This is a genomic window from Rhodococcus sp. S3 (genome assembly GCF_058211795.1).
The window spans coordinates 2,991,007-3,106,349 of sequence record NZ_CM177074.1; the positions used below are offsets into that span (position 1 = coordinate 2,991,007).

105 protein-coding genes and 1 riboswitch (2 of these 106 only partly in view) are annotated in these 115,343 nt (G+C 69.7%); of the genes, 38 read left to right on the forward strand and 67 right to left on the reverse strand.

The window, feature by feature from the left end; genetic code table 11:
• From AC0LPE_RS13995 to nadA, 4 genes are all read right to left on the reverse strand, one after another.
• Positions 1-1,089: the 5' portion of a WS/DGAT/MGAT family O-acyltransferase gene (locus AC0LPE_RS13995; protein ID WP_059380997.1), read on the reverse strand. It extends 354 nt beyond the left edge of the window; 1,089 of the gene's 1,443 nt are visible here — the first part of the coding sequence; it begins with the start codon at positions 1,087-1,089; its stop codon lies beyond the left edge, outside the window.
• Between the two features lie 198 nt (positions 1,090-1,287).
• Positions 1,288-2,154, reverse strand: coding sequence for a carboxylating nicotinate-nucleotide diphosphorylase (gene nadC, locus AC0LPE_RS14000; RefSeq protein ID WP_059380996.1), 867 nt, complete (start codon positions 2,152-2,154; stop codon positions 1,288-1,290).
• A 1-nt stretch (position 2,155) separates the two neighbouring features.
• The gene (locus AC0LPE_RS14005) at positions 2,156-3,727 is read right to left on the reverse strand and encodes an L-aspartate oxidase (protein WP_490604691.1); all 1,572 of its coding nucleotides are present in this window, start codon (positions 3,725-3,727) and stop codon (positions 2,156-2,158) included.
• Positions 3,724-4,755, reverse strand: coding sequence for a quinolinate synthase NadA (gene nadA / locus AC0LPE_RS14010; RefSeq protein WP_490604692.1), 1,032 nt, complete (start codon positions 4,753-4,755; stop codon positions 3,724-3,726). Before nadA ends, AC0LPE_RS14005 begins: the two co-directional genes overlap by 4 nt.
• Positions 4,756-4,837: 82 nt before the next feature.
• Between nadA and AC0LPE_RS14015 the strand changes: the two genes are divergently transcribed.
• Complete coding sequence (locus tag AC0LPE_RS14015) at positions 4,838-5,548, forward strand: NUDIX hydrolase (RefSeq protein WP_106199448.1); 711 nt, start codon at positions 4,838-4,840, stop codon at positions 5,546-5,548.
• 15 nt (positions 5,549-5,563) lie between these two features.
• On the opposite strand, the gene AC0LPE_RS14020 is transcribed toward AC0LPE_RS14015, so the two are convergent.
• Together AC0LPE_RS14020 and AC0LPE_RS14025 are read right to left on the reverse strand one after the other, a co-directional pair.
• The gene (locus AC0LPE_RS14020; RefSeq protein ID WP_006554085.1) at positions 5,564-5,704 is read right to left on the reverse strand and encodes a hypothetical protein; all 141 of its coding nucleotides are present in this window, start codon (positions 5,702-5,704) and stop codon (positions 5,564-5,566) included.
• Positions 5,705-5,766: 62 nt separating this feature from the next.
• Positions 5,767-6,396: a TetR/AcrR family transcriptional regulator gene (locus AC0LPE_RS14025; RefSeq protein ID WP_490604693.1), complete on the reverse strand. Its 630-nt coding sequence runs from the start codon at positions 6,394-6,396 to the stop codon at positions 5,767-5,769.
• A gap of 110 nt (positions 6,397-6,506) precedes the next feature.
• On the opposite strand from AC0LPE_RS14025, the gene AC0LPE_RS14030 reads away from it, so the two are divergent.
• Genes AC0LPE_RS14030 through AC0LPE_RS14040 form a run of 3 tightly spaced genes read left to right on the forward strand, consistent with a single transcriptional unit; the run spans position 6,507 to position 8,679 of the window.
• Complete coding sequence (locus AC0LPE_RS14030; protein ID WP_490604694.1) at positions 6,507-7,403, forward strand: SDR family NAD(P)-dependent oxidoreductase; 897 nt, start codon at positions 6,507-6,509, stop codon at positions 7,401-7,403.
• A 45-nt stretch (positions 7,404-7,448) separates the two neighbouring features.
• On the forward strand, positions 7,449-8,096 hold the full coding sequence (locus AC0LPE_RS14035) for a maleylpyruvate isomerase family mycothiol-dependent enzyme (protein WP_490604695.1): 648 nt from the start codon (positions 7,449-7,451) through the stop codon (positions 8,094-8,096).
• 16 nt (positions 8,097-8,112) lie between these two features.
• Complete coding sequence (locus AC0LPE_RS14040; protein ID WP_145691165.1) at positions 8,113-8,679, forward strand: DUF488 domain-containing protein; 567 nt, start codon at positions 8,113-8,115, stop codon at positions 8,677-8,679.
• A 30-nt stretch (positions 8,680-8,709) separates the two neighbouring features.
• Here AC0LPE_RS14040 and bsaP read toward each other — a convergent pair whose 3' ends face one another.
• Entirely contained in the window at positions 8,710-8,910 is a 201-nt protein-coding gene (gene bsaP / locus AC0LPE_RS14045; protein WP_423660069.1) for a biotin synthase auxiliary protein BsaP, read from the reverse strand.
• The gene (gene bioB, locus AC0LPE_RS14050) at positions 8,910-9,923 is read right to left on the reverse strand and encodes a biotin synthase BioB (protein WP_490604696.1); all 1,014 of its coding nucleotides are present in this window, start codon (positions 9,921-9,923) and stop codon (positions 8,910-8,912) included. Before bioB ends, bsaP begins: the two co-directional genes overlap by 1 nt.
• A gap of 161 nt (positions 9,924-10,084) precedes the next feature.
• Between bioB and AC0LPE_RS14055 the strand changes: the two genes are divergently transcribed.
• From AC0LPE_RS14055 to AC0LPE_RS14080, 6 genes are all read left to right on the forward strand, one after another.
• Complete coding sequence (locus AC0LPE_RS14055; protein WP_059380986.1) at positions 10,085-10,711, forward strand: TetR/AcrR family transcriptional regulator C-terminal domain-containing protein; 627 nt, start codon at positions 10,085-10,087, stop codon at positions 10,709-10,711.
• A 42-nt stretch (positions 10,712-10,753) separates the two neighbouring features.
• Positions 10,754-12,043: an SWIM zinc finger family protein gene (locus tag AC0LPE_RS14060; protein WP_106199442.1), complete on the forward strand. Its 1,290-nt coding sequence runs from the start codon at positions 10,754-10,756 to the stop codon at positions 12,041-12,043.
• On the forward strand, positions 12,040-13,440 hold the full coding sequence (locus AC0LPE_RS14065) for a DUF5691 domain-containing protein (RefSeq protein ID WP_085468376.1): 1,401 nt from the start codon (positions 12,040-12,042) through the stop codon (positions 13,438-13,440). Before AC0LPE_RS14060 ends, AC0LPE_RS14065 begins: the two co-directional genes overlap by 4 nt.
• A 131-nt stretch (positions 13,441-13,571) precedes the next feature.
• On the forward strand, positions 13,572-14,645 hold the full coding sequence (locus AC0LPE_RS14070) for an ATP-binding protein (RefSeq protein ID WP_026061628.1): 1,074 nt from the start codon (positions 13,572-13,574) through the stop codon (positions 14,643-14,645).
• The gene (locus AC0LPE_RS14075) at positions 14,642-16,843 is read left to right on the forward strand and encodes a DUF5682 family protein (protein WP_490604697.1); all 2,202 of its coding nucleotides are present in this window, start codon (positions 14,642-14,644) and stop codon (positions 16,841-16,843) included. Before AC0LPE_RS14070 ends, AC0LPE_RS14075 begins: the two co-directional genes overlap by 4 nt.
• Positions 16,840-17,997 (forward strand): VWA domain-containing protein, encoded by a 1,158-nt coding sequence (locus tag AC0LPE_RS14080; RefSeq protein ID WP_490604698.1) that lies wholly within the window; start codon positions 16,840-16,842, stop codon positions 17,995-17,997. Before AC0LPE_RS14075 ends, AC0LPE_RS14080 begins: the two co-directional genes overlap by 4 nt.
• A gap of 36 nt (positions 17,998-18,033) precedes the next feature.
• Here AC0LPE_RS14080 and AC0LPE_RS14085 read toward each other — a convergent pair whose 3' ends face one another.
• Positions 18,034-19,638 carry an MFS transporter gene (locus AC0LPE_RS14085; protein ID WP_490606354.1) on the reverse strand — a complete coding sequence of 535 codons (1,605 nt, stop codon included), beginning with the start codon at positions 19,636-19,638 and terminating at the stop codon, positions 18,034-18,036.
• A gap of 112 nt (positions 19,639-19,750) precedes the next feature.
• Here AC0LPE_RS14085 and AC0LPE_RS14090 point away from each other — a divergent pair, with 112 nt between their 5' ends.
• Positions 19,751-20,746, forward strand: a complete 996-nt coding sequence (locus AC0LPE_RS14090; protein WP_258260672.1) for an iron-siderophore ABC transporter substrate-binding protein — start codon at positions 19,751-19,753, stop codon at positions 20,744-20,746.
• A gap of 19 nt (positions 20,747-20,765) precedes the next feature.
• Here AC0LPE_RS14090 and AC0LPE_RS14095 read toward each other — a convergent pair whose 3' ends face one another.
• From AC0LPE_RS14095 to AC0LPE_RS14120, 6 genes are all read right to left on the reverse strand, one after another.
• Positions 20,766-21,512, reverse strand: a complete 747-nt coding sequence (locus AC0LPE_RS14095) for a succinate dehydrogenase/fumarate reductase iron-sulfur subunit (protein WP_016694390.1) — start codon at positions 21,510-21,512, stop codon at positions 20,766-20,768.
• 1 nt (position 21,513) lies between these two features.
• Positions 21,514-23,430 carry a fumarate reductase/succinate dehydrogenase flavoprotein subunit gene (locus tag AC0LPE_RS14100; protein ID WP_423660079.1) on the reverse strand — a complete coding sequence of 639 codons (1,917 nt, stop codon included), beginning with the start codon at positions 23,428-23,430 and terminating at the stop codon, positions 21,514-21,516.
• 45 nt (positions 23,431-23,475) lie between these two features.
• The gene (sdhC, locus tag AC0LPE_RS14105; RefSeq protein ID WP_490604699.1) at positions 23,476-24,312 is read right to left on the reverse strand and encodes a succinate dehydrogenase subunit SdhC; all 837 of its coding nucleotides are present in this window, start codon (positions 24,310-24,312) and stop codon (positions 23,476-23,478) included.
• The gene (locus AC0LPE_RS14110; RefSeq protein ID WP_016694393.1) at positions 24,309-24,596 is read right to left on the reverse strand and encodes an Rv0250c family protein; all 288 of its coding nucleotides are present in this window, start codon (positions 24,594-24,596) and stop codon (positions 24,309-24,311) included. The genes sdhC and AC0LPE_RS14110 overlap by 4 nt, the downstream gene beginning before the upstream one ends.
• Before the next feature lie 104 nt (positions 24,597-24,700).
• Complete coding sequence (gene bioD / locus AC0LPE_RS14115; protein ID WP_490604700.1) at positions 24,701-25,414, reverse strand: dethiobiotin synthase; 714 nt, start codon at positions 25,412-25,414, stop codon at positions 24,701-24,703.
• On the reverse strand, positions 25,411-26,550 hold the full coding sequence (locus AC0LPE_RS14120) for an 8-amino-7-oxononanoate synthase (RefSeq protein WP_490604701.1): 1,140 nt from the start codon (positions 26,548-26,550) through the stop codon (positions 25,411-25,413). The genes bioD and AC0LPE_RS14120 overlap by 4 nt, the downstream gene beginning before the upstream one ends.
• A gap of 99 nt (positions 26,551-26,649) precedes the next feature.
• Between AC0LPE_RS14120 and AC0LPE_RS14125 the strand changes: the two genes are divergently transcribed.
• Positions 26,650-27,438, forward strand: a complete 789-nt coding sequence (locus AC0LPE_RS14125; RefSeq protein ID WP_301845381.1) for an alpha/beta fold hydrolase — start codon at positions 26,650-26,652, stop codon at positions 27,436-27,438.
• A 9-nt stretch (positions 27,439-27,447) separates the two neighbouring features.
• Here the strand turns inward: AC0LPE_RS14125 and AC0LPE_RS14130 are convergent, their stop codons facing one another.
• Positions 27,448-28,737 (reverse strand): adenosylmethionine--8-amino-7-oxononanoate transaminase, encoded by a 1,290-nt coding sequence (locus tag AC0LPE_RS14130; RefSeq protein WP_301845383.1) that lies wholly within the window; start codon positions 28,735-28,737, stop codon positions 27,448-27,450.
• A gap of 148 nt (positions 28,738-28,885) precedes the next feature.
• Here AC0LPE_RS14130 and AC0LPE_RS14135 point away from each other — a divergent pair, with 148 nt between their 5' ends.
• The 3 genes from AC0LPE_RS14135 to treY are packed head-to-tail and all read left to right on the forward strand — an operon-like array spanning position 28,886 to position 35,717.
• Positions 28,886-30,988 carry an acyltransferase family protein gene (locus AC0LPE_RS14135; protein ID WP_490604702.1) on the forward strand — a complete coding sequence of 701 codons (2,103 nt, stop codon included), beginning with the start codon at positions 28,886-28,888 and terminating at the stop codon, positions 30,986-30,988.
• Positions 30,989-31,035: 47 nt separating this feature from the next.
• On the forward strand, positions 31,036-33,327 hold the full coding sequence (glgX, locus tag AC0LPE_RS14140) for a glycogen debranching protein GlgX (RefSeq protein ID WP_230791317.1): 2,292 nt from the start codon (positions 31,036-31,038) through the stop codon (positions 33,325-33,327).
• On the forward strand, positions 33,324-35,717 hold the full coding sequence (gene treY, locus AC0LPE_RS14145) for a malto-oligosyltrehalose synthase (protein ID WP_490604703.1): 2,394 nt from the start codon (positions 33,324-33,326) through the stop codon (positions 35,715-35,717). Before glgX ends, treY begins: the two co-directional genes overlap by 4 nt.
• Here treY and AC0LPE_RS14150 read toward each other — a convergent pair.
• Together AC0LPE_RS14150 and AC0LPE_RS14155 are read right to left on the reverse strand one after the other, a co-directional pair.
• Positions 35,714-36,226 carry a DUF2029 domain-containing protein gene (locus AC0LPE_RS14150; RefSeq protein WP_160875790.1) on the reverse strand — a complete coding sequence of 171 codons (513 nt, stop codon included), beginning with the start codon at positions 36,224-36,226 and terminating at the stop codon, positions 35,714-35,716. The genes treY and AC0LPE_RS14150 overlap by 4 nt on opposite strands.
• Positions 36,223-36,444 (reverse strand): helix-turn-helix transcriptional regulator, encoded by a 222-nt coding sequence (locus AC0LPE_RS14155; protein WP_160875788.1) that lies wholly within the window; start codon positions 36,442-36,444, stop codon positions 36,223-36,225. The genes AC0LPE_RS14150 and AC0LPE_RS14155 overlap by 4 nt, the downstream gene beginning before the upstream one ends.
• Before the next feature lie 368 nt (positions 36,445-36,812).
• Between AC0LPE_RS14155 and AC0LPE_RS14160 the strand changes: the two genes are divergently transcribed.
• Positions 36,813-38,090 carry an amidohydrolase family protein gene (locus tag AC0LPE_RS14160; protein ID WP_490604704.1) on the forward strand — a complete coding sequence of 426 codons (1,278 nt, stop codon included), beginning with the start codon at positions 36,813-36,815 and terminating at the stop codon, positions 38,088-38,090.
• A 102-nt stretch (positions 38,091-38,192) separates the two neighbouring features.
• Here AC0LPE_RS14160 and AC0LPE_RS14165 read toward each other — a convergent pair whose 3' ends face one another.
• Positions 38,193-38,678: a TIGR00725 family protein gene (locus AC0LPE_RS14165; protein ID WP_060652834.1), complete on the reverse strand. Its 486-nt coding sequence runs from the start codon at positions 38,676-38,678 to the stop codon at positions 38,193-38,195.
• Between the two features lie 123 nt (positions 38,679-38,801).
• Here AC0LPE_RS14165 and AC0LPE_RS14170 point away from each other — a divergent pair, with 123 nt between their 5' ends.
• On the forward strand, positions 38,802-39,215 hold the full coding sequence (locus AC0LPE_RS14170; protein ID WP_016695721.1) for a YchJ family protein: 414 nt from the start codon (positions 38,802-38,804) through the stop codon (positions 39,213-39,215).
• A gap of 10 nt (positions 39,216-39,225) precedes the next feature.
• Here the strand turns inward: AC0LPE_RS14170 and AC0LPE_RS14175 are convergent, their stop codons facing one another.
• Positions 39,226-39,897 (reverse strand): TetR/AcrR family transcriptional regulator, encoded by a 672-nt coding sequence (locus AC0LPE_RS14175; protein ID WP_490604705.1) that lies wholly within the window; start codon positions 39,895-39,897, stop codon positions 39,226-39,228.
• Between the two features lie 111 nt (positions 39,898-40,008).
• On the opposite strand from AC0LPE_RS14175, the gene treZ reads away from it, so the two are divergent.
• Positions 40,009-41,757, forward strand: coding sequence for a malto-oligosyltrehalose trehalohydrolase (gene treZ / locus AC0LPE_RS14180; RefSeq protein WP_490604706.1), 1,749 nt, complete (start codon positions 40,009-40,011; stop codon positions 41,755-41,757).
• Positions 41,758-41,843: 86 nt separating this feature from the next.
• Complete coding sequence (locus tag AC0LPE_RS14185) at positions 41,844-42,122, forward strand: hypothetical protein (protein ID WP_490604707.1); 279 nt, start codon at positions 41,844-41,846, stop codon at positions 42,120-42,122.
• A gap of 9 nt (positions 42,123-42,131) precedes the next feature.
• Here AC0LPE_RS14185 and ilvA read toward each other — a convergent pair whose 3' ends face one another.
• Complete coding sequence (gene ilvA / locus AC0LPE_RS14190) at positions 42,132-43,451, reverse strand: threonine ammonia-lyase IlvA (protein WP_016695725.1); 1,320 nt, start codon at positions 43,449-43,451, stop codon at positions 42,132-42,134.
• A gap of 124 nt (positions 43,452-43,575) precedes the next feature.
• A complete protein-coding gene (locus tag AC0LPE_RS14195) occupies positions 43,576-44,019 on the reverse strand; it encodes a nitroreductase family deazaflavin-dependent oxidoreductase (protein WP_016695726.1) in 444 nt (147 codons plus the stop codon).
• Between the two features lie 138 nt (positions 44,020-44,157).
• Here AC0LPE_RS14195 and AC0LPE_RS14200 point away from each other — a divergent pair, with 138 nt between their 5' ends.
• Positions 44,158-44,385 (forward strand): hypothetical protein, encoded by a 228-nt coding sequence (locus AC0LPE_RS14200; protein ID WP_160875778.1) that lies wholly within the window; start codon positions 44,158-44,160, stop codon positions 44,383-44,385.
• A 66-nt stretch (positions 44,386-44,451) separates the two neighbouring features.
• Here AC0LPE_RS14200 and dnaE read toward each other — a convergent pair whose 3' ends face one another.
• The 5 genes from dnaE to lspA form a co-directional block, all read right to left on the reverse strand.
• Positions 44,452-47,988: a DNA polymerase III subunit alpha gene (gene dnaE / locus AC0LPE_RS14205; protein WP_490604708.1), complete on the reverse strand. Its 3,537-nt coding sequence runs from the start codon at positions 47,986-47,988 to the stop codon at positions 44,452-44,454.
• A gap of 38 nt (positions 47,989-48,026) precedes the next feature.
• Positions 48,027-48,926: an EamA family transporter RarD gene (gene rarD, locus AC0LPE_RS14210; RefSeq protein ID WP_026061060.1), complete on the reverse strand. Its 900-nt coding sequence runs from the start codon at positions 48,924-48,926 to the stop codon at positions 48,027-48,029.
• Between the two features lie 167 nt (positions 48,927-49,093).
• Positions 49,094-49,741 carry a hypothetical protein gene (locus AC0LPE_RS14215; RefSeq protein WP_160875774.1) on the reverse strand — a complete coding sequence of 216 codons (648 nt, stop codon included), beginning with the start codon at positions 49,739-49,741 and terminating at the stop codon, positions 49,094-49,096.
• A 3-nt stretch (positions 49,742-49,744) separates the two neighbouring features.
• A complete protein-coding gene (locus AC0LPE_RS14220) occupies positions 49,745-50,653 on the reverse strand; it encodes an RluA family pseudouridine synthase (protein ID WP_016691814.1) in 909 nt (302 codons plus the stop codon).
• A 14-nt stretch (positions 50,654-50,667) separates the two neighbouring features.
• Entirely contained in the window at positions 50,668-51,282 is a 615-nt protein-coding gene (gene lspA / locus AC0LPE_RS14225) for a signal peptidase II (protein ID WP_016691813.1), read from the reverse strand.
• A 66-nt stretch (positions 51,283-51,348) separates the two neighbouring features.
• Between lspA and AC0LPE_RS14230 the strand changes: the two genes are divergently transcribed.
• Entirely contained in the window at positions 51,349-52,305 is a 957-nt protein-coding gene (locus tag AC0LPE_RS14230) for a hypothetical protein (protein WP_229565038.1), read from the forward strand.
• An 82-nt stretch (positions 52,306-52,387) separates the two neighbouring features.
• Here the strand turns inward: AC0LPE_RS14230 and AC0LPE_RS14235 are convergent, their stop codons facing one another.
• From AC0LPE_RS14235 to AC0LPE_RS14350, 24 genes are all read right to left on the reverse strand, one after another.
• On the reverse strand, positions 52,388-52,894 hold the full coding sequence (locus AC0LPE_RS14235; RefSeq protein ID WP_006554127.1) for a WKL family lipoprotein: 507 nt from the start codon (positions 52,892-52,894) through the stop codon (positions 52,388-52,390).
• Positions 52,895-53,016: 122 nt separating this feature from the next.
• On the reverse strand, positions 53,017-54,327 hold the full coding sequence (locus tag AC0LPE_RS14240) for a DNA polymerase IV (protein WP_160875902.1): 1,311 nt from the start codon (positions 54,325-54,327) through the stop codon (positions 53,017-53,019).
• A 124-nt stretch (positions 54,328-54,451) separates the two neighbouring features.
• Positions 54,452-57,610, reverse strand: coding sequence for an isoleucine--tRNA ligase (gene ileS, locus AC0LPE_RS14245; protein WP_490604709.1), 3,159 nt, complete (start codon positions 57,608-57,610; stop codon positions 54,452-54,454).
• A gap of 260 nt (positions 57,611-57,870) precedes the next feature.
• On the reverse strand, positions 57,871-58,143 hold the full coding sequence (locus tag AC0LPE_RS14250; RefSeq protein ID WP_490604710.1) for a hypothetical protein: 273 nt from the start codon (positions 58,141-58,143) through the stop codon (positions 57,871-57,873).
• A gap of 63 nt (positions 58,144-58,206) precedes the next feature.
• Positions 58,207-59,061 (reverse strand): DivIVA-like cell division protein Wag31, encoded by an 855-nt coding sequence (gene wag31, locus AC0LPE_RS14255; RefSeq protein WP_016691808.1) that lies wholly within the window; start codon positions 59,059-59,061, stop codon positions 58,207-58,209.
• 151 nt (positions 59,062-59,212) lie between these two features.
• Positions 59,213-59,503, reverse strand: coding sequence for a YggT family protein (locus tag AC0LPE_RS14260; protein ID WP_006554132.1), 291 nt, complete (start codon positions 59,501-59,503; stop codon positions 59,213-59,215).
• A gap of 156 nt (positions 59,504-59,659) precedes the next feature.
• On the reverse strand, positions 59,660-60,322 hold the full coding sequence (locus AC0LPE_RS14265; RefSeq protein WP_160875770.1) for a cell division protein SepF: 663 nt from the start codon (positions 60,320-60,322) through the stop codon (positions 59,660-59,662).
• Between the two features lie 32 nt (positions 60,323-60,354).
• Positions 60,355-61,089, reverse strand: coding sequence for a YggS family pyridoxal phosphate-dependent enzyme (locus tag AC0LPE_RS14270; RefSeq protein WP_016691806.1), 735 nt, complete (start codon positions 61,087-61,089; stop codon positions 60,355-60,357).
• A complete protein-coding gene (gene pgeF / locus AC0LPE_RS14275) occupies positions 61,086-61,832 on the reverse strand; it encodes a peptidoglycan editing factor PgeF (RefSeq protein WP_490604711.1) in 747 nt (248 codons plus the stop codon). The genes AC0LPE_RS14270 and pgeF overlap by 4 nt, the downstream gene beginning before the upstream one ends.
• Entirely contained in the window at positions 61,829-63,058 is a 1,230-nt protein-coding gene (ftsZ, locus tag AC0LPE_RS14280; RefSeq protein ID WP_160875766.1) for a cell division protein FtsZ, read from the reverse strand. Before ftsZ ends, pgeF begins: the two co-directional genes overlap by 4 nt.
• A gap of 245 nt (positions 63,059-63,303) precedes the next feature.
• The gene (locus AC0LPE_RS14285; protein WP_419957092.1) at positions 63,304-64,077 is read right to left on the reverse strand and encodes a cell division protein FtsQ/DivIB; all 774 of its coding nucleotides are present in this window, start codon (positions 64,075-64,077) and stop codon (positions 63,304-63,306) included.
• Complete coding sequence (gene murC / locus AC0LPE_RS14290) at positions 64,074-65,642, reverse strand: UDP-N-acetylmuramate--L-alanine ligase (RefSeq protein ID WP_490604712.1); 1,569 nt, start codon at positions 65,640-65,642, stop codon at positions 64,074-64,076. Before murC ends, AC0LPE_RS14285 begins: the two co-directional genes overlap by 4 nt.
• Positions 65,639-66,793: an undecaprenyldiphospho-muramoylpentapeptide beta-N-acetylglucosaminyltransferase gene (murG, locus tag AC0LPE_RS14295; RefSeq protein ID WP_016693807.1), complete on the reverse strand. Its 1,155-nt coding sequence runs from the start codon at positions 66,791-66,793 to the stop codon at positions 65,639-65,641. Before murG ends, murC begins: the two co-directional genes overlap by 4 nt.
• On the reverse strand, positions 66,790-68,277 hold the full coding sequence (gene ftsW, locus AC0LPE_RS14300) for a putative lipid II flippase FtsW (protein ID WP_160875898.1): 1,488 nt from the start codon (positions 68,275-68,277) through the stop codon (positions 66,790-66,792). The genes murG and ftsW overlap by 4 nt, the downstream gene beginning before the upstream one ends.
• Positions 68,278-68,357: 80 nt before the next feature.
• Positions 68,358-69,872: a UDP-N-acetylmuramoyl-L-alanine--D-glutamate ligase gene (gene murD / locus AC0LPE_RS14305; protein ID WP_229565041.1), complete on the reverse strand. Its 1,515-nt coding sequence runs from the start codon at positions 69,870-69,872 to the stop codon at positions 68,358-68,360.
• Between the two features lie 2 nt (positions 69,873-69,874).
• Complete coding sequence (gene mraY, locus AC0LPE_RS14310; RefSeq protein WP_016693810.1) at positions 69,875-70,954, reverse strand: phospho-N-acetylmuramoyl-pentapeptide-transferase; 1,080 nt, start codon at positions 70,952-70,954, stop codon at positions 69,875-69,877.
• A complete protein-coding gene (locus AC0LPE_RS14315) occupies positions 70,951-72,495 on the reverse strand; it encodes a UDP-N-acetylmuramoyl-tripeptide--D-alanyl-D-alanine ligase (RefSeq protein WP_016693811.1) in 1,545 nt (514 codons plus the stop codon). Before AC0LPE_RS14315 ends, mraY begins: the two co-directional genes overlap by 4 nt.
• Entirely contained in the window at positions 72,492-74,117 is a 1,626-nt protein-coding gene (locus AC0LPE_RS14320) for a UDP-N-acetylmuramoyl-L-alanyl-D-glutamate--2,6-diaminopimelate ligase (RefSeq protein WP_490604713.1), read from the reverse strand. Before AC0LPE_RS14320 ends, AC0LPE_RS14315 begins: the two co-directional genes overlap by 4 nt.
• 206 nt (positions 74,118-74,323) lie before the next feature.
• Positions 74,324-76,156, reverse strand: a complete 1,833-nt coding sequence (locus AC0LPE_RS14325; RefSeq protein WP_490604714.1) for a peptidoglycan D,D-transpeptidase FtsI family protein — start codon at positions 76,154-76,156, stop codon at positions 74,324-74,326.
• A 71-nt stretch (positions 76,157-76,227) separates the two neighbouring features.
• Positions 76,228-77,070, reverse strand: coding sequence for a cell division protein FtsL (ftsL, locus tag AC0LPE_RS14330; protein ID WP_160875756.1), 843 nt, complete (start codon positions 77,068-77,070; stop codon positions 76,228-76,230).
• 3 nt (positions 77,071-77,073) lie between these two features.
• Positions 77,074-78,114, reverse strand: a complete 1,041-nt coding sequence (gene rsmH / locus AC0LPE_RS14335; protein ID WP_016693815.1) for a 16S rRNA (cytosine(1402)-N(4))-methyltransferase RsmH — start codon at positions 78,112-78,114, stop codon at positions 77,074-77,076.
• Between the two features lie 290 nt (positions 78,115-78,404).
• Positions 78,405-78,836 (reverse strand): division/cell wall cluster transcriptional repressor MraZ, encoded by a 432-nt coding sequence (mraZ, locus tag AC0LPE_RS14340; RefSeq protein WP_006554148.1) that lies wholly within the window; start codon positions 78,834-78,836, stop codon positions 78,405-78,407.
• Between the two features lie 445 nt (positions 78,837-79,281).
• Complete coding sequence (locus AC0LPE_RS14345; RefSeq protein ID WP_088897283.1) at positions 79,282-79,701, reverse strand: SCO2097 family morphological protein; 420 nt, start codon at positions 79,699-79,701, stop codon at positions 79,282-79,284.
• Positions 79,702-79,874: 173 nt separating this feature from the next.
• Entirely contained in the window at positions 79,875-80,360 is a 486-nt protein-coding gene (locus AC0LPE_RS14350; protein WP_160875754.1) for an SAV_6107 family HEPN domain-containing protein, read from the reverse strand.
• A 323-nt stretch (positions 80,361-80,683) separates the two neighbouring features.
• Between AC0LPE_RS14350 and AC0LPE_RS14355 the strand changes: the two genes are divergently transcribed.
• Genes AC0LPE_RS14355 through AC0LPE_RS14375 form a run of 5 tightly spaced genes read left to right on the forward strand, consistent with a single transcriptional unit; the run spans position 80,684 to position 85,704 of the window.
• Complete coding sequence (locus AC0LPE_RS14355; RefSeq protein WP_016693817.1) at positions 80,684-81,331, forward strand: GNAT family N-acetyltransferase; 648 nt, start codon at positions 80,684-80,686, stop codon at positions 81,329-81,331.
• On the forward strand, positions 81,328-82,923 hold the full coding sequence (locus tag AC0LPE_RS14360; RefSeq protein WP_490604715.1) for a phytoene desaturase family protein: 1,596 nt from the start codon (positions 81,328-81,330) through the stop codon (positions 82,921-82,923). The genes AC0LPE_RS14355 and AC0LPE_RS14360 overlap by 4 nt, the downstream gene beginning before the upstream one ends.
• Entirely contained in the window at positions 82,920-83,798 is an 879-nt protein-coding gene (locus AC0LPE_RS14365; protein ID WP_490604716.1) for a carotenoid biosynthesis protein, read from the forward strand. The genes AC0LPE_RS14360 and AC0LPE_RS14365 overlap by 4 nt, the downstream gene beginning before the upstream one ends.
• Positions 83,795-84,517: an LppM family (lipo)protein gene (locus AC0LPE_RS14370; RefSeq protein ID WP_490604717.1), complete on the forward strand. Its 723-nt coding sequence runs from the start codon at positions 83,795-83,797 to the stop codon at positions 84,515-84,517. The genes AC0LPE_RS14365 and AC0LPE_RS14370 overlap by 4 nt, the downstream gene beginning before the upstream one ends.
• Positions 84,487-85,704, forward strand: a complete 1,218-nt coding sequence (locus AC0LPE_RS14375) for a glycosyltransferase family 2 protein (RefSeq protein WP_490604718.1) — start codon at positions 84,487-84,489, stop codon at positions 85,702-85,704. Before AC0LPE_RS14370 ends, AC0LPE_RS14375 begins: the two co-directional genes overlap by 31 nt.
• A 24-nt stretch (positions 85,705-85,728) precedes the next feature.
• Here AC0LPE_RS14375 and metF read toward each other — a convergent pair whose 3' ends face one another.
• Positions 85,729-86,673: a methylenetetrahydrofolate reductase [NAD(P)H] gene (gene metF / locus AC0LPE_RS14380; protein WP_172414884.1), complete on the reverse strand. Its 945-nt coding sequence runs from the start codon at positions 86,671-86,673 to the stop codon at positions 85,729-85,731.
• 219 nt (positions 86,674-86,892) lie between these two features.
• Between metF and AC0LPE_RS14385 the strand changes: the two genes are divergently transcribed.
• The 4 genes from AC0LPE_RS14385 (at position 86,893) to AC0LPE_RS14400 (ending at position 92,095) form a co-directional block, all read left to right on the forward strand.
• Positions 86,893-87,939, forward strand: coding sequence for a polyprenyl synthetase family protein (locus AC0LPE_RS14385; RefSeq protein ID WP_490604719.1), 1,047 nt, complete (start codon positions 86,893-86,895; stop codon positions 87,937-87,939).
• Positions 87,940-87,944: 5 nt separating this feature from the next.
• Positions 87,945-89,477 carry a phytoene desaturase family protein gene (gene crtI, locus AC0LPE_RS14390; protein WP_490604720.1) on the forward strand — a complete coding sequence of 511 codons (1,533 nt, stop codon included), beginning with the start codon at positions 87,945-87,947 and terminating at the stop codon, positions 89,475-89,477.
• Positions 89,478-89,577: 100 nt separating this feature from the next.
• Entirely contained in the window at positions 89,578-91,164 is a 1,587-nt protein-coding gene (locus AC0LPE_RS14395; RefSeq protein ID WP_490604721.1) for an alpha-(1->6)-mannopyranosyltransferase A, read from the forward strand.
• Positions 91,157-92,095, forward strand: coding sequence for a phytoene/squalene synthase family protein (locus AC0LPE_RS14400; protein ID WP_423660119.1), 939 nt, complete (start codon positions 91,157-91,159; stop codon positions 92,093-92,095). The genes AC0LPE_RS14395 and AC0LPE_RS14400 overlap by 8 nt, the downstream gene beginning before the upstream one ends.
• A gap of 66 nt (positions 92,096-92,161) precedes the next feature.
• Here AC0LPE_RS14400 and AC0LPE_RS14405 read toward each other — a convergent pair whose 3' ends face one another.
• Positions 92,162-92,533 (reverse strand): Rv2175c family DNA-binding protein, encoded by a 372-nt coding sequence (locus AC0LPE_RS14405; RefSeq protein ID WP_189637404.1) that lies wholly within the window; start codon positions 92,531-92,533, stop codon positions 92,162-92,164.
• A 178-nt stretch (positions 92,534-92,711) separates the two neighbouring features.
• On the opposite strand from AC0LPE_RS14405, the gene pknB reads away from it, so the two are divergent.
• The gene (pknB, locus tag AC0LPE_RS14410; protein WP_160875740.1) at positions 92,712-94,757 is read left to right on the forward strand and encodes a Stk1 family PASTA domain-containing Ser/Thr kinase; all 2,046 of its coding nucleotides are present in this window, start codon (positions 92,712-92,714) and stop codon (positions 94,755-94,757) included.
• Between the two features lie 146 nt (positions 94,758-94,903).
• Here the strand turns inward: pknB and AC0LPE_RS14415 are convergent, their stop codons facing one another.
• The 12 genes from AC0LPE_RS14415 to AC0LPE_RS14470 form a co-directional block, all read right to left on the reverse strand.
• Positions 94,904-96,289, reverse strand: coding sequence for a class II 3-deoxy-7-phosphoheptulonate synthase (locus AC0LPE_RS14415; RefSeq protein ID WP_016693829.1), 1,386 nt, complete (start codon positions 96,287-96,289; stop codon positions 94,904-94,906).
• Between the two features lie 54 nt (positions 96,290-96,343).
• Entirely contained in the window at positions 96,344-96,835 is a 492-nt protein-coding gene (locus AC0LPE_RS14420; RefSeq protein ID WP_026061497.1) for a polyadenylate-specific 3'-exoribonuclease AS, read from the reverse strand.
• A 4-nt stretch (positions 96,836-96,839) separates the two neighbouring features.
• A complete protein-coding gene (locus AC0LPE_RS14425) occupies positions 96,840-97,628 on the reverse strand; it encodes a lysophospholipid acyltransferase family protein (RefSeq protein WP_088897298.1) in 789 nt (262 codons plus the stop codon).
• Positions 97,629-97,789: 161 nt separating this feature from the next.
• Complete coding sequence (locus AC0LPE_RS14430; RefSeq protein ID WP_301845447.1) at positions 97,790-98,767, reverse strand: ROK family glucokinase; 978 nt, start codon at positions 98,765-98,767, stop codon at positions 97,790-97,792.
• On the reverse strand, positions 98,764-99,180 hold the full coding sequence (locus tag AC0LPE_RS14435) for a hypothetical protein (RefSeq protein WP_229565049.1): 417 nt from the start codon (positions 99,178-99,180) through the stop codon (positions 98,764-98,766). Before AC0LPE_RS14435 ends, AC0LPE_RS14430 begins: the two co-directional genes overlap by 4 nt.
• Positions 99,168-100,376: an ArsA family ATPase gene (locus tag AC0LPE_RS14440; RefSeq protein WP_490604722.1), complete on the reverse strand. Its 1,209-nt coding sequence runs from the start codon at positions 100,374-100,376 to the stop codon at positions 99,168-99,170. The genes AC0LPE_RS14435 and AC0LPE_RS14440 overlap by 13 nt, the downstream gene beginning before the upstream one ends.
• A gap of 23 nt (positions 100,377-100,399) precedes the next feature.
• The gene (locus AC0LPE_RS14445) at positions 100,400-100,837 is read right to left on the reverse strand and encodes an SRPBCC family protein (protein WP_016693835.1); all 438 of its coding nucleotides are present in this window, start codon (positions 100,835-100,837) and stop codon (positions 100,400-100,402) included.
• 112 nt (positions 100,838-100,949) lie between these two features.
• Positions 100,950-101,339, reverse strand: a complete 390-nt coding sequence (locus AC0LPE_RS14450) for a polyketide cyclase / dehydrase and lipid transport (RefSeq protein ID WP_198430731.1) — start codon at positions 101,337-101,339, stop codon at positions 100,950-100,952.
• A gap of 38 nt (positions 101,340-101,377) precedes the next feature.
• On the reverse strand, positions 101,378-102,547 hold the full coding sequence (locus AC0LPE_RS14455; RefSeq protein WP_229565050.1) for a glycosyltransferase family 4 protein: 1,170 nt from the start codon (positions 102,545-102,547) through the stop codon (positions 101,378-101,380).
• Positions 102,548-102,632: 85 nt separating this feature from the next.
• The gene (locus AC0LPE_RS14460; RefSeq protein ID WP_490604723.1) at positions 102,633-103,973 is read right to left on the reverse strand and encodes a hypothetical protein; all 1,341 of its coding nucleotides are present in this window, start codon (positions 103,971-103,973) and stop codon (positions 102,633-102,635) included.
• Positions 103,974-104,049: 76 nt separating this feature from the next.
• The gene (locus AC0LPE_RS14465; protein WP_490606355.1) at positions 104,050-105,093 is read right to left on the reverse strand and encodes a C40 family peptidase; all 1,044 of its coding nucleotides are present in this window, start codon (positions 105,091-105,093) and stop codon (positions 104,050-104,052) included.
• Positions 105,094-105,368: 275 nt separating this feature from the next.
• Positions 105,369-105,950: a C40 family peptidase gene (locus AC0LPE_RS14470; protein WP_059380920.1), complete on the reverse strand. Its 582-nt coding sequence runs from the start codon at positions 105,948-105,950 to the stop codon at positions 105,369-105,371.
• Positions 105,951-105,965: 15 nt separating this feature from the next.
• A riboswitch (cyclic di-AMP (ydaO/yuaA leader) is annotated at positions 105,966-106,131 on the reverse strand.
• Between the two features lie 450 nt (positions 106,132-106,581).
• Here AC0LPE_RS14470 and AC0LPE_RS14475 point away from each other — a divergent pair.
• Positions 106,582-108,330 carry a DEDD exonuclease domain-containing protein gene (locus AC0LPE_RS14475; protein WP_490604724.1) on the forward strand — a complete coding sequence of 583 codons (1,749 nt, stop codon included), beginning with the start codon at positions 106,582-106,584 and terminating at the stop codon, positions 108,328-108,330.
• A gap of 32 nt (positions 108,331-108,362) precedes the next feature.
• Positions 108,363-108,638, forward strand: a complete 276-nt coding sequence (locus tag AC0LPE_RS14480) for an Lrp/AsnC family transcriptional regulator (protein ID WP_016693842.1) — start codon at positions 108,363-108,365, stop codon at positions 108,636-108,638.
• Between the two features lie 79 nt (positions 108,639-108,717).
• On the opposite strand, the gene trpD is transcribed toward AC0LPE_RS14480, so the two are convergent.
• Both trpD and AC0LPE_RS14490 read right to left on the reverse strand, forming a co-directional pair.
• The gene (gene trpD / locus AC0LPE_RS14485) at positions 108,718-109,797 is read right to left on the reverse strand and encodes an anthranilate phosphoribosyltransferase (protein ID WP_016693843.1); all 1,080 of its coding nucleotides are present in this window, start codon (positions 109,795-109,797) and stop codon (positions 108,718-108,720) included.
• Between the two features lie 63 nt (positions 109,798-109,860).
• A complete protein-coding gene (locus tag AC0LPE_RS14490) occupies positions 109,861-110,319 on the reverse strand; it encodes a hypothetical protein (protein ID WP_423660132.1) in 459 nt (152 codons plus the stop codon).
• Positions 110,320-110,493: 174 nt separating this feature from the next.
• Between AC0LPE_RS14490 and ctaE the strand changes: the two genes are divergently transcribed.
• The 5 genes from ctaE to AC0LPE_RS14515 all read left to right on the forward strand — a co-directional run.
• Positions 110,494-111,108 carry an aa3-type cytochrome oxidase subunit III gene (gene ctaE / locus AC0LPE_RS14495; RefSeq protein ID WP_120283293.1) on the forward strand — a complete coding sequence of 205 codons (615 nt, stop codon included), beginning with the start codon at positions 110,494-110,496 and terminating at the stop codon, positions 111,106-111,108.
• Positions 111,109-111,208: 100 nt separating this feature from the next.
• On the forward strand, positions 111,209-112,045 hold the full coding sequence (gene qcrC / locus AC0LPE_RS14500; RefSeq protein WP_174247132.1) for a cytochrome bc1 complex diheme cytochrome c subunit: 837 nt from the start codon (positions 111,209-111,211) through the stop codon (positions 112,043-112,045).
• Positions 112,042-113,169: a cytochrome bc1 complex Rieske iron-sulfur subunit gene (qcrA, locus tag AC0LPE_RS14505; RefSeq protein ID WP_490604725.1), complete on the forward strand. Its 1,128-nt coding sequence runs from the start codon at positions 112,042-112,044 to the stop codon at positions 113,167-113,169. Before qcrC ends, qcrA begins: the two co-directional genes overlap by 4 nt.
• Complete coding sequence (gene qcrB / locus AC0LPE_RS14510; RefSeq protein WP_490604726.1) at positions 113,166-114,827, forward strand: cytochrome bc1 complex cytochrome b subunit; 1,662 nt, start codon at positions 113,166-113,168, stop codon at positions 114,825-114,827. The genes qcrA and qcrB overlap by 4 nt, the downstream gene beginning before the upstream one ends.
• A gap of 162 nt (positions 114,828-114,989) precedes the next feature.
• Positions 114,990-115,343 carry the 5' portion of a HEAT repeat domain-containing protein gene (locus AC0LPE_RS14515; RefSeq protein WP_490604727.1) on the forward strand. Its footprint extends 306 nt past the window's final position, so only the first 354 of its 660 coding nucleotides appear in the window; its start codon is at positions 114,990-114,992; its stop codon lies off the right edge, out of view.

The following is a 115,343-nucleotide window of genomic DNA, read 5'->3' on the forward strand; positions in this document are numbered from 1 at the left end:
CACACCCACCGCGCTCGTCGCGAGACGACCGAGCTTCGACATCGAGTTCATTGCGTGCTTGCCCTCGATCATCGAACCGCGCACGCGCGCAAGACGTTCCACCGGGTCGGCGCACTGCGTCCCGAGTGTGCACATGAGGATGCCGATCTCGTTGCCCGACGAGCTCCCGCTCCGACGCAACGAGACCGGGACCATCGCCACCAGCGAATCCTCCGGCAGCGCATCGTGTTCGGAGAGATACGCCCGCAGCGCCCCACCGGACAGTTCGAGGACGACGTCGTTGAGCGTCGCGTCGGCCGCCTTGGCCACCATCCGCAGTCGCTCGATCGGCCAGGACCGGGCCGCGAATCTGCGCGATCCGGAGATCTGCCGGTTGAGGATCGTGTTCGGAGCGCCCAGCGACAACGAACCACCGCGATTGTGCAAAGCACGGTCGACGGTGCCGACGAGCGCCGGAACCAGAGCGACCGCCTCGGACACGACGTTCACTGCATCGTTCACCGCACCGGTCGCCGCGCGGACGACGGCGCCGGGGAACCCGATCGCGGTACCCATCGCCGAGCGGCTCGACGACTGCGCGTCGGCGACCGCCCACGGGGCCGGCATGTCGGTGCGGTCCGGGTCGGTGCTGAGCGCACGGCGCAGCAGGCGCATCGCCCCCACCCCGTCGGCGACCGCGTGGTGGATCTTCACGTAGAGGGCGTAGCGACCGTCGGACAGCCCTTCGATCAGGTGCATCTCCCACAACGGGCGGGTGCGGTCGAGCAGCGACGCGTGCAGGCGGGAGACGAGTTCCCACAGATCGTCCATCGTGCCCGGGGACGGCAACGCGTTGAACCGGACGTGGTAGTCGATCGAGAAGCGCGGATCGTCCTCCCATGCCCACTGCCCGAGGGTGAACAGCGAGCGGGTGGGCCGCTTGCGCCACAGCGGCCCGGCGGGTTCCTCCCGGGCGAGCGCCTCGGCGAACATCGACTTCAGGTCGCTCGCGTCCTTGCCCTCCGGCGGCTGGAACAGCAGGAGACCGCCGACATGCATCGGGTGGTCGCGCGACTCGCCGAGCAGGAACATCGAGTCGGTCGGTGACATCGGTAACCGCATCGTGTTCTGTCTTCCTCCCCCACCCGGCACCGGCGACAACCGGAGCACCGCCCCTACGTGACCGGTACCGGCACGTCGATGTGCTGTCAGTTCTACCCCAGAAAGCGCACGTGCGGGACCGTCTCACCGACGGATGTTCCGGTGGCGCGTCCGATTCGTCCCTGCCGTGACCTGCGACCTACACGCTCACATGTCGAGGCCGAAGTCCAGGACGGTCACAGAGTGGGTGAGCGCACCCACCGCGAGGAAGTCGACGCCCGTGCGCGCGTAGTCGGCGGCGACGTCGAGGGACAGGCCGCCGGAGGATTCGAGTCGTGTCTGCGGCGCATGGGTGTTGCGCCGCTGCACCGCGATCTGAGTCTGCCACAGCGGGAAGTTGTCGAGCAGGATCAATTCCACGTTCTCGGCGAGCACCTCGTCGAACTGCTCGAGGGTGTCGACCTCCACCTCGCACGCGATATCGGGAGCGTGCTCCCGGACGGCGCGCAGCGCCGCGACCACCGAACCGGCCGCGGCGACGTGGTTGTCCTTGATCAGCGCCTCGTCGCCGAGTCCCATGCGGTGGTTGACGCCGCCGCCCATCCGCACCGCGTACTTCTGCAGTGCGCGCATCCCCGGCAGGGTCTTGCGGCTGTCGCGGATCTTCGCCTCGGTGCCGGTCACGGCGTCGACCCAGTGCGAGGTCGCCGTGGCGATGCCCGACAGATGGCACAGCAGGTTGAGCATCGTGCGCTCGGCGGTGAGCAGGCCGCGGGTCGGCGCCTCGACGGTCAGGACCGAATCCCCGGGCAGCACGCGCGTGCCGTCGGACCTGCGATCGAGCACGCGGTAATGATCGGCACCGATGACCTCGTCGAGGACGAGCAGACCGACATCGAGACCGGCGAGGGTGCCGGCCTGCCGCGCGACCACCGAGGCAGTGGCGACGGCGTCGGCGGGCACGGTGGCGTCGGTGGTGACGTCCGGTCCGTAGCGCAGGTCCTCGTCGAGCGCCTTCCGGACCAGCTCGCGGGTCTCGGCGAGGTCGAGTCCGTCGGGCAGCGCGGTGGTCATCTCAGTTGACTCCTGTCAGTTCCGGGGTGGTGAAGGACAACTCGCCGTCGTCGTCGATGCGCAGTTCGAGGCTGCGTGCCTGCGTCGGGTCGGTGTCCGGACGGTCGCTGCGGGTGTGGCATCCCCGCGATTCGGTGCGGCGCTGCGCCGCGAGCAGCAGGGCCCGCGCGGTGACGGTGAGGGCCGAGTCCTCGAGTCGATCGGCGTCGGTACAGGTTGCAGCGACGCTCATCCTGTCGAGTTCGACTGCGGCAGCGGCCAGTCCGTCCGCGTCGCGCACGACCAGCGCGTGCCGGGTCATGAGCTGCTGCAGCACCGTCCGATCACAGACGGTCGAGGCGACGGCGGGAATGCCGTCCGTCCCGACACGCGTTCCGGCCCGTTCGATCGCCGCGGCCGTCCCCGCGCGCTCGCCGAGGACGAGCCCTTCGAGAAGACTGTTGGAGGCGAGCCGGTTCGCGCCGTGCAGGCCGGTACGTGCCACCTCACCTGCCGCGTACAGACCGGGGATGCGGGTGCGGCCGTGCACATCGGTGACGACACCGCCGCACGAATAGTGCGCGGCGGGAGCAACCGGCAGCAGATCACGGGCCGGATCGAGACCGGCGTCGGCACACATCGCCGTGATGGTCGGAAAACGCGTGGCGAAGCCGTCGAGGCGACGGGCGTCGAGGTACACGTGATCCTCACCGAGTGCAGTGAGTCGCTCGGCGATGGCCCGCGAGACGACGTCGCGGGGTGCGAGGTCGCCGAGCGGATGCACACCCTCGGTGATCGATCGGCCGCGGGAGTCGACCAGTCGTGCTCCCTCCCCGCGCACCGCTTCGCTGATGAGCGGCCGACGTCCGGTGCCGCCTTCCGCGAACAGCACGGTCGGGTGGAACTGGACGAATTCGAGGTCGGCGACACCGGCGCCGGCGGCCAGGGCCAGCGCGATGCCGTCGGCCGTGGCGCCGGGCGGATTCGTGCTGCACGCGTACAGCTGCCCGAGACCACCGGTCGCGAGCAACACGGCCGGGGTGTGGACGACGCCGAACCCGCGCTCGTCGAGGACGAGCAGTCCGGTGACGCCCCGCGCATCGGTGAGGATCCGGGCGGCAGCGGCGCCGAACAGGACGGGCAGACCCGCCGCGCCGAGGGCTCGCTGAACCTCGGCGCCGGTCGCGTCACCACCGGCGTGGATGATGCGGCGGGTACTGTGCCCACCCTCGCGGGTGCGGGCGATGTCGCCGTCTCCGGCGGTGTCGAAGACCGCGCCGAGATCGCGCAGGGCGGTGACGGCATCAGGGCCGGCGGTGACGATCGAGCGCACCGCGTCCTCGTCGCACAGTCCCCCGCCTGCGGCGAGGGTGTCGGCGACGTGGGCGTCGACGCTGTCGCCCACCGGCGCCACCACCGCGATACCGCCTTGCGCGTACTGGGTGGCCGTGTCGGTGGGACCGCCCTTGCTCACCGTGAGCACCCGCGCGCCGCGCCGGGAGGCCGCGCGCGCGGCCGTGAGACCGGCGACGCCACCCCCGACGACCACCAGGTCGGCGTGGTCCTCCCACGCGACCGTGACGGCGGTGGTCACTCGCCGCTGCCCGGGTTGCCGATGGCGATCATGCGCTGCACCGACAGGCGGGCCCGCTCGGCGACGTCGGCGGCGACGTGGACCTCGTCGCGTCCCTCCTGCAGGCAACGCAGCAGGGCGGCGGGGGTGATCATCTTCATGTAGGGGCACGACGCGCGGTCGTTGACCGCCTGGAAGTCGATGCCGGGCGCCGCCTTGCGGAGCTGGTGCAGCATGCCGACCTCGGTGGCGACGAGGACCTGCTTCGCGCCGGTCTCACGGGCGGCGTCGATCATGCCGCCGGTGGACAGGATCTTCACCTTGTCGTCGGGCACGAAGCCCTCGCCGGCGAGGTAGAGCGCCGAGGTGGCGCAGCCGCACTCGGGGTGGACGAACAGGTCGGCGTCGGGGTGTGCCGTGGCCTGCGCGGCGAGCTCGTCGCCGTTGATGCCGGCGTGCACGTGGCACTCCCCTGCCCAGATGTGGATGTTCTCGCGGCCGGTGACGCGCTTGACGTGGGCGCCGAGGAACTGGTCGGGCAGGAACAGCACCTCGCGGTCGGGGTCGATGGACGCGACGACGTCGACGGCGTTCGACGAGGTGCAGCAGATGTCGGTCAGGCCTTTGACCTCGGCGGTGGTGTTGACGTACGAGACCACCACGGCGTCGGGGTGGTCGGCCTTCCACTCGCGCAGCTGGTCTGCGGTGATCGAGTCGGCGAGCGAGCAGCCGGCGCGCTCGTCGGGGATGAGCACCGTCTTGTTCGGGCTGAGGATCTTCGCGGTCTCGGCCATGAAGTGCACGCCGCAGAAGACGATGGTGTCCTCCTCGGCTTCGGCGGCGATACGCGAGAGCGCGAGCGAGTCGCCGACGTGGTCGGCGACGTCCTGGATCGCGGGAAGCTGGTAGTTGTGCGCGAGCAGCGTGGCGTTGCGCTCACGGGCCAACCGGTGGACCTCCTCGGCCCACTCCGGCGTCGCCTCGACGCCCGTGTATCCGCCGGGGCCGTCGACGATGGTGGCGGCTCCCGCCCACTCGGTCGTGGTCATGGCCTAGCTCCTTCGAGGGTGTCATCCCGGCGGGTTCTACCGGAATTGCCGTATTCGAGGTTTTCGACTTAGGATCGAAAACATGCCACATGGTAACACCCGTCACGAAGTGCTCATCGCCGTGTTCCAGGTTCGCCGCTTCCCGGACGCCTCGGGAGCCCTCCGCGAGGAGCCCGAACTCGGGGTGCTGCTGTGGCAGCGGGCCCTCGATCCGCAGGTCGGCACGTGGTCGCTCCCCGGCGGCCAACTGCGCAACGACGAGGACCTCACGACGTCGGCAAGGCGGCAACTGGCGGAGAAGGTCGATGTCCGCAAGGTCGCGCACCTCGAACAGCTGTCGGTCTTCTCCGACCCGGATCGGGTGCCGGGACCGCGCACGATCGCGTCGACCTATCTCGGCCTGATCCCCCTCACCTCGGATCCCCAGCTGCCGTCCGATACGGCCTGGCATCCGGTCTCGGACCTTCCCGCGATGTCCTTCGACCACGGGGTGATGGTGGCGAACGCCCATGCGCGCCTTGCCGCGAAGCTGTCGTACACGAACATCGCGTTCGGCCTCGCGCCGGCGGAGTTCTCGATGTCGACGCTGCGCGACATCTATTGCGCTGCATTGGGTTACGAGGTGGATGCCACCAATCTCCAACGGGTGCTGGCGCGCCGGAACGTGCTCACCCGCACCGGCAACACCGCACCGTCCGGCAAAGCGGGAGGTCGCCCCCCGGCGCTCTACCGCTTCACCGATTCCCGGCTGCGCGTGACGGACGAATTCGCCGCCCTGCGACCGCCGGTGTGAACCTCCCGGAGGAGATCAGAAAGGCCGTCCCATGATGACCTCGAGCAACTGCAGCGGCATCGTCAGGAAGGCCGACCCGACGAACAGCGCCGAGCGCAGCGGGTCGCCCGCCAGATAACCCTCGCGGATCCATTCCAGAACATCGACCGAACCCATGCTGTCCCTCCCCTGATCGTCATGTGATTCCGACGTGTGTGTCGGACAGGAGGAGTCGTACGTTACAGACCGGCGGACGGGTCGCCCTCGGACGGACGCGTCAGGCCGGAGAGGACGGTCTCGACCAGAGTGCGGACGTAGTCGTCCGACGGGGGTTCGCCGGCGGTCGACCATTTCTGGGCGACAGGCGCGAACAACATGTCCACGGCGACATCGAGATCGAGGTCGTCCGGCAGTTGCCCCGCACTCTGCGCGGCGCGGAGCCTGGCCTTCTTCATCTCCCGCATCGGCGCGTCGAGGCGGTGTTCGTGTTCCGCTGCGAGCCCGGGGTCTTCGAGTACCGCCACGGTCAACGCGCGCAGCGGGACGGCGAACTTCGGATCACGCAGCTCCGCCACGGTGGCCTGCAGCACCGCAACGAGGTCCGCGCGGAGGTCGCCGGTGTCGGGCAGCGCGGCCTCGTCCCCGGCATCGCCCTGCGTGTGCGCCAGATACGCGTCGAGGAGGACGGCTCCTTTCGACGGCCACCAGCGATAGATCGTCTGCTTCCCCACGCCGGCCCGGGCGGCGATCGCCTCGATACCGAGTTTCGAGTAGCCGACCTCGGCGACCAGGTCGAAAGCGGCATCGAGGATCGCTTTCCGCGAGGCGGGGTTCCGCCGGGAGTTGCCGGGTCCGGGGCGTGCAGACATGGGACGACGATATCGCATCGAGACGAGACGTTGCGTCTTGACAGGCGGCGCCCGGAGGGTCATCCTCAGTTGAACGAGACGAACCGTCTCGTCTCACACAGGAGGTATGCATGCGAACCCAACCGACCGCGTCCCCCGCCACCCCCGGCGTCCGTCCTCGCACGTGGTTGATCACCGGCGCGAGCCGCGGTCTGGGCAGGGAGTTCGTCCGAGCGGCACTCTCGAGAGGTGACAACGTCGTAGCCGTCTCACGGTCGATCGGATCGGCCGATCTCCCCCGGGATCCGGAGCGTCTCCTCCGGCTCCCGGCCGACGTCACCGAACGCACAGCGGTGTTCGCCGCTTTCGACACCGCCCGAAAACATTTCGGAGGCATCGACATCGTCGTCGACAACGCGGGCACCATGGCCTACGGATTCGTCGAGGAGTTCACCGAGGAGCAGGCGCGCGCACAGTTCGAGACGAACTTCTTCGGGGCGATGTGGGTCAGCCAGGCCGCCATAGCGGCCTTCCGGAGCCGAGGACGCGGGCATCTCGTGCAGATCTCGAGCATCGGGGGCGTACTGAGCGGGCCCGGCACAGGGCTGTACAGCGCGAGCAAGTTCGCCCTCGAAGGACTCAGTGAAGCACTGGCCGCCGAGGCCGCGCATTTCGGCATCGACGTGACGATCGTCGAGCCGGGCGGCTACTGGACCGACCTCTACACCACCATGACGGTGAGCACTCCGCGATCGGACTACGACTCGCTGCGAGCCGAGATCGAGCAGCAGAGCGCGTCCACGAGCATCGACAGCCACCCCGCCCTGGCCGCGCGGGCACTCCTCGCGGTCGTCGATGCCGACCGACCGCCGCGACGCATCGTCCTGGGCAACGCGGTCCTGGATGCGGCCGTGGCCGCCACCCGGGAGAAGATCGACACCTGGCTCGAGTGGGAGTCGGTGAGCCGTGCCGCGGAAGATGCCGTACCGGCACCGGAATCCGTGGGTGGGGAGCGATCCGCGATCTAGAATGAGCGAATCGTGTGTCCGGCGGACCCCAGGACAGGTGATCCCATGAACGTCGACGACATCTGGAACACGATCGACGAGCAGCGCGCACGAACCGCCGACCTGCTGGAACAACTGACCGACGACGAGTGGCGCCGACCGTCGCTGTGCGACGGATGGACCGTGCGCGACGTCGCCGCGCACCTCACGTTGCAGCAGCTCACCGTGGTCGATTTCGTGCGGATGGTCGTGCGTCATCCCGGCGGGGTGAACACGATCATCCGTGAGTCCTCTCGCGACCGTGCCCGGCGACCGACGCAGGAGTTGATCGCCGGCCTCCGGGGGATGATCGGTTCCCGGCGGCACAACGTGGGCATCACCCCGCTCGAGGCCATGATCGATCTGCTCGTCCACGGCCAGGACATCGCGGTGCCGCTGCAGCGCGACCTGCCGATGCCACCGGATGCCACAGCGGCGGGCGCCACTCGGATGTGGTCCACCCGCGGCACCGGGAAGGCCCGGGTCTTCGCCGACGTCCCGCTCGACGGATTCCGTTTCACCGCAACCGATGTCGATTGGTCCGCCGGTTCCGGACCCGAGGTGCGGGGACCGATCTCCGCGATCCTGCTGCTGCTCGCGGGCCGTCGTGCGGGGTTGTCCCGATTGGAGGGCGACGGAGCGGAGGAACTACGCCGGCGGGTGGCGCACGCGTGATGGGACGATGGGGGCCATGAGCGCCGATTCCCGTGTCCTGTGGACCATCGGCCACTGGACGTGTCCGCAGTCCGTCCTGCTCGACACCCTGACCTCGGCCGACATCGAACTCGTCGTCGACGTGCGGAAGATGCCCGGTTCGCGCCGCAGCCCGCAGTTCGACGCCGACGAGATGCCGTCCTGGCTCGACAGCGCCGGGATCGGCTACCTGCACCTCACCGAACTGGGCGGCAGGCGGCCGAAGCAGAAGGACATCGATCCGACCGTCAACGCCGGCTGGAAGAACGCAAGCTTCAAGAACTACGCCGACTACACACTCACCGACGACTTCGAGGCCGGACTGGAGCGCCTCACCGACCTGGCCGAGCATCAGCACGTCGCCATCATGTGCGGCGAGCCGATGCCGTGGCGCTGTCACCGGCTGTTGATCGCGAACACCCTCGCCGCACGGGGATGGACCGTCGTGCATCTCGTCAACAACGCGAAGCCGCGACAACACGAACTGGGACAGTGGGGCGCGACACCGTCGGTGGATTCCGACGGCGTCGTGACCTATCCGGGCGATCCCGACGACGATGGGTGAAACCCCTCGGCCGTCGAATCGGGTCGGCGCTCAGCGCCGTTCGCTCAGCGCCGAGTCTACGGTCCCGTGACGCGAGCACCGCGCCCACCACCCGTCCGGCGCGATCTGGACGATCATCCGCCGACCGCACTGCGCGCAGAACCGTGGCGGTTCGAGTCCGAGTTGCACTGCTGCGGAAGGGGTTCGGACCGTCCCGTCGACGATCGCTTCGCCGGTGAACGGGTCGAACATCAGATCGTCTCGCCGAGGGCCTTGATCGGCATCTTCAGTTCGCCGAGCAGATCGAGATCGGTCTCCGCGGGCCGGCCGAGCGTGGTGAGGTAGTTGCCGACGATGACGGCGTTGATCCCGCCGAGGATCCCCTTCTGCGCGCCGAGGTCGCCGAGCGTGATCTCGCGGCCGCCGGCGAACCGGAGGATGGTGCGCGGCAACGCCAATCGGAAAGCCGCCACTGCCTTGAGCGCCTCGGTGGCAGGCAGCACCTCGAGGTCGCCGAAAGGGGTGCCGGGGCGCGGGTTGAGGAAGTTCAGCGGCACCTCGTCGGGTTCGAGCGCCGCGAGGTCGGCTGCGAATTCGGCTCGCTGCTCGATGGTTTCACCCATCCCGAGGATGCCACCGCAGCACACCTCCATACCTGCCTCGCGCACCATGCGCAGCGTCTCGAAGCGTTCCTCCCAGGTGTGGGTGGTGACGACGTTCGGGAAGTGCGAGCGCGCGGTCTCGAGGTTGTGGTTGTAGCGGTGCACGCCCATCGCGACGAGCCGGTCGACCTGGTCCCGGGTGAGCATGCCGAGCGAGCACGCGATCTGGATGTCGACCTCGTTGCGGATGGCCTCGATACCGGCCGCGACCTGCGCGAGGAGGCGTTCATCGGGTCCGCGTACGGCCGCGACGATGCAGAACTCGGTGGCTCCGGTCTTGGCGGTCTGCTTCGCGGCCTCGACGAGCGACGGAATGTCGAGCCGGGCGGCTCGCACCGGAGAGGCGAACAGGCCGGACTGTGAGCAGAAGTGGCAGTCCTCGGGGCAGCCGCCGGTCTTGAGGCTGATGATCCCCTCGACCTCCACCTCCGGTCCGCACCACGTCATGCGCACGTCGTGGGCGACCGCCAGCAGGTCGTCGATGCGGTCGTCCGGCAGTTGCAGGACCTCGAGGGTCTGGTCGCGGTCGAAGCCGATTCCGCGACCGAGCACCTGGTCGCGAGCGATTTCGAGGATGTCGGTGCGGGCGGGCGCCTGGGTCACTGCCGTCTCCTGGGGTGGCGAGAACTTGAACATCGTTCAATTGAACAGCGTTCAGGTTAGGGCGAAGCGTCCGATAGTGTCAAAGGCACGAATCCTTCGGTTCGGATCCCCGGCGGCGCGGTACCGCCGCGGGCAGCAGGAGAAGCGGGAGCGAAGAAGCAGTGCAGTTGCGACGCGGCGACGTCCTCGACGGCGCCATGGCGATCCTCGACGAGTACGGGCTCGGCGACCTGACGATGCGCAAGCTCGCGTCGTCGCTCGGCGTCCAGCCCGGTGCGTTGTACTGGCACTTCCCGAACAAGCAGACCCTGCTCGGCGCCATGGCGGACCGCATCCTCGACGGTGTCGACGAGCCGCCCGCGAGCGATGCCTGGGACGACGCCCTCTCCGAGCTGGCGCACCGTTTCCGCGCCGCGCTGCTCGCCCATCGCGACGGCGCCGAACTCGTCGCCTCGAGCTACGCCTCCCGGCTGACCACTTCCCGGGCGCGCGACGCCTTCGTGGCCACCGCCGAACGCGCGGGTCTGTCCCGGGCGTACGCCGAACTGACCGGCTACGCGCTGCTGCACTACGTGCTCGGCCACACCGTCGACGAGCAGTCCCGCGCGCAGCTCGAGGAACTCGGCGCGCTCACCCGCGCACCGCTGTCCCCCGATGTCGCGACCGAACAGCCGACCGAGACCGACGACGAACTGCTCGACGGCGATCCCGCCGTCCGGTTCGAGTTCGGCCTGCGGTTGTTCGTCGACGGCATCCGCGCACGTCTGGAGACCCGTGCGACATCCTGACCCCGCCGTTCCTGTCGGACCCGTCTCCTACCTTCGACGCTCGTGACCGCCCCCTGGACCCTCCAGCAGATCAACGCCGTCGCACCCGATCCGTCCTCGCTGACGGCTGCGCGCGGCGTCGCCTCCGCATGGCTCGAGACCGGTCACGACACCACCGCCCTGTGGGGACTGTGCCGCGGACGCGGCACCACGCCGTATCGCACGGCGATCCACCCGAGCGCTCCCGCCTACACGTGCACGTGCCCGAGCCGGAAGCTGCCCTGCAAGCACGCCCTGTCGCTGCTCGTGCGCTGGTCCGAGGGCGCCGTACCCACGGGGCAGGCACCCGACTTCGTCACCGGATGGCTCGCCGCCCGCGCCGCGTCCACCGCACCGCCCGCCCCGGCGGACGAGCCGGTCAAGGCACCCGATCCGGCGACCGCCCAGCGCCGCGCCGAGCGGGTCGCGGCAGGACTCGACGACCTCGACCGCTGGCTGACCGACCGCATCCGGCACGGCCTCGGGGCGGTGGATCACGGCTACGACACCTACGAGGCGATCGCTGCCCGCATGGTGGATGCCCAGGCTCCCGGCGTGGCGTCGGCACTGCGCGCCCTGGCCGCCGTCGTGAACGACGAAACCGATTGGCCCGCCAGGCTGCTCGAAGAGTATGCGCGCCTGCACCTCATGGCCGTGGCGTACCGGCAGCGCGACGAACTGCCGAGGCCGCTCCTGCGTTCGCTGCAGACCCATCTCGGTTTCGGCACCCGCAGCGAGGAGGTCCGCGCCGAACCGGCCGTGCGCGACCGCTGGCAGGTCCTCGCCGTCCGCGTCACCGAGGAGAGCCGGATGTTCACCCGCAAGACGTGGTTGCGGGGACGGTCGAGCGGACGCTGGGCGATCCTGCTCGACTTCGCACACGGCACAGCACGTTTCGCCGCGCCGCTCCCCTTCCCCGGGTCGCTCGTCGATGCCGATCTGCACTTCTACCCCGGTGCGGCCCCACTACGGGCGGTGCTCGGCCGGCAGCACGGGGAGACGGAGCCGTTCACAACCCTGCCCGCCACCGGACTCGACGCCGCACTGGACGAGTACGCCCGCATGCGCGGAGCAGATCCGTGGTTGCGCACCTGGCCCGTCCTGCTCGACGCGGTCACTCCCACCGACAGTGAAGACGGATGGTACGTCGTCGACCCGTCCGGACGGGCACTGCCGCTCACCGGAGACGACGACAGCCGCTGGCGGCTGCACGCTGTCGCAGGGGGCCGTCCCGTGACGGTCTGCGGCGACTGGGACGGAACCGCTCTCGCCCCGGTCTCCCTGTTCACCGGAGGACAGGTGATGACCTGGTGAGCACACTGCCCGAATCGCTGACGACCGCAGCACTTCTCGGAACGGCACGCTCCGCTCCGGAGTTCGGCGCGCTGCACACGGCCGGTGCCGCGGGCGAACTCGCCGGAGACCCCGCCGCGACACTGCTCGCCGCTGCCGCCCTGGAGGCGACCTTCCTCACCGCCGCGACCGTGCCGGTGGTCCGCGAACGGCCGTCGCCGGCCCCGGACGACGACCGTCCCGTCCTTCCCGGCGCGGCTGCCGAACGCCTGCGCGCGCTGCTCGCCGTCCGCTCCCCGCTGCTCGACGAATGGTTCGAGGTGGCGGCCCGGTTCCGCGCGTCGCACGACATCGTGGTCGACCTGTTGATCGTCGCGACCACCGACTCGGTGCACCGCGACCGGCTGATCGCTCTCACCGGCGCCCGCGGACGCTGGGTAGCCGCGCGCCACCCGGAATGGGCCGATCTGCTGCCACCCGACCCGCTCGACGACACGCCCTGGCACGTCGGTCCGCCCGCCCGGCGACGCCGATGGTTCGAGGTGCTCCGCGCGCACGATCCGGCCGCGGCGACAGCCACGCTCGCGGCGTCATGGGGTGCGCAGACCGCCGCCCAGCGGGCCGAACTCGTCGCCCTGCTCGCGGTCGGTCTCGGTCCGCACGACGAAGACCTGCTCGAGCGCGCCCTCGACGACCGTAGCCGCAAGGTTCGCGCCGTCGCGCTCGACCTTCTTCCCCGCCTCCACGACTCCGCGTTCGCGCGACGCATGGCCGAACGAGTGCGGCAATGGCTGCTCGTCGACGGCTCGACCGTCACCCTCGCCGTCCCCGAACGGCCGGACGAGAGCGCACTCCGCGACGGTCTCTCCGACGGTCCGGCCCGCGATCTGCTGGTGGCGGCAGTCGCGGCCGCTCCGCTGTCGGTGTGGCGCGAGCACGCCGGAGACGGGGTGCTGCCGGAGTTCGACGTCGACGACGCCATCCGCACGGCACTGACGGACGCGTGGGGCCGCGCGGCGGTCCGGCAACGCGACAGCGGATGGGCCGCGGCGTTGCTGCGACGCGACGGCACCGTCGACACGTCGGTCGCCCGGGTCGTACCTCGCGACATCCTGCTCGCGCACCTGCGCGAGACGTCGCCGCCCGCGGTTCTCGACGACGCGTTGCTCGCCGCGCTCCCGGCGCCGTGGCCGCGAGATGTCGCCGAGAAGGTGCTCACCGCGCTGTACACGAAGCTGACGACCACCCGCGTGGTGCGCGACGTGCTGACGTTGCTCGCCCACCGGGCACCGTTCGAGCTGGCCGATCTGCTGGCCGACGCCGCGAACCGCACCGACGATCTCGGTCGCCTGCACCTGTTCGCGAGCGCAGCCGACACCCTGACCCTCCGCAAGACGATCCACGAGGAGCTGAGTTGACCGACTTCGAGTCGACCCCCGCAGTTGTCGGCACCGACGAAGCTGCGGCGTCCGATACCGGCACGTCCGATACCGACGCGCCCGAGGCCGACGCGCCCGACACCACCGAATCCGGCGTATCCGGCACCGACCTGCTGCGTCCGCACGCCGAGCAGCAGTACGCGGATGAACTCGCAGCACTCGCGCGACTCGACGACCGGCCGCGCCCGCCGTCGTGGCAGCTGTCGCCGTGGGCCGTGGTGACCTACCTGCTCGGCGGCGAACTGTCCGACGGCACCGTCATCACCCCGAAGTACGTCGGCCCACGCCGGTTGATGGAGGTCGCCGTCGCGACCCTGGCGACCGACCGGGCACTGCTGCTGCTCGGGGTGCCGGGCACCGCGAAGACCTGGGTGTCGGAGCATCTCGCCGCCGCGATCAGCGGTTCGTCGACGCGGCTCGTGCAGGGAACGGCAGGCACGACCGAGGAGTCGGTGCGCTACGGCTGGAACTACGCGCGGCTGCTCGCCGAAGGGCCGAGCGCCGCCGCGCTGGTCGCCTCCCCGGTCATGACCGCGATGCGTGACGGTGCCGTGGCGCGTATCGAGGAACTCACCCGCATCCCCGCCGACGTGCAGGACGCGCTGATCACCATCCTGTCGGAGAAGACGCTTCCCGTCCCCGAACTCGGCATCGAGGTGCAGGCGACGAAGGGGTTCAACGTCATCGCCACCGCCAACGACCGCGACCGCGGGGTCAACGACCTGTCGTCCGCGCTGCGTCGACGGTTCAACACCGTCGTGTTGCCGTTGCCGGCGAGCGAGGAGGACGAGGTCTCGATCGTCACCCGCCGCGTCGAACAACTCGGCGCCGCACTCGAACTGCCCGCCGTGCCCGCCGCCGCGGAGGAGATCCGCCGCGTCGTCACGGTCTTCCGGGAGTTGCGCAGCGGTGTCACCACCGACGGCCGGACCAAGCTGAAGTCCCCGTCGGGCACCCTGTCCACCGCCGAGGCGATCTCGGTGGTCACTGGTGGCCTGGCGCTGTCGGCGCACTTCGGTGACGGGGTGTTGCGGCCCGCCGACGTCGCGGCCGGGATCCTCGGTTCGGTGGTCAAGGACCCCGTCTCCGATCGCGTGGTCTGGAACGAATATCTCGAGGCCGTCGTCCGGGAACGCGGCGACTGGACCGACTTCTACCGGGCGTGCCGGGAGATCACCGGGTGACCGACGCTCTCTTCGACCGCGCGGATGCGCCCGCGGAGATCCGGGTCTTCGGGATCCGGCACCACGGGCCGGGTTCGGCGCGCGCGGTCCTGCAGGCACTCGCAGAGTTCGAACCCGACACCGTGCTCATCGAGGGGCCGTCGGACGCCGAGCCGGTGCTTGCGCTCGCCGCGGCCGACGACATGGTTCCGCCGGTCGCACTGCTGGCGTACGCCCGCGACGAACCGGCGCGGGCGGCGTTCTGGCCGTTCGCGGCCTTCTCGCCCGAGTGGCAGGCGTTGCGCTGGGCCTACCTGCACGACGCCGACGTGCGGTTCTGCGACCTTCCGGCGGCGATGTCGCTCGCCGCCGAACGCGAGGTCGGCGACCGCGCGACCGACGACCTGCTCGGCATGCTCGCCCGCGCCGGCGGCTACGCCGACTTCGAGCAGTGGTGGGACGCGGTGGTCGAGCACGGCACCGCACAGGCCTTCGACGAGATCACCGACGCGATGCGGGCGCTGCGCGAGGATGTCGGGATCGACGACCACACCGCGCGACGCGAGGCGCACATGCGGCAGGTGCTGCGCGCGACGGTCAAGGCCGGGGCCCGCGCGATCGCCGTGGTGTGCGGGGCGATGCACGCGCCCGCGCTGACCGGCCGGCTCGGACCGGCCGCGCCCGACGCGCGCCTGCTCAAGGGCATGCCCAAGGTCAAGACCACCCTCACGTGGGTGCCGTGGAGCCACTCCCGGTTGTCGCTGTCGTCGGGCTACGGCGCCGGCATCACCTCACCCGGCTGGTACCACCACCTGTTCACACAGCCTGCGGACACGACCGCACGCTGGTTCACCCGCGTGGCCCGTGTCCTGCGCGAGGAGGATCTGCCCGTCTCGAGCGCCCACGTCATCGAGGCGACGCGCCTGGCCGACACGCTCGCGGCGCTGCGCGGTCGCGCGGTGGCCGGACTCGACGAGGTCGTCGAGGCGACCCGATCGGTGCTGTGCGACGGAGACGACGTCCTGCTCGACCTCGTCACGCGGCGGCTCGTCGTCGGCGAGGCCCTCGGTTCGGTCTCCGAGGACACCCCCACCGTCCCGCTCGACACCGACCTGCAGCGCAATGCGAAGTCGTTGCGTCTCAAGCGGTCCGCCGAAGCGAAGAACCTCGATCTGGACCTGCGCCGCGAGATCGACGTCGCGCGGTCGCGACTGCTGCACCGCCTGGCGCTGCTCGGGATCGACTGGGGCACGCCCACCGAAAGCGAGGTGCGCTCGACCGGCACCTTCCGCGAGACCTGGACGCTGCGGTGGGAACCCGAATTGTCGGTGGCGATCGTCGAGGCGTCGCGGTGGGGCACGACCGTGGAATCCGCAGCGGGCGCCACAGTGGCCGACCGTGCCGCACGTTCCGGGATCGCGCTCGCCGACCTCACCGAACTCCTCGAACGGGCGCTGCTCGCCGACCTGCGGACCACGATCCCGTCGCTGGTGACGGCGATCGACGCGGCCGCCGCACTCGATCACGATGTGCTGCACCTGATGAGCGCACTGCCGACCCTCGTGCGCACCGTCCGGTACGGCGATGTGCGGGGCACCGATCTGTCCTCCCTGGACCACGTCTGCGACGCCCTGCTCGCGCGGGTGTGCGCCGGTCTCCCGGCGGCGGTCACCGGTCTCGACCACGACGCCGCCGATGCGCTGCGCACCGCTATCGACGACGTGCACCTCGCTCTCGCGCTGCGCGCGGATCCGAGCGCGACCGGCCGATGGCTCGACACGCTGACATCGGTGAGCGAGCGCGACGACGTCGACGGTCTGCTCGTCGGGCGCACCACCCGGATGCTGCGCGACACCGGCCGACTCGGCGAACACGACGCGGCCGTGCGGGTCGCGCGGGCGTTGTCGGTGGGGTCACCCGCGCCCGCGAAGGCACGCTGGATCGACGGGTTCCTCGGCGGGGGTGGGCTCCTGCTCGTCCACGACAGCGCACTGTTCGATCTCGTCGACGAATGGATCAGCGGTCTCACCGACGACGATTTCGTCGACGTCCTGCCCGTCCTGCGGCGCACCTTCGGGTCGTTCGCGTTCGGTGAGCGACGCCTGCTCGGGCAGACGGTGCGCGGCGAACGCACCCGCCGCGCGGAGACACCGCCCGCTGTGGACCGCGGCCGGATCGCCCTGACCGCCACCGCGTCGATCCTGGGAGTGTCGGCATGACAACCGAACCCGGAGACACCGAACGCCTGCGCCGCTGGCGGCTGGCACTCGGCGAGGCCGCCGAGGACTCCACGGGCTCGCTGTCCTCGGCCGACGACAGCGCGATGGACGCCGCGCTCGCCGCGCTGTACGACACCGCGCCCGGCGACGGCACCGCACCGCGCACGGCAGGTCTCGGCGCGTCCGCGCCCCGGGTGGCGCGCTGGCTCGGCGACATCCGCACCTACTTCCCGACATCCGTCGTCCAGGTGATGCAACGCGACGCAGTGGATCGGCTCGGGTTGACCCGGCTGCTCCTCGAACCCGAGATGCTCGAGGCCGTCGAACCGGACGTGCACCTGGTGGGCACGTTGCTGAGCCTGAACCGTGTGATGCCGGAGACCACCAAGGCGACGGCACGGACGGTCGTCGAGAAGGTCGTGCGCGAGATCGAGGCTCGCATCGCGCAGCACACCCGCGCCGCCGTCACAGGCGCGCTCGACCGGTCGTCGCGGACGTCGAACCCGAAGCTGCGCGACATCGACTGGGACCGCACGATCCGCGCGAACCTGGCCCACTACCTGCCGGAGCATCGCACCGTGGTGCCCGAGAAACTGGTGGGTTACGGGCGCCGGTCGCAGGCGGTGAAACGCGACGTGGTGCTCGCGGTGGACCAGTCCGGGTCGATGGCGTCGAGCGTGGTCTACGCGTCGGTGTTCGCGGCGGTCCTGGCGTCGATGCGGGCGCTGCGCACCTCGCTGGTCGTATTCGACACCGCGGTGGTGGACCTGACCGACAAGCTCGCCGACCCCGTGGACGTGCTGTTCGGCACCCAGCTCGGCGGCGGCACCGACATCAATCGGGCGATCGCCTACAGCAGGTCGCTGATCACGCGCCCGGCCGATTCGCTGTTCGTGCTCATCTCGGATCTGTACGAGGGCGGCATCCGCGCCGAGATGCTCTCGCGCATCCGGGAGATGCTCGCCGCGGGGGTGCAGGTCGTGGTGCTGCTCGCGTTGTCCGACGACGGGGCACCGTCCTTCGACCGCGACAACGCGGCGGCACTCGCCGAACTCGGAGTTCCCGCCTTCGCGTGCACGCCCGACCGATTCCCGGAACTGCTCGCCGTCGCGCTCGAGCGGGGTGACGTCGGACGCTGGTCGCACTCAGTCTGACCGCCGGACCGACCCGGACGGCGTGAGGATCCGGGTTCAGTGGGCCGGTTTTTCGGACGAGTCGACCGCCGCGTCACCGTCCTCCTCGGCGTACCGCTCGAGCAGCGCGATCTCGGCCGTGCGTGAGGGGAACGCGAAGGCCACCAACGCTGCTCCGACCAGCACGATCGCGATCGCGGCCGTGTAGGCGCGGGTGTCGCCGTCGAGGAAGGCCGACCGGGCCGCCTCGATGATCTGCGGCGCGTACTGCGGATAGTGCCCGGCGATCCCGACGGCTCCCGCGAACGACTTCTCCAGTGCGGTCTCGGTCTGCTCGTCGACGGCCGTGGCCTGAGGACTCGCCGCGATCGTCGCGGCGAGGGAGGCCGAGTATCCGGCCGTGAGCAGCGCTCCGAGGATCGACTGGACGATCGCGCCGCCGAGATCGCGTTGCAGATCGGCGGTGCCGGAGGCCATTCCGGCGCGGGAGACCGGCACCGATCCCGTGAGCGAATGCGAGGCCGGGGTACCGGCGAGACCGACACCGGCGCCGAGGCACATGTATCCGAGGGCGATCACCCAGTAGTGCGCGTCCTCGTCCCACAGCATCAGTGCGACGACGAGTCCGGCCACGATCGCGACGTAACCCGACAGCAGGGTGAAGCGGGAGCCGCGCGACCCGACGAGTTTCGCCGACTGCGGTGCCACCAGCACCATCACGAATGCGGCGGGCAGCGCCGCCGATCCTGCCGCGAGCGTCGAGTAGCCGAGCACGTTCTGCAGGTACTGCTGGCTGATGTACATCGTGCCCATGAGGGTGCCGAACACGATGATGCCCGCGACGGCCGCGACCCAGAACACGCGACGCCGGGCGACCCGCAGGTCGAACAGGGGATTCGCCGCGCGCAGCTGCCGCATCACGAAGAGGATCACCGCGACGAGAGCGATGACGAGGGCGGACACCGCGATGGTCTTCATCCCGTCGACGGGCACGAAGTTGATGCCCAGGACGAGCGAACCGACGAGCACCACCGAGACGAGGCCGCCGAGATGATCGACCGGGTCGGTCGACTCGTTGACGTGGCTCGGCACGAACATCCAGGTCAGGGCGAGCGCGATCAGCGCGAGCGGGATCGTCACCAGGAAGACCGATCCCCAGAAGAACTGTTCGAGCAACATGCCGGCGACGAGCGGGCCGAGCGCGGTCAGGCCGCCACCGATCGACGACCACAACGCGATGGCGCGCGTGCGCGCCGCGCCCGACCACAGGGCGGTGATCAGGGCCAGGGTGGTGGGGAACGCCAGACCGGCGGAGACGCCGCCGAGCACCCGGGCGGCGAAGAGCACGTCGGTGTTCGGCGCGAATCCGGCGACCGCGGAGGCGGGAACCGACAAGACCATGCCGAGCAGCAGCATCGTCTTGCGTCCGTAGCGGTCGCCGACGGCCCCGAGGTAGAGCACCGACGCGGCGAGACCGACGGAATAAGCGACGGCGACGAGGTTGAGCTGGGTCTGGCTCGCGTCGAACGCCTTCCCGATGTCGGGCAGTGCCACGTTCGCGACGGCGAGGTTCAGGTTCGCCACGGCGGCGACGAGGATCAAGGAGGCGAGCACCAGGTTCGCCCGTGCCGGCCGACCGTCGTCAGGTGGGGTCACGGACACATACTGCGCGCTCGAACAGCCGTCCTGCGCGGTTTCCGGCGGGTTTTCACCTTCGGTCACCCCACCGGGTTAGGATCGCCTCACTTGTTGTTCGACAGACTCGAGGCCCGTCATGACACGCCGATCCGCTGCGTTGCTCCGTTCCGCCGCTCTGTTCACGGCCACCGCGATCGCGCTGACCGCGTGCGGATCCTCCGACACGGAGTCCGACTCCGGTTCGGCTCCGTCGGACGGTGCCTTCCCCGTCACCGTCGACACGAAGTTCGGGGAGGTCACCATCGAGTCCGCCCCCGAACGCGTCGCGGCTCTGGGCTGGGGCGACGCCGAAACCGCACTGGCGCTCGGTGTTCAGCCGGTGGCGGCGAGCGACTGGCTCGCCTTCGGCGGCGACGGTGTGGGGCCGTGGGCGCAGGGGTTGTACGACTCGCCGCCGGAGCTCATCGGCACGATCGAGCCGTCCTTCGAGCTGCTCGCGGCGCAGGAGCCCGATCTGATCCTCGACACCAAGAGTTCCGGTGAGCAGGCCCGCTACGAGACTCTGTCGGGGATCGCCCCGACCGTCGGCGGCCCGGAAGGCAGCGACGCCTATCTCACCTCGCTCGACGACCAGGTGACCTCGGTGGCAACGGCGCTCGGTGTCCCGGACAAGGGTGCCGAGTTGCTGTCGCAGATCGATGCGGATTTCGAGCAGGCCGCCGCCGACAATCCCGAGTTCGCGGGCAAGACCGTCACCGTCGCCTCCTACACGTCGGAGGGGTGGGGCGCCTACGTCGTCGGCGACTCGCGCGTCGACTTCATGACCGAGCTCGGCTTCGTGAACAATCCGCAGGTGCAGGCCGCGGCGACGGACGATTTCTTCATCACCGTCTCCGACGAGAACCTGGACATGCTCGACTCCGACCTGCTGATCGTGCTGCCGATCTACGTGCCGGCCGCCGAGGTGACCGACAATCCGGTCTTCCAGCAGATCCCGGCGGTGCGCGACGGCCGGTTCCTCGTGCTCGACAGCGATTCCGACATCTCCGCGGCGTTCTCGACGAACTCGGTGCTGTCGGTGCCGTTCGCGCTCGACGAGCTGGTTCCGCTGGTCGCCGAACGCGTGAACTGAGCCGGTTCCTGCGTTCGGTTCAGCGCCGGAACAGCTTGTTGCCGAGCCAGACGATCGGATCGTAGCGACGGCCGGCGACGCGTTCCTTCATCGGGATCAGCGCGTTGTCGGTGATGTGGATGTTCTCCGGGCACACCTCGGTGCAGCACTTGGTGATGTTGCACATGCCCAGGCCGTGCTCGTCCTGCGCGACGTCGCGCCGGTCGGCGACGTCGAGCGGGTGCATCTCGAGTTCCGCGATGCGCATGAGATAGCGGGGACCGGCGAAGGCCTCCTTGTTCTCCTCGTGGTCGCGCACCACGTGGCAGACGTTCTGGCACAGATAGCATTCGATGCACTTGCGGAACTCCTGGGAGCGCTGCACGTCGACCTGTTGCATCCGGTACTCCCCCGGCGCCAGATCCGGAGGCGGCGCGAAGGCCGGTATCTCGCGTGCCTTGCGGTAGTTGAACGAGACATCGGTGACGAGATCTCGGATGATCGGGAAGGTGCGCATCGGGGTCACGGTGATCGTCGCGTCGGGATCGAACAGCGACATGCGGGTCATGCACGTCAGGCGCGGGCGACCGTCGACCTCCGCCGAACACGATCCGCACTTGCCCGCCTTGCAGTTCCAGCGCACGGCGAGATCCGGTGCCTGGGTGGCCTGCAGGCGGTGCAGGATGTCGAGGACGACCTCCCCTTCGTTGACCTCGACGGTGTAGTCCCGCAGTTCCCCGCCGTCGGCGTCGCCCCGCCAGATCCTGAACGCCGCCTGGTATCCCATCTCAACCCCTCCGTCCGGGATGGTCCGCGAGTTCCTCGTCGGTGTAGTACTTCCCGAGTTCGTCGATGTCGAACAGCTCCAGCAGGTCGCGGCGCATCGGTTGCTGCCGTTCGGCGGTGACCGTCACGTCGGGGACGAACGGGTCGCCGCCGTCCAGGCGACAGGCGAGCAGAGTGCGACGCCATTCGGGGTCCATCGACGGGTGGTCGTCGCGGGTATGTCCCCCGCGGCTCTCGGTGCGCTGCAACGCGGCCCGTGCGACGCACTCGCACACGAGGAGCATGTTCCGCAGGTCCAGGGCGAGATGCCAGCCCGGGTTGAACTGGCGGTGGCCCTCCACCGCGACGTTGCGGATCCGTGTGCGCAGGGTGTCGAGTTCGCGCAGGGCGCGTTCGATCTCGTCCGCGCGCCGGATGATGCCCACGAGATCCTGCATGACCTGTTGCAGGTCGGTGTGCAGGGTGTAGGGGTTCTCGGCGCGATCGGCGTCGGCCGGATCGAAGGGCGAGAGCGCCGCGCGGGCGGCGGCGTCGATGTCGGCGTCGCCGACGGTCGGCCGCGACGTGAGTCCCTGCACGTAGTCGGCGGCGCCGAGACCTGCCCGGCGACCGAAGACCAGCAGATCGGACAGCGAATTCCCGCCCAGCCGGTTCGATCCGTGCATGCCACCGGAACATTCCCCGGCGGCGAACAGCCCCGGGACTGCCGCAGCGGCGGTGTCGGGGTCGACCTCGATGCCGCCCATCACGTAGTGGCAGGTCGGGCCGACCTCCATGGCCTCGGCGGTGATGTCGACGTCGGCGAGTTCCTTGAACTGGTGGTGCATCGACGGCAGGCGGCGCATGATCTCGTCGGCCGGCATCCGCGAGGCGATGTCGAGGAAGACTCCGCCGTGCGGGGTGCCCCGGCCGTCCTTGACCTCGGAGTTGATGGCGCGGGCGACCTCGTCGCGTGGGAGCAGGTCGGGGGTGCGGCGATTGTTCTCCTGGTCCTCGTACCAGCGGTCGGCCTCCTCCTCGGTCTCCGCGTACTGGCCTTTGAACACCGGCGGGATGTAGGAGAACATGAACCGCTCCCCCTCGGAGTTCTTCAGCACTCCGCCGTCGCCGCGCACACCCTCGGTGACGAGGATGCCCTTCACGCTCGGCGGCCAGATCATCCCCGTCGGGTGGAACTGGACGAACTCCATGTTGATGAGGGTGGCGCCGGCGCGCAGGGCGAGGGCGTGCCCGTCGCCCGTGTACTCCCACGAGTTCGACGTGACTTTCCACGACTTGCCGATACCACCGGTGGCGATGACGACCGCGGGCGCCTCGAACAACACGAATCGTCCGGTCTCGCGCCAGTATCCGAACGCGCCGGCGATGCGTCCCTCCGCGTCCTTCAGCAGTTCGGTGATGGTGCATTCGGCGAAGACCCGCACCCGGGCCTCGTAGTCGCCGTGCTCGGCGTGGTCCTCCTGCTGCAGTGACACGATCTTCTGCTGCATCGTGCGGATGAGTTCGAGTCCGGTGCGATCGCCGACGTGCGCGAGTCGCGGATAGGTGTGACCGCCGAAGTTGCGCTGGCTGATCCGGCCGTCGGGGGTGCGGTCGAACAGCGCCCCGTAGGTCTCCAGCTCCCACACGCGGTCGGGGGCCTCGCGGGCGTGCAGTTCGGCCATCCGCCAGTTGTTGAGGAACTTGCCGCCGCGCATCGTGTCCTGGAAGTGCACCTGCCAGGAGTCGCGGGGGTTGGCGTTGCCCATCGCGGCGGCGCATCCGCCCTCGGCCATCACGGTGTGGGCCTTGCCGAACAGCGACTTGCACACCACGGCAACGGAGAAGCCGCGCTGCCGCGCCTCGATCACCGCGCGCAGCCCGGCGCCGCCTGCTCCGATCACGACGACGTCGACCTTGTGCCGTTCGACATCCACCATCCGTGTTCCCCCTCCTCCGGTGCGGCCGGTGTCGTGCCGTGCGCGTCAGCCGATGAACCGCAGATCGGCGATGGTGTCGCTCGCCACGAGCATGATGTAGAAGTCCGTGAGGATCAGAGTCCCCAGCGTGATCCACGCGAACTGCATGTGCCTGGTGTTGAGTTTCGAGACGAACGTCCAGATCCGGTAGCGCACGGGGTGTTTCGAGAAGTGCCGCAGCCGCCCGCCGGTGACGTGCCGGCACGAGTGGCACGACAGCGTGTAACCCCAGAGCAGCACGACGTTGATGAGCAGGATCAGGTTGCCGAGTCCGATGCCGAATCCGCTCGGGCTGTGGAAGGACAGGATGACGTCGTAGGTGTTGATCAGCGACACCACGAAACCGGCGTAGAAGAAGTAGCGGTGCGAGTTCTGCAGGATCAGCGGGAACCGCGTCTCGCCGGTGTAGTGCCGGTGCGGTTCGGCGACCGCGCACGCCGGCGGCGACAACCAGAACGATCGGTAGTAGGCCTTGCGGTAGTAATAGCAGGTCAGCCGGAAGCCGAGGAGGAACGGCAGCGACAGGAAGGCGAGCGGGATCCACATCGGGAGTTCGCCGACCCACGTGCCGAAATGGCGGGCGCCGTCCACGCAGGACGCGCTCACGCACGGCGAGTAGAACGGCGTCAGGTAGTGGTAGTCCTCGACGTAGTAGGCGCTGCGCACGAACGAGCGGATCGTCGCGTACACCACGAACACACCGAGACCGAGCACGGTGAGTGCGGGTGACTGCCACCAGCGGTCGGTCCGCAGCGTCCGCGCGGTGATCCGCGCGCGACCCTCGGAGCGGACGCCGGTGGCCGGCGTGCCGCGAGCCGCCGGCGTCGCCTCGGAGGTGCTCACCGCGAGCCGTGCAGCCCGCCGAGACCTTCGTCGTCCGTATCCGTTCCGCGGAACAACGAGTCGTCGTACGGCGTATCGGGAATCGGGATGCGTTCACCGAGACTGTTGACGACCTCGCGCGGAGGATGTTCGGCGAAGTCGCGTATGTCGATGTCGAGACGTTCGACGTCGTTCGACAGCCTCTTCACCGGGGCTGCGTCCCCGTAGCGCGATCGTAGGGATCCGAGGCATTGGCGCAGGTGGGCGGCGGTGCGCTGAAGCTCCTGCAATTCGCTGATGGACATCCGTACCTCCGGGCCGAGCGGTCGACATGTCCCTTCCGTAGCGGGTATCGGCATGTCGCGCCGGCCGACACGATGGGAACAGGCCAGTTGCAGTGTGGCATCCATCACAGCACAGCGGAAGATCCGCCCGCACGCCGTATCGTCGGGAGCGGCAGATCCGACCACCGGGAGGCACGGGCGGCGAAGACACGGGCGTCGAGTGCGGCGCTGCCGGCCGGGATCCGGCCCACGACGGGGACGCCGGTGACGTCGGGGAGGTCGTCGAGATTGCACTGCTCCGCCAGATCCGGTGCGGCAGGCCAGGATCCGATGATCACTCCCGGGCACTCGACTCCTGCCGAGCGGAGCGCGGCCACGGTGAGTGCGGTGTGGTTGAGTGTGCCCAGTCCCGCGGCGGCGACGATCACCGCCGGCGCTCCGAGCGCGGCCGCGACGTCCGCAACGGTGAAGCCGCCCGCGCCGAGCCGGACGAGCACGCCTCCCGCTCCTTCGACCAGGGTGAGGTCGTGCTCGACGTCGAGCCTCCGGACGGTGCCGACGATCTCGTCGAGAGTGAGCAGCGGGCGTCCGCTGCGCCGCGCGGCGGTGTCGGGCGCGAGGGGATCGGGGTACCGCGCGAGTTCGACGAGCCGGACGCGATCGCCGGCGAGTCGCCCGATCTCCTGCAGGTCGCCGGGCCCGTCGTCCGTCACGCCCGTCTGGGCGGGTTTGCACACCGCGACCCGCAGTCCCGAGGCCACGGCGTTCGCGGCGAGTGCCGCGGTCGCGACGGTCTTGCCCACATCGGTCGACGTGCCGGTGACGACGAGAACGCTCACGCCCGGGCTCCCGCGAGGACGTCGGTGAGCACCTCGTCGACGAGGGCGCGTTCGTCGTCGGTGAGGTTCGCGCGGGCCGTCAGGCGCAGCCGCGAGGTGCCGGCCGGCACCGAGGGCGGCCGGAAGCATCCGACGTGCACCCCGCGGTCGCGACACCGCGCCGCGGCGTCGGCGGCGACGTGCGGGTCGCCGAGGATCACCGACACCACGGCGGACGGTGGCGCCTCGACACCCGTGACCCGGGCGAGATGCGCGGCCTGCTCGAGCACGGCCGCCGCGCGGGCGGGTTCGGCGCGCAGCACCTTCAGCGCGCCCCGGGCGGCACCGACGGCGGCCGGGGCGAGTCCGGTGTCGAAGATGAAGGTGCGGGCGGTGTCCACGAGATGTTCCCGCACACGCCTGTCGGCGAGGACGGCTCCGCCCTGGGAGGCAAGGGATTTCGACAGCGTCGCGGTGACGACCACATCGGGCTCGCCGGCGAGGCCCGTTTCGTGGACGAGTCCGCGGCCCCCCGCGCCGCGGACCCCCACTCCGTGGGCCTCGTCGACGAGGAGCAACGCGCCGTGCGCTCGGCAGACGCGATGCAGTTCCCGCAGCGGCGCGAGGTCGCCGTCGGTGCTGAACACCGAGTCGGTCAGGACGAGCGCGCGGGCCTCGGTGCGGGTCGCGAGGGCGTGCGCGACCGCGTCGACGTCGTTGTGGGGCGTGACGACGATCCTCGAGCGGGACAGCCGGCACGCGTCGACGAGCGAGGCGTGGCCGCCGGCGTCCGAGACGATCAGTGCGTCCCTACCGCCGAGGGCGGCGACGGCACCGAGGTTCGCGGCATATCCGCTCGAGAACACCAGGCCGCTGTCGGCCCCGACGAAGTCGGCGAGTTCGCGTTCGAGGAGTTCGTGTTCGGCGGTGGTGCCGGTGACCAGACGCGATCCGGTGGCACCGGCCCCCCATCGCCGCAGGGCGGCGGTGGCTCCCGCGAGGACCTCGGGATGGCGGGTCAGACCGAGATAGTCGTTGGAGGCGAGGTCGACGACGGTCGAGCCGGGGGTCCGGACGACGGGGTCGCGGTGCAGACCCGCTGCGCGTCGTGCCGCCGCGGTGTCGTCGAGCCACGCCAGGGCGGGATGTGCGGTCATGAGCGGTGACCATACTTGAACACCGTTCAAGTCGCTACGTCGGTGGGTTCGGGTCGTAGGCTCGGGCGGTCCGGCACACCCCGACGAAAGGCTGGTGACGTGGTCGTCCACATCGAGTCCCGGGACGGAACGACGATCGGATTCCGCAGGCTCGGGCAGGGCCCGGGTCTCGTCGTCGTGCACGGCAGCATCGCGACCGGGGACGAATGGTCGCGCGTGGCCTCCGCCCTGGCGGACCGCTTCACGGTCCACCTCGTGGACCGGCGCGGGCGCGGCCTCAGCGGCGACGCCGACGCGTACTCGATCGACACCGAGATCGCCGACATCGCCGCGGTCCTCGACGCCGCCGGACCGGACGCTTCGCTCGTCGGGCATTCCTACGGCGCACTGTGCGCCCTCGCAGCCGTCACCTCGGGAGTCCACGTGCCCGGACTGGTCCTCTACGAACCGCCGGTGCCGGTCGCCGGGCCGCTCGCCGGAGCGGCCCTGGAACCGTATGCGGCGGCGGTGGACGCCGGCGACCTCGACCGCGCGCTCACCATCGCCATGACCGACATCCTCCGCGTCCCCGCAGCAGGGGTCGATCGGCTGCGCGGCACCCCGATCTGGTCCCGGATGGCGGAGCTGGCACCCACCTGGGTGCGCGAACTGCGCGTCATCGACGGTCACGGGCCGGATGTCGCGAGGTACGCCTCCGTCACGACCCCGACCCTGTTCCTGCAGGGCTCGCGGACCGCGCAGCACCACGTCGTGGCCACCGAGGCCCTGCGGGCCGTCATGCCCGACACCCGGTTGGTCGAGTTCTCGGGGCACGAGCACTTCGCGCACGTCACCACCCCCACGGCGGTGGCCGACGCGATCGCGGAGTTCCTCACCGCGGTCCGCTGACCGCGGCGGTCACCGGGCGTTCGCGCCGACGGCGGCGATCATCCCCGAGGTGATCGCCGCGAGATCGTCGGCCGCACAGACGTAGGGCGGCATCGTGTAGACGAGATTGCGGAACGGCCGCAGCCACACCCCGGCCGCCACAGCGGCGTCGGTGGTCGCGCGCATGTCCACCGGATCGGTGAGTTCGATCACGCCGATGCCTCCGAGGACGCGGACGTCCGCGACCCCCGGCAACCCGCGTGCGGAGGCGAGCCCCTCGGTCAGGCCGGCGTTCACCGCCGCCACCTCGGCACGCCAGTCGCGGGAGAGCAGCAGTTCGACCGCCGCGACGGCGACGGCGCACGCGAGCGGGTTGCCCATGAAGGTCGGACCGTGCATCACGCCACCGCCCTCCCCCGCGCTGATCGCCTCGGCGACGGCCCGCGTGCACAGTGTCGCGGCGAGGGTCATGTATCCGCCGGTGAGTGCCTTGCCCACGCACATCACGTCCGGGCTCACCTGTGCATGGTCGGCGGCGAAGAGTTCGCCGGTGCGCCCGAAACCGGTCGCGATCTCGTCGAAGATCAGCACCAGTCCGTGCTCGTCGCACATCCTGCGCAGCTCGCGCAGATACCGCGGGTCGTGGAAGCGCATGCCGCCGGCACCCTGGACGACCGGCTCGACGACGATCGCGGCGAGCTCGTCGACGTGCTCGAGCAGAACCGCCTCGAACTGCGCGACGTAGCCGGGATCGAAGTGAGCCGGTGGGGCGGGGGCGAAGACCTGCCGTGCGAGCATGTCGGTCCACAGTGCATGCATGCCGCCTTCCGGGTCGCACACGCTCATCGGGGCGAAGGTGTCGCCGTGGTAGCCGCCGCGCCAGGTGAGCAGGCGACGCCGTCCCGGTCTGCCGACGGCACGCTGGTACTGCACCGCCATCTTCACGGCCACCTCCACCGACACCGAACCCGAGTCGGCGAGGAAGACCGTGTCGAGACCGTCGGGGGTGATGTCGACGAGCAGTTCCGCGAGCCGTGCGGCGGGCTCGTGGGTGAGACCGCCGAACATCACGTGGCTCATGCGGTCGAGCTGATCGCGGACGGCGGCGTCGAGGACCGGATGCCCGTATCCGTGCACCGCGGCCCACCACGAACTCATGCCGTCGACCAGCTCACGACCGTCGGCGAGGACGATCCGGGTACCGTGGGCACGGTCGACCACCAACGATTCGGTGGTCGCCGGAAACGCGCCGTAGGGGTGCCAGAGGTGCCGAGCGTCGAGGGTGCGGATCCGCTCGACCGGGAGAGGAGAGTTGCCCACGCCCAGACTGTAGGCGGTTGGAAGTCGCCGCCCGCAGCCGCGTAGTCTGCCCGAGTTGCCGTGAACGACGCTCACGGCAATCGACCGGTGCGCTCGTCGCCGGTTCGCAGCACAGCCGAACACGTAAGACACCGGGGGTATCCGTCACATGTCCGTCCACACCTCGGGACCGGAACTCGAGAGTGGTGCGCGGACAGCAGGCACGCGCCCCGCACGTCGTGCCGACATCGACGGACTGCGCGGTCTCGCGATCGCGCTCGTGGTGATCTTCCACGTCTGGTTCGGTCGCGTCTCCGGTGGTGTCGACGTCTTCCTGGCGCTCTCCGGCTTCTTCTTCGTGGGCACGCTCCTGCGGACGGCCGACTCCTCGGCCCCGCTCGATCCGCGTCCCGTCCTGCGGCGGATCGGCCGGCGTCTGCTGCCGCCGCTCGTCGTCGTGCTCACCGCCGTCGCGGCCGCCACGGTGGTGCTGCGGCCGTTCACGCAGTGGCTCGAGGTGGCCGACCAGACCGGCGCGTCGCTGCTCTTCTTCCAGAACTGGCACCTCGCCCGCACGGCGAGCGACTATCTGGCCGCCGATCCGATGGTCAGTCCGCTCCAGCACCTGTGGTCGATCGCCGTGCAGGGCCAGTTCTACATCGCGGCGCTCGTGGTGGTGTTCGGCTTCGCGTGGCTGCTGCGGCGGATGTCGGTGCCTGTCCGTCTGCCACTGACGGTGCTGCTGGCCGTCCTCACCGCGGCGTCGCTGGCGTATGCGGTGCTCGCCGACCGGCCGCAGTCGTGGCTGTACTACGACAGTGCCGCCCGTGCGTGGGAGCTGACCCTCGGTGGACTGCTGATGTGCCTGTCGCCGTGGCTGCGGGTTCCGCGCGTCCTGCGGATCGTGCTCGGCGCCCTCGGCCTCGCGGTGCTGCTCGCGTGCGGCTTCGTCCTCGACGGCAACTCCCTCTTCCCCGGCCCGTGGGCACTCGTCCCCGTCGGTGCGGCGATGGCGCTCGTCGTCGCGGGCATCCGCTCCGGCTCCGGTCCTGACTCCGACTCCGGCGCCGAGCACGACACACCGTCGGCGCGACTGCTGGCGTCCGCGCCCATGGTGCGCCTCGGGGCGATCGCCTACGCGCTGTACCTGTGGCACTGGCCGATCCTCATCGGCTACCTGATCGTGCGCGGCCATACGTCGGTCGGCCTCGTGGGCGGACTCGTCGTGATCGCCCTGTCGCTGCTGCTCGCCGAGGCGTCGACCCGGTGGTTCGAGGACCCGATCCGCCGCGTCGAACCCCCTCGGCCGTCCCGCACCGCGCTCGTAGGTGTCGTGACGGTCCTGGCCGTCGCCCTCGTCGGGGCCGCGAACCTCTGGCACACCCATGTCGACCGTTCGACGGAGACCCTCGACGACATCGCCGCCCTGCCGACGGAGCTGTATCCCGGCGCGGCGGTGTTCGATCCCGCCGTCTCCACCGAGCCGCAACCGGTGCAACCGCCGCTGCTCGTCGCCCATCGCGACCTGCCTCCCGCGACGCTCGACAACTGCATCGCCCAGCACACCAATCGCACACCATTGACCTGTACCTACGGCGACCCGCTCGCGACGCGACGCATGGTGATCGTCGGGGGGTCGCACTCGGAGCACTGGCTCGCCGCGCTCGACGCGCTCGGCATCGAACACGGTTTCCGCCTCGACACCTATCTCAAGGTCGGGTGCCCGCTCTCCGATCCCCTCGCCCCGCTCGTCGAGGAGTCCCCGACGGTCGAGTGCGACACGTGGTCGACCGCCGTGCTCGCGGAACTGCGCGCAGATCCGCCCGACTACGTGTTCACCACGTCGACGCGCACCAAGGACCAGGGCGAGGGACCGGGCGACTTCGTTCCGTTCTGGTACGTCGATCTGTGGGAGACGCTCGCCGACTACGGCATCCCGGTGGTGGCGATCCGCGACAACCCGTGGCTGTTCCGCGGCGATCTCGCCTATCGGGCCGCGGACTGCCTCGCCGGGGGCGGCACCGCGGAAACGTGCGGGGTGCCGCGCGAGGAGGCGCTGGACCCGATCGACCCGGCCGTCGCCGCATCCGCGCACCTGCCCACCGTGTCGCTGCTCGACCTGTCCGACAAGTTCTGCCGGCAGGATCTGTGCCGGGCGGTGGAGGGAAACATCCTCATCTACCGTGACGAGAACCACCTCACCACGACCTACGTCCGGACGTTGACGCCCGAGCTCGGCCGACAACTCGGTCCCGCCACCGGTTGGTGGTGACGCGCTCATCCGGTGCCGGGAGCGCCGGAAGACTACTGTTGGCGTGCATGGAGCCCATCGAAGCGAGCGCTGGCGACGAGATGCCCGAGACCCTGGAAGTATGGCCGGGATCCCCGTATCCCCTCGGCGCGACCTACGACGGGGCGGGCACGAATTTCGCACTGTTCTCCGAGATCGCCGAGAAGGTCGAGCTGTGCCTCATCTCCCGCGACGGGAGCGAGACCCGCATCCCGCTCGAGGAGGTGGACGGTTACGTCTGGCACGCCTACCTTCCGACGGTCTCCCCCGGTCAGCGTTACGGTTACCGCGTGCACGGTCCGTTCGATCCGGAGAACGGTCACCGGTGCGATCCGAGCAAGCTGCTCCTCGACCCGTACGGGAAGGCGTTCGACGGGTCGTTCGACGGCGACCCGTCGCTGTTCTCGTACCCGCTGCCCGGCGCCGAGCCCGAGGCCGACAGCGCCGCGGACGAGAACACGGACGACACCGCCGGCACCGAGGACACCGACACCGGCGACGCCGCGTCCACCGACGATGCCGAGCCCGAGGCGATCGCGACGGGGCAGACCTCCGACGCCGCCGCGGAGCTGCCCGGCCTGGATTCGCTGGGGCACACCATGACGACCGTGGTGATCAACCCGTTCTTCGACTGGGCGACGGATCGCCATCCCCGTCGCCCCTACAACGAGACGGTCATCTACGAGGCCCACGTCAAGGGCATGACGGCGACGCATCCGGACGTCCCCGAACACATGCGGGGCACCTACGCCGGTCTCGCGCACCCGGCGATCATCGACCATCTCCTCGATCTCGGCGTCACCGCGATCGAACTGATGCCCGTGCACCAGTTCATGCACGACCAGGTGCTGATCGACCAGGGACTGCGGAACTACTGGGGGTACAACACCTTCGGGTTCTTCGCGCCGCACGCCGAGTACTCGTCGTCGACCAAGCCGAGCGCCGTGGTCGCCGAGTTCAAGGCGATGGTGCGGGCCTTCCACGAGGCGGGCATCGAGGTGATCCTCGACGTGGTCTACAACCACACCGCCGAGGGGAACCATCTCGGTCCCACCATCTGCTTCCGCGGCATCGACAACGCCGCCTACTACCGCCTCGTCGACGACGACAAGGCCTACTACATGGACTACACGGGAACGGGCAACAGCCTCAATGCCCGTCACCCGCACACCCTGCAGCTGATCATGGACTCGCTGCGCTACTGGGTGACCGAGATGCACGTCGACGGCTTCCGGTTCGATCTCGCGTCGACCCTGGCGCGCGAGCTGCACGACGTCGACCGGCTGTCGGCCTTCTTCGATCTCGTCCAGCAGGACCCGGTGGTCTCGCAGGTCAAGCTCATCGCCGAGCCGTGGGACGTCGGTGAGGGCGGCTACCAGGTGGGCAACTTCCCCGGTCAGTGGACGGAGTGGAACGGCAAGTACCGCGACACGGTCCGCGACTACTGGCGCGGCGAACCGGCCACCCTCGGCGAGTTCGCGTCGCGCCTGACCGGCTCGTCGGATCTGTACGAGGACACCGGCCGCCGTCCCGGCGCGTCGGTCAACTTCGTCACCGCCCACGACGGGTTCACCCTCGCGGATCTGGTGTCGTACAACGAGAAGCACAACGAGGCCAACGGCGAGGACAATCGCGACGGCGAGTCGCACAACCGGTCGTGGAACTGTGGGGTGGAAGGTCCCACGGACGATCCCGAGGTCCTCGCGCTGCGCGGGCGCCAGCAGCGCAACATGCTCGCGACGCTGATCCTGTCGCAGGGCACTCCGATGCTCGCCCACGGCGACGAGTTCGGTCGCACCCAGCAGGGCAACAACAACGTGTACTGCCAGGACAACGAACTGTCGTGGGTGGACTGGTCGCTCGCCGAGTCCAACGCCGACCTGGTCGCGTTCACCCGCAACGTGATCGCGCTGCGCACCGACCATCCGGTCTTCCGGCGTCGCAGGTTCTTCGAGGGCCGGCCGATCCGCAGCGGCGATCAGTCCCGCGACATCGCGTGGCGCACACCGGCCGGCGACGAGATGATGCCCGAGGACTGGGACAGCGGTTTCGGCAAGTCGCTCGCGGTCTTCCTCAACGGCGAGGGCATCCCCGAACCCGATCAGCGGGGACAGCGCGTCGTCGACGACTCGTTCCTGATGTGCTTCAACGCCCATCACGAACCGATCGAGTTCGTCACCCCCGACGGCCCACACGCCGAGGAGTGGACGGTCGCGCTCGACACCGACGTTCCCGACGGTCTGCGCGAGGAGATCGTCGTCGCCGGTAAGCCGGTCCGGGTGCAGGCACGCTCGGTGCTGGTGCTCCGGAAGACCCGGTGACCACCGGAGGTGCGGAGTCGGCAGGTGTGAGCGGCACCGGCGCGGGGAATACTGCGCCGGTGTTGTCCACCTACCGACTCCAGATGCGCGGCGACGAGTGCACCTTCGCCGACGCCGTCGCCCTGCTCGACTATCTCGACGCCCTGGGTGTCTCGCACGTCTACCTCTCCCCCGTCCTCAGCGCGACGATCGGCTCCACCCACGGATACGACGTGGTCGACCCCGGTACGGTCTCCGAGTCGCTCGGGGGACGCGAGGGCCTGGAACGGCTGTCGCGGGAGGCACGCGCACGGGGCATGGGGCTGGTCGTCGATATCGTCCCCAACCATGTCGGGGTGGCCGACCCACGCCAGAACGCGTGGTGGTGGGACGTCCTGAAGCACGGCTCCGGATCCCGGTACGCGTCCTTCTTCGATCTCGACCTCGCCGGCGACAACGGCGCGGACGGACGGATCGCCCTGCCGGTGCTCGGATCCGACGACGACGTCCGTGAACTGACCGTCGACCGTTCCGGCGACGAGCCTCTGCTCGCTTACTACGACAAGAGATTCCCCATCGCCCCCGGAACCGACGACGGCGATGGCGAAGAGGTCCATGCGCGGCAGGCCTATCGGCTCGTGGCGTGGGACTCGGGCCTGATCGGATACCGCCGCTTCTTCACCGTCGACGATCTCGCCGCCGTGCGGGTGGAGGATCCGGCGGTGTTCGACGCGACGCACGAGCAGGTCGCGTCGTGGATCGCCGACGATCTGGTCGACGGGATCCGCGTCGACCATCCCGACGGTCTCGCCGATCCGGCCGGTTATCTCGCGCGTCTGCGCGAGGTGATCGGTCCCGATCGGTGGCTGGTGATCGAGAAGATCCTCGGCGACGCGGAACCGCTGGACGCGACCCTGCCGGTGGACGGCACCACCGGCTACGACGCGCTCGGGGAACTGTCGGCGGTGTTCGTCGATCCGTCCGGTGAGCCGGAACTGAACGCCCTGTCGCGCAGGTTCACCGGCACCGAGGGCGACGCGGCGTGGCTGCACGCTCGCGAACACGACCTCAAACGCTCGGTGCTCGGCAGCGGACTCGCGCCGGAGGTGCGCCGACTCGTGCGGGCGATCCGACGCGAGACCGGCGACACCGACTGCGACGACGCGGCGCTGCACGAGGCCGTGATCGCCGTCGCCGCACAACTTCCCGTCTACCGCGCCGACTACGCGCCGCTCGCGACCCTGGTGCCGCGCATCGTCGGCGACCTCGCCCGGACACAACCCTCGCTCGACCCGGCGCTCGCGGTGTTCGCCCGGGCGCTGGCCCTCGGCGGCGAGGCCGCGACACGCTTCGGCCAGGTCTGCGGTGCCGCGACCGCCAAAGCCGTCGAGGACTGCCTGTTCTATCGGGCGGCGCGGCTGATCTCGTTGCAGGAGGTCGGCGGGCAACCCGCCCGTTTCTCCGTCACCCCGGCCGAGTTCCATCTCGCGTGGACCCAGCGGGCGCGGCAGTGGCCGCGGGCGATGACCACCCTGTCGACCCACGACACCAAACGCAGCGAGGACGTCCGGGCGCGAATCGGCGTGCTCTCGCAGGTCGCCGACGAGTGGTCCCGCCGGCTCGGGACGTGGAACGACCGTGCGCCCGCACCGGATCCGGCGATCGGCCTGTTCCTGTGGCAGACCCTGTTCGGGGTCTGGCCGCTCGACGGAGTGGTGACCGCCGAACTGCGCGAACGGATGCACGCCTACGCGCAGAAGGCGCTGCGGGAGAACGGGACCCGTTCCACGTGGACGGAGGTCGACGAGGAGTTCGAGACCGCCGTGGGCAGCTGGCTGGACGCGATCTTCGACGGGCCGGTCGCGGGCGAGCTCACCGCATTCGTCGCCGAGCTCGAACCGCACGTCGCGGCCGTCTCGTGCGGGCAGAAGCTGCTGCAACTGCTGGGGCCGGGTGTTCCCGACGTCTATCAGGGCACCGAGCTGTGGGACGACTCGCTCGTCGACCCGGACAATCGACGGCCGGTGGACTTCGACGCCCGGCGGCGACTGCTCGACGCCCCCGATTCGGCCCCGGCGAAGTTCACGATCGTGCGCACCGCGCTCCGGTTGCGCCGCGAACGACCGGCAAGCTTCGTCGGTGGCGCGTACGTTCCGGTCCTCGCCGCCGGCCCGGCCGCCGAGCACCTGCTCGCGTTCGGCCGCGGTCCGGCTCCGGACGACCTCGACGTCCTCGCGGTGGCCTCCCGCCGCACCGTGGCGCTGTCGCGCTCGGGCTGGAAGGACACGACCGTGGATCTGCCGGACGGCGACTGGTCGGACGCCCTGACCGGACGCTCTTTCACCGGTCGGGTCCGGGTCGCCGATCTGCTCGATTCCCAGCCGGTCGCAGCGCTCGTCCGCGCCCGTTAGTCCTCGAGCGCGTCGAGCGCTTCTTCCGCGTCGAGCCGGCGCTGGGTGCGTCGCCGACTCCAGGCGAGAACCAGTCCTGTGAGGACGATGACGACCGCCGCGCCGGCGACGCGCCCCGCCCAGGTCGCGGCGTCGTTCTCGAAAGGCCGGCTCTCGTAGCGCAAGCGGAGGAAGATGCCGGCGACGCCGACGAGATAGAGCGCGGCGGCGGCGGCACTGCGGGGTCGCCACAGTTTCGCGGTGGCGTACAGGTCGACGTCGCGTTGCCGCGCGTACAACTGGGTCACGATCGACACGACGAACCAGGCCACGAGGAGGCCCAGCGCCGTCCACGCCCCGGGGCGGCCGGCGAGCCACGGGAGCAGCGCCGCCGCGACCAGCGCGATCCATTGGGACAACTGGAATCCCACGGCCGAGGCTTCGTTCCACACGTCGCGCTGACGTTCGTCGCGGTAGAACTCGTCGTCGAGATCGCCGATGAAGCGCGCGGTTTTCAGGAAGACGGTCATGAGAGCTCCTTGGTGGTGAGCGGGAACAGTTCCTCGACCGTGGTGTCGAGTCTGAGGGCGAGACGAAGGGCGAGGTAGACGCTGGGCGCGTAGTCGCCCTTCTCGGTCGAGACGATGCTCTGCCTGCTGACGCCGACCGCGTCGCCGAGCGCGGCCTGGGTGAGTCCCGCTTGCTTGCGGAATTCGCGGACCCTGTTGCTCCTCGGTGTGTCGGTCACGGCCAGAAGTAAACTCTGCTTGTCATTTTGCGTCAAGCATTCTTGTCATTTTCGATCATCGAACCACCCCGGCACACCCGTCGAACTGGACATGCGATCACCCCTCGGCACAGTCGATCACGAAATAGAGAATTACATTCTCTCAATCGAAGGTTCCGACACTGCTCCGGCCTTCGGCGAATCATGCAACAATGCCGCGATTTCCGAGCGGGATCCGATCCCGACGAGGGGCGGATTCGGGATCGTCACCTACGGAATCCATCCGATACGCAGCGATCCTTGATTTATGTTCTCGAGTACGGAAATCTAGTTCTCATCGCGAGCGCCGACGCCGGCAGGACCTTTGCGCAGCCCAGGGAGAGGATTCGATGAAAACCGAAGACATGGTGATGATCAGCATCGACGACCACGTCGTCGAACCCGCGGACATCTTCGAGAAGCACTTCCCCAAGAGCCTGATGGACCAGGCTCCCAAACTCACCGCCCATCCCCGCAACCCCACTGTGCAGGCCTGGCAGTTCCAGGGCACCGTTGTCGGCAGTTCCGGCCTCAACGCGGTCGTCTCGTGGCCCAAGCACGAATGGGGCATGGACCCTACCGGCTACGCCGAGATGCGGCCGGGCGTCTACGACATGGATCTGCGGGTGCGCGACATGGACGGCAACGGCACCCTCGCCGCGACCCTGTTCGCCACCTTCCCCGGCTTCGCCGGCACCCACCTGGCGAGCCTGCCCGACAAGAAACTCTCCCTCGCCGCCCTGAAAGCGTTCAACGACTGGGTCGTCGGCGAGGTCCCGGACGCCCACCCGGGGCGGTTCATCCCCATCGGCATCGTCCCGTTCTACGATGCCGAAGAATCGGTGAAGGAGATCGAGCGCATCGCCGCCATGGGATGCCGGTCGATCAGCATCCCGGAGACGCCGTACGGCGTCGGTGAGGGTTATCCCGATTTCAAGTCCGGGCACTGGGACCCGATCTTCAAGGCGTGCGTCGAGCACGACATCGTGCTGTCCCTGCACATCGGCGGCGGCATCAACCTGGTCAAGCGCCCGGCCGGTTTCAACATCGACGACATGATGATCCTCACGCCGCTCATCTCCACCATTGCGGCGACCGACATCATGCTCAGCAGCGCCTTCCAGAAGTTCCCCGATCTGAAGGTCGCGATGAGCGAAGGCGGGGTCGGCTGGGTCGCCCCGTGGCTCGACCGTCTCGACCGGCACATCGTCAACCAGTCCTGGACCGGCACCAGCTTCCTGCCGGCCGGGATGAGCCCGACGGACGTGTGGCGCAAGAACTTCCTCGCCTGCTACATCACCGAGCCGAGCGGGCTCAACAATCGTCACAGGCTCGGCGTCGACACCATCGCGTGGGAATGCGACTACCCGCATTCCGACTCGACGTGGCCGAACTCCCCCGAGATGCTCAAAGAGGAACTCGACGCGTGCGAGTGCACCGACGAGGAGATCGACAAGATCACCTTCGCGAACGCCGCGAAATTCTTCGGCTGGGATCCTTTCAAGCACATCCCGCGTGAGGAGGCCACCGTCGGCGCCCTGCGCGCCCGTGCCACCGACGTCGATATCAGCGAGACGTCCAAGGAGGAGTACCGCCGCCGTTACGAGCTCGCCAACTCCGGCTCGTAGGGCCTGCTCCACAGGAGCCCACAACAGACGATGCCCGCCGATCCGGATCGGCGGGCATCGTCATGTCTGCTGGGTCCTGCCTACTGTCGTGCCACGGTCGACTCATACCGGGTCCTTGCGCCACAGCAATGCATGCAGGCACTCGACGGCCTCGGCGGGCGATTCGACGTCGAGCACTCCCGCGGCGGGCATCCGCCAGCCTCCGATCGCGATGACCGGCACACCGATGCGGACCGCGAGCGCGATCTCGCTCATGGTGCCCCAGCTTCCACCCACCGCGATCAACGCGTCGCTGCTGCGCACAAGCAACGCGTTGCGCATCTCTCCGAGGCCCGTGGGAACGGCCACCGTCAGATAGGGATTGCCCTCGGCACGGTCGTCTCCGGGCAGCAGGCCGAGGGTCGTTCCACCGGCTTCCACAGCGCCGCGGCAGGCTGCCGCCATCACCCCACCCAGACCGCCGGTGACCACGACGGCCCGGCGTCCGGCGAGGAGTCCCCCGACCTGGCGGGCGAGGCGTCGCTGTTCGGGCGTGGCTTCACCCGGCCCCACGACCCCGACATAGCGCTGCGCATTCATGTTCGGCATTCTGCATCATGGAGCGCTCCGGAGCGCGCGGTCCGAGAACATCATTCACGCCCGGTGATCGTCCGCTCCTGCAGGCACCGCCCCGAGGTCGGCCGATCGAGCCCCTCAGGGGAGACTGTGGCCATGAGCAGAGCCGACCGCAGCGCCGACATCAGCCCGGACTCCCCGTGCCCGTGCGGTCGCGGCGTTCCCCTGTCCGAATGCTGCGGGCCGCTGCTGGCCGGCGCGAGCGCGCCCACCGCCGAACGGCTGATGCGTTCGCGATACACGGCATTCGCGACGCGTGATGCGGCGCACCTGCTGCGCACCTGGCACCCGTCCACGCGTCCGCGCTCGATCGAGTTCGACCCCGGTCAGCGCTGGACCGGTCTCGAGGTGTTGCACACCACCGGAGGCGGATTCCTGCACACCACCGGCACGGTGGACTTCCGCGCGCACTGGACGGCGGACGGGGTGCCCGATTCGATGCGCGAGCACAGCCGGTTCGTGCGGGAGGACGGCGAGTGGCTCTACCTCGACGACCGCGGTGACGACTGAACCGACTCCGTCACGGCGCCGTTCGCCGCAACAGCGTCGCGCGCAGCGTCCCCGAGAGCCACTGACGGTATTGGTCGACGTCCCATCCGCGATCCCGTCTCAGCAACGCGTGCACCTGCGGGGAACTCAGGGTGAACAGGACATCGGCCGCGTGCTCGACGGTGACGTCCTCGCGCAGCCAGCCGGCGTGTTCGAGTCCTTCCGCGAGGGTGCGGGCGTTCTCGGCCGTCGCCTTCGCGTCGTCCGCGGCGAAACGACGCATGTCGGGGTCCGCCCCCGATGATTCCACGGAGGTCATGAGCAGCCCGCCCGCGCGTTCGAGCATCGCGGTGCCGTAGCGGACCACCTGCTCGACCACGAGGTCGACGTGCGAGACCGCGCCGCTGCCGTGGGACGATTCCGGATCCGCCGCCGCGACCGCGCGCGGATCGCCGTCGCCGGTCACCGCGTGATCGAGCGCTTCGCGGAAGATCTCCGCCTTGCCGCCGGGGAAGGCGGTGAACACCGTCCGCACCGCCACACCCGCTTCGTCCGCGATGTTCTTGACGGTGGTGCTGACGTAGCCGTCGCGAACGAACAGCCGCGCTGCGGCGTCGCGGATCGTCTCGCGGGTTCGGCGGGCCGCTTCCTCCCGCAACGGTGAGGTGTACCGTCGGCGGGCTCGCTCGGGATTCGGGTTCACTCCCCCAGTATCGAGTGCATTGCAGCTGCAACAAAATTGACGCGCGGCGGGGTGGAACGCCGGTCGGCGCCATTCCCTGCACCGACGCCGTCGACACGGCATGCTGGTCGGGTGCACACCTTCGAGGTCTGGGCTCCGATCCCGTCGTCCGTCCGGCTGTTCGCCGACGGACGGCTCCACGACATGCAACGCGACGGCGACGGCTGGTGGCGCACCACCGTCGACGTCGCTCCCGACACCCGATACGGTTTCGTGCTCGACGACGACACCGGGACGGTCCTTCCCGACCCGCGATCTCCGCGTCAGCCGGAGGGCGTGCACGAGCCGTCGCAGCTTCACGTACTCGACGAGACGAAGTGGACCGACCGCGGCTGGACCGGCCGGCAGCTGACGGGAAGCATCGTCTACGAGATGCACGTCGGGACCTTCACCCCCGAGGGCACGCTCGACTCGGCGATCGACCGTCTCGACGAACTCGTGGATCTCGGTGTCGAGTTCGTCGAACTCATGCCGCTCAACGCGTTCAACGGCACCCACGGATGGGGCTACGACGGCGTGCTCTGGTACGCGGTGCACGAACCCTACGGCGGCCCCGACGCCCTGCAGCGTTTCGTCGACGCCGCCCACGCGCGCGGACTGGCAGTGGCACTCGACGTCGTCTACAACCATCTCGGTCCGTCGGGGAACTATCTGGGGCGCTTCGGCCCCTATCTCTCCGCGGCGCCGGGAATCTGGGGCGACAACATCAACCTCGACGGTCCCGGATCCGGGGAGGTGCGCAGGTACATCCTCGACAATGCGCTGCGCTGGTTCCGCGAGTTCCACATCGACGCGCTCCGGCTCGACGCCGTGCACGCGCTGATCGACCACACCGCCACACACCTCCTCGAGGAACTGTCGGTCGAGACGTTCCGCCTGTCCGCCCATCTCGGTCGTCCCCTGTCGTTGATCGCCGAATCGGACCTCAACGATCCGAAGCTGATCACTCCCCGGCCCGGCGGTGGATACGGACTGCACGCACAGTGGGCCGACGACGTCCACCACGCGATCCACGCGGCGGTGTCCGGTGAACGGCAGGGCTACTACGGCGACTTCGGTTCCCTGGACTGCCTCGCGTACACGCTCGGGCACGGTTTCTTCCACGCCGGGACGTACTCGAGTTTCCGAGGCCGGGTCCACGGGCGCCCGCTCGACACCCGGCGCACACCGGCGAGCGGTCTGGTCGCCTACACCTGCACGCACGATCAGGTCGGCAACCGGGCGCTCGGCGACCGGCCGGGTGCCTATCTCGAACCCGGTCAGCTCGCACTCAAGGCCGCCCTCGTGCTCACCTCCCCGTTCACTCCGATGTTGTTCATGGGCGAGGAGTGGGGTGCGAGCACACCCTTCCGGTACTTCACGTCGCATCCCGAACCGGAACTCGCCGCCGCCGTCGTCGAGGGTCGCCGGCGCGAGTTCGCCGAACACGGCTGGGACGCGGCCGACGTACCCGACCCGCAGGCTCCGGAGACCTTCATCGGCTCGAAGCTCCGTTGGGACGAACGCGACGAGGACGGGCACGCCCGGTTGCTGGAGTGCTACCGCGCGCTCATCGCGCTCCGGCGGGACCGCGCCGAGCTCACCGATCCCTGGCTCGAGCACGTACACGTGACGTACGACGAGGACGAGAAATGGCTCGTCGTGCACCGCGGTGCGCTGCGCGTGGCGTGCAATCTCGGACCCGACCCCGTCACCGTTCCGGTCGGCGGGAGGCCGCTGCTCTGGTGGGACGAACCGGTGGTCAACCGCACCGAGTCCGCAGTGCTGATCCCGGGCTGGTCCTTCGCGATCCTGGAGGCACCCGAAACGCCACGCCGATAACGTTCGTCAGGCGAAAAAGTCGTTGATTATGCCACGAGTGGGCGAGTACCGTCTCAAGTACCGTCGAATTCTCGAGGTGAATCACCATGAAACCCAAGAAGATTCTGGCGAGCGTATTCCTCAGCACCGCCCTCGTCCTCGCCCCTGCGGGGGTTGCCTCGGCGTCACCGGTGGTCGACACCTCCCCTGGCGTCGTCGTCGTCAACCACGACCACCGCGGCTACGACAAGCACCACGACAACGATCACTGGAAGGATCGCGACCACGGCAAGCACCACAACAGGGACTGGGACCGCCGTTGGGACAATCCGTGGCGTCCCGACTGCTTCTGGTTCGGCCCCTGGCTGGTGTGCTCACCCTGGTAGCGGCTCCGACTAGGTGAGATAACGGTAGGCCGGCGACCCCGGCTCGAGTCGCTGCGCGTCGATCGGCGACGCGTCCATGCGATTGAGAAGGGCCGAAAGGTCTTCCGCGGCACCCAGTTCGATACCGACGAGGGCAGCGCCGGTCTCCCGGTTGTTGCGCTTGACGTACTCGAACAGGGTGATGTCGTCGTCCGGTCCGAGGACTTCGTCCAGGAACCGGCGCAGTGCGCCGGGCTCCTGGGGGAAGTCCACGAGGAAATAGTGTTTGAGCCCGCGGTGGACGAGCGACCGCTCGATGATCTCGCCGTAGCGTGAGACGTCGTTGTTGCCGCCCGACACCAGGCACACCACGTTCGCTCCGGGCTGCACCGAGATCGACTCGAGGGCAGCGACGGACAGGGCGCCGGCGGGCTCGGCGATGATGCCCTCGTTCTGGTACAGATCGAGCATCGTGGTGCACAGCGCACCCTCGTCGATCTGGGTCATCCCGAACGGGGCCCGGCCGAGCCCCTCCCGGCGCAGCGTGGCCACGAGCGGCAGGCTCGAATGGGACACGACCTCGGCACCGAGTTCGGAGACGACGGCGTAGGGGACGTCACCGATCCGCTTGACCGCAGCACCGTCGACGAACGGCTCGACCTCCGGCAGCGTGACGGGACCGCCCGCGACCAGCGCGGCGGTCATCGACGCTGCGCCGGCCGGCTCGACGCCGACGATCGACGTACGTGGGGACCTCTCGCGCAGATAGGCGGCGACACCGGCGATGAGGCCGCCCCCTCCCACGGGGACGAGCACGACGTCGAGATCGCCGTCGAGCTGTTCGAGGACCTCGCGCGCGATGGTGCCCTGCCCGGCAGCGGTGCGGGCGTCGTCGAAGGGCGGGATCATCGTCGCCCCGGTGCGGATCGCATCGTCGGCTGCCGCTGCAGCCGCGGCGTCGAAGGTGTCGCCGACACCGATGAGTTCGACGCTGTCGCCGCCGTGGACACGGATCCGATCGCGCTTCTGCTTGGGCGTGCGGGTGGGCACGTAGATCCGGCCCTGGATTCCCATCACCCGGCACGCGTAGGCGACACCCTGCGCGTGATTACCGGCGCTGGCCGTGACGACGCCCGCGGCGCGCTCGGCCGCGTCGAGCTGCGCCATGGCGTTGTACGCCCCACGGAGCTTGAAGGACCGCACCCGGGTGAGGTCCTCACGCTTGAGGTAGACGTTTGCGCCCACGAGCGCCGAGAGTCGAGGGCTGCGCTCGAGCGGCGTGGGGGCGACCGCCTCCGAAATTCGCTCGGCAGCCGCATCGATGTCGGCCGCGCGGGGCACGGCGGTCACAAGCGTCGGTTCTGCTGTTCGCGAAGTGGAGGTCACCCGTCAATGCTGCCACTCCCCCGATTCGCCCACCACGGCGGGACCCGCATCGAGGGGTGGCAGCACAGTCCGTCCGATCGTGCCCGGTCTACGAGCCCTCGACCGGTTCGAGAACGAAGACGGGGATCTCGCGGTCGGTCTTCTCCTGGTACTCCGCGTAGGGCGGGAACGCCTCGACGGCACGTTCCCACCACTGCGCCTTCTCCTCGCCGTGGACCTCGCGGGCGGTCATGTCCCATACCTCGGTGTGGTCCCTCACCTCGACGTGCGGGTTCGCGACGATGTTGTGGTACCAGACGGGATGCTTCGGCGCCCCGCCGAGCGAGGCGACAGCGGCGTACCTGCCCTCGTGCTCGACCCGCATGAGGGGGATCTTGCGGAGCTTGCCGGACTTGGCGCCGACCGTGGTCAGGATGATGACCGGCCGCCCCTGGAGGGTCGTGCCGCGGGTTCCGCCCGACGACTCGTACTCCTCGACCTGCTTGGCGCTCCATTCGACGGGACTCGGTTCGTATTCTCCGTGCAGTGGCATACCGACCAGTCAACACACTCGTTGTGACAGTCGCCGCCCGATCGCCGAGTTCGGTGGCCCGAACTCTTCCCTGCGCCTATCCTGAAGAAAGAATTCCGCGCGGCCTACAGCCGCCCTGTCCACAGGAGGTGCACCGCGATGTCCGTGCTCGATACCCGGATACGCCGTGAGCGCACCGACGGTGTGGACATCGCCGGCACGATCTGGCCTTTGTACAAGCTCGAAGCACTCGCGGCCGGTCTCCTGACCCTGCTCGTGGTCCTCGTCGTCACCACCAGCGTCCAGAGCGCCGTCCTCGGTGCCGCTGCGGTCACCGTCGTCGTGTGGTGGGTCCGCAGGATCCAGCAGCACACACGGCGCGCGTAGGCGAACCGGCCGACCCCGGCTTCCCGCGCGGCGCTCACCGAAGGGCTCGCGCCGCGCGGCGGACCGCTAGGTGGCCAGGCAGCCCGGCCCGAGCAGGGCCTTGAGGTCGCCCATGAGCGCCGACGACGCTTCGACCCGCAGGCTGTCGTCGAGCTTGAGGACGGTGACCTTGCTGCCGGTGATGAGCCGCACGTGCACGTCGGACGAACCGGGATGGCGCGTGAGCACGTTCTTGAGGGCACCGACCTTGTCGGGGGTGCACAACCGGGTGGGCATCGACACCGAGACCGGCTTCGCGACCCCGATCTGCGACAGGTCGGGGACGGCGAGATCGTTGGCGATCAGGGAGATCCGGTCGTCGCGGATCGACACCCGGGCCTTGACCAGCACCACCGAGTCCTCCACGACGTCCATGCCGTAGACGGCGTAGGACTGCGGGAAGAACAGCACCTCGATGCCACCGGTGAGGTCCTCGAGCTGCGCGGACGCCCAGGCGAGACCGTTCTTGTTGATGCGCCGGTTCACCGAGGCGAGGATGCCGCCGACGGTGACCTGGCTGCCGTCCTTGAGCGCGCCTTCGAGGATCGCGGGGATCTGGGTGTCGGCCTGGGACGCGAGGACGTGCTCGACGCCGTTGAGCGGGTGCCCGGAGACGTACAGGCCGAGCATCTCCCGTTCGAGGGCGAGGCGGTGCTTGGTGTCCCATTCCTCCTCGGGGATGCGGACGTTGAACACCGCGGCGACGGATTCGTCGGCGTCGTCGCCGCCGAACAGGTCGAACTGGCCGATCGCCTCGGCCTTCTTCGTGCTCATCACCGCGTCGATCGCGTCGGCGTGGACGAGCATCAATCCCTTGCGCGGGTGCCCGAGCGAGTCGAATGCGCCTGCCTTGATGAGGGATTCGGTGACCTTCTTCGAACACGCGACGGTGTCGATCTTGTTGAGGTAGTCGGAGAAGTCGGTGTAGCGACCCTTCTCCTCGCGTCCCTTGATGATCGAGGCGACCACGTTCGTGCCGACGTTGCGGACGGCGCCGAGGCCGAACCGGATGTCCTCACCCACCGACATGAAGTTGGTGTGCGACTCGTTGACGTCCGGCGGCAGCACCGTGATGCCCATCTTGCGGCAGTCGGACAGGTAGACCGCGGCCTTGTCCTTGTCGTCGCCGACAGAGGTGAGCAGACCGGCCATGTACTCGGCCGGGTAGTTCGCCTTGAGGTAGGCGGTCCAGAACGAGACGAGACCGTAGCCGGCGGCGTGCGACTTGTTGAACGCGTAACCGGCGAAGGGAAGAACGGTGTCCCACAGCGCGGTGATCGCCGCCTGCGAGAAGCCGTTGTCCTTCATGCCCTGCGCGAAGCCGTCGTAGGCCTCGTCGAGGATCTCCTTCTTCTTCTTACCCATCGCGCGACGCAGCAGGTCTGCCTGTCCGAGCGAGTAACCGGCCACCTTCTGAGCGATCTGCATGATCTGCTCCTGGTAGACGATCAGGCCGTAGGTGTCGGCGAGGATCTCCTTGAGCGGTTCCTCGAGCTCGGGGTGGATCGGCTTGACCTCTTGCCGCCCGTTCTTGCGGTCGGCGTAGTCGTTGTGCGCGTTCATGCCCATCGGGCCGGGGCGGTACAGCGCGAGCACGGCGACGATGTCCTCGAAGCCGGTGGGCTGCATGCGGCGCAGCAGGTCGCGCATGGCGCTGCCGTCGAGCTGGAACACGCCGAGCGTGTCACCGCGCGCGAGCAGTTCGTAGGTCGCCGGATCCTCCAGCGGGAGGGTGTCGAGGTCGAGATCGATCCCGCGGTTGACCTTGATGTTCTCGATCGCGTCGCCGATGACGGTGAGGTTGCGCAGACCGAGGAAGTCCATCTTCAGCAGGCCGATGGCCTCGCAGGACGGATAGTCCCAGCCGGTGATGATCGCGCCGTCCTGCGCGCGCTTCCACAGCGGGATCGCGTCCATGAGCGGCTCGGACGACATGATCACCGCGCAGGCGTGGACGCCGGCGTTGCGAATCAGGCCCTCGAGTCCGAGGGCGGTGTCGTAGATCTTCTTGATGTCCGGATTGGACTCGATCAGCTGGCGGACCTCGGCGGCTTCCTTGTAGCGCTCGTGGCTCGGGTCGGTGATACCCGAGACCGGGATGTCCTTCGCCATGATCGGCGGCGGCAGGGCCTTGGTGATCTGGTCGGCGATCGCGAATCCGGGCTGGCCGAACTGCACTCGCGCGGAGTCCTTGATCGCGGCCTTCGTCTTGATGGTGCCGAACGTGATGACCTGGGCGACCTTGTCGTTGCCCCACCGCTCGGTGGCGTAGCGCACCATCTCACCGCGGCGGCGATCGTCGAAGTCGATATCGATATCGGGCATCGACACGCGCTCGGGGTTGAGGAACCGCTCGAACAGCAGACCGTGCGGGATCGGGTCGATGTTGGTGATGCCCATCGCGTAGGCGACGAGCGAACCGGCGGCCGAACCACGGCCGGGGCCGACGCGGATTCCGACCTCGCGGGCGTGGTTGATGAGGTCGCCGACGACGAGGAAGTAGGCGGGGAAGCCCATCTGGTTGATGACGCTGATCTCGTACTCGGCGCGCTCGACGTACTCGCGGGGCGGGCCGGCGGGGAAGCGCCGGTCGAGGCCGCGCATGACCTCCTTGTGCAGCCAGCTCGCCTGCGTCTCCCCTTCCGGCACCGGGAAGACCGGCATGCGGTCGCGGTGGGTCCACACGTCCTCGTAGGACTGCACGCGCTCGGCGATGAGCAGCGTGTTGTCGCACGCACCCGGCACCTCGCGGTCCCACTGCTCGCGCATCTCCTGCGCCGACTTGAGGTAGTAGCCGTCGCCGTCGAACTTGAAGCGGGTGGGGTCGGAGAGGGTCTTACCGGTCTGGATGCACAGCAGCGCCTCGTGGTTCGCGGCCGCATCCTTGGTGACGTAGTGGCAGTCGTTGGTCACCAGCGGCGGGATGTCGAGCTTGCGGCCGATCTCGATCAGGCCCTCACGCACCCGGCGCTCGATGGACAGGCCGTGGTCCATCAGCTCGAGGAAGAAGTTGTCCTTGCCCCAGATCTCCTGCCACTTCGCGGCGGCCTCGAGCGCTTCGCGTTCGTGGCCGAGGCGCAGGCGCGTCTGGATCTCGCCCGACGGGCAGCCGGTCGTGGCGATGATGCCCTCGTGGTGGTGGGCGATGAGCTCTTCGTCCATACGGGCCCACTTGCCGAGCTGACCCTCGATCGACGCGAGCGAGGACAGCTTGAACAGGTTCCGCAGACCCTTCGAGTTCTCGGCGACCATCGTCATGTGGGTGTAGGCACCCGAGCCGGAGACGTCGTCGGACTTCTGGCCGGGATCGCCCCACTGCACACGCTTGGTGGAGAAGCGCGACTCCGGCGCGACGTACGCCTCGATACCGATGATCGGCTTGATGCCGAACTTCTTGGCGACGTTGTAGAACTCGCTGGCGCCGTACATGTTTCCGTGGTCGGTCATGCCCACGGCCGGCATCCCCAGCCGTTCGGCCTCCTTGAACAACGGTCCGACCTTCGCGGCACCGTCGAGCATCGAGTACTCGGTGTGGGTGTGCAGATGAACGAACGAGTCAGCCACGCGTGCCTCTCCCGGGATGTCTGTGGGCAGAGACGAGTCTAAGCCGCGCGAGGCTCCGCGGTGACCACGGCACGCTGACGACGGGCCCGCACGAGCGCGTCCGTGCTGTACACCGCCAGTGCGATCCAGATCAGGACGAAACCGATCCACCGCGAGGCGGGCATGTCCTCTCCGAGCACCACCACACCCCACGTCATCTGCAGGCTCGGCGTGAGGTACTGCAGCATGCCGAGTGTCGCGAGCGGGACCCGCTGTGCGGCCGCGCCGAAGAGCAGCAGCGGTACGGCGGTCACCAGGCCCGCCGACACGAGCAGGGCGGTGTGATCGATGCCGTGCCCGAGGAAGGTGCCGGTGCCGGTCACCGCGAGGAAGATCACGTACCCGAGCGCGAACGGGGCCGCGACGATCCCCTCCCCTGTGAGGGAGGTGCGCGGATCGAGCGGCACGATCTTCTTGATCACCCCGTAGGACGCGAACGACAGCGCCAGGGTCAGGGCGATGATCGGCGGTCGGCCGTAGTCGACGGTGATGACCACCACCGCGCACACCGCGAGCACCAGCGCCGCGATCTGCGCCGGCCGCAGTCGTTCCCGGAAGAACAGGACACCGAACACCACGCTGACGAGCGGGTTGATGAAGTAGCCGAGCGCGGTCTCCACGACCCGGCCCGAGACGACGCCGTAGATGTAGACGCCCCAGTTGACCGCGATCGCGGTGGACGCCGCGGCGACCAGGCCCCAGGTGCGGGCGGACAGGCCGCGCAGGGTGCCCAGGCGTCCCATGACGCCGAGCACGATCAGCATGAGCACGAGGGTCCACAGCACGCGGTGCGCGAGGATCTCGACGGCGCCGGCGGGTTCGAGCAGACCGAAGTAGGCGGGGAACAGTCCCCACAATCCGTAGGCGCCCAGACCGCACAGCACCCCCGTGCGCACGATGTTCCGCTGCCCCGAGTCGTTCCGTTCCCCCGAGTCGCCCTGTTGCCCCGAGTCGCTCACCGGCTCACCCTACGGCGCCGCCGTTGCGCTGTCGTTTCGAGACACCGTCGTTTCGAGACACCGCTGTTCGAGACACCGCCGTTTCGGGACGGGATCGCACCGCGCCTTCACACCTCCCCGTCGTCCGGTCCGGGCACGACCGTCTCGACGTGGGTGGGCAGCAACGGGGTCACCGCGAAGCGTCCGGCGATCGCGTCGGCGGGCAGGACCTCCACGGCCCGCACGTCCGGCGCGTCGGCGACGGCCCGGAACTGTGCGGGAGTGCCACGGAGCACCGCCGCGACGACACAGTCGCAGCCGTCGGCAAGACTTTGCGCGGAGACCGCCCCGACCCGTGCGGCGCGTTCGGTCCCGAACTCCACCAGGCTCAGCCGGCCCGCGGCGACCGAGGGGGCACGACGCACCGCCTCCGCGTTCTCCGGCACCGCGACCGGCACCAATGGTGTCTGGACGCGGTCGATCGGCACACGGAGGAGCACCTGCGCCACGCGCACCTCGTCGGTGAGTTCGACGACCCGGTCGATGCCGACGGTGTCGGTGAACGACACCAGTCCCCAGTGTTCGAGGTCTCCGTCCGCCTCGGCCTCGGCCAGGCTGTCCGCGGCCCGTGCCAGATAGTCGGCGACCACTTCCCCGTTGTCGGGACCGAGGGTGTCGCTGCCGACCGGGGTCGGCCGCGGCGGTGAGGTCCACCCGGCGACGAGCACGGCGACCACGAGAACGACGACCGCCGCCCAGGGCAGGACGCGTCCCATCGGTCAGGCGTTGCGCAACACGGCGAGCGCGTGTTCGAGATCCGGCGGGTACTTGCTGGTGATCTCGACCCAGTGCCCACGCGTGGGGTGCGAGAACCCGAGGGTGCACGCGTGCAGCCACTGCCGCTCGAGACCGAGACGCGCCGCGAGACGCGGGTCGGCTCCGTAGGTGAGGTCGCCGCAGCAGGGATGACGCAACGCCGAGAAGTGCACCCGGATCTGATGGGTGCGACCGGTCTCGAGATGGATGTCGAGCAGGCTCGCGGCCTGGAACGCCTCGATCGTGTCGTAGTGCGTCACGCTGGGCTTGCCGTCTGCGGTGACCGTGAACTTCCAGTCGCTGCTGCGATGGCGGCCGATCGGGGCGTCGATGGTGCCGCTGCTCGGATCGGGATGCCCCTGGACGAGCGCGTGGTACCGCTTCTCGACCGTGCGTTCCTTGAACGCGCGCTTGAGGACGGTGTAGGCACGTTCGGACGTCGCGACCACCATGACGCCGGAGGTGCCCACGTCGAGCCGGTGCACGATGCCCTGGCGTTCGTGGGCGCCGGACGTGGAGATCCGGTAGCCGGCGGCGGCGAGGCCGCCGATCACCGTCGGTCCGGTCCAGCCGACGCTCGCGTGGGCGGCGACACCCACGGGCTTGTCGACCGCGACGATGTCGTCGTCGGCGTAGAGGATCTCCATGCCCTCGACGGGCTGGGCCTCGATGGTCAGGGGGCGGGGCGGCTCGGGCAGTTCCACCTCGAGCCAGGAGCCGGCGGACAGTCGGTCGGACTTGCCCACCGCCGCGCCGTCGACCACGACGGCGCCCTCCTCGGTGAGCGTGGCGACCACGGTCCGGGACAGACCGAGCAGGCGCGCGAGGCCTGCATCGACACGCATCCCGTCGAGCCCGTCGGGTACGGGCATCGCGCGGGTTTCCCTCACTGGTGTGATTCCTTTCTCGTTTCGTCCGCATCCGGCGCTGCGCCCCGGCCCTTCGAGGCACCACCGTCGGGTTCGACGCCGAAGACGGTCAGGGCCACGAGCAGGATCGCTCCGCACACGATGGCCGAGTCGGCGACGTTGAACACCGGCCACCATCCGACCGACACGAAGTCGACGACGTGGCCCTGCAGCGGTCCGGGCGAGCGGAACAGACGGTCGGTGAGATTGCCGAGCGCTCCCCCGAGGACGAGGGCGAGGCCGAGTGCCCACCATCCCGATCTCAGGGTCCGGCCGATCTTCACGACACCGACGACGACGGCGATCGCGACCAGCGTGAGCAGCCAGGTCATGCCCGTGGCCATGGAGAACGCGGCACCGGGATTACGGACGAGTGTCAGGGTGACCGTGTCGCCGACGATCGAGATCGGGTCGGCGGGGTCGATGTAGTGGACGGCGAGCACCTTCGTCACCAGATCCGCGACGTAGACGACGAGCGCCACGAGCAGCAGCGGCCGCAGCATGCGCCGGCCGATGGACGGGGACGGCTCGTCGGCACGACCGGGAACCGGCGTCTCCGCGTCGCGGTCGGGTCGGGAAGCTTCGTTCGTCACCGCTCCATCATCCCCTACCGGACGACCGCGGCGGTTCCCCCACCCGCCGTGGCTACCCTGGGTGGCGTGCCTGCGCTGTCCAGATTCCCCCGCTCGGGGCCATGTGCCCTCGCGGCTGTGCTGTCCCTCTCCGCTCTCGTCGCCGGTTGCGGTGGTCCTTCGGACGGCGCGCCCGCCGTCACGGCGGCGACATCGACGGAGGTGACGGTGCCGGTGTCGGCAGTGACCACGACGGTGCTCGACCCCGGCGCCGAACCCCGATCGGTGGTGCGGCTCGCACCCGAGGCGGGAATGCAGCAGGGCGTCGTCCTCACCACCCGGTCCGAGGTCTTCCAGCGCGTCGGCGACGACCCGCAGCAGGACTTCTCCACTCCCGAGCTGACCCTTCCGCTCTCGGCGACGGTCGAGCAGGCGGTCTCCGACGAGAATCCGAGCACCGTGGTCGACATCACCGTCGGATCGGCCACGTCGCCGGACGAGACGCTCGGCTCCGCGCTGGCCGATGCAGAGGGTTCCGGAGCCGGACTGACGATCGGGCCGACCGGCGCGATCAGTGCGCTGCGCCTCGAGCCCGCTCCCGATGCGGCGAACATCGCACGGTCGGCGATCGAGCAGGCGTTCTACCAGGCCGTCTACCGCATCGTCTCGTTCCCGGAGGAAGCCGTCGGTGTCGGCGCCGTGTGGGAGATCCACCAGCAGGTGATGAGCGCGGGGATCACCCTCGACCAGGTCGGGACGGCGACGCTCGTCGAGCGGGACGACGACCGCATCACGGTCGACGTGAGGGTCGAACAGACACCGCGCGAGTCCACCTGGGTGCTGCCGAACGGGCAGGGCCGTCTCGACATCGAGCAGTACACGATGGCCGGTGAGGGGTCGATGACGATCGACGCGTCGCTCCCCCTGCCCGTCGGCGGAGAACTGACGGTGCGGGGCGATCAGACCTACGTCGAGCCGGACGGCGGAACACGCCTGTCGCAGTCGCAGGTCGACCGGGTGGGCTGGAACACCCCGGAGCAGTAGTCCGGGAGACGGACCGACGAACGCCGACGGCCGGCGCGGACATTCCGCGCCGGCCGTCGGGTCGTTCGGGACGAGTACTACATCACGCGCAGGCCGGGGACTGCAGCTGCGCCATGTTGATGACGATGGAGCACGCGTAGTCCTTCGACACCTTCCAGGTGCCGTCCTCGGCGACGAAGTCGACCGTGCCGAAGGACGGCTGGTCGCTGCCCGCGAGCGCCATCTCGACACCGGCGGTGATCGTGCCGTTCTCGTTGTCGGTCACGTCGACGACGTTGACCTGCACACCGGCGTCGTTGGCCGCCTGGGCGACCATGTTGATCAGCTCCGGATCCTCCTCGGCGCCCTGGACCAGGTCGGTCTTCTCGGCGGCCGGGACGCTCAGGTCGAAGGCGCGCGCGAGATCGGCGTTGAGCTCCTCGACGGTCGGCACCGGCGGGTAGTCGACGGCCGGGGCCGCGGCGGTCGTGGTCGTGCTGGTCTTCGCGGTCGTCTCGGAGGAGCTACCGCCGTCGTCCGAGCTGCAGGCGGACATCGTGAGGGCGGCGGCGAGCGCCACGGTGGCGACGGTGATCTTGCGAAGCTTCAACTTCTCGTCCTTCTCGTTCGGTCGTGCACGATGTGTTCGTCGTGCTCGGTCATCCGGCAGCGGATCGCCCGCAAGAGTACCCGGCGGTAGTAAGAAGACCATGAGGGCGCCGGGAACATGTTTCAGTTCAGGCTCGCGAGCGGATCGGCGACAGTGAGGTCGGGATCGTTCTCGTCGAGCGTCCGCGCTGGTCCCGGACCCGTGCTGCGTGTCTCGAAGCGGACGGTGACCACACCGTGCCCCGCACCCTGCACCCATCCGTGCCCGAATTCCGGATGGCAGACGTCGGCGCCCGGCGTCCACCGCGTGGCCGGTCCGCTCGCCGCGACGCGCTCCTCGTCGTCCTCCTCGGCCGGCCCGGTCTCCTCGGTCGTCGTCCGGTCCAGTTCGGGGAACAGGGTGTCCTGCGCGATCGCGGACAGACCCGCATAGCCCACCCCGACGAGCCGGACGGGACCGATCTCGAGGGGATCGAGCGCGAGGCGCTGGGCGGCGGCGGTGAGCACCTGCACGTCCTCGGTGGCGTAGGGCAGGGTCGACGACCGGGTGAGCACCGACATGTCGGCCTTACGCAGCTTGAGCACCACCGTGCGGGCGGCACGCCCGTCCTTGCGCAGGCGCGTGTGCGCGGCGGTCGCGGACGCGGCGATCGCCCGTCGCAGTCCGGGCATCGCGACGATGTCCGTGGGGAAGGTGGTCTCGGCGCTGACCTGTTTCGCCTCGGCGCGTTCGGCGACGGGCCGGTCGTCGAATCCGTTGGCGAGCCGGTGCAGTCCCGGCCCGATGGTGCCGCCGAGGATCGACGCCGCCTCGGCGACGGGCAGCGCCGCGAGATCTCCGATGGTCTCGATACCGAGTCGCCGCAACCGGTCCTCGGCCACCGGACCGATCCCCCACAGCTTGCGCACCGGCAGGCTGTGCAGGAGCGGAAGTTCGCCTTCGGGCCGGACGACGAGCAACCCGTCCGGTTTCGCGAGACCGGATCCGATCTTCGCGATCTGCTTACCCGATCCGGCTCCGATGGAGGCGACGAGACCTGTTTTCTCCCTGACGTGTTCGCGTAGCTCCGAACAGAAGCGTTCGACCTCGTCGGCGTCGGCGCCGGCCAGTTCGAGAGGTTCGGCGAACGCCTCGTCGAGCGAGAGGGTCTCGAGGATCGGGATCCGGGCGCGCAGGGTGTCGAAGACGAGTCCGCTCAGTTCGCGGTACAGGATTCCGCGCGGAGGCAGCATGACCGCCGCCGGTCCGACGAGGCGGCGTGCGCGGCTCATCGGCATGGCCGAGCGCGCACCGTAGACGCGGGCCTCGTAGCTCGCGCCGGCCACCACCCCGCGGGCACCGAGCCCACCGACGAGGACCGGCCGGCCCCGCAGGGTCGGCCGGGTCAACTGCTCGGCGGACGCGAAGAACGCATCGAGATCCAGGTGCAACACCCAGCGCCGACTCACGGAAGCGGGCACGTGTCGAGACTAGTGCGCCGCACCCACACGTCCGGTGGGAGGCCGCAGGTCGGTGCTTCCGGAAGGGCACTCGGCCCTTCCGGAAGCACCGGCCCGGTCACGCCTTGACGATGGACGCGCGGGTTCCTTCGCCGAGTTCGATCGCCTCGCCCTCGGGAGCACCGAGTTCGAAGGTCGTGGCGAGGATCTCGCCGGCGATCAGATCCCGGTGGCGGGCAGCCCATTCGGCGCGTTCGGCGGGAACCTCGAACCGCACCGAGATGCGGTCGGAGACCTCCAGGCCGAGGTTGCGGCGCGCGTCCTGGAACTCGCGGATGCGGTCCTTGGCCCAACCCTCGGCCTCGAGTTCCTCGGTGACGGCCGTGTCGAGGACCACCAGGCCGTTGCCACCCGGCAGCGCGGCGGTGGATTCCGGCTCGGCCGCGACGAGACGGCTGGTGTACTCCTCGGGCAGCAGGGCGATGCCGGCCGCGGTGACCGTGCCGTCCTCCGCCTGCGTCCAGTCGCCCGCCTTGACGGCCTTGATGACCTTCTGCACGTCCTTGCCCAGACGCGGACCGGCGGCACGCGCGTTGACGACCACCTCGAACCGGCCGTGGGCCTCGACGTCGTCGGTGGTCACGACCCGCTTGACGTTGACCTCGTCCTTGATGAGGTCGACGAACGGATCGAGATGCGACGAACCCGGCGTCGCGACCGTCACCTCGGGCAGCGGCAGCCGCACGCGCAGCTTCTGGGCCTTGCGCAGCGACAGCACGGTCGAGCACACACCGCGCACCTCGTCCATCGCCGCGACGAGCGCGGGATCCGAGGGCAGGTCGTCGGCCGCAGGCCAGTCCGCCAGGTGCACCGACCGGCCACCGGTCAGACCCCGCCAGATCACCTCGGAGGCCATCGGCAGCAACGGCGCGGCCAGGCGCGTGACGACCTCGAGCACCGTGTGGAGGGTGTCGATCGCGTCGGTGTCCTCGTCCCAGAACCGGTTCCGGGAGCGGCGCACGTACCAGTTGGTCAGCGCGTCGCAGAAGGTGCGCAGCTCGTCGCACGCCCCGGCGATGTCGACGGTCTCGAGTGCCTCGGTGATGACGTCGCGGGTCTGCGCGAGCTTGGCGAGGATGTACCGGTCGAGCACGTTCGTCGAATCGGTCCGCCAGGTGCCCGGCTTCGACGCGTACAGCTGCAGGAAGCTCCATGCGTTCCACAACGGCAGCAGCGCCTGCCGCACGCCCTCGCGGATGCCCTGCTCGGTGACGACGAGGTTGCCGCCGCGCAGGATCGGCGAGGACATGAGGAACCAGCGCATCGCGTCGGAGCCGTCGCGGGCGAAGACCTCGTTGACGTCGGGGTAGTTGCCCTTCGACTTGCTCATCTTCAGGCCGTCGTCGCCGAGGACGATGCCGTGGGCGGCAACGCATTTGAAGGCGGGACGGTCGAACAGCGCGGTGGCCAGGACGTGCAGCGTGTAGAACCAGCCGCGGGTCTGGCCGTTGTACTCGACGATGAAGTCGCCCGGGTAGTGGGTGTCGAACCAGTCGCGGTTCTCGAAGGGATAGTGCACCTGGGCGAACGGCATCGAGCCGGACTCGAACCAGCAGTCGAGGACCTCGGGGACGCGACGCATGGTCGACTTCCCGGTCGGGTCGTCGGGATTCGGCCGGGTCAGTTCGTCGATCATCGGCCGGTGCAGGTCGGTGGGCCGCACACCGAAGTCGCGTTCGAGTTCGTCGAGCGAACCGTAGACGTCGACGCGCGGGTACTCCGGATCGTCCGAGACCCACACCGGGATCGGGCTGCCCCAGTAGCGGTTACGGCTGATGTTCCAGTCGCGGGCGCCTTCGAGCCACTTGCCGAACTGACCGTCGCGGATGTGTTCGGGCACCCACGTGATCTGCTGGTTGAGCTCGACCATGCGGTCGCGGAAACGGGTGACGGCGACGAACCACGACGGCACCGCCATGTAGATCAGCGGCTGACCCGACCGCCACGAGTGCGGGTAGGAGTGTTCGATGGTCTCGTGCCGCAACAGCTTTCCGGCGGCCTTGAGGTCCTTGATGATGACCGGGTTGGCGTCGAAGACCTGCAGGCCCTCGTAGGGCGGCACCATCGAGGTGAACTTGCCGCCCGGATCGAGCGGCTGCACGAGCTCGATGCCGTTGCGCTGGCAGTACTCCATGTCCTCTTCACCGAAAGCCGGTGCGAGGTGGACGATTCCGGTACCGGACTCGGTGGTGACGTAATCGGCGGCGATCACCCGGTGCGCGTTCTCACGGCCGGTGAAGAAGTCGAACGGCGGCTCGTAGGCGAGGCCGACGAGGTCGGTGCCGCGGTAACAGCCGAGCACCTCGGGCTCCTCGCCGAGTTCGCGGGCGTAGTGGCCGAGACGGTCCTGCGCGAGCACGTAGGTCTTGTCGTCGGCGCCGCGCACGGCGACGTACTCGATCTCGGGGTGCACCGCGATCGCGAGGTTGGACGGCAGGGTCCAGGGCGTGGTGGTCCAGATGAGCGCGCACGCGCCGTCGAGTTCGGAGCCGGGTGCGCGCAGCACCATGTCGACGGTGACCGCCGGGTCCTGACGCATCTTGTAGGCGTCGTCGAGGCGGGTCTCCTGGTTCGACAGCGGCGTCTGCTCGTACCAGCTGTAGGGCAGCACGCGGAAGCCCTGGTAGATCAGGCCCTTCTCGTACAGCGACTTGAACGCCCACATGACCGACTCCATGAAGTCGAGGTCGAGGGTCTTGTAATCGTTGTCGAAGTCGACCCAGCGGGCCTGACGGGTGACGTAGTCGCGCCACTCACCGGTGTAGCGCAGCACCGACTGCTTGCAGTAGGCGTTGAACTCGGCCAGTCCCATCGAGTCGATCTCGGACTTGTCCTTGATGCCGAGCTGCTTCTCCGCCTCGAGCTCGGCGGGCAGGCCGTGGCAGTCCCAGCCGAAACGGCGGTCGACCTTCTTGCCGAGCATGGTCTGGAAGCGCGGGACGACGTCCTTGACGTAGCCGGTGAGCAGGTGCCCGTAGTGCGGGAGGCCGTTCGCGAAGGGCGGGCCGTCGTAGAAGACGAACTCGTCGGCGCCGTCGCGGTTGCGCAGCGAGGCCTCGAAGGTGCCGTCGGAGGCCCACTGTGCGAGCACACGCTCCTCGAGCGCCGGGAAGTCGACACCCGAATCGCGCGGCAGGTCGTAGTCGACGCGCGGATATCCGGCAGTACTGCCGGCGGTTGCTGCGGTGGGATCCGGTGCAGCGTGGTTCTCGGTCACAGCGTGGCTCCTCCGTGCCTGGATACGTCTCGGCACGGGGACGATCGCCGTACGCGTGCACGGCCACCGCGGTACCACCCCGCTTGCACGTCCCGAGGGACGGCCACTCGTTCGGGCTGTGACGGGCCCACCCGTCCGGTTCTACTGGGCGACCGGCAAGGTCGCCGTTCTTCCGGAGGCTCCCCGGTGATGGCCGGATCGACGCCGCCCGCGATCGCGGGATCGAGCTTCACGCTCGGTGATGCATATTGTAGGACGCTTCAGCGATCCGACGAATTCCGGTCGCCGGGACGCCGGCGCGGTGCGCGTCGACCGGGACGTCCGCCCGAGGTGCCGGCCTGCCCGACGGAACGGGGATCGGCACACTCACCTTCGGCCGAACTCCGTCCGCCGAGTGCGCTCGCCAGCAGGAGCACCGCTCCCACGACGCACACCGCGATACAACCCCATGCCCAGAGCACCGAACCGGTCATCAACGCGATCACGAGAAGACCGAATCCGACAGCTGCGAGTACCAGCGTGACGACGAGCACGACGCTCCTCCTCTACCGAGGTACAGCACCAGGCCGTACAGCACCAGCCGGAGAGACCGTCGGTCAGCTGTTGCCCTTCGCGAAGGACGACGATCCGAACGACGACGACGAGTTGGACTGGTTGAACACTTCCTGTCCACCGTCCACCGGAACGGCGGAACCGCGCTGCTCGAGCTCTTCGAGCTGCGACTCCAGGTAGGACTTCAGGCGCACCCGGTATTCGCGCTCGAACGTCTTGAGCCGCTCGATGCGCTCCTCCAGCACCGAACGCTGCTGGTTGATCGTGGCCATGATCTCGGTGTGCTTCTTCTCCGCGTCGGCCTGCAGCGCATCGGCCTTCTCCTTGGCCTGACGCAGCTGGGTCTCCGAGCGGGTGCGCGCATCGGCGAGCATCGCGTCGGACTTCTGCCGCGCGTCGGCGATCATCGCCTCGCTGCGGGTGCGGGCGTCGGAGACGAGCTGCTCGGAGTTGGTCCGGGCGTTGCGCACGAGCTCCTCGGCCTCGGCCTTGGCGTCGCCGGTGAGGCGGTCGGCCATCTCCTGCGCGAGTCCGAGGACCTTGGCGGCCTGCATGCTCGCGTCGCCGCTCGACGGTGCCGCGGCGACCGGGGCGGGTGCCGGAGCCGGCGCCGGAGCGGGTTCCGGCTTGGGTGTCTCCACGACACGTGCGGGTTCGGGTTTGGACGGGGCCGCCGGCGCGGACGACGACGCGCTGCGCGGCGCCTTCTTGGCCTCGGCGAGCTCCTGGTCGAGTTCGGCGACCCGCTGACGCAGGTCGGCGTTCTCCTCGATGAGGTTCGTCAACTCCTGCTCGACGAGATCGAGGAAGGCGTCGACCTCGTCCTCGTTGTAACCACGCTTCCCGATCGGAGGCTTGCTGAACGCGACATTGTGCACATCAGCTGGTGTCAGCGGCATGGAAGGATCCCTTCACGCGTCGAGTAAGCGGTCAAGCAGGCGTTCTGAGTAATCGACAGTGCGTTACGCGTATCAAAACCCACTGTATATGGCACTCCATTGTGGCACACGGCAGCTCCGGGACGGCCCGACACGACGTCGGACACAGGCATCATGCTGCGCCGCCCCTGGGCAGGAATGCCATGAGGAAATACACGATGAACAGCAAGACCATGATGGACAGATCGAGCCGTACACCACCGAGATTGAGCGGCGGAATCAGTCTCCGCAGCAGCTTCACCGGCGGATCCGTGACCGTGAAGATCGCCTCGAGAACGACGACCACGAAGCCGGACGGCTTCCACTCCCGCGCGAAGGTTCTGATGAACTCGACGATGATCCGTCCGATCAGCAGAAGCCAGAAGATGAACAGCAGGAACCACAGCACCTCGAAAACGGCCACCTGCCCACAATGCCCGACGATGACGGGTCGATCAAAACCGAAACGCCCGGCCTGCAGTGATCTGCATCATGGCCGGGCGTGTCGGGACGCTCGAGGGACAGCGGCGGGCATGCGGCGACGGACGTGCCGTGTGCACGCCTGCGCAGCGCGCGTCGACTACTGCTGGTTGTAGAAGCCGGTCTCGGCGATACGCCGACGTTCCTCGGCGGAGACGTCGATGTCGGCGGGCGAGAGCAGGAAGACCTTCGTGGCCACCTTGTCGAACGAACCGCGCAGCGCGAAGGCGAGCCCGGCCGCGAAGTCGACGAGACGCTTGGCGTCGGCGTTGCTCATCTCGACGAGGTCCATGATGACCGGCGTTCCGTCGCGGAAACGCTCACCGATCGTGCGCGCCTCGCTGTAGTCGCGGGGGCGCAACGTGGTGATCTTGGACAACGGACCTCCCTCGTCGAAGAGCGCACCACGCCGAGGCTCGGCACGCTCGAGCCGGCTCTCGGCCGTCAGTGGTGCACGGCTGGGAACCGCGCGGGCCGGGGTGGGCGCCGGACGGGGGCTGCGGGCCGTGATGGGTTCGACCCGCGGACGCGGTGCCGGCTCGTACCGGTCGAACTCGTCGTGCTCGAACTCGCGAACCGGTTCCTCGCGGTGCGACGGGGCGTACTCGTCGCGGTGCGACGGCGCGTAGCCGCCGTAGGTGGCCTCGCCGTAGTCGCGATTACGGTCGCGGCGGCCACTCGCCGGATCGTCGAGGTACTCGTCCTCGTAATCCTCGAGCGGCACCATCCCGAAGTACGCCTTGAACTTGTGGAGTGTGCTCATCGATCGCCTTTCCCTCGCGCGGCGGATGTCATTCAGGCTAACGGTCGATACCCCAAGACGGCCGTTCCGACACGCACGCACGTCGAACCCCATCGAACCGCGTGTTCGAGGTCACCCGACATGCCGGCGGACAACTCCGCCGCCGCCGGGTGGTCCTGCAGCAACCGGGCGTGCATGTCGTGCAGCTGCTCGAATGCCCGCTCGGGCTCCCACCCGAGCGGCGGCACCCCCATCAGGCCTCCGAGTTCGAGGACCTCGGACGCGGCGACCGCCTCGGCGAGGGCGGGAAGATCCTCGGCGACCACGCCACCGCGCTCCCGATCGCCGTCGAGGCTGACCTGCAGCAACGCCCGCAGCGGGGCGGTGCGTTCGCCGGCGTCGAGGGCGGCCCGCACCCCCTTCTCGAAGGCCTGCACGAGACGGAGACTGTCGACCGAGTGCACCGTGTGCGCCCAGCGGGCGACGGCACGGGCCTTGTTGCGCTGCACCCGCCCGATCATGTGCCACTCCACCGGCGCGGTGACGCTCTCCCGGAACTCGGCGATCTTCGCGCTCGCCTCCTGCTCGCGGGACTCGCCGAAGCGTTCGCATCCCAGCTCGTGGAGGAGCACGGCGTCGGAGGCGGGAAAGAACTTGGTGACCGTCAGCAACGCGACGTCCGACGGATCACGTCCGGCCGCGCGCGCCGCGGCGTCGAGCCGCTCGCGTACGGCGGCGAGACGTCCGGCGAGTTCGTCGCGCCGCTCCTCGGAGGTGGGGGCGCTCACGCCGTTACCTCCTCGCCGGCCTCCTCGAGCCAGACGACCGAGGCGAACCGACCCGTGGGTGCCGAGCGCCGGTGGCTGAACAGAGAGGTGTCCTCGATCGTGCAGCGCGGATCCTCCACCACGGCGGTCACGCCGTGATCGGCGAGCTGGCGGCGCAGTCCGGCACGCAGGTCGAGTCCGGGAGTACCGCGGTTCGTGCGGGTCGCGCTGCCGGGCAGGTGTGCCTCGACATCGGCCCTCATCGCCGCGGGCACCTCGTACTGCCGGCCGCTCGCGGCCGGTCCGAGCAGCGCGCCGATGCGATCGGGGCGGGCGCCGAGATCGACCATGACGTCGAGCACGCGCGGGAGGATCCCGATGCGCGCCCCCACCCGGCCGGCGTGCACCGCGGCGATCACCCCGGCCACCTCGTCGGACAGCAGGATCGACACGCAGTCGGCGCTGAGGGTCACGAGCGCGAGCCCGGTCTCGCGGGTGACGAGCGCATCGGTGGCAGGAACGGGTTCGGACACCGGCCCGTCGACCACGGTGACGTTGCGGCTGTGGATCTGTTCCATCCAGACGAACCGCTCGGGCGGCAGCCCGATGACGGACGCGAGCCGCCGCCGGTTGGCGGCGACTGCGGCCGGATCGTCACCGACGTGGTCGGCGAGGTTGAAACTGTCGTACGGAGCTGCGGACACCCCGCCGGCTCGTGTGGTCACGACCCGGCGGGCGCGCAGCAGGCGGTGCGGAGCCGTCAACGGCGCATGAAGATCGGCACGTCGACGTCGTCGTCACCGTCGTCGTCGATGTCCACACTGCGAGGTGCGTTGCCGCCTCCGGCCGGCGGCTGGTTGCCGACGGGGGGCTGCTCACGCACCGGGGTGGGTTCGACGGGCTCGCGCTCGGGACGGCCGAGTTCGCCGGCACGCGCCACGCCGATCGCACCGGGCCGACCGGTCGGCTGCTGCTGTTGCTGGGGCTGCTGCTGCGCCTGTCCCGGCTGCTGCTGCCCCACCTCGACGGGACGACGAGTGGGCGTTCCGCCCTCGAAACCGGCGGCGATGACGGTCACGCGGACCTCGTCGCCGAGCGAGTCGTCGATGACCGTGCCGAAGATGATGTTGGCGTCGATGTGCGCGGCCTCCTGCACGAGCGAGGCGGCCTCGTTGATCTCGAACAGGCCGAGATCGGATCCGCCGGCGATCGACAGCAGAACACCGCGCGCGCCTTCCATCGACGCTTCGAGCAGCGGCGAGTTGATCGCGGCCTCCGCGGCCTTGATCGCACGACCCTCACCGCGCGACGAACCGATGCCCATCAATGCGGAGCCGGCACCCGACATGACGCCCTTGACGTCGGCGAAGTCGACGTTGATCAGACCCGGGGTGGTGATGAGGTCGGTGATGCCCTGGACACCGTTGAGGAGCACCTCGTCGGCGGAGCGGAAGGCGTCCATGAGGCTGACGGCGGCGTCGCCGAGCTGGAGGAGCCGGTCGTTGGGGATGACGATGAGCGTGTCGCAGGACTCGCGCAGCGTCTGGATGCCGGTGTCGGCCTGGCTGCCGCGGCGCTTGCCCTCGAAGGAGAACGGACGCGTGACGACACCGACGGTGAGCGCACCGAGCTTGCGGGCGATGCTCGCGACGACGGGAGCGCCGCCGGTACCGGTTCCACCACCCTCGCCTGCGGTCACGAAGACCATGTCGGCGCCCTTGAGCACCTCTTCGATCTCGTCCTTGTGATCCTCGGCGGCCTTGCGGCCGACCTCCGGGTCTGCGCCGGCGCCGAGTCCGCGGGTCAGTTCGCGGCCGACGTCGAGCTTGACGTCGGCATCCGACATGAGCAGGGCCTGCGCGTCGGTGTTGACGGCAATGAACTCGACTCCCTTGAGTCCCTGCTCGATCATGCGGTTGACCGCGTTCACGCCGCCACCGCCGATACCGACGACCTTGATTACGGCGAGGTAGTTGTGCGGGGGCGTCATGTGCTCTCGCCTTCCTGAAGTTCCGGGTGGTGCATGGTGTCCGGGTGGTGCTGGGTCTGGGTCTGGCTCGATGTCGGTCACGTCCGCCGGTCGGGCGGACGGCTCCGCAGCGCGCTGCCCCGACAAACCCTCAACCACAGCTTGAAGGTTATGTCAAGTAACGCGACTGTCCGAAACGCTATGGCACGGGTACCGGGATTAGCCAGTAGACGCGCCGGACACGCCGGACGAATTTCGTCGATCCCTCACCTCACCGTCGGCAGGTCGGGACTCGCCACGTCGAATCGCTCCCCCGGCTGCGTCAGCAGCGGGCCGACGACCGCCGCCTTCCGCTCGGAACGATCGGTTCCGCCCCACACCACGACACGCCCGTCGGTGAGGACGATCGAGATGTCGGACGGGGAGGGCGCTTCGATCGTCTCCACCTGCACGCGCAGCTCGGGCGGCAACCTGTCGAGCACCTCCACGGCGGCGCGGGTCGCGGGATCGCCGGTGCCCGGCGTCGGGGTGACGAGGCGGGGAGTGAACATCGGAGGCGGCTCGACCGCGAAGTCGACCCCCTCGATGTCGACCGAATGGGTGCCGTCGGGTGCATCGAAGAAGACCATCGCCTCGCGCTCGGTCACCGTCACCCGCACGGTGGAGGGATAGACCCGCTGGACCCGGACCGACGCCGCGCGCGGAATCGTCGCGACCCGCTGGGCCGCCCCGGCCGTGTCGACCCGGAGCAGCGGCGTGCCCTCGGCGACCGCGAGCGCGTCGACCACCTCGTCGTAGGTGACGACCTCGATCCCGTCCACCTCGATCACCCGCACGGACAGCAACGGCGACAACCAGGCCACCGCGATGCCTCCGAGGAGCACCGCCACGACAGCCGCCCCGACGAGCACGGTCCGCAGGCGCACCGACCGCCCGGACGGGCGCCGGGCGGTGCTGCGTTCACGGGCTTCGTCGGGCTCACGGGATTCGCGTGACGGTCGCCCGCGACGGCGGCGTGACGAGACGGCGGCGGGCGTCACGAGCCGATCGGCTCCGGTCCGGAACCGCCGGGTGCGCGGAATCCACCGGGCTCGGGAACCGCCCCGGCCGGACGGAAACGACCCGGTTTGCTGTGCAGCGCGTCGAGGATCTGCCGCCCCAGCATCGTGACGTCACCGGCGCCCATCGTGATCACGACGTCGCCCGGCCGGGTCAGGTGCGCGACCTGCCGGGGCACCGCGGACAGATTCGGCTGGTAGTGCACCGGCTTGCTCACCGCCCGCGCGACCAGCGCACCGCTCACCCCGGGGATCGGTTCCTCCCGGGCGCCGTAGACGTCGAGCACCACGACCTCGTCGGCGAGGTCGAGCGCCTGCCCGAACTCGGTGGCGAACGCCTCGGTGCGCGAGTAGAGGTGCGGCTGGAAGACGACGATCACGCGGGGTCGTTCGGTGCCGGTCTCGGTGTAGCGCAGCGGCTCTCCGGCGACGAGTTCGGCCGCGGCCGCGAGGACCGCGCGGACCTCGGTGGGATGGTGGGCGTAGTCGTCGAACACCCGCACGCCGTGTTCGCGGCCGGTGTACTGGAACCGCCGGTGCACTCCGCCGAAACCGGCGAGTCCCTCCAGCGCCTCGTCGACCTGCGCTCCCGCTTCGAGCGCGGCGAGCAGCGCAGCCAGAGCGTTGAGCGCCATGTGCCGGCCGGGGACGGACAGTCGCACGGTGCGCGGCGAATCCTCACCCGCGAGGTGGAACTCGGCGACGCCGCCGACATCCTTGGCCTCCCAGCCGAGCAGCCGCACCCCGACGGGAACGCCGCGGTGGTCGCCTGCCGTGCCGATGACGTCGGCGGTGCCGTAACCCTGCACCCGCAGGTCGTCGCGGCCGAGGGCGACGACGCGTTCGGCGAGGGCCGCCGAGCCGGGATCGTCGAGGCACACGACGAGCAGGCCGCCGGGCGCGATGCGGGCGACGAACTCGTCGAAGACCGCCGTGTACGCCTCCGGCGTGCCGAAGTAGTCGAGGTGATCGGCCTCGATGTTCGTGACGATCACGGTGTTCGGATCGTACTGCAGCAGCGAGCCGTCGCTCTCGTCGGCCTCGGCGACGAAGACGTCCCCGCTGCCGTGATGCGCGTTGGTCCCGGATTCGTTGAGTTCACCGCCGACCGCGAAGGACGGATCGAAGCCGCAGTGCTGCAACGCGACGACGAGCATCGACGTCGTGGAGGTCTTGCCGTGGGTGCCCGAGACCAGGAAGGTGCGGTTCCCTCGCATCAGCGAGGCGAGGACCGCGGGGCGCAACAGGATCGGGATGCCCCGCTCGCGGGCGGCGACCAGCTCGGGATTGTCCTTCGGGATGGCCGCGAACGTCGTGACCAGGGCGGTGGGGCCACCCTCGAGCAGGTCGAGCGCCTCGGCGGCATGGCCGATGCGGACCTGCGCACCGCGCGCCCGCAGCGCGAGCACACCGCGGCTCTCCTTCGCGTCGGAACCCGACACCTGTCCCCCACGGGCGAGCAGGATCCGGGCGATGCCCGACATCCCGGCACCGCCGATACCGACCATGTGCACCCGCTCGAGTTCGGCGGGCAACTGCGCACTCATCGTTCACTCCTGTTCGGTTCCACTCCGGCAACCTCGAGCACTATGCGAGCCATCTCGTCCGCGGCACTGCGGTGACCGGCGGCCGCGGCGCTGCGCCCCATCTCCACGAGTCTCCGCTCGTCGCCGAGCAACGACACCACTTCCGTGGCGACATAGTCCGAACTCAGGTCGCCGTCGGCGACGATCCTGCCACCACCGGCCTCGACGACGGGCCGGGCGTTGAGTTCCTGTTCACCGTTCCCGTGCGGGAGCGGCACGTACACGGCGGGCAGCCCCACCGCCGAGACCTCCGCGACCGTCATGGCCCCGGACCGGCAGACCACCGCGTCGGCGGCGGAGTACGCGAGGTCCATCCGTTCGAGATAGGGCACGGTGACGTACGGGGCGCGGGCGTGACCGGGATGGGCGGGGATGTCCACGGTGTTCTTCGGTCCGTGCGCGTGCAGCACGGCGATGCCGGCCTCCGCGAGCGCCGCGGACGCGCCGGCCACGGCCTCGTTCAGCGAGCGGGCACCCTGCGACCCGCCGAACACGAGCAGCACGGGCACGTCGTCGGGCAGACCGAAGTGCCGTCGTGCCTCCGCGCGCAGCCCGGCGCGGTCGAGACCGGTGATCGACGAGCGGACCGGGATCCCCACGATCTGCGCGTCGCCACGCCGGACGATGCCCGAGCGCGGGACGGCGGCGAGCACACGCTCGGCCCGCAGGGCACCGATCCGGTTGGCGATGCCCGCGCCGGCGTTGGCCTCGTGGACGACGACCGGGATGCGCCGGCGTCGACGCAGCGGACCGGCGCCGGCTGCGAGATAGGCGGGCAGCGCCACGTACCCGCCGAAACCGACGACGACGTCGGCTTCGACCTCGTCGAGGATCTGCCGGGTGCGGCGCACCGACGAGACGACCCGGCCCGGCAACTTCAGCAGGTCGGTCGTCGGCTTGCGGGGCAGCGGCACCGGTGGGATGAGTTCGAGAGGATATCCGCGGCGCGGCACCAGCGTCGTCTCGAGTCCCCGTTCGGTGCCGAGCGCGGTGATCCGCGCGTCGGGCACGAGTGCGCGGACGGCGTCGGCCACCGCGAGCGCCGGTTCGATATGACCGGCCGTGCCGCCTCCGGCCACCACCACCGACAGTGCCGGCCTCTCCCCACTCACCTACGGTTCCCTCTCTCTCCGCTTCGTCCGTTCGATCCGCGTGTCGTGCGGTTCGTCTGCTGCCGGCCCCGGGCGGGTTCGCGCGCGGGTTGCGTGCGCCGGGCCCGGCCGGTCCCCTCGCGGGGTTGCGTCCGGCCCGCCGATCCCCGGCGGTCCTGCGCAGCTCCCCGTTGCCGCTCGTTCGGCGCCGGGGTCTGCCGCTTGCGCGAGCCCCCACCACCCGCCGCGGGGCGGGCACTGCGCTCGGGGACCGCGGCCCGTGCTCGTGGCTGTCGTGCTGCGACCGTACGCGCCGCCGAGGAACGACCGGCCCGGTAGGCCTCCGGCTTGCGCAGGCGCAACAACCGGGCGAACCGGCCGTCCTGTCCCGCGTGCAGCGCCGCGATCGCTTCGGGTTCGTGTCTGGCCGCATTGGCGATCAGACCGAACATCAGCAGGGTGGTGGCCGTCGAGGTGCCACCGGCCGACACGAGCGGCAGCTGCAGGCCGGTCACGGGCAGCAGTCCCACGACGTAGCCGATGTTGATGAAGGCCTGGCCGATGATCCACGTCGTCGCAGTCGCGGTGAACAGGCGCAGGAAGGGGTCGGCCGAGCGCATCGCGATCCGCAGTCCGACATAGGCGAACAGACCGAACAGGCCGATGACGGCCACTCCGCCGAGGAAGCCGAGTTCCTCACCGATGATCGCGAAGATGAAGTCGTTGTGGGCGTTGGGCAGATAGCTCCACTTCGCGCGGCTCTGGCCGAGCCCGCGACCCCACAGGCCGCCGTCGGCGAGGGAGAACTTCGCCTGTCGCGCCTGATAACCGGCGCCCTGCGGGTCGTCGCCGGGGTTGAAGAAGGCCCGCACACGCTGCGAGCGGTAGCCGGCCGTCAGAGCGAGGATCACCGCGAGTGTGGCGGCCGTGCCGACGATCCCGAGGAACACCTTGAGCGGCAGGCCCGCGAACCACAGCAGGGCGAGCACGATGATCACGATCGACACGGTGGTGCCGAGGTCGGGCTGGAGCACGATCAGGCCGGTCACGAGCAGGGCGGCCGGGACGAGCGGGACGAGCATCTCGCGCAGCGTCGAGTTCTCGCCGCGCCGGGACGCGAGCAGGTGCGCGCCCCATACGGCGAGCGTGATCTTGGCGATCTCCGCCGGCTGCAGCGAGATACCGGCGATGACGAACCAGCCCCGGGTGCCCTGCGAGACCGTACCGATGCCCGGTATGAGCACGAGCACGAGCAGCACGACCGAGAACGCGAACGCCGGGAAGGCGAAGCGTCGCATCACCCGGACCGGGATCTGCAGCGCGATGTAGAAGATCACCATGCCCAGGACGGCGAAGATCACCTGGGAGGTGAACAGTCCGTATGCCGATCCCGCCGCGGCCACCGCGCCGACGCTCGACGACGACAGCACCATGACGAGGCCGAGCACGGTGAGCAGGACGGCGATCGTCACCACGAGATGGAACGACGCGAGCGGTCGCGCCATCCAGGCCCCGAACCGGCCGCGTACTCCGACCACCGGCTCGTCGGTGTTCGCCCCTGCTCGGGTCGCTCCTGCCCGAGGGGTCACGGTTGCGTCCCGCCCCCGCGGAGTTCCTCGACCGCGGACGCGAAGCTACGGCCGCGTTCCGCGTAATCGGCGAACATGTCGAGCGATGCCGCGGCCGGCGCGAGCAGCACCGTCTCCCCCGGCGAGGCGAGCGCGGCCGCTTCCCGGACCGCCACGCGCATCGCGGCGGGACCGTCGGCGCCCGGCGCCGCGGCCCTCCGCACCGGAGCAGTGCCTGTCGCGTTCACCGAAGCGGTGTCGGTCTCGCTCGTCGCATCGGTCATCGCTTCATCGTCGCCCGTGTCGACGACGACGACCGGGACCTGCGGGGCGTGTCGCGCCAGCGCTTCGGCGATTTCGCCGGCATCGCGGCCGAGCAACACGGCTCCGGACAGTCGTGGCGCCACCTCGGCGACCAGGTCGTCCACGCGGGCGCCCTTGAGCAGACCACCGGCGATCCACACCACGCGGTCGCGGGCGAGCAGCGAACTGCGGGCCGCGTGCGGATTGGTCGCCTTCGAGTCGTCGATGTACTCGACGCCGTCGACCTGTCCGACCGGCGCGGCGCGGTGCGGGCCGACGCGGTGCCGTCGCAGGCCGTCGTGCACCGCCGAGGCCGGCACGTCGATCGCCCGCGCGAGGGCGGCGGCCGCGAGGGCGTCGGACAGTCCCGCGGGGCCGGGCGGCGTCACGTCGTCCACGCGAGCGAGTACAGCGGAATCGGCGAACGCCCGGTCGACGAGCAGTTCTCCGCTGATCCCGAGTTCACCCTCCTGCGGATAACCCAGGGTGAAACCCACGGTGAGGACGGCACGGGAACGGTCGCCGAGACCACCGGCGATCGGGTCGTCGAGACCGATGACCCCGACGGCGCCGGTGAGGGCACCGAGTTTGGCCTCGATGTAGTTCTCGATGCCGCCGTGCCAGTCGAGATGGTCCTCGGCGATGTTGAGCACGACACCGGCCTCGGGCCGAACCGAGGGCGCCCAGTGCAGCTGGAAGGACGACAACTCGACGGCGAGGACATCGGCCCGCGGCTCGTCGCGGCGCAGGGCGTCGAGCACGGGAAGACCGATGTTGCCGCACGCGACGCTGCCGAGACCGGCGGCCTCGAGGATCGCGTGCAGCATCATGGTGGTGGTGGTCTTGCCGTTCGTCCCGGTGACCACCAGCCAGCGTCGGGCCGGACCGTAGACCTCGGCGCGGTCGATGCGCCAGGACAGTTCGATGTCGCCCCAGATGGGTATCGCCGCACCGGCCGCACGCGAGAGCAACGGCGCGTCGGGCGGGAATCCGGGACTCGTGACCACCAGGGCGAACTCCCGCAGCGCGGTGGGGTCGTCGAGGAGGCTGTCGTGGTCGACAGTCCGGGCGCCGAGCGCCGCGCACTCGGCCAGTGCCCGCTCGTTGCGGTCGGTGACGGTGACGTGGGCGCCGAGATCGGTGAGGGGTTGGATCGTCGCGCGGCCGGACACCCCTGCCCCGGCGACGAGCACCGCCCGTCCCCTGAGCCGTTCGAGTTCGTCGGTCACGGTCAGTCCCCGATCGCCGCGAGGTATTCGCTGTAGAAGAGGGCCAGACCGATCGCCGAGGCGATGGCGGCGAGCAACCAGAACCGGATGATCACCGTGGTTTCGGCCCATCCACCGAGTTCGAAGTGATGATGGAAGGGTGCCATCCGGAACACCCGCCTGCGGCTGGACCGGAAGACCGCGACCTGGATGACCACCGAGGCGGCCTCCGCGACGAACAGCGCGCCGATGACCACCATGAGCAGCTCGGTGCGGGTCGTGATGGACAGACCGGCGAGCATGCCACCGAGGGCGAGCGAGCCGGTGTCACCCATGAAGATCTTGGCCGGTGCGGCGTTCCACCACAGGAAGCCGATGCAGGCGGCGGCGCCGGCGGCGCACAGCAACGCCAGGTCGAGCGGGTCGCGGACGTCGTAGCAGCCGGCGGTCGGTTCCACGGCGCACGCGTTGCGGTACTGCCAGAAGGTGATGATGACGTAGGCGCCGAGCACCAGCGCCATCGAACCGGCAGCGAGACCGTCGAGGCCGTCGGTGAGGTTCACCGCGTTAGACCATGCGCTGACCAGCAGGTAGACGAACAGGATGAACACGATCGAGCCCATCGAGACCGTGGCGATGTCGCGCACGTAGGACAGATCGGTGCTGGCCGGGGTGAGGCCGTCCGCATTGCGGAACTGCAGCGCGAGGATGCCGAAGCCCACGGCGACGACGAGCTGGCCGACGAGCTTGGCCGTCTTGTTCAGGCCGAGATTGCGTTGCTTGCGGATCTTGATGAAGTCGTCGAGGAAGCCGACGCCACCGAGCGCGGTCGTCAGGCCGAGCACGAGCAGACCGGAGGCGGTGGGACCTTCCGCGTCGTATCCCATGCCGATGAGATGCGATCCCCAGTAACCGGCCCACAGACCGGCGAGGATCGCGACGCCGCCCATGGTGGGGGTGCCGCGCTTGGACTGGTGGCTCTGTGGGCCCTCGACCCGGATCTCCTGCCCGAAGCCCTGCCGGGAGAACATCTTGATCAGGACGGGGGTGAGCAGGATCGAGACTGCGAGCGCGATGCCCGCCGCGAACAGGATCTGTCTCACCGGGCGTCCTCCGTCCCCACAGCAGCGTCGTTGTTTCCGTTACCGGCCGGGTCGTCCGCGAGGACGGCCTCGGCGACGGTCCACAGTCCCACGGACTGCGATGCCTTCACGAGCACGATGTCGCCCGGTTCCAGTTCGTCGCGCAGCAACGCGATCGCGGCGTCGGCATCGGGGACGTGGCTCGCTTCCTCACCCCACGATCCTTCCATCACGGCGCCCTGGAACAGACCCCGGACCGGTCGGGTGGCGCCGACGGCGATGATGCGGGTGACGTCGAGGCGCACGGCGAGGCGTCCGATGGCGTCGTGGGCGACGACGGCGTCGTCCCCGAGCTCGGCCATCTCCCCCAGCACCGCGAAGGTGCGCCGGGGAGCCGGGCCGGACCGCGCCATGGTGACCAGGGCCTTCACGGCTGCGCGCATGGAATCGGGATTGGCGTTGTAGGCGTCGTCGATGACGGTCACCCCGTCGGATCGGGTCTGTACCGCCATGCGGTGCGCCGAGACGGGACCCGCCGTCGCGAGCGCCTCGGCGGCCTGCTCGACCGTCGCACCGCATTCCACGGCGACGGCGATCGCCGACAGGGCGTTGCCGATCTGGTGTTCGCCGTGCACGGCCAGGCGCACGGGCACACGCCGCTCCTGTCCGTCGGCGCCGGGAACGACGGCGGTGAAGGAGGCACGCGCCTGATCGTCGAGGTGGATGTCCTCGGCGCGGTAGGCGGCACCGGACCCGGTCCCGACGGTCACCACGCGACCGGTGGTGCGGGTCGCCATCTTCGACACGAGGGTGTCGTCGGCGTTGAGGATCGCGACTCCCCCCTCGGCGGCGCTGGGCAGTGCCTCGACGAGTTCGCCCTTGGTCTTGGCGATGACCTCCTGCGAACCGAACTCGCCGAGGTGGGCGGTACCGACGTTGAGTACGACACCGATCCGCGGCGGGGCGATGCGGGTCAGGGTCGCGATGTGTCCGGGACCCCGCGCCGACTTCTCGAGGACGAGGAACCGGGTGGATTCGGTGGCGCGGAGCGCGGTCCAGGGGTGGCCGAGTTCGTTGTTGAACGAGCCGGGCGGGGCGACGACCTCACCGAGCGGTGCGAGCACGGCGGCGATCATGTCCTTCGTGGACGTCTTGCCCGCCGAACCGGTGACACCGACGACGGTGAGGCCGGCGTCGGTGAGCGTGTCCACCACGGTGCGGGCGAGCTTCGCGAGGCCGGCGAGCACGGCCGCGCCGGATCCGTCGCTGTCGTGTTCGAGCGCGAGGGCGTTGGTCTCGGTCGGCGGGATCGGCGGCACCACGATGGCGGGCACACCCACCGGCCGTGCGGCCAGGACCGCGACCGCACCGGCGGCGACGGCGGCCGCAGCGTGATCGTGCCCGTCCGAGCGCGCACCGGGCAGCGCCAGGAACAGGCCGCCGGGACCGATCCGTCGCGAGTCGAACTCGACGGAACCGGTCACCTCGGCGGACGGATCGTCGACGTCGTGCAGGGTGCCCCCGACGACCTCCGCGATCCGAGCCAGTGTCATCGGGATCATGCCTTGCCTCCGTGATGCGAACCGCCCGCAGCAGGCGGATGGTGACCGTCGGGTCCTGCGGTCCGGTACTTGTCGAGTGCTGCGCCGAGGACCTCTCGGTCGTCGAAGGGGTGCTTGACTCCTTCGATCTCCTGCCCCGTCTCGTGGCCCTTGCCGGCGACGAGGACGACGTCGCCCGGGCGGGCCCACGCGACCGCGGCGTCGATCGCGGCGGCGCGGTCGCCGATCTCGAGAATCTCGCCGCGTTCGGCCGGCGGGACGGAGTGTGCACCGTCGAGGACGGCCGCGCGGATGGCGGCGGGGTTCTCGGTTCGGGGGTTGTCGTCGGTCACGACCAGTAGGTCGGCGGCCCGCGCCGCGACCTCGCCCATGATCGGCCGCTTCGTCCGGTCGCGGTCGCCGCCCGCACCCACGACGACGGCGATGCGTCCCTCGGTCGCGGCGCGCAGGGTTCCGATGACCGCTTCGAGCGCGGCGGGCTTGTGGGCGTAGTCGACGACGGCGAGGAAGTCCTGCCCGCGTTCGACGCGTTCGACCCGGCCGGGCACCGCGACGTCGGCGATACCGCGGATCGCGGCGTCGATGTCGGCGCCCACCTCGGCGCAGAGCGCCACGGCGAGAGCGGCGTTGGTGACGTTGTAGCGGCCCGGCAGGCCGACGGTGGCGCGGCGGGCGGTCCCGTCCGGGCCGGTCAGGGTGAACTGCTGCACGCCCGTCTCGTCGGGGACGTCGTCGGTGACCGTCCAGTCGGCAGCGGCGTCAGCGGCGTCACCGTCGCCACCCGTGATGAGCGTGCGGACGGCGGTCGCGTCGTCGCGGCCGGCCGATGCGACCTCGGCCATGCGGCGTCCCCACACGTCGTCGGTGCACACCACCGCGCGGCGTGCCCGGACCGGCGAGTCCTCGGCGAACAGCCGGGCCTTCGCGCCGAAGTAGTCGTCGAGGTCCTTGTGGAAGTCGAGATGGTCCTGGGACAGGTTGGTGAACCCGCCGACGGCGAACTCGGTGGCGTCCACGCGACCGAGTGCGAGGGCATGGCTGGAGACCTCCATCACGACCGTGTCGACACCGCGTTCGCGCATGACGGCGAACAGGGCGTGCAGCTGCGGCGCCTCGGGGGTCGTGAGGGTGCTCGGCACGCGGATGCCTTCGATCCGGGTCTCCACGGTCCCGACGAGACCGACGACGCGTCCGGCCGCGACGAGGCCTGCCTCGACGAGATAGGACGTCGTGGTCTTACCGGACGTGCCCGTGATGCCGATGACCTGCATGCTCCGGGAGGGATGTCCGTAGACGGTGGCCGACGCCGCCCCCAGCGCGGCACGCGGCTCGGGATGGACGAGGACCGCGACCGGATCGAAGGTGGCCTCGGCGACGAGGTCGCGACCGGCCTCGTCGGTCAGCACGGCGACCGCTCCACGTTCGAGCGCGGTGCCCGCGTAGGAGGCGCCGTGGGCGCGCGCGCCGGGCAGCGCCGCGAATACGTCGCCGGGGCGGATGCCCTGGGCGCGCAGGTCGATGCCGGTGATCGCGGCCGCACGGGCCGCGTCCTCTCCGGCGGCTGCATTGACGATCTCGACGCGCGCCCCGATGGCGTCGGCGAGAACCGAGATCTGCGTCATCGGTGGGTGCTCGGGTCTCCGCCCCTCCTCCGGAGGAGCCGGATCCGGACTCGATGGCACAGGCACCAGTTTCCTCTCGCTTCGCTGCAGCTCGTCTGCAGGCACTCCGACGGATGTTCCCGGGTTCGTTCCCGATCCGGTCTCGGCGACGACCGTCGTGTCACGTTACCGACGTGTCAGCCTACCGAGGCGCCACGGTCACCTCGTCAGTCGACCTGGAGGATCAACTTGCTCTCCGGTTCGGCCGACAGCGGCACGCCGTCGCGCTGCAGCAACCACGACGCGATGTTGCGGAACAGCGGCGCGGCCGATTGGCCCCCGCTGCCGTCGGAGCTGCGGGTCGGGGCGTCGAGCATGATGCCCACGACATAGCGCGGATCGTCGGACGGCGCGATGCCGGCGAAGGTGATCCAGTAGTCGGAGTTCGAGTAGCACTTGCAGTTCTGGTCGATCTGCTGGGCGGTACCCGTCTTGCCCGAGATCCGATAGCCCTCGATGGCGGCGCCCGCACCGGTGCCCTGCTGGTTGCCGGTATCGGACTGGACGACGGAACGGAACATGTCGCGCACCGTCGCGGCGGTCTGCGGGTTCACCACCCGCACCGGATCGGGACGGGGCGTCTCGGTGCGCGTGCCGTCCGGCGCGATGGTCGCGCGCACGACCCGCGGCGGGACACGTTCCCCGTCGTTCGCGATGGTCTGGTAGATCGCGGTCATCTGCAGCAGGGTCATCGACAGACCCTGGCCGATGGGCAGGTTCGCGAAGGTGCCACCCGACCACTGCTCACGGCTGGGCAGCAGACCCGCGGATTCGCCGGGCAGGCCGACATCGGTGCGCTGACCGAGACCGAACAGTTGCAGCATCTCGGCGAAGCGGTCCTCACCGATCCGCTCGGCGAGCATGAGCGTGCCGACGTTCGACGACTTCCCGAACACACCCGTCGTGGTGTACGGCACGACCCCGTGATCCCAGGCGTCCTTGACGGTCGCGCCGGCCATGGTGATCGTGCCGGGGACCTGCAGGACCTCGTCGGGGCGGGTCAGGCCGTCCTCGATCGCCGCGGCGGCAGTGATGATCTTGTTCACGGATCCGGGTTCGAACGGCGAACTGACCGCGAGATTGCCCTGTTCGGCGTCGGGCGGGTTGTTCGCGACACCGATCGACGGGTCGAAGGTGCTGTCGTTGGACATGGCGAGCACTTCGCCGGTGTGCGCGTCGAGCACCACGGCGGAGGCGTTCTTCGCCCCGGACAGGTCCTTGGCGCGCTGCACCTCCTGCTGCACGTGGTACTGCAGGTCGTTGTCGATCGTGAGCTCGACGGAGGAACCGTCGACGGCGGGCTGGCGGTCGCGCCAGCTGCCCGGGATGACGGCGCCGTCGGACCCCCGGTCGTAGGTGGACGAACCGTCGGTACCCGCCAGTACGGCGTCCATCGACGCTTCGAGCCCGATCAGGCCGTGCCCGTCCCAGCCGGTCGCGCCGACGAGATTGGCGGCGAGCGATCCGCCCGGATACAGACGGATATCCTGACGTTCGGTGCCGACCTTGTCGTACTCGTCGACGATCTCCGCCGCGACCCCCGGATCGACACCTCGGGCGAGGTACACGAAGGTCTCGTCGCTCTCGAGCATCTCGAGCACGTCCCTCTCGGGCGCCGCAGCGCCGAGCGCCTCGTGGATCGCCGACGCGACGCCCTCGAGATATTCCGAGACCTCGGGCCGGGACGGATCCTTGGCTCGTTCCTCCTCGAGTTCCTTGCGCACCCGCACGGGTTGGAAGGTCAGCGCCTTCGCCTCCATCGTGTAGGCGAGCGGTTCGCCGTTGCGATCGGCGATGGTGCCGCGGGTCGCGGGTTCGACGAGTCGGGTGGTGCGCTGGCTGGCCGCCTCGGCGGACAGGGTCGGGGCCTGGACGAGCTGCACGGACAGCAACTGTGCGACGGCTATGCCCAGAGCGCCGAACATGCCGAGCCGGCCCCACTTGTTGCGGAACGTGAAACTCGTCCGGTCTCGCTGTGTGCGATCGCGCGGCGCGGGCATTCGAGCGCGCCCGCCGCGCGTCGCCGGGGTGGAACGTCGCTGCGGTGCACGCCGAGGGGTGGAGCGGTTGTTCACCGAGGCCCGCCCTCGGGTTCCGTCGGCACGGCCTGGACAGGTGCTTCGGGCGCGGCCTCACGGGGCGCTTCGGATTGCGGCAGTTCGCTCACGGGTACCGATTGTCCCGCCGCGGGCGGAACGGGTGCGGCACCCTCGACGTCCGGCGTGGCGCCCGCAGGAGCTTCCGGCGCGGGTGCGGGAGCCGGTGCCGGTTCCTCGCCCACCGGGCGGCCGTCGGCCGACGGCGCTGCCCGACGCGTGTCCTCGGTGTCGGTACGCGGCCGGGGTTCCTCGCTCACGTCCCCGAGCGGCCGCGGTGTCTCCGCTCCGGCGCTACCCGCCAGCGGGGTCTGGACGCGGGCGTCCTCCCGGGCGGGCGGATCCAGCGGGACCGGCGGGGCACCCTGGGCCGGAACCGGATCGCCCACCACCTGCACCGAACCGTCCGGAGCGACGACGATCCGCGCGACCTGCCCGGTGGGGATCATGCCCAGCTCCGCCGCGGCGACCGCGAGCGCCGGAGCCGACTCGGCCGTGGCTACGTCGCGCTGGAGCACCGCCCGCTTCTGGGCGAGTTCCTCGTTGAGGGACCGCGCCGCGCTCAGCTCGTAGGAGTCCTCGGTCGCGCGGGTGGTCAGCAACAGGGTCACGGCCATGCCCACGCCCAGGAGCCCGATGATGGTGGCGACGAACGGGATCCGGGTGCGGACACGTCCGGCCCCCGTCGTGCGCCCGCGGGTCTGCACCTGTTCGACCCCGAGCTGTGCTGCGCGCTGCGACCGTCGCTGATAGGCACGCTGCGCTGCGGTCGATCGCCCCGGATTCCGGCGCTGCGGGGGTGCCACCTGTACGGTCATCGGTTACCTCCTGGCGATTCGTTCTGCAGCACGCAGGCGGACGGGCGCCGAACGTGGGTTGGCCTCGATCTCGTCGTCCGTCGCCCGTTCCGCACCGCGGGTGAGGATGCGCAGTTCCGGCCCCATCCCGGGCAGTTCGACCGGAAGCCCTTCGGGACTGCGGGACTTCGCACGCGGAGTCAGTTCCTGCTTGACGACCTTGTCCTCGAGCGACTGGTAGGACATGAAGACGATCCGGCCGCCCACCGCGAGAGCGTCGAGAGCGTCGGGGATCGCGTTGCGCAACGAGTCGAGCTCCGCGTTGACCTCGACCCGCAACGCCTGGAAGGTGCGCTTGGCCGGGTGACCACCGGTACGGCGGGTCGCGGCCGGGATCGTGCGGTACAGCAGTTCGACGAGTTCGCCGCTCGTCCGGAACGGAGCCTTGGCCCGGGTCCGCACGATCTCGGAGGCGATCTTGCCGGCGAAGCGCTCCTCGCCGTAGGTGCTCAGGATGCGGGCGAGGTCGCCGTGGCTGTAGGTGTTGAGGACATCGGCCGCGGTGATGCCGGTGGTGGCATCCATCCGCATGTCGAGCGGGGCGTCCTTGGAATAGGCGAAGCCGCGCTCCGCCTCGTCGAGCTGCATCGAGGACACGCCCAGATCGAACAGGGCCGCGTGGACCGAGCCGTACCGGTCGAGGCCGACGCTCTCGAGCGCGTCGGCGATCCCGTCGTAGCGGGTGTGGACGAAGTCGGTGCGGTCGGAGAACCGTGCGAGTCGCTCGCGGGCGATCGCGAGTGCGTCGGTATCGCGGTCGAGGCCGACGAGCCTCAGCTTCGGGTAGATCGTCAGGAAGTGTTCGGAGTGCCCACCGAGACCGAGCGTCGCGTCGACGTAGACCGCGCCCTCACCGTCGGGACCGACGCTCTCGATGGCGGGGCCGAGAAGATCGACGGCCCGCTGGAGCATGACGGGCACGTGGCCGAACTCCGCCGCAGATGTCACATCGGCACCGGTGGCCTCATCCGTACCATCGACGGATTCGTGCTCGCCGTCCACCATGTGTCCTCCGGAATCCTGCTCGGGCCGCTTACGGTCTGTGGGGTACTCGTCGGGTGGACGGTGGTGTGCCTCGTGCCTGCCTGTCGCTCGTCTCGCTACCGTGCTCGCCGCCACGGGGGTGGATACGGAAGACGGCGAATGCCTCGAGGTCTCTGTCCGAGTCCGAAGAGACCTGACGCCGGGGAAGTGCGTCAGGGCCCTCCGGTCCGTACCTGGCGCTGGGGAAGTGCGTCAGGGCCGGCACATCGGGCAGAGGCCTCGCGGCACTCGCCGCGCAGCCCGAGCCGTGGTTACAAGATGTCGCGTAGTGCTTCGTCTCTCGCTTCCGAGAAGTCTTCTTCGTGCTCGGCGAGGTAGGTCTCCCATGCCGTCGCGTCCCAGATCTCGAGGTACCTGACCGAACCGATCACCACGCAGTCCTTGGTGAGACCGGCGTACTTGCGGTGGGCCGACGACAGCGTGATCCGGCCTTGTGAGTCGGGTCGCTGCTCCTCCGTTCCCGACGCGAGACTCCGCAGGAACGCACGTGCCTGCGGGTTGCTCCGTGAGGCACTCGCAGCGCGTTCGGCCAGAGCGGCGAACTCGTCGCGAGGGAACACGGTGAGGCTGTGATCCTGCCCCTTCGTGATCATCAACCCTCCCGCCAGCTCGTCTCGGTACTTCGCCGGCAGCGTGAGCCGGCCCTTGTCGTCCAACTTCGGGGTGTAGGTACCGAGGAACACTCGGCGCCTCCCCGCTGCCGGACGGATGCTTCGCGCGACAGGACACCTTGTCCCGCCGCGCCCCACATTACCCCACTTTGCCCCACCGGAAACGGATTACTGCCGCCCGGCCACGCGTGTTGTCGTCACATTCCCAGCTCAGAGCAGGTGGCGAAAAATGGGGACACGCCCTCGCGCGACGACACCGGATTGACCGTCGTCGGCGCCCCGACGCTCCGCCCCACCGGCGGAGCGAGGACCGAGCAATCGGCGACCAGGGAAAACACTGCGTCCGGAGCCGGGGTGGGAGGCGGTGGGGAGACGGGGAACGCGCGGGTGGGGCACGGTGGTGGAGGGACAGTGGAGCGGACGGACGGGCAGAGGTCCAGAGGTCGGTCGACAGAGAAACGACGACGGCGCGACCCGTGGGTCGCGCCGTCGTCGATACACCTGATGGTCGAGGAGGTCAGTCCTGCTCGAAACGCCTCCGGAACCGCTCTTCCATGCGGTTGGTGAAGCCACCACCCGAGGACTTCTTGCCGCCGCGGGAACTTCGACCGGTCTTTCCGGAACCGGAACTACCGCCCGTCGCCCCTGGAGTCGACGACCGACGACCGCCGAGGAGCAACAGGACTCCGGCGGCGAACATCACGAGGAACCCGAGCAGACTGATGATCGGGAAGCCGCCCGGCTTGAGCGGCAGGGCAACGCCGGCGATCAACAGCGTCAGGCCCAACACGAACAAGGCGCCGGCCTGCAGCCGCCGCCGGTTCGACGCCATCCCCAACCGGCTGCCACGCACGGTCGAGGCGAACTTGGGATCCTCAGCATAGAGCGCGCTCTCGATTTGATCGAGCATGCGCTGCTCGTGCTCGGAGAGTGGCACGGTACCTCCCCCGGCACTAAACGGTGGCCACCGGATCCGTGGGGCGAATCCGGCGGGGGGCCGTCCGTACGGCCGCCTGAGTCAATAATACGAGCAGATGTCGCTGTGGACCACAAACTCCACACGTGAGTTCGATCCCCTCTTCGGCGAAGGCCCTCGTGAGGGGGCGAAAGTCACCCACCGACACCGACCTCCGGCTCTGCTTCGGCGTCGAGATAACCCTCCACGTCGTGCAGGAAGTGGCCCACCTCGTCGTAGAACGCACCGGATTCGTCGGCTCCCACCGCCTGCGCGACCCCCGCCTCGACCGCGGTGCGGGTGGCGGAACGATCGGCGAAGTAGTCGGCCCAGACGGCGAAGGACTCGTCGGCGCGCGCCATGAGTGCCCATGCGTTGCGCGTGGCGGGGCGGCGGGGCCGGATCCCGGACCGCAGCTCCGCGGCGGCGACCACCGCACCGGCACCGCGCAGCGCTGCCAGATAGGCGAGCCGGAACCGCTCGCCCGGATCGCCGGCACCGGCGGCACCCGAGAGCAGATCGTCGGCCTTGCGCAACAGCGTCGCCGCGCGCGCCGAGGTGGCACGGTCGATGCATGCGGACGGTCCGAGCGTGGGAGACGTCCGACGCGGGCCTCGACTCGCGACCTGACCGTTGGCCATGTTCACGCACCTCCTCGGCGTGGTCTCACCACTCGTTACAACGAGCGGTATCCGGTGGCATTCCCGCCGAAACGCCGAGGAACGGAGATCACTGTCCTCGAGTGAGGCCCGACACGGACGCCGAGCGGGAGACCCCAGGGTGATCCGGGGATGTTCGCTTCCCTCGAACATCCCCGGATCACCGGTGTCGAACATGCGTTCGACGTATTCAATATAGCTGGACCCACCGACAACCCGTCAAGAGAAAGCGGCCACGTCATCCCGAACGATCAGCGAGACCCGAGCACCTCCGACGCAGCGCGAGCCACCCGAACGAGTCACGCATGACCACCGACCCCCGCCACGACGCCCCGATCCTCACCGAACTCTCCCCCGCGGACTTCCGTGCGCGCCTGCCCCAGCTGCTGGCCGTCTACGTCGCGGCGATGCGGTATCCCCGCGGCACGGAGTACCACCGCGCGCCGATGTGGTCCGAGCATTCGGCCCGCGCGGGATGGCAGGCGTTCGCCGCGAGTCTCCCCGAGGATCCGGACACCGTCGTCGGAATCGCGTACGGCTATCGGGGCGACACCCGCCAGTGGTGGAACCAGCAGGTGCGCGCCGGCATGCGCCATTCGGGACGGTCCCCCGAGGAGATCGATCGCGTCCTCTCCGACTACTTCGAGCTCACCGAACTGCACGTCCGACCCGACATGCAGGGTCGCCGCATCGGTGAACTGCTCCTGTCGGCGCTGCTGCGGGAACGCACCGAAGCAGCCGTACTGCTGTCCACCCCCGAGGTGCCGGGCGAGGACAACCGGGCGTGGCGGCTGTACCGTCGGTTCGGATTCCAGGATGTCGTCCGCCGGTTCGTCTTCACCGGCGACGCCCGCCCGTTCGCGGTCCTCGGCAGGAGCCTGCCCCTCGAGCCGGACCTCGTTCCGCACCACCACCACACGATCGACGATCCGGACGGAAGCGGTACCCCATGAACTCCACACTCGACGTCGTCGTCGTCGGCTCGGGCCACAACGCCCTGGTCTCCGCGTGTTATCTCGCCCGCGACGGATGGTCGGTGGAGATCCTCGAACGCGACACCGTGCCGGGCGGCGCCGTCTCCACCGTCGAACGTTTCCCCGGATATGCCGTCGACCGGGGTTCCTCGGCGCACATCATGGTGCGCCATTCGGGGATCGTCGAGGAACTCGATCTCGCCGCCCACGGCCTGCGCTACATCGACTGCGACCCGTGGGCGTACGCGCCGCCGCCGGCGGACTCCGACCGTCCCGGCATCGTCTTCCACCGCGATCTCGACCGGACCTGCGCCTCCGTCGAGGCCGCCTGCGGACGTCGCGAGGCCGACGCGTACCGCCGCTTCGTGCAGGACTGGGGCCCGCGCAGCGCGGCGGTGATGAAGTCGTTCACCCGTCCCCCGACCGGCCGGCACCTGCTGTCGTCGTTCTGGGGACTCGACGCCGGTGAGGGCGGCAGCGCCCTGTCCCGCCGGTTCCTCACCACCGGCGACAGCCTGCTCGACGAGTACTTCGACGACGAACCTCTCAAGGCGGCCCTCGCCTGGTTCGGCGCGCAGTCCGGGCCGCCCATGTCCGAACCCGGCACCGCGGCGATGGTGGGCTTCGCAGCCCTCATGCACACCCTGCCCCCGGGCCGCGCGATCGGCGGGAGCGGCGCGCTCACCCAGGCCCTGCTGTCGCGGCTGCGGTCCGACGGCGGCACGGTGACCTGCGGCGACGCCGCCACCGAGATCCGCCGGACCGGCGATGTGTGGACCGTACGCACCGAATCGGGACGCTCGGTGCGGGCCCGCAGGGTCGTCGCCGGATGCCACGTGCTGACCACGCTGGATCTGCTCGACCGCGGCGGATACGACCGCGACCGGCTCGAGGGCTGGCGTCGCAGCATGCGGGTCGGCCCGGGCATCGGCATGGTCCTGCGGCTCGGCACCGACTCGCTGCCCCGCTACCGCGGCTGCGACGAACCCGAACTGACGACCTCCGGTCTGCAACTGCTCGTCGACGACCGCGCCGATCTGCGCGCCGCGCACGGTGCCGCGATGGCGGGAGACCTGCCGCCGCGACCGGCCGTCCTCGCGATGAGCTTCTCCGCCCTCGACCCGACGATCGCACCCGACGGCAAGCACCAGATCACGCTGTGGTCCCAGTGGCATCCGTACTCGCTGCGCGGCGGACGTCGCTGGGCGGACATCGCCGGCGCCGAGACCGACCGCATCCTTGCCGAGATGGAGACGCGCTCTCCCGGATTCACCGCGAGCGTGGAGCACTGTCACGTGCAGACCCCCGCGGATATCGAGAGCGAACTCGGCCTGCTCGGCGGGAACGTCATGCACGTGGAGATGTCGCTGGACCAGATGTTCCTGTGGCGGCCGCTGCCGGAGCTGTCCGGTTACCGGGTGCCCGACGCGCCCGGCCTCTATCTCACCGGCGCCTCGACCCATCCCGGTGGTGGTGTCTCCGGTGCGAGCGGCCGCAATGCCGCCCGGGTCGCCCTCGCCGACGCCAAGGGGAGCCTCGTCGACCGCGTGAAGGGCTGGGTGTCGCGGTGACCGACACCCGCGTCCCCGCACCGCCCCGGCCGGCCCGGTGGCGGACGATCCTTCCGATCGTCCCGGCCGTCGCCGCGGTCCTCGCCCAGATCGCTTATCCCCTCACCGCGGGTGATGCCCGGGACGCCGCGACCGTCGCGGTCGTCACGCTGCTCACCGCCGCGTGCCTCGTCCATGCCGCGCTGAACCGCGGCCTCACCTTCGCCGTCGTCCTGTTCGTCAGCTCGGCCGGCATCGGATATCTGTCCGAGGTGGTCGGCACGATGACCGGCTATCCCTACGGCTGCTACAGCTATGTCACCGACCGGCTCGGACCGGCCGCCTTCGACGTCCCGCTGGTGGTGCCGCTGGCGTGGTCGGCGGGTCTGTACCCCGTCTGGTGCGTGGCCTCCCGCCTCGTCCGCAACGGTCCCGGCCGGGTCGCGGCGGTCACCGTCGGCATGCTGGGCTGGGATCTCTATCTCGACCCCCAGATGGTGGCGGACGGGCACTGGTCGTGGTGCAACGCCGGCGGACTGCCCGGGATCGAGCACATCCCGCTCACCAACTACGCGGGCTGGCTCCTCGTCGCCGCGATCATGGCGACCGTGCTCGTGCTCGTCGATTCCCGTTCGGACCGTGCCGACGCGCCCCGGCACGATGCCGTGCCGATCGCGCTGTTCCTGTGGACGTGGCTCGGTTCGGCGCTCGCCCACAGCGTCTTCCTCGACGCTCCCGAACTCCGCTACTCCGCGGTGTACGGACTGGTCGTCATGGGCGTACTGGGTGTTCCCCTGCTGGTCTCGCTCGTCCGGTCGTGGCGCGGACGCGTGTCCGGTCCCGGTCGGGACGAGGCACGACTCGCCGCGAGCGACCCGAACGACCGACGAGGATGACCGTGCCTGGCACCATGTTCTCCGTGCAGTCGTCCAACCTGTCCGTCCGCCGTCGTGTCGTCGCGGTCGTGGGGCTCGTGCTCCTCGGCCTCCCGCTCCTCACCGGCTGCCTGCGTGTGCAGGCGACGATGGGGATCTCCTCCGACGACCGTGTGTCGGGGCAGATCGTCGCCGCGACCATCCCCGCCGACGAGAACGATCCCGGTCCCGAGCTCACCGCTCCCTCGGCTCTGGCCGGGAAGGTGCGGGTGCAGGAGTACTCGCAGGACGGCTACGTCGGGAGCCAGGTCTTCTTCAACGACCTCACCTTCGGCGACGTCCAGCAGCTCGCCACGATGTCCGATCAGAGCGCCGGCATGTTCCAGCTCAATCTGCAGCGCTCCGGCGATCTGGTGGCCCTGAACGGACGTGTGGATCTCGAGTCCGCTCCCACCCAGGGCACCGACGTGCAGTTCACCGTCGCGTTCCCCGCCCGGGTGGCGACCACCAACGGCACCCGCGAATCGGATTCGATCGTGACCTGGAAGCTTCCGGCCGGTGAGGTGAGCAGCCTCCGCGCGGAGGTGCGCTACGCCGATCCCAACACGCGCGGTTTCGCGGGCTGGGCCGGGATCATGGCCGGCGCCGCCTTCGGTGTCACGCTGATCATCGCGGGCGTGGCCTGGTTCACCCGTAATCCCGCGCCGCAGTGGTCGTCGGCGAACGGGACGCGGTCCTGACCCGCCTGTCGCGCGACCCGGTCCCCGGTCTCGCGCGGCTCGTCGCCGGTGGCGCTCTCGTCGCCTCCTACGGCGCGGCCGTCGCTCTCGCGAACCGCGTCGCGCTCCCCCGTCTCGTGCCGGGACCGGTGGTCGACGAGCAGGTCACCGTCGTCGTCCCCGCCCGCGACGAGGCGCCCCGCATCGCCGCGATCGTCTCCGACCTGCGGGCCCAGACAGGACTGCGCGCCCTGCGCGTGGTGATCCTCGACGACGACTCGTCCGACGGCACCGCCGAGGTGGCCGGGGCCGCCGCCGAGGGCGACGAGCGCATCACCGTCGTCCGGTCGACACAGCCGCCTCCCGAGGGATGGACCGGAAAGGCGGCCGCGTGTGCCGCAGCCGTCGCCCACGCCGGAACGGCAGCCGACAGCGGCGTCGTCGTGTTCGTCGACGCGGACGTCCGGCTCGCACCCGACTCGCTCGCCGCCGCCGTCGCTCCGCTGCGCCGCCAGGACGCCGCGCTCGTCTCACCGTTCCCGTACCAGCTCACGGGATCGGCGCTCGAACGGCTCGTGCAGCCGCTGCTGTTCTGGTCGTGGTTCTCGGTGCTGCCCGTCGCGGTCTCGCACCGCACCCACCGGCCGTCGATGGCGGTTGCGTGCGGGCAGTTCCTCGTCTTCGACGCGCGCGCCTACGCGGCGATCGGCGGGCACGCCGCGGTCGCGGCGAGTCCCACGGAGGATCTGGATCTGGCCCGGGCACTGCGTCGCGCCGGACTGCGTACGACGGTCGCGGCCGCGGGCGGGCTGGCGTCGTGCCGGATGTACGACGGGCCCCGCCCGCTGATCGGCGGTTACACCCGCTGGTTGTGGTCGGCGTTCGGTTCCCCGGCCGGCGCGGCCGCGGTGGTCGCGCTGTATCTCCTCGCCTATCTCGTGCCCCCGGCGGCGGCGCTTCTCGGCGAGGGGCGGACGCGGCGCTGGGGCGTGGCCGGTACCGCCGCGGGCATGGCGTCACGGCTCCTTGCGCGCGCCACCGAACGGGGAGGACGCACACACCCGGATGCTCCGGACCGTCCCGTCGACGACCTGCTGGACGCCGCGGCACACCCGGCATCGGTCCTGGCCTTCGGTGCGCTCACGGCGTCGTCGATCCGAGCCCGGCGCAGCGGACGCGCGGCGTGGAAGGCCCGCGTCCTGCCCTGACCCCCAGCCGGAACGGGACGGATGTCAGGCTGGCTGCACCACGGCGGGAGCTTCGAGTTCGTAGCCGAGACGGTCGAGCACCTCGCCGGTCGCGCGGGCGAAGTTGAGCGTGATGAAGTGCAGGCACGGCGCACCCTCGGAGATCAGCCGCTCGCACATCTCCGTCGCCACCTCGATGCCCACCTCGCGCACCGCGGCCCGATTCTCCTCCGGACCGTCGCCCGCCGCGCGCCGCAGCCGCTCCTCGAGTACGGGCGGCAGATGCGAACCCGACAGTTCGAGGCTGCGCCGCGCCGAGCGCAGCGAGGTGATGGGCATGATCTCGGGGATGATCGGCTTGAGTCCCTGCTCGGCGTCGCAGGCCACGACCCGGTCGCGCAGACGCAGGTAGTGCTCGACGTCGAAGAACATCTGGGTGATCGAGTACTCGGCACCCGCACGCAGCTTCTGCACGAGATAGCGGGTGTCGTGGTCGAGGTCCGGGGACCGATGGTGTCCTTCGGGGAACGACGCGACGCCCACGTGGAAGTCGCCGAGATCGCGCACCAGCCGCACGAGTTCGTCGGCGTATTCGAGACCCTCCGGGTGCTTCTCCCACTCGCCGAGCGGGTTGCCCGGCGGGTCGCCGCGCAGGGCGAGGATGTTGGTGATGCCGCGATCGGCGTAGGCGCCGACCATCGCGCGCAGTTCGTCGATGCTGTGCCCGACGGCCGTGAGGTGCGCGACCGGCAGGAGGGTGGTCTCCTCGGCGAGACGTCCGGTGACCCGGACCGTACGGTCGCGGGTGGATCCCCCGGCGCCGTAGGTCATCGATACGAAGGCCGGACCGAGACGTTCGAACGTCCGCACGGCACGCCACAGTCGTCCCTCGGCCTCGGCGTCGCGAGGCGGGGAGAACTCGACGGAGAACGGAATGCGGCCCGAACGCGCGGACCCGAGACGGTCCACGATCGACGGGGTCCGAGAAATCCCGCCGTCCTCGGTTGCCCTGACGAAGTCGCTTGTCACCGGTCCAGCATAGGTGGCGCCCCCGGGGCGGTCGCTACCGGCGACGACCCGACTGTGCGGATAGGCTGGTCGCGGCACCTCCGGCTCACCCGCCTCCGAGGCGCCGTCACCCATCGACCTGGAGGTTTCGTCCTGTCTACCGGCGCCGATCACTTGTCTGCCGAGCAGCTCCCCCATCGGGTGGAGGACTCCCTCCGGCAGTTCTTCACCTCACGCTCCGACCTGGTCGACTCGGTGGGCGGTGGATACCGGCAGGCCGTCGACACTCTGGAGGCGTTCGTGCTGCGCGGGGGCAAGCGGGTGCGTCCGCGCTTCGCGTGGACGGGCTGGCTCGGCGCCGGCGGTGACCCGACCGGGCCGGAGGCCGAGGCCGTCCTGCAGGCGTGCTCCGCGCTCGAGCTCGTGCAGGCCGCGGCACTCGTCCACGACGACATCATCGACGCCTCCACCACGCGTCGCGGATTCCCCACCGTGCACGTCGAGTTCACCGAGCAACACCGGAAGGCCGGCTGGCACGGCAGGTCGGAGCAGTTCGGCGAGTCGGTCGCGATCCTGCTCGGCGACCTCGCCCTCGTGTGGGCGGACGACATGCTGCACTCGGCCGGGCTCGACCCCGCGACCGTCGCGCGCGTGGTCCCGGCCTGGGCCGCGATGCGCACCGAGGTGCTCGGCGGGCAGTACCTCGACATCGCCAACGAGGTGGCGGCGGACGAATCGGTGGAGGCCGCCACTCGGGTCAACCGGTTCAAGACCGCGGCGTACACGATCGAACGCCCGCTGCACATCGGCGCTGCCCTCGCCGGCGCCGACGACGACCTCATCGCCGCCTACCGCCGCTTCGGCACCGACATCGGCCTGGCGTTCCAGCTGCGCGACGACCTGCTCGGTGTCTTCGGCGACCCCGAGGTCACCGGCAAGCCCTCGGGCGACGACCTGCGCTCGGGCAAGAGGACCGTCCTGTACGCGCTGGCGCTCGAGACGGCCGACGCGTCCGATCCTGCCGCGGCCGAGCTGCTGCGCGCCTCCATCGGGACCGATCTGTCCGACGGGCAGGTCGAGCAGCTCCGCTCGCTGCTCGTCGATCTCGGCGCGGTCGCCCGGATCGAGAACCGCATCACGGCACTGACCGACAGCGCGTTCGAGGCGCTCGAGTCGTCCGGCGCCACCGAGGAGGGCAAGGCCCTCCTGCGCGAGTCGGCGGTCGCCGCGACCCGACGGGTGGCGTGAGGACGGTGCGGACGGTTCCCGGCGCCGACCGGGTCGTCGTGGTCGGTGCCGGTCTCGCCGGTCTGTCGGCGGCCCTGTACCTGCGCGGTGCCGGTAGGTACGTGACGGTGCTCGAACGCGCCGACGACGTCGGTGGCCGGGTCGGCAGCTATCGAGGCCCGGGCTACGAGATCGACAACGGAGCCACCGTGCTGACGATGCCCGAGCTGATCGACGACGCGCTCGCCGCGGTCGGCGCCGACCGGAACTCCGTCCGGCCGGCCCTGCGCACCCGGCGACTGTCCCCCGCCTATCACGCACGGTTCGCCGACGGCACCTCGATCGACGTGCACTCCGATCCCGACGCCATGGTCGCGGAGATCTCGCGGGTGTGCGGACCGGAGGAGGCACGCCGCTATCTGCGGTTGCGCGCGTGGCTCGCCGACATCTTCGACGCCGAGTTCGACCGCTTCATGGACGCGAGTTTCGACTCGCCGCTCGACCTGGTCTCGTCCCCGGCGGCGCTGCGCGACCTGGCGCGTCTGCTCCGGCTGGGTGGGTTCGGCAGGCTCGGCGCTCAGGTGAACCGCAGGATCACCGACCCGCGCCTGCGCCGCGTCTTCACGTTCCAGGCGCTGTACGCGGGGGTTGCTCCGGCGCGGGCCCTCGCCGTCTACGGGGCGATCGCGCACATGGACACCTCGCTGGGCGTGTACGCGGTGGACGGCGGTATGCGGTCCGTCGCCCGCGCGATGGCCGCGGCGTTCGTCGAGGCCGGTGGACGGCTCGAACTCGGGCGGGAGGTGACCTCGCTCGATCTGTCCGGCGGACGGGTCGACGGTGTCCGCACCCGCGACGGTGAGCGTTTCCCGTGCGACGCGGCCGTTCTGACCCCCGACACCCCGGTGGTCGACGGGTTGCTGCCCCGCCGACGGCGCCGCCGCACGCTGGCCGCACCGTCGGCCGTGGTGCTGCACGGGTCGATCCCCACCGGGGTGACCCGCGGCTGGGCGGCGCAACACCACCACGTGATCGACTTCGGTGGCGAGTGGGACCGCACCTTCGCGGAGATCACCCGCAGCCGCGGACGCGGCCGGCCGATGTCGGATCCGTCGCTGCTCATCACGCGACCGGCCCTGTCCGATCCCGGCCTGCGGTTCACCCGTGAGGGGGTCGAACACGAACCGTTGTCGGTGCTGGCGCCGTGCCCGAACCTCGACAGCGCTCCGCACGCCTGGGCCGAGCTCGCGGTGCCCTACCGCAACGAGCTGCTCGACGTCCTCGCCCGCCGCGGATACGGCGGGATCACGGACGGTTTCCGCGTCGACCACATCGACACGCCCGCCACCTGGCACGCTCGTGGCATGCAGGCGGGCAGCCCGTTCTCGAGCGCCCACGTCTTCCGGCAGACGGGACCGTTCCGGCGTCGCAACCTCGATCCGGCCGTTCCCGGCGTGGTGCTCGCGGGGTCGGCGACGGTGCCGGGCGTCGGTGTCCCCACCGTGCTGTTGTCCGGAAGGCTCGCCGCCGAACGTCTCGGTGTTCCGCGAAGGCGGTGACACCGGGCGCACCGTGCTCCGCGTCTCCACTAAACTGTCCTCGTTCGCCAGCTATCTGCGCGCCGCGCATCCACACGTCCACGGGGGAGGAACCGTACCGATGTCGTCCCCTGCCTCGCCCGACGCCGAGCCGCAGACCTCGACCGCGCCGGAGGGGACGGTGGCGCCGACGGGTGAGCGTCCGAAGCAGGCATTCCTGAGGAGTCCCGCCGGCCACGCCGCGTTGCTCGGCGCGTGGGGCGCGGTACTCATGACCTTCGGCAGTTTCGGGTCGGGCAGTGTCCGCCGCGTCGACCCGCTGCTCGAGGACATCTACCTGTCGTGGTTGCGCTTCGGCCACGGCCAGCTACTCTCGCGGATCATCCTGTGGGTCGGTGTGCTCGTCATGATCGCGGCGTGGGTGCGCGTCGGCCGGGCGACCCTCGCCGGCCACGTCACGGTGCGCGATCTGTGGACGGTGCTGCCCGCATGGACCGCTCCTCTGCTGGTCGCGACCCCGATGTTCAGCCGCGACGCCTACTCCTACCTCGCGCAGGGCGCACTGCTGCGCGGCGGCTTCGATCCGTACGAGGTGGGCCCGGTCGCCAATCCGGGCGTCCTGCTCGACAACGTCAGCAACGTGTGGACGACGACCACCACGCCGTACGGGCCCGTCCACCTCCTGCTCGGTGCGGGCATCACGTCCATCACCGACGACAACGTGGTGACGGGCACCTGGTTGTGGCGCCTGACCATGCTTCCCGGCCTGGCGCTCATGGCGTGGGCCGTGCCGAAACTCGCCCGTCGCATGGGTGGGAATCCCGCGATCGCCCTGTGGCTCGCGGTCCTGAACCCGCTCGTGCTGATCCACCTCGTCGGCGGTGTGCACAACGAACTGCTGATGGTCGGTCTCATGATCGCCGGCATCGTGCTCGTGCTCGAGGGCCGGCACATCAGTGGCATCGCCCTGGTCTCGCTCGGCGCCGCGATCAAGGCCACCGCAGGATTGGCGCTGCCCTTCCTGGTGTGGGTGTGGATGATCCACGAACGCGATCGTGCGCGCGCCGAGGGACGCGAGCCGGCAGCGCCCGTCCGACTGTTCGCCAAGGCCGCCGGTCTGGGACTGGTCGTCTTCGCCGCGGTCTTCGGCGGCACCTCGCTGCTCGCCGGTGTGGGCATCGGGTGGCTCACCGCCCTGTCCGGCTCGTCGAAGATCATCAACTGGCTGTCGCTACCGACGATGATGGCGCACGCCGTCACCTGGGTCACCCCGTGGCGGCTCGGATCGGTCCTCGACATCACGCGCATGCTCTGCGCGATCGCGCTGGTGGTGATCCTCGTGTGGGCGTGGTGGCGTTTCCGCCGCACCGAACGCGACGCGATCTTCGGGATCGTGGTGGCACTGACCGCGGTGACCCTGCTCTCGCCCGCCGCGCTGCCCTGGTACTACTCCTGGCCGCTCGCCGTCGCCGCCGCCTTCGCGATGTCCCCCCGGGTGCTCATGGTGCTCGTCGCGTTGTCGACCTGGCTGATGCTGATCTTCAACCCCGACGGGTCGATCGGGATGTACAACATCGCGCACGTCGCACTCGCGGTGTTCGCCTCGATCGTCGCGGCCCGGTCGCTGGTCACCTACGACCCGCTGCGTCTGCGGTTGCGGCCACGAGCGGCATCGCCCGCCGGCGCTGCCCGGGACGACCGTGCCTGACCGCCCCACCGGGATCGCGGCCGACGATCTCACCCGGGCCTACGCCTACTGCGCCGAGCTCACCGCCGAACACGGACGCACCTACAACCTCGCGACCCGGTTGCTGCCGGCGCCGCGACGACACGCCGTGCACGCGCTCTACGGCTTCGCCAGACACGTCGACGACATCGTCGACGTCACCGCCGTGGACGACCCCGAGGCCGCGATCCGCGGTGTCGACGACGCGCACACCCGCCTGCACGTCGCACTCGCGGGTGATCCCGGCCCACTCGACGACACGGGTCTCGTGGTCCGCGCGCTCGCCGACACGATCCGGCAGTACCGCATCCCGATCGAGTACTTCGACGCCTTCATCCGCTCCATGCGCATGGACGTGCCCGGCACACCCGAGTTCCGGCCCCACTACCGGACCATGGAGGAACTGCGCGAGTACATGTACGGCTCGGCGGCGGTGATCGGTCTCGAACTGCTGCCGATCCTCGACGTCGACGATCCGGCCGCCCCGCCGGCCGCAGCCGCGCTCGGGGAGGCGTTCCAGCTCACCAACTTCATCCGCGACGTGGGCGAAGATCTCGAACGCGGACGCGTCTACATCCCGCTCGACCTGTGGTCGGCGTTCGGGGTCGACATCGACCTGCTGCAGGAGTGCCGGCGCACCGGCGCGGTGGATCCGAGGGTCCGGCGGGCGCTCGCCCACGCGGTCGCGCTGACCCGCGCCGAGTATCGCAGGGCCGAACCCGGACTGGTGGTCCTCCCCGACCGGATCCGGCCCGGTATCCGCGCGGCCTTCACGCTCTACGGACGGATCCTCGACGAGGTCGAACGCAGCGGGTTCCGGGTGCTCGACCGGCGCGCGACGGTTCCGCGCCGCACGCGTGCCGCGGTCATGCTCACCGAGTACGTCGCCGGCTCACTGCTCCGGCAGCGGTAACGGCGCCCCGGAGACTCAGAAGGCGCGGAGACTCAGAAGGCGCGGAGACTCAGAAGGCCCGGAGACTCAGAAGGCGAGCGCCTGCGCCCGACGCATGACCTCGCGCGCGGACTGCGTGTGCATCGCGGCCACGGGGCATCCACCGGGAAGGGAATCGTCCTCGGTGAAGAGCCACCGCAGGATCTCGTCGTCCTCGTAACCGCCGTCGTGCAGCACCGCGATCAGGCCGGGAAGACCCTTGAGAACGTCCCCCTCGTCGTCGAGGAATGCCTCGGGCACGACCGGCACGCGGTCGCGCTTGAACGCCAGCAGCTGCCGGTCGCGCACCATCTGCTGCACGCGGGAGGTGGCGACGCCGAGGCTCTTGGCCACGTCGACGAGCTGCACCACGGGGACGGAGCGGTCGAGAACGTCGTCGCAGTAAGGGATTGCACTCACCCCACCACGTTATCGCTGCGGCCTCGCGGGCAGCTACGCGGCTACCGTCCACGGGAGCTGGCTACGATCGACGGGGACGAAATCGCTCCGCCGACGCGGAGCCGGAGCTTCGTCACGTCGATACCTCGAAGGCCCGGGTACCGGCGTCCCACCATCACGAGACACGGGGGTACACCGGGTGACCGCTGGAGGCGACCGACTGGTCGGCGTCGTGCTCGACCGGCGTTATCGCATCGAATCGCAGATCGCGCGGGGCGGCATGTCGACCGTCTATCGCGGCACCGACCTGCGTCTCGACCGCCCCGTCGCCGTGAAGATCATGGATCCGCAGTTCGCGGCCGATCCCCAGTTCCTGGCACGGTTCGAGTTCGAGGCCAGGTCCGTCGCACGACTGACGCATCCCGGGCTCGTCGCGGTCTACGACCAGGGCCAGGACGGCGATCACGTCTTCCTCGTGATGGAGCTCGTCGAGGGCGGCACCCTGCGCGAACTGCTGCGCGAACGCGGGCCGATGCCGCCGCACGCCGCAGCTGCCGTGGCCGCGCCGGTCCTCGGAGCCCTCGCGGTCGCCCACCGGGCGGGTCTCGTGCACCGCGACATCAAGCCCGAGAACATCCTCATCTCCGGCAATGGTGAGGTGAAGATCGCCGACTTCGGGCTCGTCCGGGCGGTCGCCGCCGCGACCACCACCTCGCGCAGCGTGATTCTCGGCACCGCGGCGTACCTGTCCCCGGAGCAGGTGACCGTCGGCAGCGCCGACGCGCGCAGCGACGTCTACTCCGCCGGTGTGCTCGTCTACGAGATGCTCACCGGCCGCACCCCCTTCACCGGCGACACGTCCCTGTCGGTGGCATACCAGCGCGTGGAGAAGGACGTGCCGGATCCGAGTTCGGCCATCGACGGGGTCCCGCCCGAACTGGACACCTTCGTCCGCCGGGCCACCGAACGCGAACCGTCGGAACGCTACGCCGACGCGCAGGTGATGGCCGACGCGCTCGGCGAGATCTGCGACACGCTCGATCTCCCCCGCTACCGGGTTCCGGCTCCGAGACGATCCGCGGTGCGGACGCCTCCCGTGGTGGACTCCGACGCCGCGGCACCGACCCGCACCGTCGACGGCGCCGCTGCCGGGCACGCCGATCCTGCTCCGGCGACGACGGTCCTTCCCGGCTCCGCCGCCGCGAACTCGCACGCGCCGACGACCGTGCAGACCGCCGTGCCGGTTACGCCCGACCCGGATGCACCGGCCACACGTCCGCATCCGACCCGGGTCGCGACCCGCACCCATCCGCGTCCCGACACCGAACCGGTGGCACCCCGGCCCGACTACGCCGCCGACCGTCGCCGTCAACGCCGGTCCGCCGCAGGCTGGATCGCCGCGATCATCGTGCTCGCGTTGTTCATGGGGATCGCCGGGTGGTGGCTCGGCGCCGGCCGCCTCACCGACGTCCCGACCGTCCTGGGACTCGACCGGGCGGCGGCCGTGTCCGCGATCGAGACGGCCGGGTTGTCCAGCGAGATCCGGGGCGAGTACTCCGACGACGTTCCTGTCGACACCGTCCTGGGCACCGACCCCACCGCGGGCTCACGTGTCCCCGACGGCGACACGATCGCGTTGCTCGTGTCGCTCGGCAGGCCCACCGTCCCGTCCATTCCCGGCGCCGGCGAGAGGTCCGTCGTCGAGGACGAACTGCGGAGCCGCACCTTCGAACCGGTCGAGGGCGGCACCGCGTTCAGCACCACGGTGCCCGAGGGTGGAGTGGCCGCGCTCGACCCCGCCCCCGGAACCGTCCTGCCCGTAGGCGCGGAGGTCGCGCTCGTGATCAGCAAGGGATCACCCCCGGTGACCCTGCCCGACCTCACCGGACGCCCGGTCGACGAGGCGCGTCGCATCCTCGACGAAGCGGGACTGACCGTCGGCGAGATCCGTGAGGTCTTCGACGCCGACGTCGACGAGGGACGGGTCGTCGGCACCGACCCGGAGGAGGGCGAAGACGTCGGTGCCGGCGGAACCGTCACCCTCCTTGTATCCAATGCAGTGAAGGTGCCGTCGATGTTGGGACGCTCGGTGGGCTCGGCCCGCGACGAGCTCACCCGCCTCGGATTCGAGGTCGAGGTGCGGCAGCTCGGCGACTCCGACCGCTCGGTCGTGATCGGCCAGAATCCCGGGGCGGGCCGGAGAGCAGAACAGGGCAGCACGGTCACGCTGACCGCACTGCCCTGATCCGACCGCCTTTCCCCTACCCGCGGGGCATCTCCGCTGTCATCAACCGCGGAGCATCTCCCCTGTGGTCAACCGCGGAGCATCTCCCCTGTGATCAACCGCGGAGCATCTCCCCTGTGGTCAACCGCGGAGCATCTCCCCTGTGATCAACCGCGGAGCATCTCCGCCACGAGGAACGCGAGTTCGATCGACTGCTGCGTGTTCAGCCGCGGATCGCACGCCGTCTCGTAGCGACCGTGCAGGTCGAGATCCGAGATGTCCTGCGCACCGCCGAGGCACTCGGTGACGTCCTCGCCGGTGAGCTCGACGTGGATGCCACCGGGATGCGTGCCGAGCGCGCGATGCACCTCGAAGAAGCCCTGCACCTCGTCGACGATGCGGTCGAAGTGACGGGTCTTGTAGCCGGTGGACGCCTCGTGGGTGTTGCCGTGCATCGGGTCGCACTGCCAGATCACCTTGTGACCGGAGGCCTCGACCCGCTCGATGATGCCGGGCAGCAGGTCGCGGACCTTCGAATGACCCATCCGGGAGATCAGGGTCAGCCGGCCCGGCGTGTTGTGCGGATCCAGGCGCTCGACGTACTCGACGGCCATCTCCGGGGTGGTCGACGGACCGATCTTCAGACCGATCGGGTTCGACAGCAGCTCCGCGAACGCGATGTGCGCACCGTCGAGCTGACGGGTGCGGTCGCCGATCCACAGGAAGTGGGCCGACAGGTCGTACAGGCGCGGCTTGTCGCCCGAGTTGTCGAGGCGCAGCATCGCGCGCTCGTAGTCGAGGACGAGAGCCTCGTGGCTGGCGTAGATCGTCGCCGCGCGCAGGTTCGGGTCGACGACACCGCAGGCGTCCATGAACCGCAGGCCGCGGTCGATCTCGGAGGCGAGCGCCTCGTACCGGGCACCGGCGGGCGAGGCCGAGACGAACGCCCGGTTCCAGTCGTGCACGCGATGCAGGTCGGCCTCACCGGCGGCGGTGACGGCACGCACGAGGTTCATCGCGGCGCTCGCGTTCGCGTAGGCGCGCACGAGGCGCGACGGATCGTGCCTGCGCACCTCGGCATCGGCGACCAGCGAGTTGACCATGTCGCCGCGGTAGGACGGCAGACCGAGCGCGTCGGTGTCGGACGAACGCGGTTTGGCGTACTGGCCGGCGATCCGCGCGACCTTCACGACCGGCGTCGACGCACCGTAGGTCAGCACCACCGCCATCTGCAGCAACGTGCGGATGTTGCCCTTGATGTGCGGCTCGGTGTTGTCCGCGAACGTCTCGGCGCAGTCGCCACCCTGGAGGAGGAAGGCCTCACCGCGAGCGACGGCGGCGAGCTGGGTCTGCAGCTCCTCGACCTCGCGGGGCACGGTGATGGGGGGCACGCTCTCGAGCACGGTGCGCATCGCCGCGGCCTGTTCCTCGGGCCAGCTGGGCTGCTGCAGCGCCGGCTTTGCGAGCGCCGCGTCGAGGTCGGCACGCAGCTCCTCGGGCAACGGGGGAAGTTCGGGCAAGCGGTCGATCGGCACGTCGACAGTCCAGTTCACCCGTCCAGGATATGGCGTGACGGCCGAAAGCGGCGCAGCACCCCGTTACCCGCGTCACCGCGATCGGCGAGCAGCCTCGATCGCCTCGAACTTCGCGAGGTTGTGACGGGCGTCGGCGAGCGCGTCGTGGTTGTCGTCCGGCGCCGGGGGCAGGGGCGGGGAGCCCGAGTCCTCCCAGTACTGCCGGAGCTCACGGGTGAAGCGGGGCAGGACGTCCGGGAGTTCGGGCATGGTCCCCCAGAGCTGAACGAGCACGACGTGGTCGTAGGCCCCGATCCACGCCCACAGTTCGGGCCGGATGCCCGGTCGGGGCACGAGGAACTTCAGCAGGTCGTCGCGGATCCTCGATCGCGACTTCCAGGCGGGGTGCGCCGGGGGCGGGAGCTTCGGGAGGACGTTGCGACGCACCCAGGCACCGGCCCGGGTCGGGTCGAACTCGGTCGACACCGCGTAGAACTCGCGGCCGTCCTCGCAGGCGACACCGATCGAGACGAGTTCGATCGTGCGTCCGTCCTCGATGAACTCGCAGTCGTAGAAGTAGCGCACCTGCTCACCCGGCACGCGTGTCGGGAACACGGTCCGCGACGGAACCGTCCTGCGGCGCAGTCGCGGCACTGCCGTTCGTCGACGCGTCCGTGTTCCCGGCCGTGCCCGACTCGTCCGCCGAGCTCTTGTTCTTGAGGGAGGCGGCGTAGATGTCGACGTACTCCTGGCCCGACAACTGCATGAGCGAATACATGACCTCATCGGTGACGGTGCGCTCGACGAAGCGGTTGCCGCCCATGCCCTCGAACCGGGAGAAGTCGATGGGCTCGCCGATCCGCACGGTGATCTTCGCCGGTCGCCACATCTTCGACCCGATCGGGTTCATCCGGTCGGTGCCGATCATGGCGACGGGGATCACCGGGACGCCGGTCTCCAGCGCCAGTCGCGCCAGGCCGGTCTTGCCCTTGTAGAGACGGCCGTCGGGCGAGCGGGTGCCCTCGGGGTAGATGCCGAGCAGCTTGCCCTGGCCGAGCACCCGAACCCCGGCGTTGAGCGCGTCCTGCGCGGCGTCGGCGCCGGTGCGGTCGATGGGGACCTGCCCGACCGAGGAGAAGAACCAGCGCTGGAAGGCGCCCTTGAGTCCGGTACCGGTGAAGTACTCGCTCTTGGCCAGGAAGGTGATCCGCCGGCGCACGAGGAGGGGAAGGTAGAACGAATCGAGGACGGCCCGGTGGTTACTGGCCAGGATCGCCGGTCCGTGGGCCGGAATGTTCTCGCCGCCTTCGAACTTCGGACGTCCTATGAGCCACAGCAGCGGTCCCAGGAGGACGTACTTGAACAGCCAGTACCACATGGCATCCTTCCCGAATCCGATCATCCCCCACGCGGATCGGTGCAGCACCGCCCGCCGGTCGACTCTACGACGACGCGACTACCACTCGCACATCGCCTCAGTGCCCGACCCCACCCTTTCACCGTCGACGTGACGATAATCTCACCTACAGCGAATCTCACCTACAGCGGCGGTCGTGAGGTTTCGATCGCGGATCGGGCGAGATCGGCGGCACCGATGAGCCCGGCGGCGTCGCCGAGCTGCGCGACCCGGACGCGCGCGAGGGGACGATGGCCGGAGCCGGTGGTCACGGCCGCGTAGTGCTCGCGCGCGGCGTCGAGGAACAGCGGCGCGGAACCGGAGACCCCTCCCCCGATGACGACGAGCTCGGGGTCGTAGACGTCGGCGACGAGCGCCAGTCCGAGCCCGAGCCTGCGGGCGAAATCGTCGAAGGCCGCGAGCGCGACGGGGTCGCCGTCGTGGGCCGCGCCGGCGATCCGCCGGCCGGTGAGCGATCCGGGATCCGAGGCGATCTCGCCCGCGAGAACGGACCGCCCGGGTTCGGCCGCGAGCATCTCAACGGTCGTGTCCACGAGACCCGTTCCGCTGCAATACCTTTCCCAACACCCCTGCTTGCCGCACGGGCAGGGTCGACCGTCGGGCACGACCTGCAGGTGACCGAGTTCGGGCGCCACACCGTAGGCACCGCGATAGATCCTGCCGTCGAGCAGCAGCGCGGCGCCGATGCCCGTTCCGAGCGCGACCATCACCGCGATCGTGCTACCCGCGGCGGCGCCGAAGCGGTACTCGGCCCAGGCGGCTGCGTTGGCGTCGTGCTCGAGGACGACCGGCAGTCCGAAACGGTCGGTGAGAGTCTCGGCGAGCGGCGTGTCGCGCCAGGGCAGGTGCGGCGCGAACCGCACGGTGGTGCGGTCCTCGGTGAGGAAACCCGCGACCCCCAGCCCGACCGCCGCGATGTCGTTGCGGTCGCGCAGATGCTCGACGAGCCGGTGCAGCGCGTTTTCGAGGGCGACCGCGGAGGACGGCGTCTGCGTGCGCACACTGTCGACGACGTCGCCGTCCCGGTCGACGGCCGCGGCCCGGATGCTCGTGCCCCCGATGTCGATCCCGACGGTGAGGCGGGGATCGTGCGTGTTCACGTGAGGAGGTTGACGGAGATCGGCTCGAAGGCCGGACGATCCCGCGTCGGCGGATCGGGTGTCGGTTCGGGCGGGACGCCGCCGGTCGAGGGCAGGAACTGTGCGAGGAACTCCCGCAGGAGCGCGATCAACGCCGCCAGTTTCGACGCCAGCCTGCTGACCAGTTCGTGGTTCTCGCCGCGAACGAGGGCTGCGGCGGCGCAGAGCGGGCACCACGCGCATCCGCTCGGGGACGTCGCGGTATCACCCGGCGCCGCCGAACCGGTCGCGGCATCGGGGGCGGGATGCGGAGCTGCTTCGCCGGTCGCAGCGACGAACTGCTGCACCGTGCCCTCGACACGGTCGAGCACGGCGTCGGCGAGCAGCAACAACTCGGAGATCAGGGCTTCGTGATCGTCCCTCACAGCGGCCACACCGCCGGATCCGGTACGAATCGCACCACCAGATCGGTTCCGTCGAACTCGGCGTCGGAGACGGTGCACCGGCGCAGCCCCGACGCGAGTCGCACCCGGCGGCGCATGCCGTCGGCGCCGACGACGAGATCGTCGCCGATCCGCCCGAGTGTCAGGGACGCGGGGTCGGCGAGCGGCAGGTACATGCGCATCGCGTACACCGACCCCACCCCCGTTCCCGATTCGTGCTGCACCCGGACCGGCTCGTCGGTCTCCGACGAGGGAACGGGCGCGTCGCGGCGGAGCGCCGTGGCGAGCTCCTCCAGAGCTACCAACCCTACCGGCTCCGCGGCACGGCGCTCGCACACGATCACGGGGACGTCGGTGACGGTCGCCCTGATCTCGGCGACGATCGCCTCGTGCGCGGCCCGCTGGTCGGCGAGCAGCCGCGCGGCCGCACCCGAACCGCCCATCGCAGGGACGACGCCGTTGACGACGACCGCGTCGACGCGGAGACCCGAGAGGGCGAGCCACGACCGCATCCGGGCGAGCTCGGCACGACCGGCGCGGTCGGGCGTCGCCACGATCACTGCGTCGCTGCGTCCGCGATCGTCGAGCAGGTCGCGGACCGCGGTGATCCCCGACAGCAGCCGGTCGAACAGGGCGACGAAGACACTCGTGCGGGGGTCCGGACCGGTGGCCGCCGCCACCCGGCTGTGCTGGGGCCAGATCCGTTCGAGGGAGTCGGCGACGGTACGCGGCGCGGTGAGGGTGCGCAGGGCGTCGCCGGAGGCCGGGGCGTCGACGACGACGAGAACCCACCTCCCGCTGTCCGCGAGTCGCGCGACCTCCGCGAGCACCAACAGTTCCTCGACGCCGGGAAGTCCGGTCAGTTCGTCGGGCTCGAGCAGGTCGAACCGATCGGCGTGCTCGTGCGTCCCGGCGAGCGCCGCCATCGACGCGAGGACCGCGTACCGCGTGCGGAGCAGCTGCAACGAGTCGATCTCGACCATGTCGAGGTTGTCCTCGACGGTGCGGATGTCCGTCGCGCTTGTGTCCCGGTTCGTGGCCGGAGGCAGGTCGAGCACGTCGCCGAGGGAGTGCGCCCGGTCGATGGACACGACGAGCACGGGCTCTCCCGTACGGGCGGTCGCGAGCGCCTCGGCCGCGGCCAGGGTCGTCTTCCCGGCGCCGCCCTTGCCGAGGAACCATCGCACGCGGGCCGGGGCGTGCCGGACGTTCAGCCCTCCACCTGCTTCTTGAGTTCCTTCAGCGCGGTGTCGGTGATGACCTTCTCCGCCTTGCGCTTGAACAGACCGATCATCGGGATCGTGAGATCCACGGTGAGCTGGTAGTCGACGACCGTGGTGCCGTCGGGGGTCTCGGTCAGCACGTACGAGCCGGACTGGGCCTTCTGGATCTCACCGCTCTCGAGTTCCCAGCTCACAGCACGGTTGTCGGACGCCCACTTGTACCGCAGGACGTAGGTGTCCTTGACGATGCCGGCGTCGAGGACGAAGCGCACGCGCTCGGCCCGGCCGTCGGGACGATGCTCCACGACCTCCACGGTCTTCGCCGCCGACACCCACGTCGGATAGGCATCGAAATCTGCGATGACCTCCATGACACGCTCGGCCGGCGCGTCGATGGTGATCGACCTCTTCGTCTTCTCGGCCATGTGGTGACGGCTCCCTTTCTCGGTCCCTCGGGTGTACACCGATCAGTCCCGCCCCGAGGGTCTATCACACACGTGGGAACAACGGAATCGGGACGACGCTCCTTCGGTGGCTTCAGTGCCGCGGCGGTTCACCGGCCGGACGACCGGCCTCGAGACGCTGCTTGACCTCGAAGGTCATCACCTTCCCCTGGACCCGGCGCGTGCGGTTCATTCCCGCGAGGTCGAGACCCGCGATGCGCTCGGGCGCGACACCCGCCGGCTCGCAGTGCAGGAAGTAGTGGATCACCGCGCCGTCGAGGACCGGCTCGATCCACACCTCCATCGTCCCTTCGAGCGGACCCGACACCGCCCACCGGATGCCCTTCTCGGCCCGGTCCTCCCGCACGGTCAGTGCGAGATCGGGCCACCACGCACGCCACCGATCGAGGGCCGCGACCTCCTCGGCGATGCGCTCCGGGGGCGCCGCTACGAAAGTCTGATCCGCCACCTGAATGCTGCTCACGCAGGACAGCTTCACATATCGCCCGGCGGCCCGTCCGGTCACCCCGCCGACGGCGCCACGGTCTCGTTCGGGGGCGCCGAGGCGTCGAGATAACCGCGCAATCTGGCGCCCAGGACGTCCCATCTCCAATCGGTGGAGACCCACTCACGACCGGCCGCCCCCATCGCGGCGGCCCGATCGGGATCGGCCAGGACACCGGACACCGCGGTCGCCACGGCCGTGACGGAGGTGCCGTCGACGACGTAGCCGGTGCGCCCGTCGCGCACCGTCTCCGGGGCACCGCCCGACCGGCCGGCCACGACGGGCACCCCGGTCGCGGACGCCTCGAGGTACACGATGCCCAGGCCCTCGACGTCGAGACCGCCGCCGCGGGTCCGGCACGGCATCGCGAACACGTCGGCGATGGTGTGGTGCGCGGCGAGCTCGGCCGACGGCACTGTACCGGTGAACACGACGTGCTCCTCGACATCCGTGCGGCGGGCGAGCTCCCGCAGGCGTGACTCGTACGGTCCGCCGCCGACGATCACGAGGACGGCACCGTCGATCCGCTTCCGGATCGCGGGCAGCGCGCGGATGAGCACGTCCTGCCCCTTGCGCGGCACGAGGCGCGACAGGCACAGCACCGTCGGCCGGTCGCCGAGGCCGTAGCGCGCCCGCAGTTCGGCGCGCGCCGCCGGATCGGGCCGGAAGACGTCGGTGTCCACCCCGGACGGCAGATGTTCGAGACCTGCTTCGGGGCCGAAGGCGGAGGCGAACCGCCCCCTCGTGTAGCGACTGACGTAGGTGACGGTGTCGGTGTGCTCGCCGATCTGCCGCAGCGCCTGCCGGGCGGCGGGCAACATCGACCATCCCACCTCGTGGCCGTGCGTGCTGGCGACGATGCGACGGGCGCCGGCACGGCGCAGCACGGGCGCCAGCAGCGCCAACGGTGCAGCCGCTCCGAACCAGACGGTGTCGCAGTCGTGTTCGGTGAGCAGTCGCGTGGCCCGTCGCGCGACGTCGGGGGTCGGCAGCATCAGTGTCGTGGGATGACGGACGACCTCGAAGGGGACCCGCGCGTCGAACTTCACGTGGCTGTCGCCGCGCCACCGCGGCGCGTAGACGACCAGGTCGTCGGACGGAAGCTGGTTCGCGAAGGCGTGCAGATAGGACTGGATGCCCCCGGGTCGGGGCGGGAAATCGTTCGTCACCAGCAGGGTCCGCGACATGGGACCACCGTAGAAGCAGCGCGACGGGAAGGCGTCGACGGGTCCCGGGCGGCGGCGACGGTCGCAGGTTCCGGACGGTGCCCCGTCAGCGGATGTCGCGGATGCGTTCCCCGAGCCAGCGACCCCAGCCGTCCACGAACTCGGCGGTGTCGACGCCGAGCAGGTCGACCAGCACGTCGTCGAGCCGCTCGTCGGTGACGGGACCCGCGGCGAGGGCGCGGTACAGGGAGACGAGGCTGTCGTGTCCGAACTCGTCCGCGGTGTACGCGGCGATCGACCACGAGCTCTCGTAGGCGAGCGCCGACCGGTCGCCGGTGAAGTCGCCATCGGCGGGCAGCGACGTCGGTGCACCCGACGCCCGCATCTGCCGGGTCAGCGTCGGCGCGATCCGCTGCACGTCGACCGGCCCTGTGCCGAGACCCTCCGCGGTCGTGCGGTGGCCGACGTAGTCGGCGAAGCCCTCGAGGACCCACATCGGTGAGCCGTCCACCGTGCCGGCCCGCGCGGCGACGTGCACCGTCTCGTGCGCGAGCACGATCCGTCGGGAGGTGTCGTCGAGCCGCTCGCTCGCAGCCGGATTGAAGACGATGCGCTGACCGGTGGCGATCCCGCGCTCGTGGTCGACATCGTCGGAAACCGCGACGGCCGCGATGTCGTCGCCGTCGTGCCGCGGACCGACGAGGTGCGAGAACTCCTCGCGTGAGGACGTCACGACCACCAGTGCGCGTCGCGGCCAGGAATCGCCCCACAGGTCGTCGACGGCCTCGACCACCGACGGCAGGTCCTCGGCCAGGTCGTCGACGAAGGCGGCGTTGTCCGGGTGTCCGATCACGAGCGAGCGACCACCCTCGGTCTGCGCGGTCGCGAGGTGGAGGCTGCCGTGGTCCCAGGGTCCTCGCCAGGTGACGGTCTGCGCCCCGGCGAGATCGGGTGCGTCGTCGGCGATCCGCCAGCCCTGCGGCCGGTGGACGAACAGCACGGTCACCGGCCGTCGGGTGGGTACGTCGTCGATTCCGTCCACGGCGTACCGCAGGTGGACGCGGTGCGCCCGTACCTCGTCGGCCGCGAACCGGGCGACCGTCTCGGGCGGCAGCGGCAGCGCGGGTTCGGAGGCGAGTTCGTAGCCGAGATCGGCGAGGGGAACGACGGCGATCGCTGCGATCCGCTCCCGTTCGGCGTCGAGGAGTTCCGGGGACGCGTCGTCGATCAACTCCGCGAGCGATCCGTCGTCGCCGGTCCGGACCGCATGCGCCCAGTCGTCGAGCACGACCTGCAGTTCGGCCCGTACCCGGCTGTCGGCGTCGTCGGTGTCCACCGGGTCGACGGCCAGCAGCAGTCCTGCCGTGACCAGCGCGACCACGAGTCCGGCCAGGCCGAGACGTTCCCACTTGCGGGTACCGGCGGTGAAGGGCGATCGCGCGGGCACCGCGTCAGTCTAGGTCGGCGTCCGAGGGTGGTCCCGTACGCCCTCGCCCACCGGCGGCGATCCCGCCTCTACCCGGTCAGTACCGCCGGGCGCTGTGGAACGGGAAGCGATCGATCGACTGCACCTTCACCGGCACACCGAAGGTCGAGGCGTGCACCATGTTGCCGTCGCCGACGTACATGCCGACGTGGGAGGCGTCGTCGTAGAAGATCACGAGGTCGCCGGGCTGCAGATTGTCGCGGGAGACGGGGATGCCGCCCTGCGCCTGGGCCTGACTCGACCGGGGCAGCGACTTGCCGACCTGCTGGTACGCCCACACCATCAGACCGGAGCAGTCGAACTGGTCGGGGCCGGTAGCGCCCCACACGTACGGCGAGCCGATGCGCGACAGCGCGGCGCGGAGCGCGGCGCCGTTGCTGCCGGGGACGAGGTGCTGCAGGATCTTCTCGGCGTCGAGGCCCGGAGGGAAGGGAGTGCCGGCGAGTTCGGCCTTCTCCGCGTCGCTCAGCGCCTCGAAGGCGTTCAGGACCCCTTCGATCTGCTCCTCGAGGTCGGCCTGTCGCCGCTGGAGTTCGTCGCGGAGGGTCTGGGCCTGCTCAGCGGCGGCACGTGCCTCGTCGGCGGCGTGCTGTGCGGCCACGGCCGCCTCGGCCGCAGCGGCGGTGGCCGCCCGGAAGCCTTCGACCTCACGCGAGGTCTGCTCGCCCAGGACGTCGAGCAGGACCATCTGGTCGAGCATCTGCTGGGGCGAGTCGCTCACCATCACGGCGAACAACCGGTTGGTGCGCGCACCGCGGTAGTTGGCCCGCGCGAGCTTGTCGACGGTGGGCTTGAAGCGGGCGATCTCGGCGCGAGCGGCGCCGAGGGCCTCGTCGGCCTGGCCGGCACGCACCTCTGCCTCGTGCTGCGCTGCGACCTTGGCTTCGAGATCCGCACCGGCGGCGTGCAGTGCCTCGGTGGCCTGTTCGCTGCGACGCGACAGATCCGCGAGGTGCTCCAGGCGTGCGGCCGGACTCTCACCTGCGGGTTGCGCCGTGGCCGGCGCCAGAGTGAAACCGAGGACCATCATCACGAGGGCGACGACGAGCGCCGGACGGCCGGTCCGTCGCCTGTCCTGCACTCGTACGAGGTGTTTCGTCCTGTCGGAAACCACGTGGGCTCGCATCCTTTCCCAAAGGTCTCGATCAGGTTACGGAATTGCATAGGTTTGTGTCTACCTGCGAGTAGCCCTCCCACGCAGCGGCCGTTTGTGCAAACAGTTCGCGCCTTGGCAGGGACGTGCAGACATACGAGGAGGGTGGGTCCGGTACGTACCGGACCCACCCTCCTCGGGCAGTGCGTCGGCGCTGGAGCGGGGGGTGCTCAGACCGATCGGAAGCGACGTGCGCCGACCGATCAGAAGCGACGGGCGCCGTCGACGGGCATCGAGTTCAGCGGTGCGATCTTGACCGGCTGGCTCGAGGTGGAGGCGTGCACGATGTTGCCGCCGCCGATGTAGATGCCGGTGTGGCTGCCGCCGTAGAACGACACGACGTCACCGGGCTGCAGAGCCGCGACGTCCACCGGGGCACCGGCGGAGGCCTGCTCGTAGCTGGTGCGCGGGACGCTCAGACCGGCCTGCTTGTAGGCCCACTGCACGAGACCCGAGCAGTCGAAGGAGCTCGGGCCGGCGGCGCCGTAGACGTAGGGGGCACCGATCTTCGACTGTGCGGCGTCGGCAGCGCGCTGGCCGACGGAGCTGAAGGGGGCGGTGAAGGAACCGGCCTGGGGCGCGGGGGCGGCCTCGGGGGCCGGCGGAACGATGTTGGCGATCTCCGGCGGCACGGTCACACCGGCCGGGAGGTCGAACGTTCCGACACCGGGAATGTTGATCGGCTCGGCCATCGCCGGGCCGGCCGAGACGGTGACTGCTCCGAGAGCAATGGCACCGGCGACGAGTGCGCGCCGGACGGTGCGCTTGCTGTTGTTCGAAACCACGAGGGGACGTTCTCCGTTTCTTCCGTTCACCCGCCGACCGAGTTAGCTGACGGGTTCGGGCCGGAAGATCAGCCCTACCCCTCCCCGCGAGCGGCGGAGGGGATTCACCCCGAGTACTACGTGTGGGTCCCCGGCTCGCCGCTCCCGAGGACGGGGAGAAGCGATTAGGCGGTAACCGTGCGGCTCCGACCCGGGGGTGGGGCGGAAAACTCTCCGCTCGGTCTCGAAAAGATTACGAAACGGCATCGGTGAAGTCGACCGCCTCGCCGTGCGAGCCGACCGTTTCGGCCCGCTCCTGGGGGAATGCCGTCGCGGAGCAACGGTCCGATAACGGCGCGGTAACGGCCCCTGTTCGGCACACCTCTACCCGAGGGAGGTCCGGCGCCCGTTTCACCCGAGTCCTTTCCGGAAGAACCAGGTCAGAACGTCCGGACCCACCGGCTGTTCACGAGGCGAGGCGCCCGATTCGCCGGTTTGTCGTGCTCGGAGGCCGATCGGTCTGTTTTCCGGCCTTCGTCTACCCCCTATCGGGCCGAGAAAAGCGCGATGTGATCCTCGTCTCCACCCCCTCCGGCGGCCGCTCCGAAGCCCGCTCGGCGGTGTGTCGGTGACGCTTCCTAGGCTCTGCCGCATGACCTCGCCGCAACCATCCGCCCTCGGCGTGCAACTCGGTTTCGACGAGCTCGACACTCCCCTGCGCGAGACCACCTTCGTCGTCGTCGACCTCGAGACGACGGGAGGGAAGGCTGCCGAGGACGCCATCACCGAGATCGGCGCGGTGAAGATCCGCGGGGGCGAGGTGCTCGGCGAGTTCGCGACCCTCGTCGATCCGGGACGACCCATTCCCCCGTACATCGTGCAGCTCACCGGCATCACCACTGCGATGGTCTATGCGGCGCCCAAGATCGAGGAGGTGCTGCCCGCCTTCCTGGAATTCGCGTCCGGAGCGGTGCTCGTCGCACACAACGCCGGATTCGATGTCGGCTTCCTCAAGGCCGCCACCGCGAAGTGCGAACTCGCGTGGCCCCGCTTCCAGGTGCTGTGCACCGTCAAGCTGGCCCGCCGCGTCCTCGGACGCGACGAAGCGCCGTCGGTGAAGCTGTCCGCATTGGCCGAACTGTTCCGGGTCTCCACCGTGCCCACCCACCGCGCCCTGGACGACGCGCGCGCCACCGTGGACGTCCTGCACGCCCTCATCGAGCGGGTCGGCAACCAGGGCGTCCACAGCCTCACCGAACTGCGCGACTACATGCCGGTGGTCACCGCCGAGCAGAGGGCCAAACGCGCGCTCGCCGCGCATCTGCCGCGCAGACCGGGCGTCTACATGTTCCGGGGACCGTCCGACGAGGTGCTGTACGTCGGCACGGCGGTCGATCTGCACCGGCGTGTCCGTACCTATTTCACCGGCTCCGAGACACGACCGCGGTTGCGCGAGATGGTCGCGCTCACCACGCGCATCGATCACGTCGAATGCGCCCACGGGCTCGAGGCAGGTGTCCGCGAACTCCGCTTGATCGCGGCCCACACACCTCCTTACAACCGCAGATCGAAGTATCCGATGCGCGGTTGGTGGATCATCCTCACCGATGAGGCGTTCCCGCGCCTGGCCGTGAGCCGCACCCCCGGACCCGACTCGGTCGGCCCGTTCTCGGTGCGCGCCGACGCCGCGGACGTCGCGGCACTGCTCGCGGAGATGTGCGGTCTGCGCACATGCACGCGCAGGATCGGCCGTACGGCCCGCCACGGCGACCGCTGCCCGCCTGTCGCCGTCGGGGGCTGTGCCGCCGCCTCCTTCGGGGTCCAGGACGCTTCCACCTATGCGGCCCAGGTCGAGCGTGCGCGCGCAGTCGTCCGCGGGACCGCCGACGATGCCGTCGAGACGGCGCAGGAGCGCCTCGATGCCCTCGTACGCGACCAACTGTTCGAGAACGCCGCCCGCCTGCGCGACCGCCTCGCCGCCGCTCTCGTCGCACTGCGGCGCACGCAACGCCTCGCGGCACTGGCGGCTGTCGACGAACTCGTCGCCGCGCGACCGCGGGCCGAGGGCGGGTGGGAGTTCGCCGTCGTCCGCGCCGGTCGTCTCGCGTCCGCCGGAGTGGCACCGCGCGGTGTGCGCCCGATGCCCGTCGTCGAGGCGATCGTCGCCGCGGCCGAGACGGTGCGGCCGTCACCCGGCCCGCTCCGCGGCGCGTCCCCGGAGGAGATCGGTCTGGTGGCGCGATGGCTCGACGGCGAGGGCATCCGCATCGTCCGGGCCAGCGACGGCTGGTGCGAACCGACGCGGGGTGCGGGCCGGTGGAGCGCGTGGGCCGAGCTCGCACGCGACGCCCGTGCTGTCCGCAGGCTCCTCTCCGCCGACGAGCCGCACCGCTTAGGCTGATGCAATCCCCGAGGAAGGTTGAAGGAGACCCCATGATCAACGCGATCGTCCTGATCGATGCCGAGGCGAACCGTATCCCCGAGACCGCGCAAGCGGTGGCCGACCTCGACGGCGTCGACACGGTGTACTCCTGCGCGGGCGACGTCGACCTCGTGGCCGTCGTCCGGGTCCGCGATCACGAGAAGATCGCCGACGTCGTCACCCGGGGCATCAACAAGATCGACGGCGTGACGAAGACCGTCACCCACATCGCGTTCCAGTCGTACTCGAGCGCCGACGTCGAGGCCGGCTTCTCGATCGGGAACTGACACCGGCAGCATCACCGACGACCGACGGGCCCGCACCTGTGCAGTGCGGGCCCGTTCGTGTGTCCTTACTGTTCTCCGGTCACTTCTGTCCGGAACCGGCACCCAGCCGCGTGGTGACCTCGGCCCACCGCTCCAGGACGGCCGTGGCCCGGCCGCTGTCGATCGCTTCCGCCGCCGTCCCGAGTCCGGCCGCGAGGGCATCCTCGAGCACGCCGTCGACGCCTCGGAAGGCTGCGATCGCCCCGGCAGCGTTGAGGAGCACGGCGTCGCGCACCGGTCCCTTCTCCCCTGCCAGGACGGCCCTCGCGACCGCCGCGTTCTCCGTGGCGTCGCCCCCGCGGAGCGCCTCGAGCGGAACCCGTTCGATACCCAGGTCGCGCGGATCGAGCGTCACGACCCGAACCTCGCCACCGTGGACGATGTGCACGCTCGAGGTCGTGGAGGTGGTCAGTTCGTCGAGACCGTCGTCGCCGCGCACGACGAGCGCCGAGTTGCCGCGCTGCGCGAGCACGCCCGCGACGGTCGGGACGAGCGGTTCGAAGGCGCATCCGATCAGGCCGGCGCTCGGACGGGCCGGATTGGTGAGCGGGCCGAGGACGTTGAAGACCGTCGGGATACCGATCTGCTTGCGCGGTGCGGCCGCGAAGCGCAGTGCCGGGTGGTAGACCGGCGCGAAACAGAATCCGATCCCTGCCTCGGCGACCGAGTGGGCCACCTCGTCGGGCCCGAGGTCGATGTGCACCCCGAGCGCTTCGAGCACGTCGGCGCCGCCGCTCTTGGACGAGGCGGCGCGGTTGCCGTGCTTGACCACGCGGATACCGGCTGCAGCGACGACCAGCGAGGCCATCGTGGAGATGTTGACGGTGTTCGCCCGATCGCCACCGGTGCCCACGACGTCGACGACATCACCGTCGACCGGGACCAGCCGGGCGTAGTCGAGCATCGTGTCGGCGAGTGCCCGCACCTCCTCGGGTGTCTCGCCCTTCATCTTCAGAGCGACACCGAAGGCGGCGATCTGGGCGGGGGTGGCGTTGTCGGAGAAGATCTCGCTCATCGCCCATCGCGCCTCGGCGGCGGACAGGTCCTGCCCGGCGGTGAGTACCCCCAGGACGGAGGGCCAGTTCTGCGTCACCTCGTCCGCGTCTCGCGTCGCGTTCATCGCACCTGCCCTCGCCGCATCTCGCTCCTCACCGGGCACCGGCGTGCCCTCCGACCGGTCAGCTTAGCCAGCGGAATCCTGCGGTTGCAGAGCGTCCCATCCCAGGGCCGTTCCGCCGAGCCGCTGGGCGAGCGAGGCCATCCGCGACTTCTCCTGTGCACAGTGCAGCGCATCGAGGATCTGGACGCGTTGCAGGATCACGGAAGCACCACCGACGACGGCAGCGGGTGGAACGTTCCCGTCGTCGGTTCCGGCCACGACGTAACCGTCCTGCCCGGCCAGTTCCGCCGCCCGGTCCACCGTGCCGGCGGGCAGGGCCAGGTGGTGCCGCATAACCGCCTCGTCCTCGGCCCGCCACGCAGGCGTCGCCTCGGCGGCACGCTCGAGTGCCGTCGAACACGCCTCCGCGTCGTCGAAGGACGAGACGACCACGACCAGGTCGGCCCGGTTCGCGTCGAGCGGTTCGCTGCGCCGGCCGACCAGGGACCGCAGCCACCCCCGAAGACCCTTTCCGGTACTCATGTCACCACGATCGCACGTGACCTCCGCGACCCTCCGAAATGTCCCGTGTGACACCCCTCCGAGCACCCGCCATCGAGTGCCCACCTGGAGAAATACAGGTCCGGGACCTGCACGGACGCGCCGATTTCGGCCCCGATTGCCCAAGACGTACTACGACGGGTCATACTAGCCAGCGTGACGAGCGCAGTAGGGACTTCAGGATCTGCAATCACACAGCGCGTGCACTCGTTGAACCGGCCCAACCTGGTCAGCGTCGGCACCATCGTGTGGTTGTCCAGTGAGCTCATGTTTTTCGCAGGGCTCTTCGCCATGTACTTCGTGGCACGGGCACAGGCCCCGGAGGGCATGTGGCCGCCCCCGCCCACCCACTTGAACCTGTGGTTGGCGGTACCGATCACCATGGTGCTGATCGCTTCTTCCTTCACCTGCCAGCTGGGCGTCTTCGCCGCCGAGCGCGGCGACGTCTTCGGCCTGCGCCGGTGGTACATCGTCACCCTCGGCATGGGCACCTTCTTCGTGCTCGGCCAGGGCTACGAGTACATCACCCTGGTGAAGGACGGCACGACCATCCCGGGCAGCGTGTACGGCTCGGTGTTCTACATGACCACCGGTTTCCACGGCCTGCACGTCATCGGCGGCCTCATCGCTTTCGTGTTCCTGCTGTTCCGCACGAAGGTCAGCAAGTTCACGCCTGCGCAGGCCACTGCAGCCATCGTCGTTTCGTATTACTGGCACTTCGTCGACATCGTTTGGATCGCGCTGTTTGCCACGATTTATTTCATCCGTTAGCCAGCTGAACGCCCAGGCAGCCCCCTGACGTCCAGTCCGTCCCGACATAAAAAAAGGGATACAGATGAGTTCATCCCCACCTCTCGCCTCCGAGGGTGACATGCCCGGTCGATCCTCTGCAGCCGATGCTGCGAAGTCCCGCCGCCAGCGCAAGATGCGCCGGCGCGTCACCGGAGCGTTGGTCCTCGCGCTCGGTCTCCTCAGCGCAGGCTTCATCGCCTCCGCGCTGACACCTGCCCCGCAGGTGGCTACAGCGCAGGACGACCAGAGCGCTCTGATCCGCGAGGGTCAGCAGCTCTACGAGACCTCCTGCGTGACCTGTCACGGTGTCAACCTCCAGGGTGTCCAGGACCGCGGTCCCAGCCTGATCGGTGTCGGCGAGGCCGCCGTCTACTTCCAGGTCTCCTCGGGCCGCATGCCGATGATGCGCAACGAGGCCCAGGCCCTCCGCAAGGACCCGAAGTTCGACGCCGCGCAGACCGACGCCCTCGGCGCGTACATCCAGGCCAACGGTGGAGGCCCGACCGTCATCCGCGACGAGAACGGCGAAATCGCCCAGTCGTCGCTGCGCGGCAACGACATCGGACGCGGTTCGGAGCTCTTCCGCCAGAACTGCGCGTCCTGCCACAACTTCACCGGACGCGGCGGCGCGCTCTCGTCCGGCAAGTTCGCACCGAACCTGGATCCGGCCAACGAGCAGCAGATCTACACCGCGATGCTCACCGGCCCCCAGAACATGCCGAAGTTCTCCGACCGTCAGCTGACGGTCGAGGAGAAGCAGGACATCATCGCGTACATCAAGTCCGCCAGTGAGACGAGAGACCCGGGTGGCTACGGGCTCGGCGGCTTCGGCCCCGGTGCCGAAGGGCCGACCATGTGGGTCGTCGGCATGGTCGCCGTCGTCGGCGCTGCACTGTGGATCGGAGCAAGGTCATGAGTGGCGGCGAAACGCCGAACAAGCACACGGTCGAAGATCTCGACCGGATGAGCCGGGACGACCTCGTCACGCTCGGCACGAACCTCGACGGTGTCGACGTCGCGTTCCGCAAGGACCGCTGGCCCGTCGAAGGCACCCGTGCCGAGAAGCGGGCCGAGCGCAACGTCGCCTTCTGGTTCGCCCTCGCGGGCATCGCGGGTGTCGCGTTCATCGCGATCTACCTGTTCTGGCCGTGGGAGTACCAGGGCATCGGCGACGAGAACTACGGCTGGTACAGCCTCTACACCCCGATGCTCGGCCTGACCCTGGGTCTGGCCATCCTCGGCATCGGTGTGGGCGCGGTGCAGTTCACCAAGAAGTTCATCCCGGAGGAGGTGTCGATCCAGGATCGGCACGACGGCGGCTCGTCCGAGGTCGATCGCAAGACGATCGTGGCCGAGTTGTCCGACTCGCTCGAGACGTCGACCCTGCCGCGTCGCAAGCTGATCAAGCGCACCGCGATCTTCGGTGGTGGCGCGCTCGGCCTGGGTCTGATCATGCCGCTCGGTGGCCTGATCAAGAACCCGTGGGCCGAGGGTGACGAGTCGCCGCTGTGGGTGTCGGGCTGGACCCCGCGCTACCCCGGCGAGACCATCTACCTGCGTCGCGATACCGGCCGGCCCCAGGACATCGTCCTGGTCCGCCCGGAGGACCTCGACGCCGGCGGTATGGAGACGGTGTTCCCCTTCCGCGAGTCCGATCGCGGCGACGAGCACGCTCTGCTGCAGGGCCTGCGCGGCATCCGTAACGCCGTCATGCTCATCCGTCTGCGCACCGAGGACACCGAGCGTGTCGTCAAGCGCAAGGGTCAGGAGAGCTTCAACTACGGCGACTACTTCGCGTACTCGAAGATCTGCACGCACCTCGGCTGCCCGACGTCGCTCTACGAGCAGCAGACGCACCGCATCCTGTGCCCGTGCCACCAGTCGCAGTTCGATGCACTGGAGTACGGCAAGCCGATTTTCGGTCCCGCTGCTCGCGCACTGCCGCAGCTTCCGATTACAGTGAACGAAGAGGGCTTCCTGGTCGCCAACGGTGACTTCATCGAGGCACTCGGCCCGGCATTCTGGGAGCGTCGCCCGTGAGTACTGCAACCCCGTCCCGCGCCGCACAGATCGGCGAGAACCTCGATTCTCGCTACCACCTGTCCGCCGGTATCCGTCGCCAGATCAACAAGGTGTTCCCCACCCACTGGTCCTTCCTCCTGGGTGAGATCGCGCTCTACAGCTTCGTCATCCTGTTGATCTCGGGTGTCTTCCTCACCCTGTTCTTCGATCCGTCGATGGCGCACGTCGTCTACGACGGCGTCTACACGCCGCTGCGCGGTGTGGGTATGTCCCGCGCCTACGAGACGACCCTGAACCTCTCCTTCGAGGTCCGCGGTGGTCTGTTCGTGCGACAGATCCACCACTGGGCAGCACTGATGTTCGCCGCGTCGATCGTCGTCCACCTGCTGCGCGTGTTCTTCACCGGTGCGTTCCGGCGTCCGCGCGAGGCCAACTGGGTGATCGGCTCGCTGCTGCTCATTCTGGCGATGTTCGAAGGCTTCTTCGGTTACTCGCTCCCCGACGATCTGCTCTCGGGCACCGGCCTCCGCGCCGCGTTCTCGGGCATCACGCTCTCGATCCCGATCATCGGTTCGTGGATGCACTGGGCGATCTTCGGTGGCGACTTCCCGGGTGAGCTGATCATCCCGCGCTTCTACGTGCTGCACGTGCTGCTCGTCCCGGGCATCATCCTGGCCCTGATCGCCGCGCACCTCGCGCTGGTCTGGTACCAGAAGCACACGCAGTTCCCCGGCCCCGGCCGCACGGAGCAGAACGTCGTCGGCGTTCGTATCCTCCCGGTCTTCGCCGTCAAGTCGGGTGCGTTCTTCGCGATGACCTTCGCGGTGCTCGCCCTGATGTCCGGCCTGCTGCAGATCAACCCGGTCTGGAACATCGGCCCGTACAACCCGTCGCAGGTGTCCGCCGGCTCGCAGCCCGACATCTACATGATGTGGACGGACGGCATGGCCCGTATCTGGCCGGCCTGGGAGCTGTACCTGTTCAACCGGTACACGATCCCGCAGCCGTTCTGGATCGCGCTGATCATGGGCCTGGTGTTCGTCGTGCTCACGGTCTACCCGTGGATCGAGAAGAAGTTCACGAAGGACGACGCACACCACAACCTGCTCCAGCGTCCGCGCGACGTGCCGGTCCGCACCGGTATCGGGTTCATGGCCCTGGCGTTCTACGCCGTTGCCACGATCATGTGCATCAACGACATCATCGCGTTCAAGTTCGACATCTCGATCAACGCGACGACCTGGATGGGCCGTATCGGTCTCGTCCTGCTCCCGCCGCTCGCCTACTACATCGCGTACCGGTTCTGCCTGGGTCTGCAGCGCAGCGACCGCCAGGTACTCGAGCACGGCATCGAGACGGGCATCGTCCGTCGACTGCCGACCGGCGAGTACATCGAGATCCACCAGCCGCTCGGCCCGGTGGACGAGCACGGCCATCCGATCCCACTGGAGTACCAGGCGGCCCCGGTTCCGAAGCGTATGAACCGCCTCGGCAGCGCCGGCAAGCCCGGTGCCGGCAGCTGGTGGAGCCCGGACCCGGCCGACGAGGCCGCCGCTCTCGAGGCTGCCCACCACGAGGCCGAGCTCGAGCTGCGGAACACGCTCCGCGAGTACCAGGAGCGCGTCCACGGCAACGGAGACGGCGCAGCCCAGCTGCCCGACAAGTCGCAGCACTGATCCGCATCAGCGGCTCGTAACGGGGCCCCGGACCATCACGGTCCGGGGCCCCGTTCGTCGTTCGCCGGTCCTCCTCTCCCCCACCGGATATCGTCCGGAGCGTACGTCTTGACCTTGACACTGTGACAAGCGCTCGAATGGGTCGTGAAGGAGGTGCCTACCATGCGCACACATCACGACCCGTCCACCCGCCTCGTCGAGGCCCTGTCCGCCGACGACGCCTCCGTGCGTCTGCGCGCCGCACTCGAGTCGGGTACGGCAGCCGAGTCCGGGACGGTGACGGTTCTCGTCGACCGTTGCGCGGTGGAGCCGGACTTCTTCGTCCGCGACATGCTGACCTGGGCGCTGTGCCGCCTGCCGGCCGGGGTGACGGTGCCGCGGCTGCTCGACGAGCTCGGTTCGGATGTCTCGCAGGCGCGCAGTCAGGCCCTGCACACGTTGTCGAAGATCGGCGATCCCGTCGCGTGGCCGAAGGTCTCGGGGATGCTCCACGACGAGCACGACGAGGTGGCACGC

Bases quoted from the DNA above. Each gene is read 5' to 3' on its own strand.
- nadC (WP_059380996.1), bottom strand. From the start codon at position 2,154: ATGACCACCGCGCTGCCCGACGGACTCGACCTCGCCGAGACCCGCGAG.
- nadA (WP_490604692.1), bottom strand. From the start codon at position 4,755: ATGACCACGACCGAGTGGGCGGGAGCCGCCACCATCGTCGACGGCCCC.
- AC0LPE_RS14015 (WP_106199448.1), top strand. From the start codon at position 4,838: ATGCCACATGGTAACACCCGTCACGAAGTGCTCATCGCCGTGTTCCAG.
- AC0LPE_RS14020 (WP_006554085.1), bottom strand. From the start codon at position 5,704: ATGGGTTCGGTCGATGTTCTGGAATGGATCCGCGAGGGTTATCTGGCG.
- AC0LPE_RS14025 (WP_490604693.1), bottom strand. From the start codon at position 6,396: ATGTCTGCACGCCCCGGACCCGGCAACTCCCGGCGGAACCCCGCCTCG.
- AC0LPE_RS14030 (WP_490604694.1), top strand. From the start codon at position 6,507: ATGCGAACCCAACCGACCGCGTCCCCCGCCACCCCCGGCGTCCGTCCT.
- AC0LPE_RS14035 (WP_490604695.1), top strand. From the start codon at position 7,449: ATGAACGTCGACGACATCTGGAACACGATCGACGAGCAGCGCGCACGA.
- AC0LPE_RS14040 (WP_145691165.1), top strand. From the start codon at position 8,113: ATGAGCGCCGATTCCCGTGTCCTGTGGACCATCGGCCACTGGACGTGT.
- bsaP (WP_423660069.1), bottom strand. From the start codon at position 8,910: ATGTTCGACCCGTTCACCGGCGAAGCGATCGTCGACGGGACGGTCCGA.
- AC0LPE_RS14080 (WP_490604698.1), top strand. From the start codon at position 16,840: ATGACAACCGAACCCGGAGACACCGAACGCCTGCGCCGCTGGCGGCTG.
- AC0LPE_RS14090 (WP_258260672.1), top strand. From the start codon at position 19,751: ATGACACGCCGATCCGCTGCGTTGCTCCGTTCCGCCGCTCTGTTCACG.
- AC0LPE_RS14095 (WP_016694390.1), bottom strand. From the start codon at position 21,512: ATGGGATACCAGGCGGCGTTCAGGATCTGGCGGGGCGACGCCGACGGC.
- AC0LPE_RS14100 (WP_423660079.1), bottom strand. From the start codon at position 23,430: ATGGTGGATGTCGAACGGCACAAGGTCGACGTCGTCGTGATCGGAGCA.
- AC0LPE_RS14110 (WP_016694393.1), bottom strand. From the start codon at position 24,596: ATGTCCATCAGCGAATTGCAGGAGCTTCAGCGCACCGCCGCCCACCTG.
- AC0LPE_RS14120 (WP_490604701.1), bottom strand. From the start codon at position 26,550: ATGACCGCACATCCCGCCCTGGCGTGGCTCGACGACACCGCGGCGGCA.
- AC0LPE_RS14135 (WP_490604702.1), top strand. From the start codon at position 28,886: ATGTCCGTCCACACCTCGGGACCGGAACTCGAGAGTGGTGCGCGGACA.
- glgX (WP_230791317.1), top strand. From the start codon at position 31,036: ATGGAGCCCATCGAAGCGAGCGCTGGCGACGAGATGCCCGAGACCCTG.
- AC0LPE_RS14150 (WP_160875790.1), bottom strand. From the start codon at position 36,226: ATGACCGTCTTCCTGAAAACCGCGCGCTTCATCGGCGATCTCGACGAC.
- AC0LPE_RS14160 (WP_490604704.1), top strand. From the start codon at position 36,813: ATGAAAACCGAAGACATGGTGATGATCAGCATCGACGACCACGTCGTC.
- AC0LPE_RS14165 (WP_060652834.1), bottom strand. From the start codon at position 38,678: ATGCCGAACATGAATGCGCAGCGCTATGTCGGGGTCGTGGGGCCGGGT.
- AC0LPE_RS14170 (WP_016695721.1), top strand. From the start codon at position 38,802: ATGAGCAGAGCCGACCGCAGCGCCGACATCAGCCCGGACTCCCCGTGC.
- AC0LPE_RS14185 (WP_490604707.1), top strand. From the start codon at position 41,844: ATGAAACCCAAGAAGATTCTGGCGAGCGTATTCCTCAGCACCGCCCTC.
- AC0LPE_RS14195 (WP_016695726.1), bottom strand. From the start codon at position 44,019: ATGCCACTGCACGGAGAATACGAACCGAGTCCCGTCGAATGGAGCGCC.
- AC0LPE_RS14200 (WP_160875778.1), top strand. From the start codon at position 44,158: ATGTCCGTGCTCGATACCCGGATACGCCGTGAGCGCACCGACGGTGTG.
- AC0LPE_RS14215 (WP_160875774.1), bottom strand. From the start codon at position 49,741: ATGGGACGCGTCCTGCCCTGGGCGGCGGTCGTCGTTCTCGTGGTCGCC.
- AC0LPE_RS14220 (WP_016691814.1), bottom strand. From the start codon at position 50,653: ATGCCCGTACCCGACGGGCTCGACGGGATGCGTGTCGATGCAGGCCTC.
- wag31 (WP_016691808.1), bottom strand. From the start codon at position 59,061: ATGCCGCTGACACCAGCTGATGTGCACAATGTCGCGTTCAGCAAGCCT.
- AC0LPE_RS14265 (WP_160875770.1), bottom strand. From the start codon at position 60,322: ATGAGCACACTCCACAAGTTCAAGGCGTACTTCGGGATGGTGCCGCTC.
- ftsZ (WP_160875766.1), bottom strand. From the start codon at position 63,058: ATGACGCCCCCGCACAACTACCTCGCCGTAATCAAGGTCGTCGGTATC.
- murC (WP_490604712.1), bottom strand. From the start codon at position 65,642: ATGAGTGCGCAGTTGCCCGCCGAACTCGAGCGGGTGCACATGGTCGGT.
- ftsW (WP_160875898.1), bottom strand. From the start codon at position 68,277: ATGGCGCGACCGCTCGCGTCGTTCCATCTCGTGGTGACGATCGCCGTC.
- AC0LPE_RS14315 (WP_016693811.1), bottom strand. From the start codon at position 72,495: ATGATCCCGATGACACTGGCTCGGATCGCGGAGGTCGTCGGGGGCACC.
- AC0LPE_RS14320 (WP_490604713.1), bottom strand. From the start codon at position 74,117: ATGACGCAGATCTCGGTTCTCGCCGACGCCATCGGGGCGCGCGTCGAG.
- AC0LPE_RS14325 (WP_490604714.1), bottom strand. From the start codon at position 76,156: ATGCCCGCGCCGCGCGATCGCACACAGCGAGACCGGACGAGTTTCACG.
- ftsL (WP_160875756.1), bottom strand. From the start codon at position 77,070: ATGACCGTACAGGTGGCACCCCCGCAGCGCCGGAATCCGGGGCGATCG.
- rsmH (WP_016693815.1), bottom strand. From the start codon at position 78,114: ATGGTGGACGGCGAGCACGAATCCGTCGATGGTACGGATGAGGCCACC.
- AC0LPE_RS14350 (WP_160875754.1), bottom strand. From the start codon at position 80,360: ATGGCCAACGGTCAGGTCGCGAGTCGAGGCCCGCGTCGGACGTCTCCC.
- AC0LPE_RS14355 (WP_016693817.1), top strand. From the start codon at position 80,684: ATGACCACCGACCCCCGCCACGACGCCCCGATCCTCACCGAACTCTCC.
- AC0LPE_RS14360 (WP_490604715.1), top strand. From the start codon at position 81,328: ATGAACTCCACACTCGACGTCGTCGTCGTCGGCTCGGGCCACAACGCC.
- AC0LPE_RS14370 (WP_490604717.1), top strand. From the start codon at position 83,795: ATGACCGTGCCTGGCACCATGTTCTCCGTGCAGTCGTCCAACCTGTCC.
- AC0LPE_RS14395 (WP_490604721.1), top strand. From the start codon at position 89,578: ATGTCGTCCCCTGCCTCGCCCGACGCCGAGCCGCAGACCTCGACCGCG.
- AC0LPE_RS14425 (WP_088897298.1), bottom strand. From the start codon at position 97,628: ATGTGGTACTGGCTGTTCAAGTACGTCCTCCTGGGACCGCTGCTGTGG.
- AC0LPE_RS14445 (WP_016693835.1), bottom strand. From the start codon at position 100,837: ATGGCCGAGAAGACGAAGAGGTCGATCACCATCGACGCGCCGGCCGAG.
- AC0LPE_RS14455 (WP_229565050.1), bottom strand. From the start codon at position 102,547: ATGTCGCGGACCCTGCTGGTGACGAACGATTTCCCGCCCCGACCCGGG.
- AC0LPE_RS14475 (WP_490604724.1), top strand. From the start codon at position 106,582: ATGACCTCGCCGCAACCATCCGCCCTCGGCGTGCAACTCGGTTTCGAC.
- AC0LPE_RS14480 (WP_016693842.1), top strand. From the start codon at position 108,363: ATGATCAACGCGATCGTCCTGATCGATGCCGAGGCGAACCGTATCCCC.
- trpD (WP_016693843.1), bottom strand. From the start codon at position 109,797: ATGAACGCGACGCGAGACGCGGACGAGGTGACGCAGAACTGGCCCTCC.
- AC0LPE_RS14490 (WP_423660132.1), bottom strand. From the start codon at position 110,319: ATGAGTACCGGAAAGGGTCTTCGGGGGTGGCTGCGGTCCCTGGTCGGC.
- qcrC (WP_174247132.1), top strand. From the start codon at position 111,209: ATGCCCGGTCGATCCTCTGCAGCCGATGCTGCGAAGTCCCGCCGCCAG.
- qcrA (WP_490604725.1), top strand. From the start codon at position 112,042: ATGAGTGGCGGCGAAACGCCGAACAAGCACACGGTCGAAGATCTCGAC.